This is a genomic window from Negadavirga shengliensis (assembly GCF_042652345.1).
GTDB classification, from domain to species: domain Bacteria; phylum Bacteroidota; class Bacteroidia; order Cytophagales; family Cyclobacteriaceae; genus Negadavirga; species Negadavirga shengliensis.
In genome coordinates this window covers 57,672-173,014 of sequence record NZ_JBHSJJ010000001.1, presented here as the reverse complement: position 1 = coordinate 173,014, position 115,343 = coordinate 57,672, and the positions used below count along the sequence as shown (strand labels likewise).

91 protein-coding genes and 1 tRNA gene (2 of these 92 cut by a window edge) are annotated in these 115,343 nt (G+C 45.0%); 57 read left to right on the top strand and 35 right to left on the bottom strand.

What is annotated here, in order from left to right; all coding sequences use genetic code 11:
* The 11 genes from ACFPFU_RS00695 to ACFPFU_RS00645 all read left to right on the top strand — a co-directional run.
* Positions 1–70 carry the final stretch of a hypothetical protein gene (locus tag ACFPFU_RS00695; protein WP_377060506.1) on the top strand. It extends 248 nt beyond the left edge of the window, so 70 of the gene's 318 nt are visible here — the last part of the coding sequence; its start codon lies off the left edge, out of view; its stop codon occupies positions 68–70.
* A 132-nt stretch (positions 71–202) separates the two neighbouring features.
* Positions 203–634 carry a hypothetical protein gene (locus tag ACFPFU_RS00690; protein ID WP_377060504.1) on the top strand — a complete coding sequence of 144 codons (432 nt, stop codon included), beginning with the start codon at positions 203–205 and terminating at the stop codon, positions 632–634.
* 180 nt (positions 635–814) lie between these two features.
* Entirely contained in the window at positions 815–1,450 is a 636-nt protein-coding gene (locus ACFPFU_RS00685) for a class I SAM-dependent methyltransferase (protein WP_377060502.1), read from the top strand.
* 16 nt (positions 1,451–1,466) lie between these two features.
* On the top strand, positions 1,467–4,292 hold the full coding sequence (locus tag ACFPFU_RS00680) for a hybrid sensor histidine kinase/response regulator transcription factor (RefSeq protein ID WP_377060501.1): 2,826 nt from the start codon (positions 1,467–1,469) through the stop codon (positions 4,290–4,292).
* 187 nt (positions 4,293–4,479) lie between these two features.
* On the top strand, positions 4,480–5,826 hold the full coding sequence (locus ACFPFU_RS00675) for a sugar porter family MFS transporter (protein ID WP_377060499.1): 1,347 nt from the start codon (positions 4,480–4,482) through the stop codon (positions 5,824–5,826).
* A 54-nt stretch (positions 5,827–5,880) separates the two neighbouring features.
* Positions 5,881–9,030: a SusC/RagA family TonB-linked outer membrane protein gene (locus tag ACFPFU_RS00670; protein ID WP_377060497.1), complete on the top strand. Its 3,150-nt coding sequence runs from the start codon at positions 5,881–5,883 to the stop codon at positions 9,028–9,030.
* 13 nt (positions 9,031–9,043) lie between these two features.
* Positions 9,044–10,786, top strand: coding sequence for a RagB/SusD family nutrient uptake outer membrane protein (locus tag ACFPFU_RS00665; RefSeq protein ID WP_377060495.1), 1,743 nt, complete (start codon positions 9,044–9,046; stop codon positions 10,784–10,786).
* A gap of 135 nt (positions 10,787–10,921) precedes the next feature.
* Positions 10,922–12,367 (top strand): glycoside hydrolase family 32 protein, encoded by a 1,446-nt coding sequence (locus tag ACFPFU_RS00660; RefSeq protein ID WP_377061381.1) that lies wholly within the window; start codon positions 10,922–10,924, stop codon positions 12,365–12,367.
* Between the two features lie 118 nt (positions 12,368–12,485).
* Positions 12,486–13,829, top strand: a complete 1,344-nt coding sequence (locus tag ACFPFU_RS00655) for a sugar porter family MFS transporter (RefSeq protein WP_377060493.1) — start codon at positions 12,486–12,488, stop codon at positions 13,827–13,829.
* The gene (locus tag ACFPFU_RS00650; RefSeq protein ID WP_377060491.1) at positions 13,822–14,733 is read left to right on the top strand and encodes a carbohydrate kinase family protein; all 912 of its coding nucleotides are present in this window, start codon (positions 13,822–13,824) and stop codon (positions 14,731–14,733) included. The genes ACFPFU_RS00655 and ACFPFU_RS00650 overlap by 8 nt, the downstream gene beginning before the upstream one ends.
* Before the next feature lie 624 nt (positions 14,734–15,357).
* Complete coding sequence (locus ACFPFU_RS00645) at positions 15,358–16,938, top strand: peptide chain release factor 3 (RefSeq protein ID WP_377060489.1); 1,581 nt, start codon at positions 15,358–15,360, stop codon at positions 16,936–16,938.
* A gap of 82 nt (positions 16,939–17,020) precedes the next feature.
* Here ACFPFU_RS00645 and ACFPFU_RS00640 read toward each other — a convergent pair whose 3' ends face one another.
* Entirely contained in the window at positions 17,021–17,923 is a 903-nt protein-coding gene (locus ACFPFU_RS00640; RefSeq protein ID WP_377060487.1) for a YihY/virulence factor BrkB family protein, read from the bottom strand.
* A 192-nt stretch (positions 17,924–18,115) separates the two neighbouring features.
* Between ACFPFU_RS00640 and ACFPFU_RS00635 the strand changes: the two genes are divergently transcribed.
* Genes ACFPFU_RS00635 through ACFPFU_RS00625 form a run of 3 tightly spaced genes read left to right on the top strand, consistent with a single transcriptional unit; the run spans position 18,116 to position 20,288 of the window.
* Positions 18,116–18,847: an RluA family pseudouridine synthase gene (locus ACFPFU_RS00635; RefSeq protein ID WP_377060485.1), complete on the top strand. Its 732-nt coding sequence runs from the start codon at positions 18,116–18,118 to the stop codon at positions 18,845–18,847.
* 30 nt (positions 18,848–18,877) lie between these two features.
* Positions 18,878–19,777, top strand: coding sequence for a TraB/GumN family protein (locus tag ACFPFU_RS00630; protein ID WP_377060483.1), 900 nt, complete (start codon positions 18,878–18,880; stop codon positions 19,775–19,777).
* A gap of 13 nt (positions 19,778–19,790) precedes the next feature.
* The gene (locus ACFPFU_RS00625) at positions 19,791–20,288 is read left to right on the top strand and encodes a SixA phosphatase family protein (protein ID WP_377060481.1); all 498 of its coding nucleotides are present in this window, start codon (positions 19,791–19,793) and stop codon (positions 20,286–20,288) included.
* On the opposite strand, the gene ACFPFU_RS00620 is transcribed toward ACFPFU_RS00625, so the two are convergent.
* Positions 20,270–20,998: a TVP38/TMEM64 family protein gene (locus ACFPFU_RS00620; protein WP_377060479.1), complete on the bottom strand. Its 729-nt coding sequence runs from the start codon at positions 20,996–20,998 to the stop codon at positions 20,270–20,272. The genes ACFPFU_RS00625 and ACFPFU_RS00620 overlap by 19 nt on opposite strands.
* Before the next feature lie 154 nt (positions 20,999–21,152).
* On the opposite strand from ACFPFU_RS00620, the gene ACFPFU_RS00615 reads away from it, so the two are divergent.
* The gene (locus ACFPFU_RS00615; RefSeq protein ID WP_377060477.1) at positions 21,153–22,298 is read left to right on the top strand and encodes a cystathionine gamma-synthase; all 1,146 of its coding nucleotides are present in this window, start codon (positions 21,153–21,155) and stop codon (positions 22,296–22,298) included.
* Here ACFPFU_RS00615 and ACFPFU_RS00610 read toward each other — a convergent pair.
* From ACFPFU_RS00610 to ACFPFU_RS00595, 4 genes are all read right to left on the bottom strand, one after another.
* Positions 22,295–23,128, bottom strand: coding sequence for a hypothetical protein (locus ACFPFU_RS00610; RefSeq protein WP_377060475.1), 834 nt, complete (start codon positions 23,126–23,128; stop codon positions 22,295–22,297). The genes ACFPFU_RS00615 and ACFPFU_RS00610 overlap by 4 nt on opposite strands.
* A gap of 2 nt (positions 23,129–23,130) precedes the next feature.
* Positions 23,131–24,093 carry a Smr/MutS family protein gene (locus ACFPFU_RS00605; RefSeq protein ID WP_377060473.1) on the bottom strand — a complete coding sequence of 321 codons (963 nt, stop codon included), beginning with the start codon at positions 24,091–24,093 and terminating at the stop codon, positions 23,131–23,133.
* Between the two features lie 87 nt (positions 24,094–24,180).
* Positions 24,181–25,482: a cryptochrome/photolyase family protein gene (locus ACFPFU_RS00600; protein WP_377060471.1), complete on the bottom strand. Its 1,302-nt coding sequence runs from the start codon at positions 25,480–25,482 to the stop codon at positions 24,181–24,183.
* A 51-nt stretch (positions 25,483–25,533) separates the two neighbouring features.
* Complete coding sequence (locus tag ACFPFU_RS00595) at positions 25,534–30,159, bottom strand: translocation/assembly module TamB domain-containing protein (protein ID WP_377060469.1); 4,626 nt, start codon at positions 30,157–30,159, stop codon at positions 25,534–25,536.
* A 10-nt stretch (positions 30,160–30,169) separates the two neighbouring features.
* On the opposite strand from ACFPFU_RS00595, the gene tsaD reads away from it, so the two are divergent.
* The 5 genes from tsaD to rpsA all read left to right on the top strand — a co-directional run bounded on the left by tsaD (position 30,170) and on the right by rpsA (position 34,876).
* Entirely contained in the window at positions 30,170–31,186 is a 1,017-nt protein-coding gene (gene tsaD / locus ACFPFU_RS00590) for a tRNA (adenosine(37)-N6)-threonylcarbamoyltransferase complex transferase subunit TsaD (RefSeq protein ID WP_377060467.1), read from the top strand.
* On the top strand, positions 31,179–31,643 hold the full coding sequence (gene smpB / locus ACFPFU_RS00585) for an SsrA-binding protein SmpB (protein ID WP_377060465.1): 465 nt from the start codon (positions 31,179–31,181) through the stop codon (positions 31,641–31,643). Before tsaD ends, smpB begins: the two co-directional genes overlap by 8 nt.
* Positions 31,609–32,415: a C40 family peptidase gene (locus ACFPFU_RS00580; protein ID WP_377060463.1), complete on the top strand. Its 807-nt coding sequence runs from the start codon at positions 31,609–31,611 to the stop codon at positions 32,413–32,415. The genes smpB and ACFPFU_RS00580 overlap by 35 nt, the downstream gene beginning before the upstream one ends.
* Positions 32,412–32,930 (top strand): HNH endonuclease, encoded by a 519-nt coding sequence (locus ACFPFU_RS00575; RefSeq protein WP_377060461.1) that lies wholly within the window; start codon positions 32,412–32,414, stop codon positions 32,928–32,930. Before ACFPFU_RS00580 ends, ACFPFU_RS00575 begins: the two co-directional genes overlap by 4 nt.
* A 173-nt stretch (positions 32,931–33,103) precedes the next feature.
* A complete protein-coding gene (gene rpsA, locus ACFPFU_RS00570) occupies positions 33,104–34,876 on the top strand; it encodes a 30S ribosomal protein S1 (RefSeq protein WP_377060459.1) in 1,773 nt (590 codons plus the stop codon).
* A gap of 325 nt (positions 34,877–35,201) precedes the next feature.
* On the opposite strand, the gene ACFPFU_RS00565 is transcribed toward rpsA, so the two are convergent.
* Positions 35,202–35,272 (bottom strand) — tRNA-Cys (locus tag ACFPFU_RS00565).
* A gap of 373 nt (positions 35,273–35,645) precedes the next feature.
* On the opposite strand from ACFPFU_RS00565, the gene ACFPFU_RS00560 reads away from it, so the two are divergent.
* From ACFPFU_RS00560 to ACFPFU_RS00450, 23 genes are all read left to right on the top strand, one after another.
* Positions 35,646–36,908: a c-type cytochrome gene (locus ACFPFU_RS00560; protein ID WP_377060457.1), complete on the top strand. Its 1,263-nt coding sequence runs from the start codon at positions 35,646–35,648 to the stop codon at positions 36,906–36,908.
* A gap of 36 nt (positions 36,909–36,944) precedes the next feature.
* Positions 36,945–40,034, top strand: coding sequence for a TAT-variant-translocated molybdopterin oxidoreductase (locus tag ACFPFU_RS00555; RefSeq protein WP_377060455.1), 3,090 nt, complete (start codon positions 36,945–36,947; stop codon positions 40,032–40,034).
* Between the two features lie 22 nt (positions 40,035–40,056).
* A complete protein-coding gene (gene nrfD, locus ACFPFU_RS00550) occupies positions 40,057–41,421 on the top strand; it encodes an NrfD/PsrC family molybdoenzyme membrane anchor subunit (protein WP_377060453.1) in 1,365 nt (454 codons plus the stop codon).
* Positions 41,422–41,423: 2 nt separating this feature from the next.
* On the top strand, positions 41,424–41,954 hold the full coding sequence (locus ACFPFU_RS00545) for a DUF3341 domain-containing protein (RefSeq protein ID WP_377060451.1): 531 nt from the start codon (positions 41,424–41,426) through the stop codon (positions 41,952–41,954).
* Between the two features lie 14 nt (positions 41,955–41,968).
* Positions 41,969–42,595 (top strand): c-type cytochrome, encoded by a 627-nt coding sequence (locus ACFPFU_RS00540; protein WP_377060449.1) that lies wholly within the window; start codon positions 41,969–41,971, stop codon positions 42,593–42,595.
* A complete protein-coding gene (locus ACFPFU_RS00535; RefSeq protein WP_377060447.1) occupies positions 42,595–43,878 on the top strand; it encodes a quinol:cytochrome C oxidoreductase in 1,284 nt (427 codons plus the stop codon). The genes ACFPFU_RS00540 and ACFPFU_RS00535 overlap by 1 nt, the downstream gene beginning before the upstream one ends.
* Before the next feature lie 23 nt (positions 43,879–43,901).
* On the top strand, positions 43,902–44,939 hold the full coding sequence (locus tag ACFPFU_RS00530; protein WP_377060446.1) for a cytochrome c oxidase subunit II: 1,038 nt from the start codon (positions 43,902–43,904) through the stop codon (positions 44,937–44,939).
* A 22-nt stretch (positions 44,940–44,961) separates the two neighbouring features.
* Entirely contained in the window at positions 44,962–46,851 is a 1,890-nt protein-coding gene (locus ACFPFU_RS00525; RefSeq protein ID WP_377060444.1) for a cytochrome c oxidase subunit I, read from the top strand.
* Positions 46,832–47,920, top strand: a complete 1,089-nt coding sequence (locus tag ACFPFU_RS00520) for a COX15/CtaA family protein (protein WP_377060442.1) — start codon at positions 46,832–46,834, stop codon at positions 47,918–47,920. Before ACFPFU_RS00525 ends, ACFPFU_RS00520 begins: the two co-directional genes overlap by 20 nt.
* A complete protein-coding gene (gene cyoE / locus ACFPFU_RS00515; RefSeq protein WP_377060440.1) occupies positions 47,917–48,819 on the top strand; it encodes a heme o synthase in 903 nt (300 codons plus the stop codon). The genes ACFPFU_RS00520 and cyoE overlap by 4 nt, the downstream gene beginning before the upstream one ends.
* Positions 48,820–48,823: 4 nt before the next feature.
* Positions 48,824–49,405 (top strand): cytochrome c oxidase subunit 3, encoded by a 582-nt coding sequence (locus tag ACFPFU_RS00510; RefSeq protein WP_377060438.1) that lies wholly within the window; start codon positions 48,824–48,826, stop codon positions 49,403–49,405.
* A gap of 24 nt (positions 49,406–49,429) precedes the next feature.
* Positions 49,430–50,200: a cytochrome c oxidase subunit 3 gene (locus tag ACFPFU_RS00505; RefSeq protein WP_377060436.1), complete on the top strand. Its 771-nt coding sequence runs from the start codon at positions 49,430–49,432 to the stop codon at positions 50,198–50,200.
* Positions 50,201–50,220: 20 nt separating this feature from the next.
* Positions 50,221–50,550 (top strand): cytochrome C oxidase subunit IV family protein, encoded by a 330-nt coding sequence (locus ACFPFU_RS00500; protein WP_377060434.1) that lies wholly within the window; start codon positions 50,221–50,223, stop codon positions 50,548–50,550.
* Between the two features lie 71 nt (positions 50,551–50,621).
* The gene (locus tag ACFPFU_RS00495) at positions 50,622–51,287 is read left to right on the top strand and encodes an SCO family protein (RefSeq protein ID WP_377060432.1); all 666 of its coding nucleotides are present in this window, start codon (positions 50,622–50,624) and stop codon (positions 51,285–51,287) included.
* Positions 51,277–51,831 carry a DUF420 domain-containing protein gene (locus ACFPFU_RS00490; protein WP_377060430.1) on the top strand — a complete coding sequence of 185 codons (555 nt, stop codon included), beginning with the start codon at positions 51,277–51,279 and terminating at the stop codon, positions 51,829–51,831. Before ACFPFU_RS00495 ends, ACFPFU_RS00490 begins: the two co-directional genes overlap by 11 nt.
* Positions 51,832–51,863: 32 nt before the next feature.
* The gene (locus tag ACFPFU_RS00485) at positions 51,864–52,115 is read left to right on the top strand and encodes a hypothetical protein (protein WP_377061379.1); all 252 of its coding nucleotides are present in this window, start codon (positions 51,864–51,866) and stop codon (positions 52,113–52,115) included.
* Positions 52,116–52,179: 64 nt separating this feature from the next.
* Entirely contained in the window at positions 52,180–55,884 is a 3,705-nt protein-coding gene (locus tag ACFPFU_RS00480) for an ATP-binding protein (RefSeq protein WP_377060428.1), read from the top strand.
* 57 nt (positions 55,885–55,941) lie between these two features.
* A complete protein-coding gene (locus ACFPFU_RS00475; RefSeq protein ID WP_377060426.1) occupies positions 55,942–59,418 on the top strand; it encodes a hypothetical protein in 3,477 nt (1,158 codons plus the stop codon).
* 76 nt (positions 59,419–59,494) lie between these two features.
* Entirely contained in the window at positions 59,495–60,199 is a 705-nt protein-coding gene (locus ACFPFU_RS00470; protein WP_377060424.1) for an SDR family oxidoreductase, read from the top strand.
* Positions 60,200–60,201: 2 nt separating this feature from the next.
* Positions 60,202–62,187 (top strand): (E)-4-hydroxy-3-methylbut-2-enyl-diphosphate synthase, encoded by a 1,986-nt coding sequence (gene ispG / locus ACFPFU_RS00465; RefSeq protein WP_377060423.1) that lies wholly within the window; start codon positions 60,202–60,204, stop codon positions 62,185–62,187.
* 43 nt (positions 62,188–62,230) lie between these two features.
* Positions 62,231–62,419, top strand: a complete 189-nt coding sequence (locus tag ACFPFU_RS00460) for a DUF6728 family protein (protein ID WP_377060421.1) — start codon at positions 62,231–62,233, stop codon at positions 62,417–62,419.
* Between the two features lie 22 nt (positions 62,420–62,441).
* Complete coding sequence (locus ACFPFU_RS00455; RefSeq protein ID WP_377060419.1) at positions 62,442–62,792, top strand: MmcQ/YjbR family DNA-binding protein; 351 nt, start codon at positions 62,442–62,444, stop codon at positions 62,790–62,792.
* Positions 62,789–63,754, top strand: coding sequence for an ABC transporter ATP-binding protein (locus tag ACFPFU_RS00450; protein ID WP_377060417.1), 966 nt, complete (start codon positions 62,789–62,791; stop codon positions 63,752–63,754). Before ACFPFU_RS00455 ends, ACFPFU_RS00450 begins: the two co-directional genes overlap by 4 nt.
* A gap of 9 nt (positions 63,755–63,763) precedes the next feature.
* Here ACFPFU_RS00450 and ACFPFU_RS00445 read toward each other — a convergent pair whose 3' ends face one another.
* The 9 genes from ACFPFU_RS00445 to ACFPFU_RS00405 form a co-directional block, all read right to left on the bottom strand.
* Complete coding sequence (locus tag ACFPFU_RS00445) at positions 63,764–64,261, bottom strand: FKBP-type peptidyl-prolyl cis-trans isomerase (protein ID WP_377060415.1); 498 nt, start codon at positions 64,259–64,261, stop codon at positions 63,764–63,766.
* Positions 64,262–64,338: 77 nt separating this feature from the next.
* Positions 64,339–65,160, bottom strand: a complete 822-nt coding sequence (locus tag ACFPFU_RS00440; protein ID WP_377060413.1) for an enoyl-ACP reductase FabI — start codon at positions 65,158–65,160, stop codon at positions 64,339–64,341.
* Positions 65,161–65,256: 96 nt separating this feature from the next.
* Complete coding sequence (gene recN / locus ACFPFU_RS00435; protein WP_377060411.1) at positions 65,257–66,909, bottom strand: DNA repair protein RecN; 1,653 nt, start codon at positions 66,907–66,909, stop codon at positions 65,257–65,259.
* 47 nt (positions 66,910–66,956) lie between these two features.
* Complete coding sequence (gene porD / locus ACFPFU_RS00430) at positions 66,957–67,856, bottom strand: type IX secretion system protein PorD (protein WP_377061377.1); 900 nt, start codon at positions 67,854–67,856, stop codon at positions 66,957–66,959.
* A 75-nt stretch (positions 67,857–67,931) separates the two neighbouring features.
* A complete protein-coding gene (gene coaBC / locus ACFPFU_RS00425) occupies positions 67,932–69,149 on the bottom strand; it encodes a bifunctional phosphopantothenoylcysteine decarboxylase/phosphopantothenate--cysteine ligase CoaBC (protein WP_377060409.1) in 1,218 nt (405 codons plus the stop codon).
* A 2-nt stretch (positions 69,150–69,151) separates the two neighbouring features.
* Positions 69,152–69,469 (bottom strand): DNA-directed RNA polymerase subunit omega, encoded by a 318-nt coding sequence (locus tag ACFPFU_RS00420; protein ID WP_377060408.1) that lies wholly within the window; start codon positions 69,467–69,469, stop codon positions 69,152–69,154.
* A 21-nt stretch (positions 69,470–69,490) separates the two neighbouring features.
* Entirely contained in the window at positions 69,491–70,414 is a 924-nt protein-coding gene (locus ACFPFU_RS00415; RefSeq protein ID WP_377060406.1) for an outer membrane protein assembly factor BamD, read from the bottom strand.
* A gap of 80 nt (positions 70,415–70,494) precedes the next feature.
* The gene (locus ACFPFU_RS00410; protein WP_377060404.1) at positions 70,495–71,208 is read right to left on the bottom strand and encodes a T9SS type A sorting domain-containing protein; all 714 of its coding nucleotides are present in this window, start codon (positions 71,206–71,208) and stop codon (positions 70,495–70,497) included.
* A gap of 201 nt (positions 71,209–71,409) precedes the next feature.
* The gene (locus ACFPFU_RS00405; protein ID WP_377060402.1) at positions 71,410–73,026 is read right to left on the bottom strand and encodes an OstA-like protein; all 1,617 of its coding nucleotides are present in this window, start codon (positions 73,024–73,026) and stop codon (positions 71,410–71,412) included.
* A 49-nt stretch (positions 73,027–73,075) separates the two neighbouring features.
* Between ACFPFU_RS00405 and tilS the strand changes: the two genes are divergently transcribed.
* The 5 genes from tilS (at position 73,076) to ACFPFU_RS00380 (ending at position 80,485) form a co-directional block, all read left to right on the top strand.
* A complete protein-coding gene (tilS, locus tag ACFPFU_RS00400) occupies positions 73,076–74,404 on the top strand; it encodes a tRNA lysidine(34) synthetase TilS (RefSeq protein ID WP_377060400.1) in 1,329 nt (442 codons plus the stop codon).
* Positions 74,397–74,912, top strand: coding sequence for a Crp/Fnr family transcriptional regulator (locus ACFPFU_RS00395; RefSeq protein ID WP_377060399.1), 516 nt, complete (start codon positions 74,397–74,399; stop codon positions 74,910–74,912). The genes tilS and ACFPFU_RS00395 overlap by 8 nt, the downstream gene beginning before the upstream one ends.
* Before the next feature lie 88 nt (positions 74,913–75,000).
* A complete protein-coding gene (mdh, locus tag ACFPFU_RS00390; RefSeq protein WP_377060397.1) occupies positions 75,001–75,939 on the top strand; it encodes a malate dehydrogenase in 939 nt (312 codons plus the stop codon).
* 87 nt (positions 75,940–76,026) lie between these two features.
* Positions 76,027–78,759 carry a hypothetical protein gene (locus tag ACFPFU_RS00385; RefSeq protein WP_377060395.1) on the top strand — a complete coding sequence of 911 codons (2,733 nt, stop codon included), beginning with the start codon at positions 76,027–76,029 and terminating at the stop codon, positions 78,757–78,759.
* Positions 78,760–78,817: 58 nt separating this feature from the next.
* The gene (locus tag ACFPFU_RS00380) at positions 78,818–80,485 is read left to right on the top strand and encodes a mechanosensitive ion channel family protein (protein ID WP_377060393.1); all 1,668 of its coding nucleotides are present in this window, start codon (positions 78,818–78,820) and stop codon (positions 80,483–80,485) included.
* A 156-nt stretch (positions 80,486–80,641) separates the two neighbouring features.
* Here ACFPFU_RS00380 and ACFPFU_RS00375 read toward each other — a convergent pair whose 3' ends face one another.
* A complete protein-coding gene (locus tag ACFPFU_RS00375; protein ID WP_377060392.1) occupies positions 80,642–81,403 on the bottom strand; it encodes a DeoR/GlpR family DNA-binding transcription regulator in 762 nt (253 codons plus the stop codon).
* A 114-nt stretch (positions 81,404–81,517) separates the two neighbouring features.
* Between ACFPFU_RS00375 and ACFPFU_RS00370 the strand changes: the two genes are divergently transcribed.
* From ACFPFU_RS00370 to ACFPFU_RS00360, 3 genes are read left to right on the top strand one after another with little or no spacing between them, the layout of a single operon-like run.
* Positions 81,518–83,080, top strand: coding sequence for a glycerol-3-phosphate dehydrogenase/oxidase (locus ACFPFU_RS00370; RefSeq protein WP_377060390.1), 1,563 nt, complete (start codon positions 81,518–81,520; stop codon positions 83,078–83,080).
* Between the two features lie 9 nt (positions 83,081–83,089).
* Positions 83,090–84,592 carry a glycerol kinase GlpK gene (glpK, locus tag ACFPFU_RS00365; RefSeq protein ID WP_377060388.1) on the top strand — a complete coding sequence of 501 codons (1,503 nt, stop codon included), beginning with the start codon at positions 83,090–83,092 and terminating at the stop codon, positions 84,590–84,592.
* A 3-nt stretch (positions 84,593–84,595) separates the two neighbouring features.
* Positions 84,596–85,342, top strand: coding sequence for an MIP/aquaporin family protein (locus tag ACFPFU_RS00360; RefSeq protein ID WP_377060386.1), 747 nt, complete (start codon positions 84,596–84,598; stop codon positions 85,340–85,342).
* A 166-nt stretch (positions 85,343–85,508) separates the two neighbouring features.
* Here the strand turns inward: ACFPFU_RS00360 and rodA are convergent, their stop codons facing one another.
* The 7 genes from rodA to purN form a co-directional block, all read right to left on the bottom strand.
* Positions 85,509–86,780, bottom strand: coding sequence for a rod shape-determining protein RodA (gene rodA, locus ACFPFU_RS00355; protein ID WP_377061376.1), 1,272 nt, complete (start codon positions 86,778–86,780; stop codon positions 85,509–85,511).
* 5 nt (positions 86,781–86,785) lie between these two features.
* Positions 86,786–88,588 carry a penicillin-binding protein 2 gene (gene mrdA / locus ACFPFU_RS00350; protein WP_377060384.1) on the bottom strand — a complete coding sequence of 601 codons (1,803 nt, stop codon included), beginning with the start codon at positions 88,586–88,588 and terminating at the stop codon, positions 86,786–86,788.
* The gene (locus ACFPFU_RS00345) at positions 88,588–89,109 is read right to left on the bottom strand and encodes a rod shape-determining protein MreD (RefSeq protein ID WP_377060382.1); all 522 of its coding nucleotides are present in this window, start codon (positions 89,107–89,109) and stop codon (positions 88,588–88,590) included. Before ACFPFU_RS00345 ends, mrdA begins: the two co-directional genes overlap by 1 nt.
* Positions 89,106–89,939 (bottom strand): rod shape-determining protein MreC, encoded by an 834-nt coding sequence (gene mreC / locus ACFPFU_RS00340; RefSeq protein WP_377060380.1) that lies wholly within the window; start codon positions 89,937–89,939, stop codon positions 89,106–89,108. The genes ACFPFU_RS00345 and mreC overlap by 4 nt, the downstream gene beginning before the upstream one ends.
* A gap of 7 nt (positions 89,940–89,946) precedes the next feature.
* Complete coding sequence (locus ACFPFU_RS00335; protein ID WP_377060378.1) at positions 89,947–90,975, bottom strand: rod shape-determining protein; 1,029 nt, start codon at positions 90,973–90,975, stop codon at positions 89,947–89,949.
* 204 nt (positions 90,976–91,179) lie between these two features.
* Positions 91,180–92,706, bottom strand: coding sequence for a bifunctional phosphoribosylaminoimidazolecarboxamide formyltransferase/IMP cyclohydrolase (gene purH / locus ACFPFU_RS00330; RefSeq protein WP_377060376.1), 1,527 nt, complete (start codon positions 92,704–92,706; stop codon positions 91,180–91,182).
* Between the two features lie 202 nt (positions 92,707–92,908).
* Positions 92,909–93,466, bottom strand: a complete 558-nt coding sequence (purN, locus tag ACFPFU_RS00325; protein ID WP_377060374.1) for a phosphoribosylglycinamide formyltransferase — start codon at positions 93,464–93,466, stop codon at positions 92,909–92,911.
* A 694-nt stretch (positions 93,467–94,160) separates the two neighbouring features.
* On the opposite strand from purN, the gene ACFPFU_RS00320 reads away from it, so the two are divergent.
* Positions 94,161–94,703, top strand: a complete 543-nt coding sequence (locus ACFPFU_RS00320) for a hypothetical protein (RefSeq protein WP_377060373.1) — start codon at positions 94,161–94,163, stop codon at positions 94,701–94,703.
* 80 nt (positions 94,704–94,783) lie between these two features.
* On the opposite strand, the gene ACFPFU_RS00315 is transcribed toward ACFPFU_RS00320, so the two are convergent.
* From ACFPFU_RS00315 to ACFPFU_RS00285, 7 genes are all read right to left on the bottom strand, one after another.
* Positions 94,784–95,656 carry a geranylgeranylglycerol-phosphate geranylgeranyltransferase gene (locus ACFPFU_RS00315; protein ID WP_377060371.1) on the bottom strand — a complete coding sequence of 291 codons (873 nt, stop codon included), beginning with the start codon at positions 95,654–95,656 and terminating at the stop codon, positions 94,784–94,786.
* Positions 95,657–95,753: 97 nt separating this feature from the next.
* Positions 95,754–96,530: a Rossmann-like and DUF2520 domain-containing protein gene (locus tag ACFPFU_RS00310; protein WP_377060369.1), complete on the bottom strand. Its 777-nt coding sequence runs from the start codon at positions 96,528–96,530 to the stop codon at positions 95,754–95,756.
* Positions 96,531–96,853: 323 nt separating this feature from the next.
* On the bottom strand, positions 96,854–99,382 hold the full coding sequence (ccsA, locus tag ACFPFU_RS00305) for a cytochrome c biogenesis protein CcsA (RefSeq protein WP_377060367.1): 2,529 nt from the start codon (positions 99,380–99,382) through the stop codon (positions 96,854–96,856).
* A gap of 47 nt (positions 99,383–99,429) precedes the next feature.
* Positions 99,430–99,846 (bottom strand): cytochrome c maturation protein CcmE domain-containing protein, encoded by a 417-nt coding sequence (locus ACFPFU_RS00300; protein WP_377060365.1) that lies wholly within the window; start codon positions 99,844–99,846, stop codon positions 99,430–99,432.
* A 134-nt stretch (positions 99,847–99,980) separates the two neighbouring features.
* Positions 99,981–100,223, bottom strand: coding sequence for a CcmD family protein (locus tag ACFPFU_RS00295; protein ID WP_377060363.1), 243 nt, complete (start codon positions 100,221–100,223; stop codon positions 99,981–99,983).
* A gap of 2 nt (positions 100,224–100,225) precedes the next feature.
* Positions 100,226–100,900, bottom strand: coding sequence for a cytochrome c biogenesis protein CcsA (gene ccsA, locus ACFPFU_RS00290; protein WP_377060361.1), 675 nt, complete (start codon positions 100,898–100,900; stop codon positions 100,226–100,228).
* 407 nt (positions 100,901–101,307) lie between these two features.
* A complete protein-coding gene (locus ACFPFU_RS00285; protein WP_377060359.1) occupies positions 101,308–101,973 on the bottom strand; it encodes a heme exporter protein CcmB in 666 nt (221 codons plus the stop codon).
* Between the two features lie 167 nt (positions 101,974–102,140).
* Between ACFPFU_RS00285 and ACFPFU_RS00280 the strand changes: the two genes are divergently transcribed.
* The gene (locus tag ACFPFU_RS00280; protein WP_377060357.1) at positions 102,141–103,199 is read left to right on the top strand and encodes a dihydrodipicolinate synthase family protein; all 1,059 of its coding nucleotides are present in this window, start codon (positions 102,141–102,143) and stop codon (positions 103,197–103,199) included.
* Between the two features lie 141 nt (positions 103,200–103,340).
* Here the strand turns inward: ACFPFU_RS00280 and serS are convergent, their stop codons facing one another.
* Positions 103,341–104,618, bottom strand: coding sequence for a serine--tRNA ligase (gene serS / locus ACFPFU_RS00275; protein WP_377060355.1), 1,278 nt, complete (start codon positions 104,616–104,618; stop codon positions 103,341–103,343).
* 380 nt (positions 104,619–104,998) lie between these two features.
* Here serS and rho point away from each other — a divergent pair, with 380 nt between their 5' ends.
* On the top strand, positions 104,999–106,789 hold the full coding sequence (gene rho, locus ACFPFU_RS00270; protein ID WP_377060353.1) for a transcription termination factor Rho: 1,791 nt from the start codon (positions 104,999–105,001) through the stop codon (positions 106,787–106,789).
* 620 nt (positions 106,790–107,409) lie between these two features.
* Complete coding sequence (locus ACFPFU_RS00265; RefSeq protein ID WP_377060351.1) at positions 107,410–108,612, top strand: hypothetical protein; 1,203 nt, start codon at positions 107,410–107,412, stop codon at positions 108,610–108,612.
* 28 nt (positions 108,613–108,640) lie between these two features.
* Here ACFPFU_RS00265 and ACFPFU_RS00260 read toward each other — a convergent pair whose 3' ends face one another.
* Positions 108,641–110,191, bottom strand: a complete 1,551-nt coding sequence (locus ACFPFU_RS00260) for a hypothetical protein (RefSeq protein ID WP_377060349.1) — start codon at positions 110,189–110,191, stop codon at positions 108,641–108,643.
* 363 nt (positions 110,192–110,554) lie between these two features.
* On the opposite strand from ACFPFU_RS00260, the gene recQ reads away from it, so the two are divergent.
* Positions 110,555–112,663 carry a DNA helicase RecQ gene (recQ, locus tag ACFPFU_RS00255; protein ID WP_377060347.1) on the top strand — a complete coding sequence of 703 codons (2,109 nt, stop codon included), beginning with the start codon at positions 110,555–110,557 and terminating at the stop codon, positions 112,661–112,663.
* Positions 112,664–112,919: 256 nt separating this feature from the next.
* Here the strand turns inward: recQ and ACFPFU_RS00250 are convergent, their stop codons facing one another.
* Complete coding sequence (locus tag ACFPFU_RS00250; protein ID WP_377060345.1) at positions 112,920–113,921, bottom strand: acyl-ACP desaturase; 1,002 nt, start codon at positions 113,919–113,921, stop codon at positions 112,920–112,922.
* A 200-nt stretch (positions 113,922–114,121) separates the two neighbouring features.
* Entirely contained in the window at positions 114,122–115,018 is an 897-nt protein-coding gene (locus ACFPFU_RS00245; RefSeq protein WP_377060343.1) for an ATP-binding protein, read from the bottom strand.
* 293 nt (positions 115,019–115,311) lie between these two features.
* On the opposite strand from ACFPFU_RS00245, the gene ACFPFU_RS00240 reads away from it, so the two are divergent.
* Positions 115,312–115,343: the 5' end (the start) of a dipeptidase gene (locus ACFPFU_RS00240; RefSeq protein ID WP_377060342.1), read on the top strand. It continues 1,225 nt past the right edge of the window; the window shows 32 of its 1,257 coding nt (coding positions 1–32); its start codon is at positions 115,312–115,314; the stop codon falls past the right edge of the window.

Here is a 115,343-nt window from a genome sequence, read left to right as displayed (position 1 = left end):
GAGCGGCGGCGTCTATATTTCAGCGGGTGCCATTATCGTTATTCTGATAATTCTGCTCATCATCACCTAAACCTATGAGGGAAAACTAACGAATTGTCAGGTTAATGCATTCGGATTGGGGGTGTATGCGACAAAATAGGTGAAAGTCGGTTTTGGCACGCTTTTTTCAGTGGTTTTACTTTAAAAGGAAGTGGAGGAAGCCATGAAAAGATCGATGATTGCCATATTAACCGTCTTCGTCCTGTTTTTGCTGACGTCTTGCTTGCCTTCAAACAGGGTAGTGGATGGTTACTATTATGATAATGTTTATTTTGGTCATCCCGGTTACTATTACTATCCCGGACCCGGAATATATCCCAGAAACAATGTTATCATTCAACAAAACCAGCCCAACCGGAATACACGGGTTGCACCCAGAAGCAACAGAGGTAGTTCAACCGTAGCACCGGACAACCGAAGAAGCAGGTCCAATGAAAGGCCAGCGGTGCAACAGAGGAACCAAAGGAGGAGCAATACCGGCAATGTAAACCGGAGCAGTGCTCCCGCCCCAAGCCGATCCAATGTAGGAACGCCAAGGGGTAACAACCGGTCCTCAGGAGGAACAACGGGATCAGGCAGAAGAGGGAATAATTAATTTGTTTGATTGTTGATAGTGTTCCAAGGTCCCCTGGAGAAATTCAGGGGCTTTTTTTTGCCCATTCCAAAACATGGGAGTCCATTTTCTCCGTCCGCGGTTTACGGGAAAATAACGGCCCGGTTTATCCTGTTAGATCAGGTATATGTTTGTAAATTTAGACGCTAACCTTTTACCCCTATGAAGATTCAGGAAGCTTACGACAAATGGGCGGGCCAATACGATGCCAGTAAAAACAGAACAAGGGACTTGGAAGCACATGCGCTAAAAAAGGAGTTGGCAAATATTGCTTTCCAAAATTGCCTTGAAATCGGCTGTGGGACAGGAAAAAATACCGAGTGGCTGATAAAAAAAGGAAAACATGTGACTGCCGTGGATTTTTCCACAGAAATGCTCACGAGAGCAAAAAACAAAATCATCTCTGACAAGGTATGCTTTCGTCAGGCAGATATCACTGAGGAATGGTTTTTTGCTGAAAAGCCCTTTGATCTGGTGACATTCAGCCTGGTGCTGGAACACATAAAAGATTTGGATAATGTTCTGCAAAAAGCTTCCCGTGCCACATCACCAGGCGGCCATTTATATATCGGTGAACTGCATCCGTATAAACAATACCTGGGAACCAAGGCCAGATTTGAAACCGAAGAGGGACGCGTGGAGCTCACCTGCTTCAATCATCATATTTCTGATTTCACGCAATCTGCCCAAGGGTATGGATTTTCTGTGGTGGATATAAACGAATATTTTGATGGTGATGATCGCGGTGAGGCACCGAGAATTTTAACAATCCTTTTGAGAAAAGACAGTGCGAAATAGTAACATATGATATAAATTGCTAGAACAATCAATCCTCAGCAATTTGGTAAATATCGCTACAAATATTTTACTATCCCTCTGCCAGATACGACATGTATTTGGTGTATGGATAGTACTGCTTCTTTTTTCTTGTGACCAATTAGAAAAAAAGGAGACTTTTAAAATTGGCTTTTCACAATGCGTAAGCAATGATGCCTGGAGGAGGGCCATGCACGAGGAGATGGCCCGGGAATTGTCCTTTTACCCGGAACTCTCCCTGGAGATCAAAGATGCCAGAGGAAACAATGAGTTGCAGATCCGGCAGATCCGCGAATTCCTCGGTGAAGGGATTGACCTGCTCGTGGTATCACCGAATGAATCGGATCCCTTGACGCCTGTGGTGGAAGAAGCTTTTCAAAGCGGCATTCCGGTGATTATCGTAGACCGTAAAATCAATTCCAACCTGTACTCAGCCTATGTCGGCGGCGACAATTACGAAATAGGTTTTACCGCTGGCCAATACATACGAAACCTGCTGGATAACAAGGGCGACCTGCTGGAGATATGGGGGCTGAAAGGAAGTTCACCTGCCAAGGAAAGAAACCGGGGGCTCATGGAGGCACTGGAGGGAAGTGACATACGGATAGTGGCCGAGCTTGAAGGGGAATGGGAGAAAGACACTGCGAGGGTCAGGATGAGGGATTATTTAGAAAAAAAAGAGCATGTTCCGTTCGACCTGATTTTTGGTCACAATGATGTGATGGCCATAGGAGCATATGAAATCTGCAGGGATGTGGGACTGCGTCACAAAAAATTTGTGGGAGTGGATGCTTTGCCGGGGAAACTCGGCGGTATCCAGGCCATTACCGACGGGGTGCTGCATGCCTCTTTCATCTACCCAACCGGAGGAGATAAAGCCATTGAGGTGGCGAAAAAAATCCTTTTTGGCGAAGTATATGAAAAGGAAAATATACTCCAAACCGCAGCGGTTGATTCGTCCAATGTGAGGATCATGAAGCAGCAAACTGACAAGATACTTGACCAGCAGGCAAACATCATCCGGCAAAGGGAAATGATCAATAACCAGGTGGAACTGTATCAAAGCCAGAGAGGGCTTTTGATGATTTTTGGGATCACTTTGTTTGTGGCCATCGCTTCTCTGGCTTACGTGTTCAAATCCCTAAAGGAAAAGCAGGAAATCAATAAAGAACTGAAGTATAAAAACCAGGAGATTTTGGAGCAGCAGGAAAAGTTGCTTGAATACTCCCGTCAGGCGGAAGAGGTCACGCGGTATAAACTGGAATTTTTCACCAACATTTCCCATGAATTCAGAACACCGCTGACGTTGATCCAGGGGCCTGTGGAAGAACTCCTGGACCGAAAGGACACCGGACAATTCAAAAGCGACCTTTTGCTGATAAAGAAAAACACGCTGCGTCTGCTTAGACTGGTGAATCAGTTGATGGATTTCCGGAAAATTGACAATGGAAAAATGCAGGTGAGGGCCAGTTTACAACCCATTGTACCGTTTTTAGAAGAGATCATGTCTGCCTTCAGGAAGACGGCCAAAGACCAGCAGGTACATTTTAAATTGATATGCGATGCGCCTAACCTGAAGGTCTGGATTGACCCGTCGATGATGGATAAGGTGATGTTTAACCTCCTGTCCAATGCTTTCAAGCTCATTCCAAGAAAAGGCCATATACACCTGCATGTGTCAGAAGATCCGGTTAGGCATGAAGTGGTAATAAAGGTGGAGGACAATGGGCCCGGGATGGATGTGTCGGAGCTGGGACACATTTTTGACCGTTTTTATCAGGCTAAGCCAGGAGAGAGGAAAACGGGAACAGGGCTGGGTCTTGCCCTGTCTAAGGAACTGGTGGAACTGCACCATGGGACGATAACAGTTTCGAGTGATCCCGGTGAAAATACGACTTTCGAAGTCCGGCTAAAGCTGGGCAATGTCCATTTTGATAGCCATGAGTTGGTGACTGATCTTTCTGAGAGTGCTTACCTGCATTTAGACCAAGAAAGTTTTTTTCGGGACGAAACCGACATTCATGCTGCCAGGAAAGATCTGGCTGAAACCGGACCGAGAATATTGGTTGTTGAGGATGATCTTGAAATCAGGTCGTACCTGAAAATAAAGCTTGAAGAGTTGTATGAAGTACTGGAAACAGACAATCCCGATACGGCTTTGGCCATGGTCCATGACTGCGTGCCGGATCTGATTACCTGTGATCTCATGTTGAAGGATAAAAATGGGCTGGATTTGGTTAGAAAACTGAAATCAGACCCTAAAACATCTTACATTCCTATCATAGCGATTTCTGCCATGGCGAGTCAGGAGGACCGGCTGGCAGGAATCAAAATGGGTGTGGATGATTATTTCACCAAGCCTTTTAGTATATCGTTGGTATTGGAACGCATCCGGGTTTTGCTTGAGGAAAGAAAGAAATTGAAGGAACACTATCTCCATGAGCTGCCCGTGATGGAACCTACTGCCAGGGACACCCATGAGCAAACAGAGAAAAAATTTGCGCTAGCCTTTAAAGCATTGGTGGAGGAAAACGTCAGCAACCCCGATTTTGGCGTTCAGGAAATCTGTTCAGAACTGGGGTTGTCCAAAGGTCAACTCTACAGGAAAACCAAAAGTGCCTTGGGATACAGTGTCAACGATTATATCAATAAAGTGCGGCTAAAAAAAGCAAGGTATTTGCTGCTGAATGACAAAAGCGCAATTGCCGACATAGCTTTTCAGGTAGGTTTCAGGACCGGGGCTTATTTTTCCACGGCATTTAAAATGGCCTTTGGCATTACGCCATCCGAATTCAGAGACCGTGCTTATCCGGATGGATTTTAAAACAAAATTGAAAGCGCAACACAAAATTGAAAGGCTGATTTCTTGTAATGGTGTGCAATAAAACGCTTAAACAGCTCATTTTGGCTCATTATGCTTTTTTTTATCCGGGAGGTCATTTTTGTAAAACTTAAAAACCGTATCACAAATTAAATTTTTTTCGGCGTCATAGCTTGGGGAACAATTAGCTATGAACAATAAACCCATATATTACGCCATAGTCGCGTCCTTAAGCGGCTTCCTTTTCGGCTTCGATACCGTTGTGATATCGGGGGCGAACCTTCCTATCAAAGTACTTTGGAATACATCCACTTGGTTTCACGGATTCTTTATTATGAGCGTGGCCTTATGGGGGACCGTTCTGGGAGCTTTGCTGGGAAGCATTCCGTGTGACCGGATGGGAAGAAAAAGCACCTTGTTCTGGATAGGTGTGCTTTATTTAATGAGTGCTGTAGGCACGGCTTTGGCTACGGATCCTTATATTTTTTCCGCGTATAGGTTTTTGGGAGGACTGGCCATCGGCACCTCCACTATAGCAGCCCCGGCCTATATATCAGAAATCTCCCCATCAAATCACCGCGGTAAGCTGGTAGGACTGTTTCAGATCAATATTGTAGTGGGGATTCTGGCCGCATATATTTCCAATTACCTGTTGGAGGGCTTTGGCGGGAAAAATGACTGGAGGTGGATGCTCGGGGCCGAGATCATTCCAGCTTTGTTGTTTTTGGCTTTGATACTGAATATCCCCGAAAGTCCGAGATGGCTCGCTTTTAGGAGAGGTCAGATCGATAAGGCCTATCTCATTTTGAAAAGTCTTTACAATAACAGCGGGCAAATGGCCGCCGAAGTACTGAAGGGAATAAAAAGCGAGCACAAAAAACCCAAGTCCAAACACGCTCCTGAAAAGAAGGCCAATTCGGCATTTGTATACGCTTTTTTTATCGCATTTTTCAACCAGGCGTCCGGCATCAATTTTATCCTCTATTACGCCCCCGAGATCATGGAAAGAGCAGGGTTTGCCACAGAGGAATCATTACTAGGAGCGGTATTCATTGGCGTGACCAACCTTTGCATTACCCTGTGGAGCCTTTCACTGATAGACAGAATGGGGAGAAAACACCTGATGTTGATCGGATCCCTGGGGTATCTGCTCAGTCTGAGCATGGTTACTTTCGGCTTTTATTACCATGTGTCGCCTGTTCTCAACCTGATGGGCATGCTCCTGTTTATTTCTGCACACGCCATTGGGCAGGGCAGTGTAATATGGGTGTTTATCTCCGAAATCTTCGCCAATAAATGGAGGGCCAAGGGACAGTCCTTCGGCGCGTTGGTACATTGGGCCATGGCGGCCCTGATTACCCTTTCCGGATCCTTTTTGATAGCCAATCTACAGGCCTGGCAGGTTTTTCTGATCTTCCTGGTTTTCATGACAATGCAAACCATCTTCGTCATTTTTTTTATGCCCGAAACCAAGGGAAGGCCCCTGGAGGAAGAGTATTTTGAGTCCTATTCTCAATCAGAAATAAAGCAAACATAAGTCAACAACAAATAAAACTAAACTTGTATGTAAGATGATAAACCCGATTAGATTATGAAAACGCAAATTTTACAAATGATTCTGGTCCTACTGATGGGTATTCCTGCATGGGCGCAGGAAGGGACAATCACGGGGAAAGTGACCGATGGCCCTGCGGGTGAAGGCATCCCAGGTGTGACGGTATTGGTACAGGGTACGAACAGAGGTACCATTACCGATGTAGCCGGTAATTATAGCATTTCTGCCAGTAGTGATGAAACACTGGTATTCACTTTCGTAGGTTATGAGTCCATAACCGAAATGGTCGGAAACAGGAATGTCATAAACGTAGCCCTGGCCGAAGATGTTTCCGATTTGGAAGCCGTAGTGGTGGTCGGGTACGGGACACAAAGAAAGGCCGATATGACCGGAGCCATTGTCGCCGTGGACCTGGACCCCCTTAAAGGCCAGACTTTCAGCTCAGGTAACCCCATGCAGGCGCTGCAGGGACGCGTACCCGGTCTGTTGGTGGAAAAATCAGGCGACCCCTCCGGCGCGAGCAGCAGGATACTTATCCGCGGAACATCCACCTTGGGCAACAATGACCCTCTATACATTATCGATGGCGTGCCCACCAAAAGGCAGGAGGTATTTGCCAGTTTGAACCCCGAAGCGATCGAATCCATTCAGGTGCTTAAAGATGCCTCGGCAGCCTCTATTTACGGGTCAAGAGCAGCAAACGGGGTCATTGTCGTGACCACAAAAAATAAAGCCTCCGGTCAGGACAGGTTGAGCGTAACCGTAAACTCCAACGTGTCGGTGCTATCAGAGAAAAACCAAAGGTACAAGATGCTCAACGCAGTACAAAGGGGAGAAGTGCTTTGGCGCGCATCAGTAAATGACGGGGCCGATCCCGCAGGCGGTTATGGAGAGATTTACGATTTTGATTGGAACGGGGATTTCAGTAATCCTGTACTCAACCGCGTGAGCGTGAGACCATACGTGGGAGGCGACCAAAATGTGCCTGCCGGTGATACTGACTGGCAGGATGAGACCTATGAAACCGGTTATGCGTTCAATAATGAATTGACCATTTCAACAAACTCAGAAAAATCTTCCTTAATGATCAACTTAGGTCATTTTAAGAATACAGGGATATTGAAATACACAGGTTTTGAACGGTATACAGCAAGGGTAAATGCCAATACCTGGCTGTTCAATGACAAGGTCAGATTTGGCGTCAATACGCAGTTTACCAATTCCAATGAGACACTGGCCTCAAGAGATGTAGGTAGTGCGCTTACTCCGGGCTTGGCCATCACCATGGCTCCCACCATCCCTGTCAGAGACCTGCATGGAAATTTCGCGGGTCCCCTGGGCTCGGGGTATTCAGATAGGAATAACCCGGTGTTGATGCAATACCTGAACCGGTGGGACAACACCCGTAAGAACAATTTTTACGGAAACGTGTTCGCCGAATGGGGAATCCTGGACAACCTCACTTTTAGGTCCAGTTTGGGTTTGGATTATAATGATTTCCACAGAAAGGACATTGAGCCGCGGGTAAGTAACGGTTTTATTACAAGAAGCAACAACCGCCTAATCCGCGATACCAATCAATTTTCCAGCTTGGTATTCTCCAACACCCTTGATTACAAATTGAATTTAGGGCTACACCGTTTTGAGGTGTTATTAGGGGTGGAGTCCATAAAGGATGACTTTTCGAGCGTATTGGCCATGGCCGATGGCTTTGCTGTAGAAACCGAATCCTATTTTGTACTGGATGCCGCCACTGGTGCCAGGACCACTACCGGCAGGGCAACAGGGAATAGGTTACTGTCCCAATTTGGAAAGTTGAACTATGCCTTTGCAGACAAATATTTAGCCTCGTTCACCCTCAGAAGGGATGGTTCATCCAGGTTTGGTAGAAATAACCGGTATGGGATATTTCCTGCGGTAACTGCCGGCTGGAGGTTGAGTGATGAAGAATTGCTCAAAGATGTCAACGGTCTTTCGGATCTTAAAATAAGGGCTGGATATGGCGAAGTAGGCAATCAGGAAATAGGGGATTTGGCGAGGTTTGGTTTGTACGAGGCGCGGTATGGGGCCAACCAATCCCAATTTACAGGTGGGTTTTTTGAATTCTATTATAACGTGGGCACGGCATATGACATCAATGGAAACGGTTCAGGCAACCTGCCTTCGGGCTTTGTGTCCATACAAGCGGAAAACCCTGACCTGAAATGGGAGACAACCAAGGAGTGGAATGTGGGATTGGATTTTAGCTTGTTCAATTACGCCATTACCGGATCATTTGATTATTTCATAAGAAATACAAGTGATATCCTGACCAGACCGCCGATCGCTTCTGTAATAGGCGAAGGCCAGGAAAGGGTGCTGAACGGGGCGTCCACCGAAACCAAAGGGTGGGAACTGATGCTGGCTTACCAAAAATCCTGGAGCAATGGCTTGACCATGAGTGTCAATTCCAACTTCGGGGCCTTTTTTGACAAAATCACCTTTTTGCCGGAAGAGGTAAGGGCGGCCTTCCCCGGTACTGCCGAAAATTCCATTATTGGCCAATCCCAGTTTTCCATATTTGGCTTTAGGACAGACGGACTGTTCCAAAGTCAGGAAGATGTAAACTCCAGCCCAACCCAGGTAGGGGCCCGGCCCGGGGGGATAAAATTAATGGATATCAACAACGACGGTGTGATTGATGCCAATGACCGGGATTTTATTGGCAACACTTTGCCGGCGTTGGAATACGGATTGGGAATCAACCTGGCCTACAAGAACTTTGATCTTGCTGTTTTTGGATCGGGGGTTGCGGGAAGAATCGGGTTAGACCCCTATATATTCTGGAACAATTTTGTCCAGGGTCGGGAAAATGCAGGGCTTGGCGTGTTGAATGCCTGGACCCCCGAGAATCCCGGTTCAGACATACCTTCCCTGTCATTGGCCTTCAATGAAACCAGGACATCGGATTACCTCTTCAGAAACAACGCTTACTTTAAAATCAGAAACCTCCAGTTCGGTTATAATGTGCCGCAGGTCCTGATAAACAAATGGTCTGGCGTAAGCGGCGTGCGCGCTTATTTTCAAGGGGAAAACCTGATTTGGTTTACACATAGAGATTACATCGGTTCTGACCCGGAAAGGACTGATGTGGGCAGAATTCCTGTCCCTACGGTATTTTCATTGGGGCTGAATGTAAACTTCTAAAATAAAAGAAATCATGAAAAAATATCATATATACTTACTAGGAATACTGGCTTGTCTGTTTATGGAGGCATGTTCCAGTGATTTCTTGGAATACGAACCAAAAGGGGTTCTTTCCAGCGACAACGTAGCTACCCCCGAAAATGCGGAGGGGTTGGTAATTGCAGCTTATGCGGGCATAGGCAACGATGAAATGATAGGCCCCATCACCCATCTTTGGGTATATGGCAGTGTTAGGTCGGATGATGCTTATAAAGGAGGCGGAGGTCGCGGTGATGTCGGGGTCGTGGATACCTACGAGCAATACAATCTTACCATTCCGGATCAAGGCGCCGACATGACGCCCAGAACCTGGACCAATTATTATAAAGCCATTTCGAGGGCTAATTTTGCCCTTTCTGTGATCAATTCCATCCCCGATGAGGAGTACGCCGAAAAGACGGTCCGGCAGGCAGAATTAAGGTTTCTCAGGGCACATTCCCATTTTATGCTTAAGCTTCTATTCAAAAAAATCCCTTATATCACAGAGGAACTAAGTCAGGAAGAGGCTTCCCAGGTCACCAATGATGTTTCAAATGACGGACTATGGAACGCCATAGCCAACGATTTTCTTTTTGCCTACGATAACCTTCCGCAGTTCCAGGATGAAGCAGGTAGAGCAAATAGAAATGCCGCTGCTGCTTATTTGGCAAAGGTACGGCTTTATCAGGCCTATGAGCAGAATGACCAGCACCGGGTAGTCAATATCAATCAAGCCAGGCTTGAGGAAGTCATACAGTATGCCGACGAGGTGGTAGGAAGCCTTGAACCGGATTTCGGCAACAACTTTCTGGATGGATTTGACAACGGCCCCGAATCGATCTGGGCGGTACAGTTTTCCATCAACGACGGCACCGTGGTGGGCAGGGTAAGTTTTGTGACCGGACTTAACTCACCGCACGGAACCGGCCTGTATGGCTGCTGCGGATTCCACCTGGCAAGTCAAAATCTAGTAAATGCCTTCAGGACTGACAACAATGGCTTGCCTCTACTGGACAACTTCAACGACCAAAATATTTTCAACAGCATTGCTGGGGATGGCACGGCGCCGGCAGCGGAAGGGCTAACCATAGATCCCAGGCTTGACCACACCGTGGGGGTACCCGGCAGACCCTTTAAATACAGAAATACCATAAACCAACCAGGGGATATGGTTTATAATTTTAGTTGGGCCAGAGATCCGGGCGTTTATGGATATTTTGGAAATATGAAAGAACAACAAGCCCCGGATTGCTCATGCTATGTTAAGGAAGGGCCGTTTGTAGGGACCTCGAAAAACGTGGATTTTATCCGGTATGCCGATGTATTGCTGTTCAAGGCAGAAGCATTGATCCAGCTGGACAGATGGGATGAAGCCCTTCCCATCATCAATGAGATAAGGGCCAGGGCCGCGGCCAGCACTCAGCGGCCCTTGGCAGCCGGGGCATCAGACATCTACCATGTTTCTTTGTACGAAGCTTTTCCGAACAAAGAATTTGCATGGAAAGCACTTAAGTTCGAGAGAAGGCTGGAGTTTGCTATGGAAGGACATCGGTTTTTTGACTTGGTAAGGTGGGGTGAAGCGGAAGAAGTATTAAATGATTATCTTGCTAAGGAACGGGTGAGGAGGGATTTCCTAGCCAACGCCGTGTTTACTGCGGGAAGGGATGAGTATTATCCTATTCCACAACGTGAGATAGACTTTACCAGAGGGGTTTATACCCAAAATCCAAATTATTGAAATCCAATCCGGAAACACAGAGCATTTGTCTGTGTTTCCGGAACATTTCTTACCTTGAAAAATTAGTTGTAAATGTGCCGACTGTTGAAAAATTTCACAAAAATATATCCTCTTGGAATCTGCATCGCTGCCCTCATGGCAGGATGTGGCGGTGAAGAAAACACCGAAGTGACGCAAAGCGAACCGGAGTTTAACGAACCCTTCCGGCCGCAGTACCATTTTACACCTCCGGCTATGTGGATGAACGATCCCAACGGCATGGTGTACCATGATGGCGAATACCACCTGTTTTACCAACATTATCCTGACAGCACTGTTTGGGGGCCCATGCATTGGGGACATGCGGTATCGGAGGATCTGGTCCACTGGGAGCATTTGCCCGTGGCCATAGAACCGGATGAGCATGGTTGGATTTTTTCAGGATCGGCCGTTTTTGATGCCGATAATACCAGCGGGCTGGCTACTGAAGACAATCCGCCTTTGGTGGCTATTTATACTTACCATGATCCCGTGGGTGCGGAGGCCAAAAGGGATGATTTTCAGACCCAGGGGATTGCCTATAGTACCGACCGGGGCAGAAACTGGCTAAAATACGAAGGTAACCCCGTGTTGAAAAATCCGGGGATCCGCGATTTTCGTGACCCTAAAGTGAGTTGGGTGGATGACAAGTGGATCATGTCCTTGGCCGTTAAGGACCGTATCAGCTTTTATTCTTCCCCCAATTTGATAGACTGGACGCATGAAAGCGACTTCAACCCCTCTTGGGCTGCTTACGGAGGGGTCTGGGAGTGCCCGGATTTGTTTCCTTTAACAACAGCCGGCGGCGAGGAAAAATGGGTGCTTTTTGTCAGCATCAACCCCGGAGGGCCCAACGGCGGTTCCGCCACCCAGTATTTCATAGGGGATTTTGACGGGAAGCAATTCCACGTGGAGAGCAGGGAAGTGAAATGGCTGGACTATGGGGCAGACAATTACGCAGGTGTTACCTGGTCCAATGTGCCGGAAGAGGATGGCAGAAGGCTTTTCATAGGCTGGATGAGCAATTGGACCTATGCCAACATCGTGCCCACCGAAAACTGGCGTTCCGCCAACACGGTGCCACGCAATTTGGAACTGGTGGAAACGAATGGGGACTATCTCGTGGCCTCCAGGCCGGTGAAAGAGCTCGATATGCTAAGAAACGACACCCATAAAGCGGAGGGGAGCGGGTTTAGCTTGGACCATGAATTGGTGGAAATTCTCCTTACACCCAATCAGGAGAAATTTAAAGTAGAAATAGGAAATGAAAAAGGGGAGCGCGTGGTACTGGAAAAAAACGGGGATCAGCTGGTATTTGACAGAAGCCAATCCGGCATTACGGATTTCCACGAAGCTTTTTCGAAACCACATACGGCACCTTTAAACGGCCTAAAAATAAAAGATGTGCGTATCTATTTGGACCGCTCTTCTGTTGAAGTATTTATCAATGACGGGGAGCTGGTCATGACGGAGGTTATTTTCCCAACCGAACATTATAACCGCGTTTCGCTTTCCGGATTCAGCGCCGATTCGCAGGTTCACTACCTGAATTCTATTTGGTAAACAGCTTCTGATTCATTCCAATAACCTAATTTCTTCCGGTGTGACTTTCTTTGATCAAAAATCAAAGAGGGTCACCCCATTATCTGATATTTTCTTTCAGATATAACCTCCTGAATTTATGCAAAGCAAATACTATGTTCTCTTTTTGTCCATCACCGCGGCCCTGGGCGGTTTTCTGTTTGGCTTTGATACGGCCGTTATTTCGGGAGCGGAAAGGGAGATCCAATCCCTGTGGCAGTTGAGCGACTGGGGCCACGGGCTGGCGGTGGCCATCGCCCTCTATGGCACGGTAATAGGGGCTCTGTTTGGCGGATTTCCTGCTGACAAGTTTGGCAGAAAGCCCTCTTTGTTTGGGATAGGACTCTTGTATCTGGTCTCGGCGCTGGGTTCAGCTTTGGCTCCCGAGGTCTATTCTTTTATGTTTTTCAGATTTATCGGAGGATTGGGTGTGGGGGCCTCCTCCGTGGTGGCGCCCATGTACATATCGGAAATCGCACCGGCGGGCCGTAGGGGTCAGTTGGTGGCACTTTACCAGTTCAACATTGTTTTTGGCATCCTTATGGCTTATTTCTCCAATTACCTGATCGGCACGACTGCCTTGCAGGAAGCCTGGCGCTGGATGCTGGGCATAGAGGCCGTTCCGGCACTGGTTTATGCTTTATTGATCCTAAGGGTTCCCAAGAGCCCGCGTTGGCTTGTGGCCAAGAGGCAGAATTTTGCCGCTGCCAGGGCCATCTTGGCCCGGACCGATCCTGAAGGAGCAGATGCTGTCATTGCATTGGCAGTTGCCGAGAGCAAAAAAATAGGAAGAACATCTACCGTATGGTCCCTGTTTGAGCCCAAATTCCGGAAAGTTACCTGGTTCGCCTTCCTGATGGCGTTCTTTAATCAGTTGTCAGGAATCAACGCCATCATATATTTTGCTCCAAGAATATTCGAATCAGCGGGGATTTCAGTCAATGATGCCCTGATGTCTACGATGGGAATTGGAATAATAAACCTGCTGGCCACCCTGTTAGGTTTATACCTCATTGACAGATTGGGCAGAAGAATGCTCATGTTCATAGGCTCAGTGGGTTACATCGTCTCCCTTTCCCTGATGGCCTACAGTTATTTCGGGGGAACAGTAAGCCATGTGCTGCTCCCGTTTTTTGTGTATATGTTCATTGCTTCCCATGCGGTGGGGCAGGGCTCGGTGATCTGGGTGTTTATATCTGAAATATTTCCCAATGAACTGAGAGCGTATGGCCAGTCTTTCGGGTCTTTTACGCACTGGATATTTGCTGCCGTCATTGCCAATGCCTTTCCCTTCTTCGCAAATAATTTCGGGACAGGGAACATTTTTGCTTTTTTTGCGATGATGATGGTGTTCCAACTGCTGTGGGTTTTGTACAAAATGCCTGAAACGAAAAACCGGTCACTGGAAGAGATCCAAAACGATTTGATAAAAAGCCATGCATAGAAAAGCAGTTGTTTTCGGTGAGATGTTATGGGACTGTTTTCCGGATAAAAAACTTCCCGGGGGTGCGCCGATGAACGTCGCTCTCCACCTGCAAAACCTGGGAATGTGGACTTCCTTTATTTCCGCGGTGGGAGAAGACCCACTGGGCAAGGAGCTGGTTGAGTTTATGGAAAGGAAAAACCTAAGCCCGGCCTTTGTCCAAAGTAAACCTTTGAATAAAACCGGACAGGTCTTGGTAAATGATATGGATAGGGAAAATATACGGTATGATATCATGGAACCTGTGGCTTGGGATTATATTGAATGGCAGAAAAACATACAGGACGAAGGCGATCGGGCTGATTGCTTTATTTTCGGCAGTCTGGCAGCCAGAAACCAGGTTAGCAGGGATACCTTGACAAGACTTTTGGAAACTCCTGCGCTGAAGGTCTTTGACATTAACCTCCGGTTACCTTATTACGGGGAGGATACGATAAAAGCTTTACTGTATCTCACGGATGTTTTAAAGATCAATGAAGAGGAACTGGAGGTCTTGGCCAACATGCATGGCTGTCTGCCGAAACCGTCGTTTGTGTGCAAAAAGCTGCTGGATACTTATAAACTGAAAGTGGTTTGTATGACCAGAGGGGCATATGGGGCATTGATGTTTGATGGAAGAGAATTTTGGAGCCACCCGGGATATAAGGTAGATGTGGTAGATACTGTAGGCTCTGGAGACGCATTTTTGAGCGGTTTTGTGTACAAGTACCTGCAGAGATCCCCTGCGGAAGACATTTTGGAGTTCGCCTGTGCTTTGGGGGCCTTGGTTGCCGGCCGGGAAGGCGGCACACCGGGGTATAGGGTGGCGGATGTTGAGGGTTTAAAAAAAGGATGGACCGCGGACTCCACGGATGCTGCGGATTAGCGCGGATTTATTCTCGAAAAACTGACGGGAAGCTCGTCGGTGATTTAATCTGCGGGAATTTGAGTAATCTGTGGTTTTAAAAAAGGGGTGGACCGCGGATGCCACGGATGCTGCGGATTAGCGCGGATTTATTCTCGAAAAACTGACGGGAAGCTCGTCGGTGATTTAATCTGCGGGAATTTGAGTAATCTGTGGTTTTAAAAAAGGGGTGGACCGCGGATGCCACGGATGCTGCGGATTAGCGCGGATTTATTTTTGGGAAATTGACCGGAAGCTCGCCGGCAATTCATCTGTGTGAATCTGCGTCATCTGTGGTTAAAAAAAGGTTGGACCGCGGATGCCACGGATGCTGCGGATTAGCGCGGATTTATTTTTGGGAAATTGACCGGAACCTCGTCGGTGATTTAATCTGCGGGAATTTGAGTAATCTGTGGTTTTAAAAAAGGGGTGGACCGCGGATGCCACGGATGCTGCGGAATAGCACGGATTTATTTATAGAAAACTGGGTGGAAGCTCTCCGTCAATTTAATCTGTGTGAATCTGGGTTATCTGTGGTTTGAAAAACAAGTTTTATCACCAAATAAAATTCCGTACCTTTGCCCGCTGAAAGTTGTCCAGCATAATATGAGTCTGATTCAAGAGATCCAGAAAAGAAAAACATTTGGCATCATAGCCCACCCGGATGCGGGCAAAACCACCCTTACCGAAAAAATGCTGCTTTTTGGCGGGGCCATAAAAACCGCGGGGGCTGTAAAGTCCAACAAAATCGATACGGCTACCAAATCCGACTGGATGGAGATCGAAAAGCAAAGGGGGATCTCGGTGGCCACTTCGGTGATGGGTTTTGAATACAAGGGACAAAAAATCAACCTGCTCGATACCCCTGGTCACCAGGACTTTGCCGAAGATACCTACCGTACCCTTACCGCCGTAGATTCGGTGATCATGGTCATCGACTGCGTGAAAGGTGTGGAGATCCAGACCGAAAAGCTTATGGAGGTCTGCCGGATGAGGAATACGCCGGTGATCTGTTTCATCAACAAGCTGGACCGCGAGGGACGGGATCCATACGAATTGCTGGACGAGGTGGAGCAAAAGCTCAACATCCAGGTGAGGCCGCTTTCATGGCCCATTTCTATGGGAAAATCTTTCAAGGGGGTGTATAACCTGTATGACAAGCAGTTGAATTTGTTTACGCCCAGCCAGAGAAAATTAAGTGATGACCGGATCACCGTGGAGGACCTTTCGGACCCAAAGCTGGATGAGTATGTGGGGCCAGGTCTGGCCAACCAACTGCGGGAAGATGTAGAATTGATTGAAGGGGTTTATCCCGAGTTCGATCCCAAAGAATACCTAGAGGGAAGCGTGGCGCCGGTGTTTTTTGGTTCGGCGGTGAACAATTTCGGGATACAGGAAATGCTGGACACCTTCGTCAAAATCGCACCGGCACCAAGAAGCCGCCATACCGATCAGCGCGAAGTGAAACCCGAAGAGGGCCATTTCAGCGGCTTTATTTTTAAGATTCATGCCAATATGGATCCCAAGCACCGGAACCGGATCGCTTTTTTGAGGATCTGTTCGGGGAAATTTGAAAGGAATAAACCTTACAACCACGTGCGTGGCACAAAACCCCTGCGCTTTTCCAATGTGACCTCGTTTATGGCACAGGACAAGGAAATCGTCGATGAGGCTTTTCCCGGCGATATCGTCGGACTTTATGATACGGGCAATCTGAAAATCGGGGACTCCCTTACCGAGGGGGAACACCTGCAATTTAAAGGCATTCCCAGTTTTTCTCCGGAAATATTCAGGGAAGTGGTCAATAAGGATGCGATGAAAACCAAACAGCTGGAAAAGGGCCTGCAGCAATTGATGGAGGAGGGGGTAGCCCAACTTTTTACCTTTGAGATAGGTTCCAGAAAAGTGGTGGGCACCGTGGGGCAGCTTCAGTTCGAGGTGATCCAGTTCCGGTTGAAAAACGAATACAATGCTACTGCGGATTTTGTCCCCATGAACCTGTACAAAGCGTGCTGGATACACAGCAAGGACAGGAAAAAACTCGATGAATTTGTCCGCTCGAAACAACGCCATATTGCCCGGGACAAAGACGGGAAGTTGGTCTTTATGGCCGAAAGCAAAGCCTGGTTACAGATGGTGCAGGATAATTTCCCGGAAATCGAATTCCACTTTACTTCTGAATACTGAGCCAGTAAAAGGCCTCATCGGCCTTCCGGTTGACAGCCTTGATGGGGAATGAAAATATCATGACTGATTGCGTGCGGTCTTCCTACACTTCCCGCTTGTTCTTTTCAGAATATTTGAAAGCAATGGAAGTGGGCTTGGTTTTTCTGCCATGACTGTTGGAATAGGCACGCGTGATTTCCGCTCCCAGGTAAAGAATGATCGAGGAATAGAAGACCCACAGCAAAAGGATGACCAGCGAGCCGGCGGTGGCGTAGTAGCCTTCGATTTTGATGTTGTTAAGGATAAGGCTGATGACTTCTTTGCCGATCATGAACAGTATGGCGGTAATGGCTCCTCCCACCAAAGCATCCTTCCACGAAATGATCACATCGGGAAGTGTCTTGTGGATGGCGGCAAAAAAGATAAACACCATCAAAAGATTAAAAGCCAATCCACCTATCCGCGTAATCGGTTTGGGAAAGCCTTCCCATAAAAAACCGATCTCATCGCCAAAGAAATTTATAAACGCGTCTGCCATAATACTGATGATCAACAACAGACCCAGCCCTCCGACAAAAGCCAGGGTAATGGAGCGGTGTTTCATCAGTCTAAAGTAATTCACATTTTTTTTCACATCCACTTTCCATATGGCATTTAGGGCTTTTTGCAGGATAAAAAATATCATGGTGGCACTTTTTATGATTACCAGGATCCCTACGATAATCCACCAGATCTGCCCGGGAAGGTCCAATGCATTTTCGAGGACTTCTTTTACCTGTTGACTGGCCTCTTCGTTTACATTTTGGCTTACCTGATTGAGGATTTCGGATCTCACATCTTCTTCTGAAAAGAAGAGGGACCCTATCAATACGACCACTATCAAGATGGCCGGAAGGGAAAATATCGTAAAAAAAGCGATGGCTGCACAATAAACTATGGGTTCGTCTTCTTTAAGAAACCGTAATGTGTCTTTGCTGATTTGCTTCGCTTGGGTGAAAAAGGGCATGGTTTGGAAGAGAGGGTTTTAAATAGCTTCGACAATCGTATAACCTTCAATTTAATTAATTTTTTCTGATAATCATTCCCCGCGGGGTGCCAGCGGCACAATGGAATAACCAAATACTTTTACTTAACTTTACTTTTCCAAAGCAGACCGGTTGGGAAAATTGGGGCTGATGTTGCATAAACCATGTGCTAAATGAAAAAACCTTTTAATGTTATATATGAAGACAACCATCTGTTGGTTGTCAATAAAGTCGCGGGAGTATTGGTGCAGGGAGATAAGACCGGGGACAAGACCCTCACGGATTATTGTAAGGATTACATTGCGAACAAGTACCTGAAGCCAGGAGCCGTCTTTCTGCATCCCGTCCACCGGCTGGACCGGCCGGTAAGCGGGATTGTGGTTTTTGCCCGTACCTCTAAGGCATTGGAACGCATGACAGCACTTTTCCGTAAAAGGGATGTACATAAGGTCTATTGGGCGGTGGTGAAAAGCAGACCTAAGGAAGAATACGGTAAGCTGACACACTGGCTGATAAAAAATGAAAACAGTAACCAAGCCACGGCCTACGAAAGAGAAGTGGACGGTGCTAAAAAATCGGAACTGACTTTCAAAAGATTGGGTAAACTCAATGATCACTGGCTGGTTGAGGTACGGCCGCTGACGGGGAGACCACACCAGATAAGGGTACAATTGGCTGCAATGGGCTGTCCTATACGGGGTGATGTAAAGTATGGTTTTTCAAAACCAAACCCTGATGCCAGTATCAACCTGCACGCCTTTCATTTGGTTTTTGTTCATCCTGTAAAAAAAGAAAAGCTCTATTTGCGGGCGGCATTGCCAGAAGAGCCGTTTTGGGAGCAGTTCCTGGAATTTGAAAACCAAAAGACAGGTGACAAGCATCTAGGCGTGACATTCAGTGGCTGAGTTTTTGTGGTGATATTCAAAATGGCGAACATGATTAAGAGGTTGTTATGGGTAAGCATGTTTTTTTTGATGCCCTTTTTGGTGTATGGTCAGGATGAAGGGGTTTTTTGGAAAATCACCGGAAACGGGCTAAGGGAACCTTCTTATCTTTTTGGCACCATTCATCTTATTTGTATGGAGGATTATCATCTTAGTGATGAGGTGGTAAAAAAAATTCAGAAAGCAGATGCCCTTATCTTAGAGGTGGATATGGATGACCCATGGTTAGCCTTGTCCATGATGGCTAAGATGCACAATGAAGGCGGGGAAGAGATCACAGATTACCTCACCGAAGAAGAGTACCAGGAAACCAGGAGGCTTTTGAAAGAACGCACCGGAACGGATATAGAGATGCTCAAAAGCATGAGGCCCTTGATGTTGATGTCCCTCATATATCCCAGTCTGCTGGAATGTGAAACAAAAGCTTATGAAAATGAACTTCTGAAACACGCCAAGGAAAAAAACAAAGAAATTTATGGCTTGGAATCCATTGACGAACAGTTGTCAATTTTTGACCGGATTCCATTAGAGGAACAATACAGGAGTTTTTATGAATACACCGGAAATCTGGAAAAGGGTAAAAAGGAATTTCGCAGGCTGATAGAGACTTATAAAAACGAAGAAATAGCGCTGCTGGTAAAGATGGTTTCCGAAAGTCCTGAATACCGGGATTATCAGGATATCTTATTGGACCAACGCAACCGGAATTGGATTAGACCCATGAGGGAATTTATGGAGAAAGGGTCAGTGTTTTTTGCTGTGGGGGCGGGGCATCTCGGAGGCAAGTCCGGTATCATCCAGTTATTGAAATCGGAAGGCTATGAATTGAAGCGCATCCCTACCGGAAGGCCCAGTGTGGCCAACTCCCATTCCGACCCACCGATTAATTGATGTGCAATAAATTATGTATACATTTCATTCTATGGTATTTGTTTTCGTCCTGCTGACATTTTGGGCCTGCTCTCCGGGCCCGGATAAAAACATTTACATCATAAGGCATGCAGAAAAAATGGCGGAGGGGAATGATCCGGAATTGACGGAAGAAGGAAAAGCAAGAGCTGAGCGGCTGAGCCGGATTTTGGAGAAAGAAAACATTACCGCCATCTATAGTACAGATACCAAGCGGACAAAAGCGACTGTCATGCCTTTGGCATCCAAAAAAGGGATCACCATTGACTTATATGACGTGCACGATCATGATGCGTTAATTGCCAGAATCCGAAAACAGGAGGGTGATGCGGTCGTGGTGGGACATTCCAACACGATCCACCACGTTGCAAATTACTTTGTTGGAACCGGTAAAAAACTGGAAGAAATAGAGGATCCGGATTATGAAAATATCTTCGTCGCAAGAACGAAGTCCAAGAAGGTCGACCGTAAACGTTATGATGATTTTCGATAGGCGCTGGAGGAACCATTGGTGAAAAACCGATATATGCCCCAGGCACTCAGAAGAAACAGCAATCCTATAAGGAGAAGTTGCCAGTTTTCTTCTTTTCTTTTTAGAGCCTGATAAAGACTATCTGCCACAATGCCTGTAAAAAAAGCCAATATGGTTCTTGGCAGCATTCCCCACAATCCGGCCCATATGACATTTTTCAGACCTGCTTTTAACAAGGCAAAGAGAATGTTCGAAAGCGCAAATGGAATAACCGGACTCAGCCTTACAAAGGCCACCAGCCATCCCATCCTTTTTCTTTTGTGCCTGATTAAATCCGCTGCTTTGGGATACTGTTGGAGCAGGATTTCCAGGCTGTTATGGCCCATTTTGGTGCCCAGACTATAGCCGATGATACTGGCCAGGGTATAACCAACGATCAGGTAAGGCAAAGAAGACCAGCCAAACATAAACCCGCTTAATACCGAAAGAAAAGTGGTGGGCAAAAGCGCAAAGCCCATAAGCAGCGTGGAGCCAGTGATATATAGCACAAGACTCAGGGGATGCTCTAAGTCAAAAAGGATAAAATCATTCCCTTTGGAATAAAACCATTGCAGCACAATTAATGATCCAATGGAAGGCATCAGACTTACCCATACTATGGCCCAAAAGATCGACGGATTCTCGGAATAGATCTGCTTAAAACGCTTGAAAATGGAGGGTTTTTTATTCATCTTTGACAAAACTAATAAGAATCCCCACGTAATTGGCCACTTTTGTGGGGATTAGAACAAAATTGAAAAGCCATATGGGGTAAGGTGTAGACAGGGTTTGACTACGGTCCAAACTAGGGCAAATTATTGATGACCATAAAAAACAATAATATCTATGAAATTCGGAACCAAAGTTATCCATGCAGGGATAAACGCTGATCCCTCCACAGGGGCCATCATGACCCCGATATTCCAGACATCGACTTATGTGCAACGGTCACCCGGTGATCATAAGGGGTACGAATACTCAAGGACCCATAATCCTACAAGAACTGCATTACAGCAAAACCTGGCGGCTCTGGAAAATGGTAAACATGGATTGTGTTTTGCTTCCGGCATGGCTGCGATCGACACCTTGATGAAATTATTAAAGCCTGGAGATGAGGTGATCAGCACCAATGACCTTTACGGGGGCACCTACAGGATTTTTGCCAGAGTATTTTCAAAGTTTGGCATCAAATTTCATTTTATCCCGATGAATAATCCGTTTGAAGTTGAAAAACTCATCACTGAAAATACCAAAATGATTTGGGTGGAAACCCCTACCAATCCGATGATGAATATCATCGATGTCGCCGGGATAGCGGCGGTGGCCAAAAAACATCAGGTCTGGTTGGCGGTTGACAACACCTTTGCCACACCTTTTCTCCAGAACCCTTTGGAACTCGGAGCGGATATCGTGATGCATTCGCTCACCAAATACCTGGCTGGGCATTCCGATGTGGTGATGGGAGCGATTGTGGTGAATGACGACAAATTGGCTGAGGAATTGTCCTTCCTGCAAAATGCGTGTGGAGCCATTCCCGGTCCACAGGACTGCTTTTTGGTTTTGAGAGGTATCAAGACCTTGCATGTGCGGATGGAGAGGCACTGTCAAAACGGAAAAACCATTGCGGCTTATCTGAAAAATCATCCAAAAGTAGAAAAGGTATATTGGCCGGGCTTTGAAGACCACCCTAACCATGCGGTCGCCAAAGAACAGATGAATGATTTTGGAGGAATGATTTCCTTCACGTTGAAGGGAAACAAATTGGAGGATGCCGTCAGCATACTGGAAAAATTCAAGGTGTTTGTGCTTGCCGAATCACTTGGAGGGGTGGAATCGCTATGTGGACATCCTGCTACCATGACCCATGCGAGTATTCCCAAAGAAGAGCGGGAAAAGGTGGGGTTATCAGATTCACTGATCCGTTTGAGTGTGGGCATAGAAGATGTAGAGGACTTAAAAAATGACATTGCCCAGGCACTGAAAGGCCTTTAATGCAATACTTCAGTAAATAAGTGGATACACTTTTTTTCCACATCTCCCGTCAGGGATTTGTGGTTTTTTTTTATCTGGGAGAGGATAGCATGGTACTTTTTTTCGATTTTTTCACTGTCACGGAGAAAATGACTCAGGTGCTGATAAAGCAGATGGCCCTTATGCCAGGCGTGCAGCAGTTGGCTGAGTTGGTTGATCTGTACATGTATCTGATGGGTAAATACCGCGTTTAACCCCGTCGATATCCTGATTTGTTCCAGCGTGATGACTTTGTTGATGCCGTCGTAAATGTCCCGGATGGTTTGAGGATCTAGCCTGCTTTGGGCATCAAAATGAAAAAATTCAATTTCTTCATTGATGATCTGGTTGGTGGCCGTGTTTACGGTAAGAGCGCTGAGGTTTTTGGAGCGGTCCAACACGTCCCGGTAAAGGTTTTCCCAGATGTTCAGCGGGGCAGACAGGATAACTTCATAGACCTCTGTATAGGTATTTTTCTTGTCGGAGGAAAGTTGTTTTTCATACTCGGAAAATCCGGTTTTTGCCCCCCCAAAGTGAGAAGAGAAACCTTCCTCAATAAGTTTGATGTGAAGCACTTTCCTCAGATTACGTTGCAGGGAGAGGAAAGGGGAGAAACTGTTAAAAACCAAATTTTTTTTCTTGAAATGAATCTTTCCCAACAACAGCAGGTATAGTTGAAAAAAGAACAATTGATCCGCCAATTCGATTGCCTTTTTGGATTTGATTTTCTTGGTGAGGCCTTCAAATGCGGCCTTTCCGGATTCAAAATGCCTGTCAAAGACCTGCAAGAGCGGAGAGAGAGCAGTTTGCATAACTATTCATGTATTTTAACAAGCGTGGCGCCATAGCCAAAGTTGGTTTTATGGCTGTCTTTATAATATCGGATCTGTTTAAACTGGCTCAAAAACCGGTGGATTTCCTTTCTGAGTACCCCATTGCCTATTCCATGGATGAATGTGATTTCGTCTATACCCGATATGATGGCAGCGTTCAGGTTTTGTTCAAAGGTTTCAAGTTGAAGCTTGAGTTTTTCACTGTTGCTCATCAAATCGTGATCAGGCGTAAGCTTTTCAATATGCAGGTCAATTTCTTTTGCCGGACGCTTTATCCGGGAGGGAAAATCCCTTTCATCCCGGGCCGGATTGAGTTCTTGATTCAACTGCCGGACATCCAATTCTTTTATCTGCTCATCCATCTGGAACACATAACCCTCCTTTTCCAAAATCGGAACCCTCCTTTTATTCTTGAAAAAAGAAGAAGCTTTAAACTTCACTCTTTTTTCAAACGGTTTTTGGGTTTTTTCAAGTCTTTGGTTCAATGGGATAAATTGGAAATGCAATGCAGGCCATTCCTCAAACTGCTGGATGGATTTTTCGTCAAATTTTCTTTCAGATCCAGACTTGAGCAGTGCGGCATCCAATGTTTTGGAGTTTTCTCCATGTGTTTCTGACACCGCAAAAACCATGTCTTTCTGGGTATGGTTGATGATGAAAACCCCATGGTTCTGGTCATTATAAGGAATGTATGCAAGAAATATACCCGTTTTTTTCTCTTCAGGTTTTTTCTTGGAAACAGGAAGAGCCCAGTCTTCTTCGCCAGCTTTCTTGGTTCCAAAAAATTGTTGTTCGGCTGGATGGATCACTACCACCTCTGATTTGAGAGCGGGTATGCGGAAACCCTCCTCAATTTCTATTTCAACTTGGCCACCCGCACCGATTTTAGTGATGACGCCCTCTTCGGTGCCGTGCAAGAGCCTTACTTTGTCTCCGATATTCATTGCTCAAATTTACCAAAAACCTTGTGTAAAGAACACAAAAAATATTGATAACGAAAAAACTTGATCGGGTTTTATCCGGATGCCTCTTTATTCCTCCAAAGCCTGCCTGTAAACCCTCAGTGCTCTTTCCCGGGCCGCCCGGTGGTCTACGATTGGGGCAGGATAGGAAGGAGTGCCGTATTCGGAAACCCATTTTTTTACGTACCTCCTGTCTTTGTCAAACTTTTCCATCTGGGCGGTGGGGTTGAAAATCCGGAAATAAGGCTGGGCATCTGTTCCCGTCCCTGCAGCCCACTGCCATCCCCCGTTGTTGGAGGCCAACTCGTAGTCCAGCAACTTCCTCGCAAAATACGTTTCGCCCCAGCGCCAATCGATTAAAAGGTGCTTGGTGAGGAAGCTGGCCGTCACCATCCGTACCCGGTTGTGCATATAGCCCGTTTGGTTGAGCTGGCGCATCCCTGCGTCTACTAGCGGGTAGCCGGTCTCACCCCGGCACCAGCTTTTAAATTCCTTTTCATCGTTCCGCCACCGAATACGGTCGTATTGCGGCTTAAAGGCTTTATTGACCACATCAGGATTGTGGTAAAGGATCATCATATAAAACTCCCGCCAAATAAGTTCATTGAGGAAAACCGGATTGAGCTCGCTGGCCGTCACGGCAAGTCTTCTGATGCTTAGGGTGCCGAACCTCAAATGAATCCCAAGTCTGCTCGTGCCGTTTTCAGCCGGAAAATCCCTGGTCGTATCATAATTTTTTATCAAGCTCCGGTTGATTTCCAGTGGGGGGATCCTGATGTGGCTTTTTTTGAAACCCAGTTCCTCCAAAGAAGGCAGAGGAAAAGGGGCCGTCGGATAAAAACCTTTTTTCCGCTTGTCAAGGCTGAGGCTTTCAAACTTTGAGGCTTTGAATTTTTTGAGCCAGGCCGCGCTATAGGGAGTAAACACTTGATAATGGTCCCCGCTGTTTTTCAGTATCTCATCTGCTTCATAAATGACCTGATCTTTGAAGTCCAGGAAGCAAATATTGTTTGACTTCAGCAACTGCTTCACCTTTTTATCCCGCTCACGGGCATAAGGTTCATAATCCCTGTTGGTATAGACGGCCCGGATGTCGTATTCTTTGATCAACTGACAGAATACATCCAGTGGCTTGCCTTTTTTGACCAGGATAGAGCTGCCTGAATCTTTGAGCGCCGCATGCAAGCGCACCAGTTGATCATGGATAAATCCGACTCTTGGATCGTCCTTTTCTTCCAGCTTCTGGAGGATTTCCTCATCAAAAATAAAAAGGGGAAGAACGTTACACTCATTTTCATAAGCATGAAAAAGCCCCACATTGTCTTCCAATCTCAGGTCTCTCCTAAACCAAAAAACAGCAGTCTTTGCCATAACATGATAAAGCCAAACCGGGTACAAATTGTTATCATTTTATACCGTTTTTTATTTCTCCCCCTCTTCGGGCTTTTTAGGTTGATCGAGGACACGGATGGGGGAAGGCGCTTCTACCGGGTCTGGTTTGAACAGTTCGGGCGCCACTTCTTCCAGGTCGATGTCGAAATCATAGCGGAGATACTCGTCAGAATCAATCAGAGGCAGCAGCGTACTTCTTCTGCGGGTAAAATTTTGAAAAAGCTCCCTTACGGAACTAAAAAGCAGGTTCTGGGAAACGGATACGCCATAAGTATTGGGGGCGCGGTTGTTGATATTGAGCGCCGTAAACGTGTTGAAGTTATTGCGGTTGTATACCCTCACCCTGTACCTTCCATCCTCTGTAAGCAGGTATTCGGCTTGCCAATCCCCGGCTATTGTGTTGAAGTCAGCATTTCCTTGAAGGTCAGTAAAGCCCCCGTCCCGGGTGACCCGGAGTCTGCCATCCAAAAAAGTATAAGCCACCCGAAGCTGGAAAGTTTCCAGGGCCGTTTCATCCAGGGAAGTAAGGTCAAAATCTATTTCCAGATTCTGGTCCACCTGGGCAATGAGGCTGTTGAGCTGGGAAGAGACGAGCTGACTGAGGTTGGAGAAGCCTATCCCGGCTCCGCTGAACTGCCCTTCGGGGGAAAAGCGCCTAAGCATGATCAAGGAAAAGACCTGCCTGTTTTTTTCCTGTTCATCATTGGCAATCCTGTTTTGGAATGCCGAAATCGTTGTTTGCAATTCACCGCCTTCAGGAAATTCCGAAAAATCAAAAGCAAAGGATATATCCGGGGACATCAGGGGACCATCCAGGTCCATGATCACTTTTACAGGATATCTTCTTTTAAGTTGGGTATTTTCAAGTTCGCTGCCGCTTGGAGCAGACTGAAGGCTGATCAATGACACGTTTTCTTCATATATGGCCCGGATATTCATGACCCCTTCGTAGGGATCTCCATACCAGGATATCCTGCCGCCCGGCTCTATCAAAAATCTTTTGTTAATGACATTGTATAACGAAAAATTATAGAGAGCATCCACTATTTCATAGGTGCCGGTCATGTTAAAATTGCCCTGGGTATCAATGTTGAGGTTCAGCACCCCCCGGCCCCTTCCCTGAATGTTTTCGCCGGTTCTGGGGTCAATCTGGATTTCCATGTAGGCATCAGGGGTAAGGTCGAGATTGAGGTTCATGCGCAGGTTATTGATGGCCAGTTTATCCACCGTTTCTTCCAGATCGATCTTTTGCGTGGTATCCCGGACATTGATGATCCTTATAAAATCCTCCTGCAGCTGTCCTTGGGTACTGCCTATGGGTATGAAAATCCTGGTGTTGGGTTGGGATGTCGCGTTGGCGTTGATGTCCAGGTTGTTGGCAGCCCCAAAGACCTCTACGGTCCCGGAGGCAAAAGCGGTACCATAAAACAGTTCATTATCCGCCAAGCTGGTGTTCATCACCTGGAAATTGGCCAGTTCAGAATGTATGTCCAGTATAAAATTACTGAAATTGTCATGGGTGATGCCTCCCCTTAAGCTGGCCCTGTTGTTGTTGGTGTCCCTTAATTCAAGTCCCCGGAAACTAATGTCGTTGGGTTCAAAAATCACATTGCCATTCACCTGATAAACCGTATTGAGATAATTGAAACGGAAGGTGCCTCCTTCGAGCTTACCCGTTCCTTCTATCACAGGTCTTGCTATGGTACCCTTGAGTTGCATGTTGCCGCTGACTGTGCCATCAATCTGGCTAATATAGTCGGAGAAGAAAGGTTCAATCACCGACAGGTTGGCTTTTTCAAATGCCGCTTTGAGGTCCATTTCTTCCTCCATAGCTCCCAAAGCACCCGTTAGGGAGATGATTTTTTTGCCATCCCTGAAATTATTGACGTCAACCATTGCCCGTCCTTTGTCATAACTTACCCTGCCGCTGATGTCTCCTATTAAAAAATTATTGATGTGGATGTCCGTTATCTCCAAAAAACCTTCTGATCCCGCTTTTTGAGCGGCTTCAGTAAGAGAAATAAGCCCATTGGCGGTACCCTCGTATTCCCTGATGCCAAAAGAATTGAGGAAGTTGAGGTTTAATTCATGAATATGGATATTGAGTTTATCTTCGGGATTTGAATTGACTTTTCCGCTGGCTGAAATGTACTGGTTTTGGTGAAACAGCTTCAGGTTTTCTATGAAAATTTCGTCTTTTGTAAATACGATCTTGTTTTCCTGATCAAATTCCCAATAGTTTTCAAGCAGTTTGATTTCAGAAGGTGCGAAGACCACTGATGTACTGCCTTTCGTCAGATTGACATCCGCATTCACTTTGAGGTAACTTTCCGTAAGCAGCTGATCCAGGGAAAGGTCCATGGTCAGGTTGGATTTATCCCAGATGGTTTCCAAAGCCAGATTGTGAAAGTTGAAGCCCGAATTCAGTTGCAGTTCTTTAGAAAACACATAAAAAGAAGCCAATACCTCATTGCTGTCCTTGATTTTGGAGGTATTCATGTCCACGTTGTTGTCCAGAAAATAATTGCCATTGAAGTACACGGTATCGATACTCGAGAAGAAATTGAAGACCGTGTTTTTTTCCGTTTGATAAAAAGCGCCCTCTACTTTGGTTTGTTTGGAAATGAACAACGAAGGCTCGAAAAGATTGATGATCGGATTGGGGTCCCTGAGATCAAGGTAAAGATCAATATAATAGTCCTCCTGTTGAAGGGTTTTTTTATGGGTGTGGCCATTGTAGTCATCGGTGAGTATAGCATAGTACTCCTGCCAGAGTTGCCGCAGGTCGTCGATTAAGGGTTCCACCGTAAAATTCCCGCTTATCCCTGCCACCAGCATATCGGAGTTCAACGATATTACCCTGGATTGTTCCGTAAATAGGGATTGAAACAGAAAATGATCAAGGAACAGGTCTCTGCCTTCATAACTCACCAGCACATCACGGAAGCGTGCGCCACCTTCTATATTGTCCCAATGGACCCCTTTTGTATCCAGGTCAAAACTCCCGCTCAGGAAAATATCATTTTCGGTCAGGTGGATATTCTGGAGAAAAGCCGTATCCAACTTCATGACCAGATTGGCCGAATCTTTATTGTCCCTCAGGTCAAGTGTGCCATCAATGCTCATGACGAGGTTGGGGTCTTTTACCGCCAGCTGTCCCCGAAATAAATCCTTTCCATAGGTGGCCTTTGTCTGGATATTGCGGAAATTGTATTTGTTGATGCCTATTTGGCTGATATTCGCATCCAATTCAAGAAGTGCGGATTCTACGGTTAAACCCGTTCCTTTGACATTTCCGTTGAGGCTTATTTTTTGAAACAACTCCCGGTCGCCCATCAGCGTGCCGATATCAAGATTGAACGTTTCTATCCGTCCGTTATAAGAAGGGATATTCCTATCCAGACGGTAGTTGATGTTTCCCTTTAGCCTGCCGATACCTGTCCTGAAATCCCCATTTGCGGTAAACCTGTTCAGGTATCCCGTAAAGTCTGAATCAAAGCGGATGTCCCTCAATTTGTCCAATTCTCTTTGGGTTTCAGGTGTTTTGACGTAGGGCCTGAGGTCCCGGGTATTTAAGGACGAGTTGACCAGGGAAAGGCTGAAAAATGTTTCATCCACATGGGGCAATCCGTCTATGCTGAACTTACCGAAAAGAGCGCTTCTTTCCCCGAAACGCAGGAGCAATTGTTCTGAGTAAAGAGATTTCACTTTACCGCTTATCTCCCCGCTAAGATATATTCTGTCATCAATATCAGGCATATTGCTTGTGAAGTATCCCAAGTCCCTGATATCCAGTACGGTTTCTTCCAGGTGGGCATCGATGTTAACCTGATTGTTAAAATCCCTGAGTGCTCTGACATCATCATAACTGAACCTGAGGTAGTCCTTGATTTCGGTCTGATTGGATTTCAGATAAAGATCTTTAAACTCCATACCCGTACTGGAGTAGGTGAAGTCTGTCTTGAGTTGCTGGAATACCATTCCGGAAGTGGCCTCACTGCCCCTCAGGTATTTTAAATCAAAAGCTATGGTGTCCCTCCTGATCCTGAAATCAGACGCATTGGCGATCAACTCCCTGAATTTAAGATTTCCGTAATCAAACTTGAGGTCCATATCCGGCAGCGTGTAATCGATGATATCCAAAGAGGTTTTTTCGAAGGAGATGTGGGAAATGTTGAAATACGTTCCCCTTTTTGTTTTTTTCCCGGACCGCTGTCGGAAAAAGTCGCCCATCCTGTTAAAAAACACGGTAATATTCAGGTCGCCCTCCTCTCCGTGTGTCAACAACCTTACATTGCCTTCTTTCAGGTTGATTTCGTCCAGGCCGGGTTGTTCTTTATCCAATAATCCTTTGATGGAGAAATCGATATATACTTCCTCCAGATCCACCATCAAGCTGTCTTCCAGATCATAGATCTCCACGTCGCGCAGGCTTAATGCGTCCCACCACCGGATATTGACACCTTTGATACTGGTTTTGAATCCGGTGCTTTTGGAGATTTTTTCGGTGAGAAAACCAGCCAAATATGTTTGTATGCGGGGAACCTGTAGTAGCGCGGCAACAGTTACCAGAAGGATAATCCAAAACAGCATTATCCTGAAAAGTACTTTAAGTCCTTTCAGCAAAATTTCCGTAACTTTCGCTTTCTTTTCCAACAGATACTAAATGAGTTGTAATATATTGGCTATAGAGTCTTCTTGTGATGAAACGTCTGCATCCGTTATTTCTGATGGCAAAATACTTAATAATATTGTCGCCACGCAATCTGTGCACGAGAAATATGGGGGAGTCGTACCGGAACTGGCCTCAAGGGCACATCAGCAGCATCTGATCCCCGTTGTGCATGAAGCGATGCAGGGATCAGGACTTGCTCTGGAAGCGCTTTCCGCGGTAGCATTTACCAGGGGACCCGGGTTGATGGGTGCTCTTCTGGTCGGGGTGTCCTTTTCCAAAGCCCTGGCTTATGCTTTGGACCTGCCCCTCATCGATGTCAACCATATGGAAGCCCACGTTTTGGCCCATTTTATAGAAGAACCCCGGCCCGAATTCCCGTTTATATGCCTTACCGTGAGTGGAGGCCATACCCAGTTGGTGCTGGTCAGGGACTATCTGGACATGGAAGTTGTGGGCGAAACTACCGACGATGCGGTAGGGGAAGCCTTTGATAAAATAGCCAAATTATTAGGACTGCCCTACCCGGGTGGGCCTTTTTTGGATGCACGTGCCTCCAAAGGTAACCCCAAAGCCTTCACTTTTCCAGTATCGGATATGAAGGGCCTTTCGTTTTCTTTCAGCGGTATCAAGACGGCCGTGCTGTATTTTCTAAAAGGCCACCTGAAAGAAAATCCCAACTTTATCCAGGAAAACATGGAGGATATCTGCGCTTCCGTACAATATACCTTGATAAAAACGCTGATACAGAAACTAAAAAAGGCAGCAAAACAGTTCCATATCCACAACATCGCCATTGCCGGAGGGGTATCCGCCAATTCGGGACTTCGCTGGACGCTTCAGAAAGAGGCTGCAAAGCAGGGGTGGCAGGTGTTTATACCTAAAATGGAATATTGTACGGATAATGCGGCCATGGTGGCCATGGCCGCCCATTATAAATACCAGAAAGGCTTGTTTTGCGGGTTGGATATCAGCCCTTTGGCAAAAATGAAAATTGGAAAAAATGGCTAAAAAGAATAAATTCGACAAAATCATTAATATCAGAAACAAAAAGGCCAGTTTCGAATTTGAATTTCTGGATAAGTTCGTAGCGGGACTGGCGCTTATGGGAACAGAAATCAAATCCATCAGGGAAGGAAAGGTGTCCCTGACAGAGGCTTATTGTTATTTCCGAAAGGGCGAGCTTTACATCAAGCAGATGCATATCGCCCCCTATTCCCAGGCAGCCCACTTCAACCATGATGCTGTGAGGGAAAGGAAGTTGCTTCTGCAAAAACAGGAGCTTAAAAAATTGGAAAACAAGTTTGCTGAAAAAGGCCTTTCCATTGTTCCTGTCCGTATATTTATCAATGACCGGGGTCTTGCCAAGCTGGAAATAGCCCTGGCCAAAGGAAAGAAGATACACGACAAACGACAGTCGATCAAGGAGAAAGATGCAAAAAGGGATCTACAACGAGTGGCTTACTGAGAAGAGATTTGGCATATGCAGGTTATCGTTGCTTAGTTTATACAGAGAACCTGTGATAGGATCCGGTATAACCAGCCAGTTATTGTTTGGAGAAACCTACATTGTCGCAGCAGTCAGTGAGGACCGCCTTTGGTTTTTTGTCAACGGCCATGCCCATGCGGGGTCAGGATGGATGCCCGCAAGTCAGCATGATGAAATCAGTGAGCAGGTTTTCGATCAATTCAATCAGACACCTTTCCGTGTCACCACATCGGTCTCCATCATCAGGCAAAAGGGAGCCCATGTCCACCTGCTTCCCGGAAGCAATATTTACGCCTCTTCGGGAGAGTTGTTTGATTGGAAGACAACCATGGATTTTAAGGGAGAAAGCCGGCCTTTTGAGGAAAAGACAGGGAGGCAGGGTGTAGTGGATATCGCCAAGAACTTTCTCCACACCCCTTATCTTTCCGGGGGGAGAAGTTTGTTTGGGTTGTACGAAGCCAGTCTCTTCCATCTTGTATTTAAAATCGGGGGCTATATCATCCCCAATTATCTTTCTTCCTTGATTGCCCATGGTCAGGAAATTCAGCCGGAAGCCATCCAGATGGGGGATCTTATCGTATTTGGCAATGAGATAGGGATCCCAAATCGTTTGGCCTTGTATTTAGGAGATGGTGAAATGATGGCGGTAAACGGGAAAGTGTCAATAAGCCGCTTCGATCCTGAGAAAAGGAGACAAGGTATGTCTGATAAATACAGTGTTCTTTATGCAAAAAATTTGTTTTTAAGATGAAGGAATGGACGGAAAAAAAAGTATTGGTCCTTAATTTAGACCATTCTCCTGTAGGAATTGTGACGGTTCAAAAAGCAATAGTCCTTACTATTCTGGACAAAGCCACCTCTTTGGCTCATTTTGAATACTTAAGAATCAGAACAGTAAACAGAGAATTTTTTTATCCGGCCGTGATCAGACTCTATGAATATAAAAACATTCCCTATAAAGGCGTGATGTTAAACAGAAATAACCTTTTCAAAAGGGACAACCATACCTGTCAATACTGCGGATCGGCAAAGAACCTGACCATAGACCATGTGCTTCCCCGGTCAAAAGGGGGGAAGACATGCTGGAGAAACCTGGTGACTGCCTGTCATCGCTGTAACACCATGAAAGGGGACAAAACACCCGAAGAGGTGGGCATGAGGTTAAACACGCTTCCTTTTAGGCCCACGCTCTCCTATTTTTTATCGGAATATGCTGAACAGCACGCAGTAGAATGGCTTCCTTTTTTGGAAGTGAGGATAGTATGACCGAACTTATGGTTGGGGTAACTTTTTGTGTCAGAGATATTTCTATTCCTGAAAAAATTCATAAATTTGCAGTCCGTTCGAGTGGGCGGACCATGCTTTGCCATGGGTATTATTAACAAAACCTCAGCCTGAAGACCCTAAGGCTGTTGATTTTCAGGGTTCTAAATATTAATATGTCTAATCAAGAAGATTTTAACTGGGAAAAATTTGAAACCAAGGGTTTCGGAGAAGGCTATACCAAGGCAGAAAGGGCCGAAATGGAAAAGCTGTATGACAAAACCCTTACGGAGATCACCGAAAAAGAGGTTATCAAAGGTACCATCGTAGGTATCAATGATAAGGATGTGATCATCAACATCGGTTTCAAATCGGATGGTCTTGTGCCTTTGAACGAATTCCGTGACATTGAAGAGCTTAAGATCGGGGATGAAGTGGAACTGTTCATAGAAGAGCAGGAAAATGCACTGGGCCAATTGGTACTTTCCCGTAAAAAAGCCAAGATGGTCAGAGCTTGGCAGATGATCGAGGATGCCTTAGAACAGGATAATGTGATCGAGGGGCTTGTGAAAAGAAGGACCAAAGGCGGCTTGATCGTGGATATCTACGGTGTGGAAGCGTTTTTGCCAGGTTCCCAGATCGATGTGAAGCCTATCAGGGATTTTGATATCTATGTAGGGAAAAAGATGGAAGTCAAAGTGGTTAAAATCAACCACGCCAATGACAACGTTGTTGTATCCCATAAAGTGCTGATTGAAAAAGATCTCGAAAAACAAAAAGCAGAGATCCTCAACAACCTGGAGAAAGGACAGGTACTGGAAGGTGTCATCAAGAACATGACGAATTTTGGTGTGTTCATCGACCTGGGTGGTGTCGACGGCCTGCTCCACATTACGGATATATCCTGGGGAAGGATCAACCATCCCGAAGAAGTGCTTAATCTGGACGACAAAGTTCAGGTGGTGGTACTTGACTTCGATGATGACAAGAAGCGTATTTCCCTGGGTATGAAGCAACTTACGCCACATCCTTGGGATTCACTTTCTGCCAGCCTTGAAGTGGGTTCTAAAGTGAAGGGTAAAATTGTCAATGTAGCGGATTATGGTGCATTCCTTGAATTGGCACCCGGTGTGGAAGGACTTATCCACGTTTCAGAAATGTCCTGGTCACAACACCTCAGAAACCCTGCTGACTTTGTGAAAGTAGGTGATGAGATCGAGGCAGTTGTTTTGACATTGGACAAGGATGAAAGAAAAATGTCTTTGGGTATAAAGCAACTTACAGAAGACCCATGGACCAAGCAGGAAATGTCCACCAAGTATGCTGTAGGTACCAAGCACAAGGGCATCGTGAGAAACCTCACCAATTTCGGTCTTTTCCTTGAGTTGGAGGAAGGGATTGACGGATTGGTTCACGTATCCGACCTCTCATGGACCAAGAAGATCAAGCATCCATCAGAATTCGTAAAAGTAAACGAGGAGTTGGATGTGATCGTATTGGAGCTAGACCTCGAAAACAGAAGGCTGGCCCTCGGGCATAAGCAACTGGAAGAAAACCCATGGGATACTTTTGAGAGCGTGTTCCCTATCGGTTCCGTACACAAATGCACCGTCATTTCCAAAAATGACAAGGGAGCAGTTCTTGAACTGCCTTACGGTCTGGAAGGTTTTGCAACCGCCAAAAACCTTGAAAAAGAGGATGGCAGCCAAGCGGAGGCGGGAGAATCGCTGGACTTCAGGGTGATCGAATTCTCTAAAGACGATAAGCGCATCGTGCTTTCGCATACCGCCACTTTCAAAGAAGAAGCTGCGGCGCCAAAAGCCAAAAAAGCAACCAAGAAGAAGACAACAGGTACCGATACCTCTTCCTCTCCGGAAAAATCCACATTGGGGGATTTGGATGCATTGTCGGCTTTGAAAGAAAAAATGGACGAACAATCCAAGAAATAATAAATAATTGAACCCATATCAGAAACGTCAGACGATTTCGTCTGGCGTTTTTTTTTTGTCAAGTTGTAAATACAACTATCAAATGGGTGTCCGTATTCACAAAAAAGAATCCGTGAAAGTTGGTAGCCCAAATCCGGAACGGGTTCAAGCTGGAAAGTAGGGACAATGAAACAATAGCTCGGCTCGCCCGGACCGGTTATTGAAAAACGCTCGGGTTGATCCAAGGTATTGAATGATTCCGGGAAGGGGATTTATTTAGATAGATGGAGGCTCCGCCTGGGCCATATTCAAAAAAAACACCCCACTGCTTTGGGGTGCTTCCGTGAGGTCGAGAGCGGATTCGAACCGCTGTACAAGGTTTTGCAGACCTCTGCCTAGCCACTCGGCCACTCGACCTTTAATTAATTGGGAACGCAAATGTAGCCAATATTCGCGGGGAATTCAAAACGATCCGGCTAAATTTTGACAAGCCATTTTTTGGGCCATGTTTTGGCAATAGGGTTATTTTTTACCATATTAGTGGGTCTTCTCCTCATATCAGTTCCCGGCTAACAGGATAAAAAAGGGCTATTTATAATTGTTCTAAATTATTTATTCCTCAGCCCGTTGGTTATTAATATCCTGTAATTCAAACTGTTATCGTATCCGCTCATAATGCCGGAATCATTTTTTTGTGTTCTTACCTAAGTTTGAAAAATAGAACTTGGGTAGTACATTTGTGGGGAATTTGAATTGCGCTAGGGATAATCTGATAAAAGTCTATAAAATTATGTCGATCAAACGCTCATTGTTAGGGGTTTCGTTACGCATATACCACCTAATTTTACTGGTTCTCCTGTTTGCCGGAGGCCAGGCATATGCCGCCAACCCCGATGTTCCGGATAGTGATGAAGCTATCACGGCGGGTCAGTCCATTTTTAATGCCAATTGTAGGACATGCCATAGATTGGACCAAAAATCTGTTGGCCCGGCCCTCCGGGGTGTCACCGACCGCAGGGATTTGGATTGGGTAAAGAGTTTTATTGTCAATTCCCAGGCATTGATCCAAAGTGGCGATGCGGAAGCCACCGCCCTTTTTAAAGAATACAACAATACCGTGATGCCTCCCCATACATTTTTGAGTGATGGGGACATAATGAATCTCCTCGCTTATATAGAATACGGTGACAGACAGGATGCGACAGGCGCCGCCGCTGCCACCGGTGACGGAGCAGTAGCAGAGACGGGAGGTATACCCAGCGAATACCTTATGATTATACTGGTAGTGCTGGTAGTTATACTTCTATTGATTTTGATCGTTTTGGGACTTATCGTTTCGGTACTTACCAAATACATGAACACCAGTGATAAACTGGATGAGGATGACAAAGAGTTTATCAACCAAAAAACGGATTTCAAGGTCGTATTCAAAAGTGACGGCTTCATTTTGATCATCACAGCCATTGTGGTGGCACTGGTGGTAAAAACCGCTATAGATGGTTTGTACACCGTGGGGATTCAGCAGGGATATGCTCCTGCCCAGCCCATAGCGTATTCGCACCAGTTGCATGCAGGCCAATTTGAAATCCCCTGCCAATACTGCCATACAGGAGCCGAAATAGGCAAGTCGGCCAACATTCCCTCGGCCAATATCTGTATGAACTGTCACATGCATATTCAGAACGTGGAAGGGAAAGAAGGCATATCTCCAGAAATAGCGAAGATCTATGACGCCGTGGATAACAACCAGCCTATTGAATGGGTAAGGGTACATAACCTTCCCGATCTGGCTTATTTTAACCACTCGCAGCATGTTACCGTGGGTGGAATTGAATGCCAGACCTGTCACGGACCTATAGAGGAAATGGAAGTGGTTTATCAACACAGTGCCCTCACTATGGGATGGTGCATAGACTGTCACAGAAATACGGATGTGGTCACCCAGGGCAACGAATACTACGACAAACTCGTGCAGCTGCATTCTGAATCGTCTAATGAGGCTTTGAAAGTCAAGGACATTGGCGGTTTAGAATGTGCAAAGTGTCATTACTAAAAAAATCTTACGAACATTCTTTTTCTTTAATATAAAATGAAAGAAAATAAAAAGACATATTGGAAAGGGTTAGAGCAGTTGACAAACGATCCGGAGTTTGTGAAGCATGCCGATCAGGAATTCCCGGGAAATAACCTTCCCCGGAAACAGGAGGATGGAGGTTCTTCAAGAAGGGATTTTCTCAAAATGATGGGATTCAGCCTGGCTGCCGCATCATTGGCGGCTTGCGAGGCACCGGTGAGGAAAGCCATCCCTTATGTGAATAAACCTGTCGACATTGACCCTTCGATTGCCAATTATTACGCTTCTACTTTTTCATCAGGTGGGGATTATGCTTCAATAGTCGTAAAAACCAGAGAAGGCAGGCCCATCAAAATAGACGGTAATGAACTTTCATCCATTACCCAGGGAGGCACCAGTGCATTGGTGGAAGCCTCGGTTCTTTCCCTTTATGACCAGCAGCGGCTGAGGGGGCCACAGGTCAACGGTCAAGCTGCCGATTGGGCCACTATCGACGCCGAACTGCCTGCTAAACTGAGGTCTGCCGGCAATATCAAAATCATTTCCAATACCATATTATCGCCATCTACAGAAAGGGCGATCCGCGCTTTCGCGGAAGCGATGGGGGAGGTGGAACTGATCACTTATGACCCGGTTTCCAATTATGGTATCACAAGGGCAAGTGAAACGTATTATGGAAGCAATGTCCTGCCTTCCTATCATTTTGACAGGGCCAAAGTCATCGTAAGTTTCGGAGCTGATTTCCTGGGGACCTGGATTTCGCCCATAGAGTTTTCAAGAAAATACAGCAAGGGCAGAAAAGTGACCAAGGAGAATCCTGAAATGTCCAGGCATTTTCAGTTCGAATCCAATCTTTCACTGACCGGAGCCAACGCGGACTACCGGACCCCTATCAGGGCCTCCCAGAGTGGCCTGGCGGTACTTTCCCTATACAACTTGTTGGCCAAAAAGGCAGGGGTGGCCGGCGTAAGCGGTGGTAACCTTGAATTGGCTTATTTATCGAAAGCCGCAGACGAGCTTTGGGCAAACAGAGGCCAGTCTTTGGTAGTGTCGGGATCCAATGATCCGAATGTACAGGTGGTAATCCATGCCATCAATGAGCTGTTGGGTAACAACGGACAAACCGTAGACTTTAATAAAGCTTCGTACTTTAGAAAAGGGAACGACAGCAGAATGAACCAATTTGTCGCCGACCTGAACGCCGGACGTGTAGGGGCGGTGATTTTTTATAACTGTAACCCTGTTTATGACCATGTTTTGGGGGAAGAATTGGCCGAAGGCATAGCAAAAGCGGGCGTTTCGGTAGCCACCAGTGAAACCAAAAACGAAACGGCTGCACGGGTACAGTATATTGCTCCGGATCACCACTATCTGGAATCCTGGAACGATTTTTATCCCAAAACAGGGGAATACAGTTTGGCACAGCCCGCCATATCACCTCTTTTTGACACCCGTCAAGCACAGGAAAGCCTGCTGAAGTGGGCGGGCAACAATACTTCTTATTATGACTTCCTCCGCGAAAACTGGAGAGGATTGTTCGAAGGGCAGCGTGAAACAGATGACTTCCAGGAATTTTGGGATAAATGCCTGTACAACGGGGTATTTACAGTAGATACCGACGAAAGTGAAGGGACACTTTCAGCAGTGGGCGATATCAATGCAGCTGCCAGGGCGATTTCCGGGACCAGCGGAGATGGGTCAAGTGGTACAGAGTTGGTGATCTACGCCAAAGTAGGCATCGGCACCGGTGCTTATTCAAACAACCCCTGGTTACAGGAGATGCCTGATCCGATTACCAAGGCTACCTGGGACAATTACCTGACTGTGTCACAACGGTGGGCCAATGACAACGGCTTGAAGATGAATGAAGGAACCACCAAGATGGCCAATGTCACCGTAAACGGCAAAAGCTTCTCCGTACCTGTCCTGGTACAACCCGGTCAGGCGGAAGGAACGGTTGGATTGGCTTTGGGATACGGGAGAACCCAGGCCGGCAGAGTGGCGGACGGGATAGGCATCAATGCCTACCGGTTTTTGGACAGCAGCAAAGGCTATGTAAATTATGACATCACGGAAGGAGTGTCTGTTGAGCTCACTTCTGACACGTATAGAATCGCCCAGACCCAGACCCACCAAACTTATATGGGTAGGGAATTTGTGGTTCAGGAAACCACTTTGGGCGAATATCAGCAGAATCCCAGTGCGGGCAGGTACTTTCCTGAAATTTATAAGGATGGTGAATTTTTAAAACCATCAAAAATATCCTTATGGTCCGGCCACAAATACAGCCAGCATCACTGGGGTCTTGCCATAGACATGAACTCCTGCACAGGCTGCGCGGCCTGTACAATCGCATGCCAGGTAGAAAATAATGTGGCTGTGGTGGGCAAAGAAGAGGTTCTCAACAGGAGAGAGATGACCTGGATAAGAATCGACCGGTATTATAGTTCTCCGGAAGGCGCCACTTCCAATCAGGAGTTGGAGCGGGCTGCGGACAATCCGGAAGTTACTTTCCAACCGATGATGTGCCAGCACTGCAACAACGCTCCCTGTGAGACGGTATGTCCTGTGGTGGCTACCACCCACAGCTCTGAAGGGCTTAACCAGATGACTTATAACCGGTGTATAGGTACCCGTTATTGTGCTAACAACTGTCCTTATAAGGTAAGGAGATTTAACTGGTTCAAGTACCATGATAACAAGGATTTTGCCGGAGTGAACACGCCTCAAAACGATGATTTGGGTAAGATGGTATTGAACCCTGATGTGACCGTGAGGGCCAGAGGGGTGATGGAGAAATGTTCCATGTGTGTGCAGAGAATCCAAGCCGGTAAACTGGCTGCGAAGAAGGAAAACCGTAAGATTCAGGACGGTGAAATCAATGTAGCCTGCGCGGTGGCTTGTCCGACTGAGGCATTGGTGTTCGGGGATATGAATGATCCGCAATCAAAAGTTTCCCGGATGTTAAAAATCCAGGAGAATACGCTTTCTGCGACCAAAGAGGTCAATGAGGAGCGGGCTTACCATGTGTTGGAGGAGATCAATGTGAGCCCCAATGTCTGGTATTTCACCAAAATCAGAAACAAGGACAAAAACGAAGCTTAAAAATAAATTAATAAATTAAGATATGCAGGTTACTTCATCCGTACGGGAGCCGTTGGTTACTAACGGTAAAACTTACAAGGACGTCACCAACGATGTCTCCAGACAGGTAGAGGGCAAGCCTTCCGTGGCCTGGCTGCTGGGTCTGGCTGTTTCTGTTGGAGCACTTATTTTAGGATCTCTTGCCTTAGCCGCTACGTTGTGGGAAGGAATAGGGATGTGGGGATTGAATAAAACCGTAGGCTGGGCCTGGGACATCACCAACTTCGTCTGGTGGGTGGGTATAGGCCACGCCGGTACGCTGATTTCGGCTGTATTGTTGTTATTTAGGCAGAAATGGAGGACTTCCATTAACCGGGCTGCAGAGGCGATGACGATTTTTGCCGTCATCTGTGCGGCGCTGTTTCCCCTGATTCACATGGGCAGGCCCTGGATAGGAGCCATATGGGCATTGCCCTTACCGAACACCTATGGGTCCCTTTGGGTAAACTTCAATTCTCCCCTGCTTTGGGACGTATTTGCTATTTCCACTTATTTCTCCGTTTCATTGGTGTTCTGGTATATAGGGCTTATTCCTGATTTCGCCACCATCAGAGACAGGGCCAGTGGGATCAGAAAAATCATATATGGGGCTTTGAGCTTTGGCTGGGACGGCGCTGCTAAAACCTGGATGCGCTATGAGTCGGTATCTTTGATTCTGGCCGGTCTGGCCACCCCTCTTGTACTTTCAGTACATACTATCGTATCCTTTGACTTTGCTACCTCTGTCATTCCAGGATGGCACACCACGATTTTCCCTCCATACTTCGTGGCAGGTGCTATTTTCTCAGGATTTGCGATGGTGCTCACCCTGATGATCGTAACCCGTAAAGTATTCAAGCTGGAAGACTATATTACGATAGGTCATATTGAATTGATGAATATTGTCATCATCATTACCGGATCGATTGTAGGGATAGCCTATATTACTGAGTTTTTTATTGCCTGGTATTCGGGCGTAGAAGCTGAGCAGTATGCCTTTGTAAACAGGATGTTTGGACCGTACTGGTGGGCCTACTGGTCCATGATGACCTGTAATGTGATTTCACCGCAGCTTTTCTGGTTCAAAAAGATCCGTACTTCAATCGCGGCGACCTTTATCCTTTCACTGGTAGTGAATATCGGTATGTGGTTCGAGCGTTTTGTGATCATTGTGACCTCCCTTCACAGGGATTTTCTCCCTTCATCATGGGTGATGTTTTACCCAACCTTGACAGATGTAGGGGTGTACCTTTTCACATTCGGCTTGTTTTTCACCTGTTTCCTGTTGTTTGCCAAATTCTTTCCGGTAATCAACATGGCGGAAGTGAAGGCAGTGTTGAAATCTTCATCTGAAAAAGTAAATAAATAATCATGGAAAGAGATAAGAATTTTATCCTCGGCATCTTTGACGATGAGGATGTATTGCTGAATGCGGTTAGGAAAATCAGGAAAAGCGGTATCAAGATTCACGAGGTGTATACCCCTTACCCCATCCACGGCCTTGAAGGTGAGTTGGGATACAGGAGAAGCAGGTTGCCCATAGCAGCGTTTCTTTTCGGTTTGCTGGGGACCATTCTGGCGCTTACCATGCAGTTATATATGATGAAGTTTGATTGGCCCATGATCATTGGTGGAAAAGATCATGCGGCGTTTCCGGCTTTCATCCCGGTGACTTTCGAGTTGACGGTGTTGTTATCGGCTTTTGGAATGGTGGGGGTGTTTATGATAAGCAGTAACCTGAAACCCTGGGGTCAGCCAAGGATATTTGATATCAGAAGCACAGATGACAAGCATGTGATGGCCATTGATATTGCCGGTAATGCTTCTATTGGACTGGATAAGATCAAAGAGGTTTTGAAAGATTCGGGGGCTACCGAAGTGAACAATAAGAATTTTGAATAAGTAATATACAGAGCATGAACATTACAAAGTCCATATATTCAATAGCCATATTCGGTTTTTCCCTTGGTTTGGCTTCATGCGGTGCTTCCGGTGACTATCCCGGGACTGAATATGCGCCTCAAATGTATCACTCAGTTGCCTACGAGCCACTTTCCCAGATCAGAAATGAAGAGGAAGGCATGTGGCTTTCCAACAGGGAAGATGGTAAAGGAGAATTTTATAACAGCAATCCATACAACCCCTTTGGGATGAACATGAGAGAACCTGCGCCGAATACCGTACCCAGAAGCAAAAATGGGTACCTTCCCTACAGGTTAAGGGTAGCTGATCTGGAAGGAGCGGCCAACGTAAATAACCCGGTGGAATTAACGGATCAGGTCTTGGCAGAAGGACGCCAGTTGTACATACAGTATTGTGCTGCCTGCCATGGCCCTTCGGGAGAAGCTGACGGCAAAGTAGGAGATGTGATAGGGGGTGTGGCCAATCTTAAAGGCGGCGCTTATATAGATCTTCCCGAAGGACATATTTTTCATGTCATTACCCACGGAAAGGGCAGGATGGGAGCACATGGTTCCCAGATATCCATAGAAAGAAGATGGAAGATCGTTCACTATGTTAAACAAGAAATTCAGAAGCAATAATGGCAGCAAGTAATTATAATTTGGATCAAAAATTTGATTTCACCGATGCCGTAAAAAAAGCGATTTTTACGATCGGAGGCATTGGTTTGGTGTTGTTGATCTTAGGCATAGTGATAGGAATGTTCGGGAGCGGCCATGGGCATGGAGACGAAGGTCACCACGCTTTCCATTGGACGCAAAGGTTGTATGCCAATCTCTGGATCAACAATGTCTATTTCACAGGTATCGCCATTATTGGGGTGTTCTTCTTTGCTATTCAGTATGCTGCACAGGCAGGTTGGTCCACGCCCTTATTAAGAGTAATGCTGTCATTTGGATATTGGCTTCCGATTGCAGCGGGGTTGATGATCCTTACTTTTTTTGTTGCCAGTCATGACTTGTTTCACTGGACCCACAGTTATGTTTTTGACAAAAGCAGTCCTGAATATGATAAAATCATAGACGGCAAGGGAGCCTTTTTCTATTGGCCTCTGGAAAAGGGAAGTTTCCCGCTTTTCTATATCGTCAGGATGGTTGCTTTTTTTGGATTCTGGGTGTTTTTCTTCACCAAATTGAAAAATCTTTCCTATGAAGAGGATATCAGGGGAGGCACGGATTATTGGTATACTACAAGAAAGTGGTCAGCCATTTTCCTGGTTTTCTTTGCAGTTTCCTCCTCTATCAGTGCGTGGGATTGGGTAATGTCTATCGATACACACTGGTTTTCTACCTTGTTTGGCTGGTATGTTTTCGCTTCCTGGTTTGTGGCAGGACTGTCAGCAATCACCCTGATCACCATCTTTTTGAAGGAAAGGGGCTATTTGGAGATGATAAACGAGAATCATATCCATGATCTGGGTAAATTCGTATTTGCCTTCTCCATATTCTGGACCTATATCTGGTTTTCCCAATTCCTGCTTATATACTATGCCAATATCCCGGAAGAATCCGTTTACTTCTTAGAGAGGCTTGAAAGTGATGTGTACGGACCCTATATATTCGCAAACTTGATTTTAAATTTCTTCCTGCCATTTCTAGTATTAATGACCAGGGATTCGAAAAGACATGCTATATTCCTTAAGCTGGTATGTACGCTGATACTCTTTGGCCACTGGATTGATTTCTTCCTGATGGTTCAGCCAGGTACATTGGGCCACAATGGTGGTATTGGATTTATGGAAATCGGAATGTTATTGGTGTATGCTTCTGCGGTTACCTTTGTGGTACTGGGTAACCTGGCAAAACATAACTTGGTGGCCAAAAACCATCCGATGCTGGAAGAAAGCTATCATCATCATATTTAACCCTATCCGAAAAAAAATATATCATGTACGGATTTCTTATAACTATTGGTATTCTGTTGCTTATTTCTGTCATTTGGATGGTTTACAGGATACAAACCTTGATTTCAGTAGCCAAAGGATCGAGCAAAAAAATAGCTACAACCAGCAACAAAGTCAATGCAGCCCTGTTTTTGGCTTTCCTGATCGGTTCAGGTGTCTTATTGTTCTGGTATTCCTTCAAGGAATTTGACAATTACCAGTTGCCTATCGGTTCCGAACACGGCGTGATTACTGACAGATTGTTCTGGATCACCATGGGCGTCACTGGTTTTATCTTTATATTGACCCACATACTGCTGTTCTGGTTCAGCTATCATTACCAATATGATGACAACAAGAGAGCAGCCTATTATCCGGATAACAACAAACTGGAAATCATATGGACACTGGTTCCGGCAGTGGTTCTGACTGTATTGGTGATTTCCGGATGGAAAGCCTGGTCTGATATTACCAGCCCTGCGCCCGAAAACGCCCATGTGGTGGAGATCATGGGCTACCAGTTTGCTTGGGATGTAAGGTATCCCGGTAAAGACAATATTCTCGGAGATTATGATTACAGATTAACGTCCGGTAGCAATCCCATGGGGATTGATTTCACCGATAAAAATTCCTTTGATGACTTTCCTGCCGGACAGTACATTGTTATTCCAAAAGGGGAACCGGTGTTATTTAAAATCAGGGCCAGGGATGTATTGCATTCTGTTTTTGCCCCTCACATGAGGTTAAAAATGGATGCGGTACCCGGTATGCCTACCAGGTTCTGGTTTGTGCCTACCAAAACCACAGAGGAAATGAGGGCCGAGACCGGAGACGATGAATTTGAATACGAAGTAGCCTGTACGGAAGTATGTGGAAGGGGACATTTCTCCATGAGAAAGGTGATCAGGGTAGTAGAGCCTGAAGAATATAGAAAATGGTATAGCGAACAGGAGCCGTTTATCAAGCAAAACCCCGCCTTGATATCTGATTTGCCTGCCGATCTCAAAGAATTGGCTGAAATATATATCAACGAGGATAAATAATAATTAATTAAGAAATATAAACATGGCAGTAGCAAACGTTTCAGCTCATGATGCTTCGGTACACGACCATCATGACCATGAGCATAAAGAAAACTTCATAACGAAGTACATATTCTCCACTGACCATAAAATGATCGGTAAGCAGTTTTTGGTTACCGGGATGTTTTGGGCGCTTATTGGTGGATTTCTGTCGGTACTGTTCAGGCTGCAACTGGGCTTTCCGGAAATGAGTCTGGAATTCCTGAGACCTTTATTGGGGGGCTGGATAGATGAATCCGGAAAGCTTGATCCCAATTTCTACCTGGCACTGGTGACCATGCATGGGACCATTATGGTTTTCTTTGTATTGACAGCTGGTTTGAGTGGTACTTTTGCCAATTACCTTATTCCGCTGCAAATTGGCGCGAGGGATATGGCTTCCGGGTTTATGAACATGTTGTCGTACTGGATGTTTTTCATTTCCGGTGTCATCATGTTTATTTCCCTTTTTTTGGAAACCGGTCCCGCTGGAGGAGGTTGGACGGTTTATCCGCCGTTGTCGGCGTTGGAGCAGGCCATTCCCGGCTCCGGTTTGGGAATGACCCTTTGGTTGGTTTCCATGACGTTCTTTATTGCTTCCTCTTTGCTTGGAGGGATCAATTACATCACTACGGTTATCAATTTAAGAACCAAGGGCATGTCCTTTGCCAGGCTTCCCCTGACCATATGGGCATTGTTCCTTACAGCCGTAATCGGCTTGTTGTCCTTTCCTGTCCTTTTCTCAGCTGCTTTGTTGCTGGTCTTTGACAGGAGTTTTGGTACCAGCTTTTATCTTTCAGATATATATGTAGCGGGAGAGGCATTGCCCAATACAGGGGGCAGTGCGGTGCTTTATCAGCATTTGTTCTGGTTTTTGGGCCACCCTGAGGTGTACATCGTGTTGTTGCCGGCCCTGGGGATTACCTCCGAAATTATTGCTACCAATGCTAGAAAGCCTATATTTGGATACAAGGCGATGATCATCTCCATGTTGGGCATCACGATACTGTCATTCGTGGTATGGGCCCACCATATGTTTGTTTCCGGTATGAACCCGTTTTTGGGCTCTGTCTTCATGTTTTTGACCTTGATCATTGCCGTGCCTTCGGCAGTGAAAGTATTCAACTGGCTCACTACGCTGTGGAGAGGAAACCTTAGGTTTACACCCGGTATGCTATTCGCCATTGGGATGGTATCCTTCTTTATATCCGGCGGGCTTACAGGGATATTTCTTGGAAATTCCGCGATCGATATTCAGCTTCACGATACCTATTTTGTAGTAGCCCACTTCCATTTGGTGATGGGATCCGCTTCCTTCTTTGGAATGTTGGCCGGAATTTATCATTGGTTCCCCAAAATGTTTGGAAAAATGATGGACGAGAAATTGGGCCATCTGCACTTCTGGCTGACTTTTGTCGGCGTATACATGGTGTTTTTCCCGATGCATTATATAGGTATTGCAGGTTTCCCAAGAAGATATTACAGTTGGACCAACTTCTCGTTTTCCGACATGTATACGGATTTGAACATGTTTGTTTCGGCGGCAGCGGTGGTTACTTTCGGAGCACAGTTTATATTCCTATTCAATTTCTTCTATAGTATGTACAGGGGAAGAAAGGCAAGCCTCAACCCGTGGAAATCCAATACTTTAGAGTGGACAACGCCTTTGCATCCCGGACATGGCAACTGGCCAGGAGAGATACCTACGGTATACAGGTGGCCATACGATTACTCTAAGCCCGGGTCTAAGGAGGATTTTATCCCACAGACCGTGCCGTTGTCCGCTACTCCTGAATCCAACCTTCCCCATGAGGAAAAACTGGTTCAGTTAGAGAGGGAGATTATGGCTGAAGAAGGCCAAGTGCTGGTTGCTAATGAAACAAAAGAATCTTAAAGAACTGAACAGCTTCCGTAGGATCAGTCTGATTACTACAGTAGCTGTTTATTTCTTGATTTTGGTGGGGGGGATAGTCAGAAGTACCGGCGCCGGCATGGGTTGTCCCGACTGGCCAAAATGCTTCGGTAATTGGGTGCCTCCTACCCATGTAGATGAGTTGCCTGCAGATTATGAAGATCTGTATGTGGCCAAGCGGGTTGAGAAAAACAACCGTTTTATCGCCATGCTTGAAAGCTTGGGGTTCAGCACTTTGGCGGAGGATATCCGTCATGATGAGTCCATATTGGAAAAGCAGCCTTTTAATGCTACCAAAACATGGATCGAGTATGTGAACAGGCTGGTGGGGGTGATGATAGGCATTTTCATCATTCTCACATTTGTGCGTTCGATCAGGATAAGGAAAATCGATCCCGTGATCCCGCTCCTTTCATTTGCAGCTTTGGTACTGGTGGTGTTTCAGGGCTGGCTGGGTTCAATCGTTGTATCGACCAACCTGCTGCAATGGATGATAAGCCTTCATATGGTCGTTGCGTTGATATTGGTTTGCTTGTTGTTATACATCTACTTCAGGGCAAGGAAGATCAGCCATCCGGCAGATAAGAAGGAATACATCCCTTCCGCCGGTAAGTACAAATGGTTTATGGCAGTCGCATTGATATTGATGCTGGTTCAGATTGTCTTGGGAATTCAGGTGAGAGAGGAAATAGACCGAGTTGCAACGGCATTTGGTCACCTTTTCCGGGAAAAATGGATCGGAGAGTTGGGATTGGCTTTCATCATTCACCGCTCTTATTCATTGGTGTTACTGCTGCTGCATTTGGTGTTTGGCTATATGGTATATAAAAATGCAGGCCCGGATTCATCATTGTATAAAAATAGCCTTGCTTTGATATTTCTGATATTAACGGTGATACTGTCTGGAGCGATGATGGCTTATTTTGCCATCCCGGCATTTATTCAGCCGCTGCATTTGTTATTGGGATCTTTGATCATTGGCGTGCAGTTCCTTATCTGGTTAGAACTTGGCCACTATGAAAAGTTTGATGAAAATCATTCCGTAATATGAATACAATTAATTTATCCAATAGAGGCATCTATGACTTGATTGCGGTCCGATCGAAAGCTTATCTTGATCTGATCAAGGTCAGGTTGTCCCTGTTGGTTACATTTTCTGCTGCTTTTGGATTTATCTTAGGTGACGCTGCAACTTTTTTCTCATGGGGGAGTTTCTTTGGGCTTGTAGCGGGAGGCTTCCTGATCACCGGTGCTTCAGGCGCAGCTAATGAGATTCTGGAGAGGGATTACGATAAATTGATGAAAAGGACGAGGACCCGCCCGCTTCCCATGAATATTCTTTCCGTCAGGGAAGCTTATTGGTTCACCCTGATTATAGCCTTTCTTGGGATAAGTTTGCTTTGGTATTTTACCAATATGATCACCATGTCTCTGGGCGTGCTGAGTATGATCCTTTATGTATTTGTGTACACGCCTCTAAAAAGGGTGGGGCCGATTGCTGTATTGGTGGGTGCGATACCGGGAGCCATGCCTCCTCTTTTGGGATGGACTGCCGCTACAGGGAGCATTTCTTATGAGGCACTGATCATTTTCGGAATCCAGTTTATCTGGCAGTTTCCTCATTTCTGGGCCATAGCATGGGTGGGCGATGAGGATTACAAAAAAGCGGGATTTAAATTATTGCCTTCAGGAGGTAAGAAGGATCTGAATACTGCCATTCAAATCATGATTTATACGCTGTTTCTATTGCCCTTGGGCCTGTTACCGACCTATTTTGGATTTACTGGCCTCAATTCGGGGGTAATCGCAACCGTATGCGGCGTCCTTTTTCTTGCGCAGACCTTTTCTTTGATGAAGGACTGTTCCCGAAAATCCGCGTTGAGGATCATGTTTGGGTCATTCTTGTATTTGCCTATTGTACAAATTGCCTACTTGTTGGATAAAGTTTAGTGAAATGGAAGAGAAATTAGCATTTGTGGAAGGGGCGGAACAGCCATTGGCTATGCATCCCAAAAAATTTGCGCTGTGGCTGTTTATCGTGAGCGTGGTAATGGTGTTTGCAGCCATGACAAGCGCGTATATAGTACGGCAAGCTGAGGGGGACTGGCTGGAGTTTGATTTGCCAAATGTATTTTGGTATACCTCTGTGATCATTGTCCTGAGCAGCTGCAGCATGCATTGGGCTTATGTTTCAGCCAAAAGGAACCTGCTGGATCGGCTCAAGCTGGCGATAGGGGTGACCACGGTTTTGGGAGTGGCCTTTTTGGTTGGACAGTGGTACAGCTGGGTGGCGCTGGTAGACAGGGACGTATATTTCGTAGGAAATCCGGCGGGATCGTTTCTCTATGTTTTTACAGGTCTGCACGCAATACATCTGATCAGCGGTGTGATATTTCTAATTATTGTATTAATTTCGTCCCTGAGAAACCGAATCCATTCCCGGAATATGGCTCAAATGGAGATGTGCGTTACTTACTGGCATTTTCTGGGAGGGCTTTGGTTGTATCTGTTTATGTTTTTGCTATTGAATCATTAAAAGTTATAAGTTAAATTCTTGAATATGTCATCGACTGCTATTGAAATAAAATCCAAGAGAGGGATATGGGAGGGAGGAAACCAGCCCTTGAAAGCCAGTTATGGTAAGCTTATGATGTGGTTTTTCCTTCTTTCAGATATTTTCACTTTTACGGCATTTCTGATTACCTATGGCGCTATCAGGATGAGCTATCCCGCTTACGAGGGAGCTTCAGCGGACTTTGTCAGTTCGAACGAATATTGGCCTATCCCTGAAATGATCTTCGATGCCATCCCATTTGTCCATGGCGTTCATTTTCCGTTGGTATTTGTGGGATTGATGACATTCATTTTGATCATGAGCTCTGTGACCATGGTATTGGCGGTAGAAGCGGGTCAAAGAAATGATAAGAAAGATGTAGTAAAATGGTTACTTTGGACGCTTCTTGGCGGGATTACTTTCTTGAGCTGTCAGGCTTGGGAATGGACCCACTTCATCCATGGTACAGACGAGGGCACCTTGTTGACTTACGTGAATGCCGCCAATCAAATAGTTACCGAAACCGTATTTGGAGCCAACCTCGTAGTTAACGAGTATGGCCCGGCGCCATTTGCCCAGTTGTTTTTCTTCATTACCGGATTTCATGGGTTCCATGTTACCATTGGCGTGTTTCTGTTATTCCTGGCGTTTTATCAGGCAGCTGTTGGTGTATTTGAACAAAGGGGACATTATGAAATGGTGGAAAAAATCGGGCTGTATTGGCACTTTGTGGATTTGGTTTGGGTATTTGTGTTTACCTTCTTCTATTTGATCTAAAACATTAAAATTATATTGCTATGACACAGGAAAGTAATAAAGGAATGGAAGTGCTTCCCAGGGACTCGGCCAAAATCAAAAAGATTTGGATGACCGCCCTCATATTGCTGGTAGTGACTGCTTTTGAATTCGTATTGGCATTTACTATGGAAAGGGGGATACTTCTTTATGTATTGTTCATCTTATTGACGATCGTAAAGGCCAAATATATTATGATGGAATTCATGCACCTGGGGCATGAGGTTAAGCCCTTGTTTTATTCCATCGTGGTGCCCCTTATCTTTTTGGTGTGGCTTATCATTGCCCTGATGAAGGAAGGTGCTGATATTTTGATGATGCGTTGGTACTAAAAATATACACATTTGTAAATGAAGAAACGGTTGGGGGGAATCTTCAACCTTTTTTTTTGTTATAGTATAATATGAAAATGTTGAGGCTTATTCAGGTCATGGTGTTGGTCTGCGTTCTGATGATTCCGGTCCTGATCATACTCTTTTTAAGAGGGTTTTCGAGCAATACATATGATATTCCGGTTTTGTATGAGCATGGCGTCGATGATGCTTTTGAAGAGTGTGGTTTCGTAGACGGCGGGCAGCATTATATTCCCGAATTTACTTTTTTGGATCAGAATCACAATGCCAAGGGGAGATCCGATATGGAGGGGAAAATCACTATCGTGGATTTTTTCTTTACAAGTTGCCCAAGTATATGTCCTGTGATGTCTACCGAAATGGAAAGGGTGCAGGATGTTTTCCGAAATGAGGACGATGTGCAGATTTTTTCCATCAGCATCGATCCGGAATTTGATACACCTGAGGTTTTGGAGGCTTATGCGGAAAGACACCGGGCCCTTAAAGACAAATGGTTCTTCCTCACCGGACCGAAGGAAGAAACCTACCGCCTGGCCAGATGTGGTTTCATATTGCCCACAATTGATGGTAAGGGCGAACCCGAAGATTTTATCCATAGCGATAAATTTGTTCTGGTGGATGACTCAGGCAGGATAAGGGGTTATTACAGTGGAACGGAACGCGATGGCGTGGATCAATTGATACTGGAAACAAAAATTCTGTTATATGGAAAATAACGAGTTGACCTACCGGGTAAAAGAAGGTATGGCTTATAAATGGATTGCTGTTATTTCTATCCTGGTTCCGGTGGTAGTGGCCATACTGCTGTTTAAGCCATCCAGAGTGGACCTGGGCGCTGAATGGGTATACTTTTTACCTCATTTAAACGCAGTAATCAATGGAGCGGCGGCGGTTGCCCTGTTAATGGGCCTGTATTTCATCAAGAACAAAAGGATTGATCTGCACAAGGCTTCCATGACTACCGCTTTCGGGTTGGGGGCCATATTCCTGGTTTCTTATGTCATTTACCACGCTGCAGCGGAGAGTACTTCTTATGGTGGGGAGGGCCTGGCAAGAAGTTTTTATTATTTTCTATTGATTAGCCACATCCTGTTTGCGGCGGTGGCGTTGTTTCCCATTTTGTTGGCATATTATTATGGTTATACAGGAAAATACCATAAGCATAGGGCAGTGGTAAAATATGCTTATCCCATATGGCTATACGTTACCCTAACAGGAGTCATTGTGTATTTAATGGTCAGTCCTTATTATACACATTAAACTTTCTTCCAAAAAATCAGGTTATGCATATGATGAGAAGGATAATTTATACACTGCTGGTTACTGTCGGAATGCTTTTTGGTCAAATGGGTTCTCTCTTTGCCCAATGTGCCATGTGCAGGGCCACTATTGAAAACAATGTAAGCAACGGGGATACAACGGTTGGGGCAGGACTGAATATGGGTATTCTTTATTTATTGATCGCGCCCTATCTTTTAATATCCATCATTGCCTTCTTTTGGTTCCGTAATGCCAGGTCCAAAAAGAAAAAGCTGAGTTATTAATAAGACTTGTTTGGATAAATAAAAAAAGCAAAGTTTGTACAAACTTTGCTTTTTTTGAACCTGTATGTTAAAGAAAAGAAGGGTCATATTGATCATCTCCATCGTGTTGTTGGGGTTTGTATTATCCCTTAACCTGTTATTTGACAGAGAGAAGGATAGCCTGACAGACCATGCAAAAAAGCTGGAGGAGAAGCTGGATACCGTGGTGGAGGAATTTGATGAGGATTACATCAGGATTCTTATGAACAACAGACCCGATAAGCAGGTTTCCTTTGTAAGTTTGAACACCTCCACACAACACCCGTTTTATCTTTTTTCCAGAGAGGGGGACTTGGTTTATTGGTCCGATATAAGTATGGTGCCCGAGTTTGAGGATTTTTCGAGGGCAAAAAAATACCAACTCATTGAAAACAACAAAGGGGTTTACTTCTCCAGATTGAGGAAATTAAACCGCAGCGGAAAAGAATACTGGGTGCTTCAGGTTTATCCTTTATATGATAAGGTAGAGATTCAGAATGACTACTTGAACGCGGGGGAAAATCCGGAAATATTTGGGAATGAAATGTTTTTGCTGTCAGCTGAACCGGAACCGGGATATATGGAAATATATCATGACAGGGATTACCTGTTTTCCGCTTTGTTCAGAGAAGGTTATGCGAGTCCCGGGAGCAACACCAACCAGACGATTCTGATCTTCTTCTTCTCTTTGCTCGGATTAGTGCTGATAATAGGGAGCGATTTTGTAATCACTTTGTGGAGAAAAGGCAGACGTATTCTGGCGACTTTGTATACGGCGGTAATCCTGGGAAGTATCAGGATGTTGATGTTGATCTTTAATTTTCCAAAGGGGTTTTTCAAAACCGGTCTTTTTAATCCAAATGAGTATGCGTCATCCATAATAAACCCCAGTCTAGGCGATTTGCTGTTGAATGTGATATGTTTCCTTATCGTATTCAGTATGTTGATTTCTATCTTGGGAAGAAAGCGTTTTTTGATCAATTTCATCCAGTTCAGAAACAAATATCCCTATTGGCTTTTTTTATTTGCCGCCTACCTGCTTTCCACAGCCTTAATGTGGTTTTTTTTCAGCCTCTTTTCCAATATCGTACAAAACGCCCAATGGAATCTCAACATTCAATCCCTTCCTACCTTCGATTATTACAAGGGCCTTAGTTTATTGATCATTTTTTTGGGAGGGGCAGGTTATCTGTTGTTCTCCATTATAGGCCTGAACATGGTTTTGTATAAGAACCAGGACAACAAATCCTATCCGCTCAAAATTCTGATCTATTTTTCCCTGCCTTTTGTCATAGCACTGAGCCTCGTGGATATGGTGCTCCTGATTGTGTTCATGGCTCACCTGATCCTCTTGGTATCTATTGTAAGTTTCCAGCTCTATGACAATGTTTTTAAACTGGGTCTGAATACATTCCTTACTTTTTTCTTCGGTTGTCTGGTTGGAGCGGTCATTACAGGGACTGCATCCTATCAAAACATCCGTAAAGAGGAAGTCCGAGACAAACAAAAGTTTGCCAACTACCTGTTGATAGAGGAGGATGTCATGGCGGAGTTCCTCTTATCGGATATCATTGAAAAAATTCAGAATGATATTTTTATAAGAAACCGGCTGGCAGACCCCTTCCTCTCCAAGGACCCCATCGAACAGAAGGTGAGAAAAATCTATCTTACCAATTTTTTTGACCAATTCAGCCAAAACATATTTATTTACAACCGGGCAGGAGAAAGCTTTGTGAACCGTAATCAGGCACCGCCACTGGATGACTTGAAAAATACGTATATGAACAGTGATTATGCCACCGGGACAAAGAACCTGTACTTCGTAAAGGCGAGTGAAACAGGGTCGGGAAACAGGTTTTTGGCATTTATAAACATATACAGGGACGCCACTTTTTTGGGAACCGTGTTTATAGAACTTACCCAGCAGCGTATGCAGGCAAGCAGCGTCTTTCCCAAATTGCTGCTGGATAGAAAATATGCGGTGGATATCAATGAGAACAATTTTGATTATGCGGTTTTCAGGGAGGGGGTGCTGCAGTTCAGTTCTGGCGTCTTTAATTACAGAGATCCCCAAATGTATAATTTATTGGACGAAGCAAGCCTATACCAAAAAGGGATTGTTTCCGGTGGTTATCACCATTTTGGAGTAAAGGATGATGAAAATGAGATCATAATATCCTCTTCCCCTTATCCGGCCAACTATATACTTGCGGATATAGCCTTCTTTTTTGTGAGTTACTTGATCTTTACCATGGTATCCATCAGCGTATACCTGTTGTTTTTTGCGGGAAACCAACTTCAATTCAATTATGCCACCAAACTGCAGCTGTATCTGAATTTTGCGTTCTTTTTCCCCATGTTGGTAATCAGCATCATTGCGGTGGGCTTCCTGAGTCATTCTTATACAGAGGATCTGCACCGACAGTATTACGAAAAGGCCACCATCATAAGAGACAACCTCAACAAATACCTTGACGGACAATTCAACAGCGTTTTGAGCAAAGAGGAATTTGTCAATGAGATCTACAACTTATCCAGTGCCACCGGAGCGGATATCAATATTTATCTTCCCAATGGCCTTTTGATGGCTACCAACCAACCGGCTATATTTGAAAAGAAAATTCTGACGACTTTCCTGCATCCAAGGGCCTACGCTACGATCATCGAAGCCCAGGAAAACCGGTTGCTTCAGACTGAGCAGGTAGGCAGGCTAAGTTATAAAACAGCTTACCTGGCACTCAGAGACAGGAACAGACAACGGCTTCAAGCGATCATTGCCATTCCTTTCTTCCAGTCAGAAGAAGAACTCAATGAATTGATAGCTGAGGTTTTCAGCAATATCCTTATCATTTTTGTGGTGATGTTTCTGCTTTTCCTGGTCATATCCTATTTTGTTTCCAGACACCTCACTTATCCGTTCAAACTGTTGACCCAAAAACTTAAATCAACCAACCTGGATAACAATGAATTCATGAATTGGCCTGCCAAGGATGAAATAGGCTTGCTGGTGAATGAATACAATAACATGCTTTTCAAATTGGAAGCAAGCAAGAAGGTATTGGCATCCAATGAAAAGGAGTCTGCCTGGAGGGAAATGGCCAAGCAGGTTGCGCATGAAATCAAAAACCCCCTTACGCCCATGAAGTTGACCCTGCAGCACTTGCTTAGGCTTCAATCCGAAGGCAAGCTGGATAGGGTTCCAAAACTTCAAAAGCCCATCATGTCCCTGATTCATCAAGTAGACACCTTGAGTGACATAGCCACTTCATTTTCCGCATTTGCTAAAATGCCGCTGCCAGAGAACAGGCAGATGGATCTTAAGCAGGTCGTGGTGGAAGCGGTAGAGCTTTTTTGTAACCGGGAAGACGTAGACATCCTGTTTACCGATCAGACCCCCTCTGAAAAGGGTTTAATGATCATGGGAGATGTCAAGCTGTTTGGCAGGGTGATTTCTAATTTAATTATCAACGGTATACAAGCCGTGGAGAAAGGCGAAAAAGCAGAAATCAGGGTCAACCTGTCCTTGGATGATGGCTGGGTTAAACTGGAAATCAGAGACAATGGAAAAGGGATAAGTGAGGAGCTTAGGGAAAAAGTCTTTTTACCAAATTTCAGTACAAAATCCGAGGGTTCCGGACTGGGGCTGGCCATTGCCAAGAGAGGGGTGGAAACTGCCGGAGGCCGTATTTGGTTCGTCACAAAAGTGAGCCAGGGCACTTCCTTTTATCTAACCTTTCCCCTTATTGCTTAATTTTTGAAAAAAGTAAAAAGTATTTTCTTACTTTAGTGGTCTGTTAGTGATTAAGTTATGCGGTTGGTGAGGTATTTTTTATCTTTTTATCTGTTCTTTTCAGGCCTGTTGTTTTTTGCGGAAGCACAGGATTTGACCTGCAAATGGAAATCTTTTCCGGCAGAGGGTGCCTCCTTTTTATTGGATAGCATGTCCGTGCTGCAATCGTCCATAAGTGTCAAAGATCCGGAAGGAAATGGGTATTCCTTTAATTACAATATCAATTCAGGATTCATCACGGTGGACGCCGGAGCAAATGAGCAAGCGGATTCCCTCTTATTCTGTTACCAAACGTTGCCCTACTCCCTGCATAAAGTATATAGCAACAGGACTCTGCTGGAGCATTATGATTCAATGGCTTACTTTAAAGACAAGCGTAGCCAGGCCAGCAAAGTGTTTGATTTCCGGGAGGAGGTCTTTTCGTCACCCAGATTGGACCAATCCGGTAACATGACACGGGGAATTTCCTTCGGTAATGCACAAAATGTTTTCGTGAATTCTTCGCTGAATTTGCAGATGGAGGGTGAGCTTACCGATAATCTGAATATTCGTGCCAGCATCACCGATCAAAATGTGCCTTTCCAGCCAGAAGGGAATACCCAGCAGATCCAGGATTTCGATAATGTATTGATTGAACTCTATAATGACCAGATCAATTTGGCAGGAGGCGATGTGGTTTTGACGCAAAGGAAATCGGAGTTTCTAAGGTACTATAAAAACGTACAGGGCGTTCAATTTACCTCCGATTACGAGATGAACGACCAGTGGAAGGCCTCAACACAACTAAGTGCCTCCATTGCCAAAGGTAAATTTGCATCGGTACACCTTGAAATATCCGAAGGGGTGATGGGGCCTTACCGCATCAGAGGCCCCGGAAATGAACGTTTTGTTATCGTGATGGCCAATTCGGAAAAAGTGTTTTTGGACGGCAAGCAGCTGAAAAGAGGTTTCAACAACGATTATATTATAGATTATAACCAGGGGGAAATCACCTTTACGCCCAATGTGATCATTACCCGGTACTCAAGGGTAAGGGTTGATTTTGAATATGCGGAGAGGAACTTTTCCCGCTCCATCCTGGCCGCTAACCATATCCAGGAAAATGACAGGGTTACCTTTTATGTGAACTATTACAGAGAGAAAGACGATAGAAACCGGCCGCTTTTTATGGAGCTTTCAGCCCGTGACAAGCAACTGTTGGCCTCCGTAGGCGATGATCTGCAGGCAGCGGCCGTACCCAGAATAGACAGTATTCCATTTGATCCTAACCGGATACTCTACAAGAAAGCGACCGAAATGGATGAGAGCGGAAAACTTTATGAGTATTTTGAATATTCCCAGGACCCAGAGAAGGCATTTTATTCCTTGTCTTTTACTGAAGTGGGTGCGGGTAACGGAAACTATAGAAGGAAGCAACAATTGGCGAATGGCGTGGTATATGAATATGTTCATCCCATAAATGGTAACCCACAGGGCAACTTCTCCATAAAATCCCCTCTTCCTGCTCCCAACAAGAAACAGATGGTTACAGCGGGTACGCAGATAAAATTAAGCAACTTTGAAAAAATATACACGGAAGTGGCGCTATCCGATCAGGATGACAACCTGTTTTCGGACTTGGACAACAACGATAATAAAGGTTATGCCCTGAAATCCGGGATCCTCTCCGAAAACAGAAAACTAAAGGGGTTACAAGGATATCAGCTGAACAGCCGCGTGGAAATTGAATACAACTCGGCCAACTTTTCTTTCATTGACCGTTTTAGATACATCGAGTTTGACAGAGATTGGAACTTGGATGCCACGGATTTGGAAGACAGGCAGTCGGAGAAACTGGCAAATGCCTCTGTGGAAATTGCAAAGGACCGCCACAACATGATGGCGTATGGCGTGCATTTTAGAAACAGGGGCACTGTTCTTACGGGCGTACAGCAGACTGCAAAGTATAACCAGCAGCTGGCATCCAGGGTTTATGTGGAAAATGACATCTTCTCCCTTAACAGCCGAATAAAGAACCTTGATTCAAAGTGGTGGCGATATACGGGGGAAATGCGGTACCAATCAAAGCTATTGGTGCCTGGGTACAGGTTAAGTCTGGACCGGAATGCGGTGGTGGATGCCGAGTCAGATTCCGTGGTAAGCACCGCCATGAATTTTTTGGAACACCGTTTTTTCATCAGGACAAATGATACTTTGGATTATACTTTTTTTGCCGATGCCAGCTGGCGGGAGGACCAGTTTCCGGTCAACGGGCAGCTTTTGCCGGATACCAAAGCCTTTACCACCAATTACGGATTGAGTGGGCGGTTTGGCCCACACCAGGTTAAGGGCACTTTTACTTATCGAAAACTTTCTCACATTCATCGGGAACTTCCTGAGGAGTCCACCGTGATGGGAAAAATAGACTATCACAGCAGTCTCGCAGACAACAATATTAGAAAGGAATTCAGTTATGCGTTGGGAAACGGCAGGGAGCTGAGAAGGGAGTTTGTGTTCTTACCCGTGCCCACTGGCGAGGGGACACACACATGGAGGGATGATAATGGGGACGGGGTACAGCAGCTCAATGAATTTTATCCCGCCGTAAATCCCGAAGAGAAAAACTACATCAAAGTATTTATGCCGACAGATGACTACATCCAAGCCTATACCACGCTTTTCAATTATCGGTTGAATGCGAAGTTTCCCGATCAGTGGAGAAAAGAAAAGGGATGGCGGAAATGGTTTTCCAGGTTTTCCAACAACACCGGTTGGAACGTGGAGAAGAAAATCACGGCCGGGGACTTTTTCAGCAGGGTCAGTCCATTGGCCGGCGGAATTGCCAATGAAGATCTGATCTCTGTACGGCAGACCTTTAGGTCTTCCCTGTTTTTCAACAGGTCCTCTCCTAAATTCGGGTTTGATCTCTCCATGTTTAACAGCCAGCACAAACAACTGCTTACCGGGGGATATGAGCATCTGCTGCAAGAGGACTGGCGTCTCAACACCCGTTACAACTTCAGTCAATACCTCAACACCGTTGTTTTATGGAACAAAGGGTTAAGACAGTCCGCCTCGGATTTTCTGGACAACAGGAATTATCGGATAAATCAGCAGATTATTGGCCCCGAAGTGAATATCCAGCCCTCTTCTTTTTTCAGGACTTCGCTTCAATACCATCTTACCAGGAAGCGCAATCTGGCCAATGAAGAGTTTGATGAAAAAGCCAGCCTACACGAGGCTTCCATTAATATCCGATATGCCAAAGCCATTAAAACAACCCTGAATACCCACTTGAGATACACCTATATTGATTACAATGGCACCGTCAATTCCCCCACGGGATACGAGATGTTACAGGCACTCACGCCGGGTAACAACTATATATGGAGCGTAAACTGGCTTCAGAAAATCGGTGAGGGCCTGCAAATGAATATGATTTATGAAGGGCGAAATTCAGAAGGGTTACAACGGATTGTGCATACGGGACGGATGCAGGTTTCTGCCTTGTTCTGATTAGGCATACACGCAGAAATAATGTAACTTTGTAACAATTATTTGGTTGTTATACTAATAATTAAAATACAAACTAATGTCAAAAAGCATTTTGGTGACGGGAGGTACTAAAGGGATCGGAAAGGCCATCGTTCTTGAGTTTGCCTCAAAGGGGTTTGACATATTCACCTGCAGCCGTCACGAAAATGAACTGCTGGGATTAAAAAAAGAAGTAGAAAGCCGGTATTCGGGGTGTTCAGTCCATGTGATGCGGGCTGATTTGTCTCTGAAGGAGGAAACAAAGGCTTTTGCAGCATTCGTAAAAGCCAAGACCCTACCGGATGTTTTGGTAAACAATACGGGTATATTTATCCCCGGTGCCATTCATACAGAGCCTGAGCAAAACTTTGAAAAGACCATGTATACCAATCTTTTCAGTACATACTATATTACCAGGGCTTTTACTGAGGCATTTATCAAAAGAAAAAATGGGCATATATTTACCATAGGAAGTATCGCAGGACTGACTGCTTATGCTAACGGAGGAAGCTATGCCATATCCAAATGGGCCATGTTGGGATTTACAAAGTGTTTAAGGCAGGAATTGCTGCCATATGGAATAAAAGTTACTTCCGTGCTTCCCGGTGCCACCTATACAGCGAGCTGGGAAGGGGTAGATTTACCGGAAGAAAGATTCATGAAACCGGAAGATGTAGCCACTTCTGTATGGGCGGCTTACAACCTTTCTCCCCGTTCTGTTGTTGAAGAAATAGTAATCCGTCCACAATTAGGAGATATATAAAAATGGAGTTGAAAACCCTTATAGCAAAAAGCAAATATTGCAACAGCCTGACTGAATATTCCCGAAGGAAAACCATTCCTGTGAAGGTGGGGGATATCCTTATAGGCGGTGACAATCCTATTGTGGTGCAGTCCATGACTACAGTGGATACCATGGATACCCAGGGTTCCATCGAGCAGTGCATCAGGATGATCGAGAGTGGCTGTGAATTGCTCAGGATTACCGCACCTAGTATCAAAGAAGCTGAAAACCTCCGGAAGATTAAGGATGGGCTTAAGAAAAGAGGGTATTACGCGCCACTGGTGGCGGACATCCATTTTACTCCCAATGCTGCGGAAGTGGCAGCCCGCATAGTGGAGAAAGTCAGGATCAATCCCGGCAACTATGCGGATAAAAAGAAGTTTGAGGTATTTGAATATACGGACGCAAGTTATCAGGCGGAGTTGGAAAGACTCCGGGACCGGTTTCTTCCATTGGTGAAGATTTGTAAAGAAGAAGGGACAGCCATGCGTATTGGCACTAACCACGGTTCTCTTTCTGACAGGATAATGAGCCGCTATGGCGATACCCCAATAGGTATGGTGGAATCCGCGTTGGAGTTTTTGCGGATTTGCGAGGATGAAAATTACCATGATATCGTCATATCCATGAAGTCATCCAATACCCAAGTGATGGTACAGGCATACAGATTATTGGTCCGGAAATTGGATGAAGGAGGTTTTAGACCTTATCCCTTACATTTGGGGGTGACAGAGGCTGGCGATGGTGAGGACGGAAGGGTCAAATCCGCCGTAGGTATTGGAACGCTTTTGGAGGATGGGCTGGGCGACACCGTGAGGGTATCGCTCACCGAGGATCCCGAATTTGAATCGCCGGTGGTGCGCACGTTAGTGGACCGTTATCGGAAGAGGCCCGAAATTTCAGGAATCCCTCCCATCACGGATTATCCCATAAACCCCTTTGAATATAATAAAAGGAGTACAATTGAAGTGGAGAATTTTGGGAATAGCAACGTGCCAAGGGTCATTACGGACCTCTCAACCCTGGAAAGTATCCGGGAAAGCGACCTGAAAAATGTGGGCCATTTCTATTTGCCCGAGCTGGATAAATGGAAAATGAATGACTTGGGTTGTGATTATGTGTATACAGGGAACCATCCCATTCCATTTATGTTGCCAAATGGCCTGAAAGAAATCCAGAACTATCAGATATGGCGGGATCAGGAAGACAAAAAAAATAAATACCCGCTTTTTCGGGTCCGGGATTTCACCCTTCGAAATGATTTTCACCCCAAAATGAATTTTCTTCTTGTAAAAGATGTAGAGATAGAAAATGTATTGCCGTTGGTAAAAGGGAGAAATGATCTGGTCCTTATATTAGAAAGCGACAACGAGCACCTCATGGCCGCGTTGAGAAGGGCTTATGTCACATTGCTCCAAGCGGGTGTAGAACTCCCCGTTATCACCAAAGTAGCCTATGATATCACGGATCAGGACAAGACGATGCTGTACACCGCTACCGATGTGGGAGGATTACTGATTGACGGATTAGGAGACGGTGTCATGATAGGGACGGACAAGCAGAAGTTGGAAAATAACACCAGTACGTTAAACCAGATAAAGTTACATAACTCTGTAAGTTTTGGTGTGCTGCAGGCTGCAAGAACAAGAATGTCCAAAACAGAATATATCAGTTGTCCATCCTGTGGCAGGACGCTGTTTGACCTCCAGGAAACCACCGCAATGATCAGAAAAAGGACCGATCACCTGAAGGGCGTTAAAATTGGCATAATGGGATGTATCGTCAATGGTCCGGGTGAGATGGCTGATGCGGATTATGGATATGTAGGTTCCGGGAAAGGGAAAATCACCTTATACAAAGGAAAAGAAGTGGTAAAAAGAGCTGTTCCATCGGAAAAGGCCGTAGACGAATTGATTGAGATTATAAGGCAGGATGGCCAATGGATCGAACCGGATGTAACAGACTGAGCCATGAGGAGTAGTCAAGAACTGAATAATACAAGCATAGATTATGTCAAATAAAATAAAGGAGTTTTTCCAGTTGGGTGAAGTTGGGGGATATTTTATAAGGGTGTTCAGGAAACTGGACCCTGACCAAAAGTCCAATTTCAACTTGAGAATGATGCATGGCATTAACAGAATATCCATACTCGTGTTTCTCGCAGCTCTGATCTTATGGATTATCAGGCGTCTGGTATAATTATCACCCAAAGCCCTCGCCGATGACCATTGATTTTTTTAGGGACTATTGCCTTTCCAGACCGGGAAGCACAGAGGACACCCCATTTGATGAAAACACATTATGTTTCAGAGTGGGAGGAAAAATTTATGCCATTATTGACATCTATCTTTTTGAAAGCGTAAATCTGAAATGTGATCCCGTGGAGGCTGTCATTCTAAGGGAAAAATATGAAGGGATCGTGCCGGGCTACCACATGAATAAAAAGCATTGGAACACCGTCTATTTCAATGGAAGTGTTCCGGATAAGTTGATACTGGAGCTTGTCGATCATTCCTATGCGTTGGTGTTTAACAGTCTTTCCAAAAAAATTAAAACTCAGATACTTTCATGAGTTATTTAGAGATAAAAGGGCTTTATAAGCGTTTTGATAAAGAAGCGGTGGCACTGGAGGATTTTTCTCTGCAAATAGATAAAGGAGAGCGGTTAGGAGTGGTGGGCGAAAGTGGGTCAGGAAAAAGTACCCTGCTAAAGGTCATCGCCGGGCTTGAAATTCAGGACAGTGGCGAAGTTTATCTAGCAGGGGACAAGGTGTTAAACCCGGCTAAAAAATTGGTCCCGGGATATGACGAAATCCAGCTGGTACGGCAAGATTATGGATTGTACCCTAACTCAACCGTTGAAGAGAACATCAGAAGGCCTTTGCTACAGTACAATAAGGGCTATGCTCATGAGAGGGTGGAATTTCTCTTAGAAACATTTGGAATGAAGCATTTAAGAAACCGTTATCCGCGGGAGTTGTCCGGGGGCCAGCAGCAAAAGGTAGCTATCGCCAGAGCATTGAGCCTCGAGCCGGAGGTGTTGCTGCTTGATGAGCCATTCAGTTCCCTGGATCCCATGCAAAAAAGAGAATTAATGGAAGAGTTGGCATTGACTTTCAGGGAAATCCGGGTTACGGTATTATTAGTTACCCATGATCTCCAAGATGCTTTATGGCTTACCGACAAGCTTTGCGTGATGAACAAAGGCCGGGCATTGCGTATAGGGTCACCCATGGAAATTTATGAAAGTCCTGAAAATGCCTATGTGGCAGGCTTATTCAGCCATTTAAACCCGATACCCGGTACTTTTTCTGATTTTATTAGACCCACGGCCGTTCGACTGGATAAAAAGGACGGGAAATTCAGCGGCAGGGTGGCGCTTCGAAAATTTTTTCCTCAATACAATCTATTGGCCATAAAATTCAATGATATGGACCTTATATGGCAGGTAGAGGATTATACCAGGAATTATGCGTTGAATGAACAGGTCTTTTTGGATTGGAAAAAAAGCCACATCATCCAATTGCATAACTGAAAATAAGGATCATCCCACAAAACCGTTTTTAATCTCGTTTTCAGTGGCTTTTCTTATATTATATACCTCGCCCTCAAAATGGAGATTCATGCCCGTCAACGGGTGATTAAAATCAAGAAGGATCTCTTCCCCCAAGTCTTTGACTACTTTTGCCTGCATAGGGGATCCACTTTCATCTACCAAAGGGAGGAAATTTCCCTCCTGCAACATCTCCGGTTTGAACCCGCGGTCATTGGAGAACTGTGATTTGGGCACCGCCACAATGAGCTCATCATCCGGTCTGCCGTAGGCCTCATCTACTTTTAAAACAAAATTGAATTTTTCACCTGCTATTTTACCCAACAACTTCTTTTCAAAAATTTCAGGAAGGCCGCTGTTTCCATAGAAGAAATAGAACGGATCATCCCCATCCCTTACTTCTACACTATAAGGGATTGAGTCCGGCTCTTCGTTGGTAACCCTGAGTTCGTATGTCAGCCCCACTATCGTGTTCCTTTCGATTTTCATATTTCGTGAAAGCTATCTGGTTCGTTAATAGATAACCCCGCTGATGCTCAGTTTATTGCGGGGTTATCAGACATTATTTATGATCGATGATTGACGAAATTGTCGATTACCTCTTGCGATATGCCGGTGTAGGAATACCCCCCATCATGGAACAGGTTTTGCATGGTGACCATCCGGGTAAAGTCCGAAAACAACGTGACGATATACTCAGCACAGGCTTCGGCTGATGCGTTGCCCAAGGGCGAAACCATATCTGCATAATCAAAGAAATCATTAAAGCCGTCAATCCCTGATCCCGCGGTGGTTTTGGTAGGAGATTGGGAAATGGTATTGATCCGCACTTTTTTCATCTTTCCGTATCTAAGTCCGTAGTTTCTGGCTATGCTTTCCAGAATAGCTTTGGCTTCCGACATGTCACTATAAAAAGGAAATGCCCGCTGGGCTGCAATGTAACTCAGGGCCACGACAGACCCCCATTCATTGAGGAAATCTTTTTTCTCCGCGACCTGCAGCATTTTATGAAAAGAGATGGCTGAAACATCATAGGCTTTCTGGACCCATTCGTAGTTAAGATCTCCATATTCCCTGCCTTTACGGACATTGGGAGACATGCCTATCGAATGTAACAGAAAATCCAAATTTCCTCCTAAATACTCTTTGGCTTCGTCATATAATTTTTCTATATCCTCTACAGAAGTTGCATCAGCAGGTATGATGATGGTGTCGCACGCTTCCGCCAGTTCTTTTATCGCCCCCATTCTCATGGCGATCGGTGCATTCGTTAAAACAAAACGCGCACCTTGTTCTTTTGCTTTAAGAGCAGTTTGCCAAGCAATGGAGTTTTCATCCAAAGCACCTGTTATAATTCCTTTTTTTCCTTTTAATAGATTTTCGGGCATAATTATCACTGTTCAATTAATAATATTTTGCAAATTTAACTAAAATTAGTTAAAATTTTTTTATTTGTCTCTTTTCGATCGGGTTATGCGTGGAGGTCATATGCCCAATAATTCTTTGGCACTTTCATAGGCGGAGGCTGTTGGATTGGACCCTGAAATCATTTTGGCAATTTCCAAAAGTCTTTCCTGTTCCGTCAAAAGCTTGATTTTACTCACGGTTTTGCTGGCACTGTTGTCTTTGTATACAAAATAATGGCGTTCTCCTTTAGCCGCTACCTGCGGCAGATGGCTGATACAGATCACCTGGTGATTGGCGGCGATCTGCTGCATCATTTTTACCATCTGAAGCGCTATCTCCCCTGAAATACCGGTGTCAATTTCGTCAAATATAAGGGTAGGTAACGCCATCTTGTCTGCCATGATGAATTTGACGGCAAACATCAGCCGGGAAAACTCTCCCCCGGAGGCTACCTGTTTAATGGGCTGCGGGGCAATGCCTTTGTTGGCCGAGAAAAGGATATCGATTTCATCCAGGCCGGATGGGCCGGGACTGATATCTCTTCTTGTGATTTCCACCCTTGCATTTTCCATACCCAACTGAGCCAACAGTGTTTCAATTTCTTTGCTGAATGGTTTAAAGGATTCGCTCCTTTTTTTGGAAAGGATTTTGCCTTTTTCCATCATCTGTTCTTCGGCCGAGGCTAGCTGTGTCTTCAGTTTTTGAATTTGATCATCCAGATGATCTACCCGGATGACTTTTCGTTCCAGAGCTTCCTTTAATTGGATCAGTTCAGCATCGGTTTGAAGACCATGTTTTTTTTGCAGCTGATATATCTTGCTTAGGCGCTCCCGGACCCATTCCAATTTTTCATAATCCACATCGATGCCTTGGTCCTCATGCACCAACGTATCCCGGATGTCTTTTAATTCAATCCAGGCACTTTGAAAGCGTTCGCTTAACTCTTCAAATTGAAGGCTGAACCTGCTTAAATAATGGAAATGGTGCTGTATGGCCGTCAGGGATTGCATGGCCCCTGTCTGCTCGTCCTCCAGGAGCTGAAGTATGTGGTTGATTTTGGCTTTGATGTCTTCAGCGTGGTCCAGGATTTCCTGCTGATTCTCCAAGGATTTTTGTTCACCTTCCTCAGGGGCCAGTGAGGTGAGTTCGTCCAGTTGAAACTGGTTGTAATCCGCTTCTTTTTTAAGCTCCTTTGCTTCCTCTTCCAGCGTTTTGAGTTCTGTTTTCTGCCGAGTGTATGTGCTGAAAGCCTCCTGGTAGACAGTTATTTCCCCGGAAGTTTGAGCAAAGGCATCGACAAGGGATAGTTGGTATGAGGCAGCTCCCAATAAAAGGTTCTCATGCTGGGAGTGAATATCCATCAGCGTTTTCCCGAGCTGCCTGAGTGTATCCAATTTTACAGGAGTATCGTTGACAAATGCCCTTGATTTACCGGAAGGTGAAATTTCTCTGCGGATGATACAAATGGGGTCGTAGTCGAGCTCCTCCTCTTCAAAAAAATGCTGTAATCCGTAATTGTGGATATCAAAAACCCCTTCCACCACACATTTTTTGTTCTCGTCAAAAAGTGATTTGGTATCGGATCTGTTTCCCAGAAGCAGTCCCACTGCCCCTAACATAATAGACTTTCCAGCCCCGGTTTCCCCGGTAATCATGTTGAGGGCGGAACTGGGTTCCATTTCCAATTTTTGAATCAATGCATAATTGCCTATGCTAAGGTTGGTCAGCATTTGCAGCGTTTTTCGTTTAGGAGACCAAAAATAACCAAAAATGGGAATTATCCTTTCAATATATCATTGTATTTTCTGGCATTGTTAGGATCAACTTTTAGCAATACTTCCACAGCTTCCTGCCGGATCTCCATAGGTGCAGTCTTGAGAATCTTGCTGATTTCGTCAGATTTGGCATCCATAAAGCTGATAGCCAGTATACTATTAGGTTGAACCTGGTTGGCTTCGGAGACTTTTTTAATGGCTTCCAGTATGTTTTTATAACCTTCTTCGGGTTTTGAAGTCAGCAGATCCAGCCCCCTTCTGTGATATAAATAATACGCATCCCTGATAGGCACCAAAACTTGTGAACCATACAGGTCATTGGAAAGCCAATACCGGTTACGTTTGTCCGATGGGTTTTGGTTCCAGCCCGGTCTGGATGACTGCTGGGCATTGGCTACGATATTCGTGGCAATTTCATAGTATGGGTTGCCGCCCCGGGGCGAAAAGGAATCATAATCCAAACCCAATGCAATGTACGCATAATAAGCAAGAAGTGATGAGATGTTGTTTAAGAATGCGTATCGGTTAAATTCCATCGGTTGGGATTCGATGTATTCAAACGTCCAGTTGCGGTCCGCGAAATTAAACATGAGACTTTCATAATTGGAGCCATATACGGGGCGGACTGTCTGTACCTGAACCGTGGCATTGAATACGCCTACCTGAGGCATATCATTAATGGTGATCAGCATGTTGCCTTTTATTCTCTCCTCGGGCCTAAATTCATCTTCTGTCCAGCTTCTCCCATTGAGAAACTGTTCAAAAGCCCTTTTCATGTTGTCAAAGACATCCCTGTCCTGTGTTCTGGCCCTTTCACTGTTGATGGTGACGGTGAAATTCAGCTGCTGGGACAATACCGGAAAGTTAATAAGCATACATACCAAAAGTACCATGTACCTCATCCCACAGTTTCTCGTATGCATGTCCCTATTCACCATAACTTTTATTTGCTCAGCCTCCTGGTAAATATAACGGTTTTATTCTTTAGTTGTTGTGTCTAAAAGTCTACCCAATTCGTCCAGAATAATTCCTGCGATTTCTTTTTTTGGAAGGACTGAGGTTTTAAGGGAAGGTTTATTCTTAAAAAAAAGTGTTATTTGATTGGTGTCTTTTTGGAATCCGGCACCTTCGTCTTTCAATGAGTTCAGAACAATAAAGTCAAAATTTTTATTCTGGAGTTTTTCCAGGGCGAATTTGGATTCCTGTTCAGTTTCCAGGGCAAATCCGACATGTATTTGCCTTCCGTTTTTTTGGGTCCCTAAAAGATAAGCGATGTCAGGATTTTTTCTAAGGGATATATGGAGTTCCTCATCTGTTTTTTTCAACTTTTCCGTAGCAGGCTGAGAAGGTGCATAGTCTGCTACCGCAGCTGCAAACACTGCTGCATCCATCTTGCCATGGATGGATTGGGCAGCTTTATACATCTCTAGAGCAGTGTCGACAGGTATGGTGCGGATATTGGGATGATTTGCCTTCAGGTGGGTGGGGCCCAGCACCAAATGTACTGCTGCACCCCTCCGGGCGGCTTCTTCTGCCAGGGCGATACCCATTTTCCCGCTGGATTGATTGCTGATATACCTTACAGGGTCGATGGCCTCTTGAGTGGGCCCTGCGGTGATCATTATACTTTTTCCTGTAAAAGATGTCTGAGGACAAATAAGCGCATTGACATGGTCGAGGATATGTTCCGGTTCCATCATCCTGCCCTGGCCCACCAGTCCGCTGGCCAGTTCCCCCTCTTCTGCATCCAGAACACTGACACCGTGTGCTTCGAGGGTAAGCAAATTGGTCTTGATCGTAGGATGGAGGTACATGTCAAGATCCATAGCAGGGGCCACCATCACAGGACATTTGGCCGAAAGGTAAGTACACGATAACAGGTCGTCACTTTGTCCGTGGGCAAGCTTGGCCAAGGTGTTGGCAGTAAGCGGTGCAATGAGAAAAAGGTCGGCCCATAAACCCAATTCGACATGATTGTTCCATTCTCCGGTTCCCTCCTTGAAAAACCGGGAGTAAACGGGGTTTTTTGAAAGCGTGGATAGGGTTAGAGGGGTAATAAAATCAAGAGCAGAAGCCGTCATAATGACTTTAACTTCTGCTCCTGCTTTGACAAGGAGTCTTGTGAGGTGAGCCGCTTTGTATGCCGCTATTCCTCCGGTTACCCCCAGCAAAATACGTTTACCGTTCAGGGACATTATTATTTCTCCTGTTCTTCCTCGTCAGGATATCTGAACATCACTTTGTCTTCCATAAACTCTTCCATGGCCAATGTGGTCGGCTTTGGCATCCTTTCATAGAATTTGGAGATTTCTATTTGTTCTTTGTTTTCAAAGACCTCCTCCAAATTGTCTACCGTAGAAGCGAATTCAGACAGCTTATTGTTCAGCTCTTCCTTCATACTGGTAGAAATCTGCTTTGCCCTCTGGGAGATGATATAAATAGATTCGTACAGGTTTCCGGATTTTTCAGCGATTTTGTCCAGATCTCTGGTGATAATGGATGGATTGACTGCCATAATGTATGTGATTTTCTTTTTTTAATTTTCTACGCTTCTCAGGGCCTCGCTGGCTTCTTTGTTCCTCTCTTCCTCTTCAAGCAGCCTCCTGGCTTCGGCGGACCTTTGCTCATATTGGTTCTTCAACTGATAGTAGGAATCCAACTCGGTTTTGGTTTTAGCAATGATATTATCCACTTTTTTCAGGTAATTGCTGTTCGGATACTTTTTCGAAAAGCCATCCCCGAATTCCAATGACTGCTTTAGTCGTTCCTCTTTTTTATCAAAAACGCTTCTCTCTGCATACGCAGAACTTACTTCTACGAGTTTAAAGGCAAGTTCTTCGTTGTACTTACTGTCAGGGAAGGATTTGGCGAAATTCTGGAAATTAATGATGCAAGCCCTATAAAATTCCCCCGGGAAGAGGCCCTCGGTCAGCTTATAATACATTTTTGATTCCTGAAAGGCTTTTTCTTCAAATCTTTTCTGAAGGTCGTCAATCATGCTCAAGGCCCTCTCATAGGAATCCGACTCAGGGAAACGGTTCATGAAAAGCTGGATGGCATTTACCGCATCTTTACTGCTTCTCTGATCTAGATTATAATCCGGAGAATCAAGATACAATGCATATGCGTGCATAAACAAAGCCTCTTCGGCTAGCGGTGAACGGTTATAAGTGTCAAAAAAAGTTTTGAAATAGCCAGCCGACTCAATGTACCTTTTTGTTCTGAAGTGGGCATAGGCGTAATTAAATTCCGCCAACTCCGCCTTTCCGCTTCCCCTGATGACCGGCAGGACCCGGTCATATAGAATGATGGCTTTATTGTGGTCCCCCTTGTCATAGTATTTGTTGGCTGCCTCATATAACTCATCCCAGTTGGTGCTTTTTTCCAGTTTATAGAATTCACCGCAACCGTAGAGCGAACAACAAGTGACGAATAGGACGATATAGCTACTTATCTTCATAATTTTGACCTGCAAATATATAGGATAATTTGTTTGTTATCAAGAATATCCCGACCAAAGGGTTTCAAGAGTATAGAATCTTACCTCTTTACAACGAGTTTTTTGGTGATGATATTTTTATTATCGACAATCAATGTATAAAAATATACACCCGGGTTCAGGTCGCTGACCGTGATCACCAAGGTGGTTTGATTGGGGTCCAGATTGAAATCATATATAGGATTGCCGATAAAGCTGTTGACTACTATTCTGGCATTGGCATTGGGGTTTTTGATTTTGTAGTCCAGTTGGGCGGTTCTGCTGCTTGGATTGGGGTAAACACCGCCGATGTCGATGTCTTTGTGGGTGACTTCCTCTCCGCTTGCATCTGAACTCACATTGTATATTCCTTCTACCAAGAAGGCATCTCTGGCACTGTCCGTATTGAAGAAATGGAGATCAAAAGTGCCCCTGGTTTCTATAATGCCCAAATCAAACTCAATATAAAGATCGGTATAAACCTCTCCTGGCTCCAACTTGATCTTGATTTTAGAAAGATCTTTTTTAGGATCATAACAAATGTCTCCCAAGCAGATCTTCATCCTTTGGGATGAACCGATATTGCCTCTCAGGTAACGTAAGAAATATTCTTTGGTTTGATCTGAATCGTTCTGCAAAATAAGGGACTTCCTTTGTGACGTGTTGATTTTTCCATTGAACTCTACTTTCTCGCTCAAAACGCGCACTTGCCTTGCCTCAGTGATGTGCTGGGTCAGGAAGACGAGCGGCATGATCAGTAAAAGTAAAGTCTTCATGTAAAATTAAATCGATAAGCCTGAATTTTTATTTATTGCTGTTATTATATACGTATAAAAATACCAAATTGGTTCCAGTTTTGGTGCATAGAAGGGTTAAAATATGTTAAGTTTCGCAAAATTTTTTATTTGTTCATTCGTTTCTCTTTGTTTACCGTCAAACGGATTTATTAAAAATGGGCGTCGTTTTCGGCGTCAGCCTTATTTCTCCAGTTCGTTTTTTATCTGGTCTTCATCAGGATAAGGCAGGGATACATCCGGGATATCGAAGAAATTAAATTCGTCCTCTTCCCTTTTTTTAGGAGTCCTCCAGTCATTGATCGTCAGCATGGTAGGGCGCTCTTCTTCTCTCCAGACAAAACCTTTTAATCTTTGCTGATCATCTTTGATCATATGGGGAGGGGTGAATGAAGCCTCGGGTTTGATGGAGTGGCTGATTTTAGTGGCCCGGCCTTCGCTGAAATGCATAATGATCCGCCCGCACAACAGTTTGTTTAAGCCTTTGAAGGTAGTGTCGTTTTCAAGGGCGAAATACAGGGACTCCCCGTTGCCCTCCACATCCAGTTTGCTCATCTGACCCTCCACAAAGAAACCGGTCATTTTTCGGCCTTTTATCTGATTGAAATTAGACAAGGTGTCTTTCGTGATCGCAAAGGCGTTGTCTTTTAAATAAGTCCTGTCGATTTCCTGATTTACGATAAGGAAATTAATGCTGTCTGCTGTTATTTGGCTCGCGTTGTTCCACAACACCGGATCCCCAAACAGGTAGATGGTGGAATCCGCATAACGGTAGGCCATGGAGTCCGATCTTCCTGCCAGTTCGGATTTAATCATTCTCATATCAGGAAAAGCCAGCATGTACCGGTTTTCCGGGTCCTCGCTGTCTTGAGTGATCAAAGTATCGGCAATCATATAAAGGGTATCCAATTCAAAATATCTCCTGACCAGGGCATTTCCATACACTTTGGAAAATTGTTTGTCTTCCCAATATTTCCCTTCCTCTCCGAAGACCTCAACGTCCCTTTCTTTATGATAAATACTTACATTTTCTATCGCTTCATAATACTGGGCCAATTCATCGTAAAAAAGGATTTCACCATATACTTTGCTGGTTTCTGTTTCCACATCTCCGTCATAAAACCTGAAGAGTTTGTTCTCAGTATCGTAGAAACTCCCCCTCCTGGCATTTAATTTATTGCCCTCCTTGGATTGGATGTTGGTAATACCTTCTGTTTCCGCAGTTTTGGGTATGGTGAAATAATAGAGCACGTTGGATTTTAAGGTATAATCTGGGTTTTCCAACACCACCTGTTCTGTAAAGGTGATTTTCTCGATTTGGGTTTGGTACAGCCCTTTTTCACTGGTCAGGACGTTGGTGCTGTCCACTACTTTGCCGGAGTTGAAGTAATTGGCCTCGCCGTTTTCTCTGTTGTAGTCTAAAAAATCCGTATACAAGGTGGTTTCTTTATTCACAAACACCACGTCGTTTCTGAGTTTGGCGATTTGCGTGTTGCCGTTATATTCCGCATAGAAGCTGGTGACGGTCACAGGGTCTTCCTGATCCACTATTTTTACCCGCCCAAATAATTTGGCCAGGTTTTTCTGTCCGTAAAAATGGGCAGAATCACAGTAAATCAAGGAATTCTGGTGTTTCATGATCACATCATCGATCAACCTGTCAAAGCCTTTTCCCCCTAACAGGCTCTCCGCCTGCAGGATTTCCAGCCGGTTGTCCTGGTTTTGCGCGGACTGGGCCAAAAGAGGGGAGCAGATGAGCCAGAAATACAGGGGAATGAATATGGGTGTGACTTTGATCATCCTAATGAATTTGCGAGGCAAAATTAATATAAAATGGTATTTTTGATTTATGTTGGAGAAATTTATACATCATGTACGTGAAAATAAAATATTGGATGTCAACGCGTATTATTTGTTGGCTGTAAGCGGGGGGATCGACAGTGTTGCCTTGGCCCATTTGTTGGAACGTGCAGGCTTTGGCTTTGGTATGGTGCACTGTAATTTCCAGTTGAGGGGAGAAGAAAGTGAAGGCGACGAGGCATTTGTAAGACAGTTGGCCGCTGATCTGGGAGTCGAAATCATGGTCAAAAGGTTTGACACGGAAGCTTACAGGGCTGAGCAGGGGGGGTCTGTACAGATGGCGGCGCGTGATCTGCGCTACGCGTGGTTTTCAGCCCTGATGGACAAGCATACTGCCGATGGGGTAATACTCGCCCACCATGCCGATGATCAGGTTGAGACGGTATTGTTGAACCTTTTGAGAGGCACAGGAATAGAGGGTGTCTACGGGATGGCAGACATAAGGGAAGGGTTTATCCGGCCCCTGTTGCCGTTTACCCGGAAAGAGATTGCCGATTTTGTGAAAAAAGAGGAATTGACATGGAGGGAGGACAGCAGCAATGAAAAAGACGACTACAAAAGAAACTTTCTGAGGCATCGCATTATTCCGCTTCTGCATGAATTGGACCCTAAATCGGGGGATATTTTGCATGAGGGGTTCAGCCGGATCAAGGATACCGGAAAAGCTTTTTCTTCCCTTTTTCAGAAATGGAAGAAAGAGTATGTGAAAGAAGAAAAAGGGTTTGAATACTTGTGTTATCAGGATATTGAAGGCCTTTCCGGCCAGAAGTCATTGTTGTACTACTGGCTTAAACCGAGGGGGTTCAGTTATATGCAGGTGAAGGACATGATGCGTTCCAAACTCAGGCAGGAATCCGGAAAGCTTTTTATTTCTGACCGGTACATTCTGAATCTTGACAGAGACCGGTTTATCCTAGGGCCCGGAAAAGAGGAAACAGGGGATATCCCGTTGGAGAAATACGATATTGGGTTTGAGTTGGGTGAATCAAAATATATCATGCTGACCATACCCTTGCCACAGGATATTGACAGATCGGTAGAGAACGCAATGATTGATAAAGACCTTTTGGATTTTCCTTTGCTGGTGAGGGGCTGGCGGGAAGGGGATAAGTTTTGTCCATTGGGGATGAAGAACTTTAAAAAATTAAGTGATTTTTTGATAGATTTGAAGGTGCCATTGATAGAGAAGAGAAGTGTGAAAGTGTTGTGTTCCGGGGAGAATGTGGTTTGGGTAATAGGCTACAGACTCGATGACAGGTTCAAGGTCAGCGGCGCCACCCGTTCTGTTCTGTATATTAAAAAAGCTGAAAATGTATAATCCATTTAGAAAAACCTATTCTCAGTCGGAATTGGAACAGTTTAAGTTTTTGTCGAAGATCAAGTTTTTTGAGCGGCTGAGGTACTCGGAATTGTCGGTGTTTTTGCCCGCGATACACCGGAGAAAATATGAAAAGAACGAAGTCATCTTTTTCAGAAATGATCCCAGTCAGGCACTTTATATTCTTGAAAAAGGTGAAGTTTCGCTCAACATCGATATCAAATCCAATTTTGAGTCCATCATTACTTTGAGATCCAGCGGGGCCTTTGGGGAAAATTCCATGCTTGAAGGATCAAAACGCATCTATACGGCCATTGTCCAGTCGGAAGAGGCATGGCTATGGGTCATACCCAATTATGCTATATTGGAAATTTTTAAAAATAACCCGAAAATACAGGCCAAAATGATGACTTCTCTGGCTGAATTTTACAACCAGAATAATAACCGTTTGTTTTCCTCTTATCTGAATTCATATGGGTTTTTCAATCTCGGCCAAATGTTTGAATAATTCGGGGGTTTGCTTCATAAAAAGGCCTTTCTTTAATATCTTAGCGCAAATTTTGAAAAAAACATTCAATCTAAACCGATTATAAATCATGACTAAAGTAACCGTAGTGGGAGCCGGAAACGTAGGGGCTACCTGCGCTGACGTATTGGCTTACAGGGAAATTGCTGAAGAAATAGTTTTAATAGATATTAAGGAAGGTATTGCCGAAGGTAAAGCATTGGACATTTGGCAAAAAGCCCCTATCAATGTCTACGACAGCAGGACGATAGGAAGTACCAATGATTACAGTAAGACAGCGGGTTCTGATGTGGTGGTGATCACCTCGGGCCTGCCCAGAAAACCCGGTATGACCAGAGACGATCTGATCGAGACCAATGCCGGCATCGTCAAATCGGTTACTGAGAATGTGGTTAAATATTCTCCCGAAGCGATCATCGTGGTGGTTTCAAATCCACTGGATGTGATGACTTATCAGGCACATATTACTTCCAATATGCCCCGTACCAAGGTGATCGGTATGGCGGGTATTTTGGATACCGCAAGATACAGGGCATTTCTTGCAGAGGCGTTGGACATTTCTCCCAAGGAAATCCAGGCCATACTCATGGGCGGACATGGAGATACCATGGTGCCCCTGCCAAGATATACCACAGTAGGAGGTATACCCGTTACGGAGTTGATCGAAAAAGATAAACTGGATGCCATTATCGAAAGGACTAAGTTCGGTGGCGGGGAACTTGTCAAATTGATGGGGACTTCAGCGTGGTATGCACCGGGATCTGCCGCTGCCCAGATGGTGGAAGCCATCATCAAAAACCAAAAAAGGGTGTTCCCCGTCTGTATAAAACTGGACGGTGAATATGGCATTGACGATTGCTATTTGGGCGTGCCGGTGATATTGGGCAAAAACGGTGTGGAAAAAGTCATTGAACTGGACCTGAATGCGGAAGAAAAAGAGTTGTTGGAAGTATCCCGCTCTCATGTGAAGGAAGTAATGGCCGTATTGGAAAAAATCGGGAGCAATTAAAACATTATAGATCCGAATCATTGAAAAAAATCCCAATATTTATTGGGATTTTTTTGTATACTTTCGTTGGTTTAAAAAAATGAGGCAGTGGGTCAACTAAAAAATGTCCTTGGGATAATGTTGGTGCTGGTTTTGCTTGTCGCAGCATACCTGGTTTTCAGGACTGATGTTTTGCAGGCCAAAGTGGATGGCGCAGACCTGGTGTCTGCCAATGCGGTGTTTGTCTTCGAGACCTACGAACCGGTCAGCGTATGGAACCAACTGGTGAACCAGCCGATTTGGAGTAGATTGACCGAATTGCCTGCCTTAAAGGCATTGGAAGCCCAGTTGATCCATCTGGACAGTCTGGCCGGGAAATCCGGAAACCTGGATAAAGCATTCAAAGGACATAAATTCACGGTATCCCTGCACCCCGTCGGCAGAGAAGAATACGGTTTTTTGTTCTCCGTAACTTTTCAGGATAAAGGTTTTTTGGAGTTTCTTAAGGATATGGAAACCCGGATGGGTGGGCAGGTAAATGTCAAAACCAGAAACTACAGCGGCGTCACTATTTATGAATCCACACCCCGTACCAGCCATGGCAAAACCTTTACCTATGCGGTGTATAAAAACGTGTTGATAGGCAGTTATGCTTCATTTTTGGTGGAAGACGGCATCCGTTATGGCATGTCCGGTGAATTGAAAAGCTTCAGGGAGGGATTCCCTCACCTGTATAAACATCAGCCCCAGCCCTCAGGAAGTGGGATATTGAGGATCACTGGAAATGGATTTGCAGGGTTGGTTGATGCTGTTTCTTCGGAAAAGGGGGACGTACTGGTGAGAGAACTGTCTGACAACGGCTTTTCAGCCAACTTACTGCCGGGTTTTACAGACACTTCAGTATTGTTGAGGGGGGATTTGTTTGTGGATGGAGAAGCAGGTTTTACAAGCAAGGTTGGAAGAAAGTTCAATAAAACCGTATTTGCCAATCAAATCAGCAACAGAACTGCTGTGCTTCATCAGTACCTGATAGATAATCTGACTGATTTTAAGTTTCCTGTCAACAAAGCTTTTGAAGCAAGATCCACGGTTAAGGCAGAGCTGGAAGAGGAGTTTGCGGTTGAAGCGTTTTTCAGCACGCTTTCCGGTGAAATTGCTTTGCTTACCGAAGAAGACTTCTCCACGGGCAATATGAATAAAGTGTTGTTGCTGAAAAGTACGGATGCACTTAAATCAAGGGGATTTTTATGGAATTTCAGTATAAAGCAGCACCAGGGGGAAACCTCTCAACTGTTTCGGGAAATGTATCTTGGTCATGAAATTTTTTTAATGACAGCGGAGGAGTTTCCAGCCTATTTGTTTGAGGGGAATTTCTCGGGATTTTCAAATACTTATATTACGGTAGTGGACAATACACTGGTATTGGCCAACAGCATCAGGGCCATCAAGAATTTTATAGATGACATATACAATGACAATACATGGGGCAAATCCCTGGCCCAGAAAAAAAGATTGGATGCACTGGACCGTGAGTTTCCCTATCATGTGTTGATCAACAACGAAAAGTTTTATACTACCCTTTCGGCCAATAGCGCGGCTTCGTGGACTTCTCTTTTTCAAAAATATGCTCCGTTGTTTCAGTCTTTTAAGCTTTTTTCTTTTGGCATGATTCCCGAAAATGGAAAGGTCAAGCTAAATGCTGCATTCGAATATGAATTAGGCCCTCAACTCCCCGGAAAGGCCCTTCAATTGAATGAAATCCGGGCTACCTCGTTTGATAAACCCATCATCAGCGCGCCTGTGGCCCTTCAAAATTTTAATGACCGAAGTACAGAATATCTCATCCAGGACGAAGACCTGGGTATTCACTTAGTGAGCAGCGAAGGGGAAGTTGTCTTCTCTTATTTCTTAGGGGAAAGAATGTTGGGACAAGTTTATCAAATTGATTATTACAAGAATAACAAATTACAACTGGTTTTCGCTACCGGCAACGGCATATATGCTTTTGACAGGTTTGGGGATCTATTGCCCGGTTACCCTATACGGTTCAGGGGAGAAGGCCGGCTGGAGTTTTTTGATTTGGTGGATTATGACAACACGAAGGATTACAGGTATTTTCTGGCTGACAGTCTTGGCAATCTCTATGTTTATGACCAATATGGGAGCCTTTTGGATGGATGGGACCCGAGACCTACATCCGGCCCTTTGTCCGTAAAACCCTCTCACCACCGGATCCCCTCCTTGGGGGACTATATGGTGTCACTCCATAAAAACGGTAATTTGGCTTTATGGAATAGGAAAGGTGAATCCAGGACAGGAAGTGCTGTCCGTTTGGGAGAATCACTTTCTTCTGAATATGCATTGGAGGAAGAGGAGGTTTCCACATCGTCCAGAATCGTAACGTTGAACGATGCAGGAGAGGTAGTAAAAGCCAACTTTAAAGGGGAGTTGACCTATCGAAACCAGTTACTGAGGCCCGATAAGGACACCAGGTTCAGGCTGGTGAAGGATCAAAACGGGCTCCGTTTTACATTCGTAATAGAAGAATTCAACAAACTGACGGTTCTTGACCGAAGAGAAGAAATCGTGTTCGAAAAAAATATGTCAACAGACGATCTGGAATTTCAGTTTTTTTCATTTGGTGCCGATAACAGGATATTTGTAGTAATCGATAAGATCCAGGAATTTACCTATTTATATGATGGCAGCGGCGCCTTAATCAACCAGGTGCCATTGAATTCCGGGAAAAGCATATGGATCAGTTATTCGGGAAGCAGAAACGAATATACCATTATGGCGGTTCATGAAAACCGGCTTTCCGAATATAGATTGCCCTTGTAAAACTGGCAGATAGAGGGATAAATTTTTACCTTAGCGCGGCAATTAATATTTCGAAAAAATGGGAGTACATACGTTTAAGTTTTTAATATATATCTTTTTGGGACTGGCTGCGGGACCTCTGCATGCCCAATTCTTTGATGTCTCCCCCCCGGCGGCTTTGGATACCAGCGATCACAACAACCTGAGTACCCCTTATCATGCTACCCTTACTTTTTTTTATAACTTAAGTGAAGAACACTATCATCCGGAAATCGCGGCTCAAACACTTAATTTGAGAGGACAGGACCGGTATTTTAACGCCGAATCAGCAGCGATAAAACTGAAGCAGATTTTTGACGGCAGGGGAATTTATGTGCGGATAAATGAAGTGCCTAATGATCCGGATTTCAGAGATACGCTACGGAATAACCAACATTTGTATTTCTTCGATGAGCTTGCGTTACCGGCCATTTTTTTGGAAAAGGTTGGGGATCAGTGGAAGTTTTCGGGATTTACCGTGAATCAAATTGAGGCGCTTCACCAGGAAACCTACCCTTTCGGAACGGCGCGGCTCTTGAATTTGCTGCCTAAACTTGGAAACCGGGTTTACTTTGGGCTGCATTTCTGGCAGTTGGTGGGCATTTTCTTTTTGATACTGATCATCATTACCAGTCACAAACTATTCACGTTCATTGTGGATAGAGGAATTTATTATATGCTTACGAAGGCTGGCTACGGACATGTGGCCGAGAAATACCTGTTGCCGGTGGCCAGAGTAGTCAGCATTTATATTATTGTGTCGCTGCTGGCGATTTTTGTTAGGGTATTACAGCTTCCTATAACCGTGGTCTCCTGGATCACCATTCTGTTGAATGCCGCTAAGCCATTCATTGTTACGATTATTTTTTACAAACTGGTAGATGTTTTTTCTGCTTATCTCGCAAGGATGGCCGAGAGAACGACTTCTACGCTGGATGATCAGCTGGTACCTTTGGTAAGAAAAACGCTTAAGGCATTTGTGATTGTCGTTGGGTCGTTATTTATCCTTAAGTATGGACTAAGGGTAGACATTGTGCCGTTTCTGACGGGGCTCTCCATTGGGGGGCTGGCATTTGCACTGGCGGCGCAGGATACCATCAAAAACTTTTTTGGATCGGTCATGATCTTTATTGATAAGCCTTTTCAGGTAGGTGACTGGATCACCAGTGGGGATGTCGATGGCACGGTGGAGGAAGTGGGGTTCCGTTCGACCAGGGTGCGTACTTTCCGTAATTCCCTGATGTACATCCCAAACGGAAAAATTGCGGACGCCACCATAGACAATCACGGGTTACGGAAATACAGGCGTTTTTACACCCAGATTACGATTACTTATGATACGCCTCCGGAGCTGATAGAGGTGTTTGTGGAGGGATTGAGAGAAGTGGTCAAGAACCATTCCCAAACCAGAAAGGATTATTATAACATTTACCTGAATAACCTTTCTGCATACAGCCTTGATGTGATGTTCTATGTGTTTTTCGAGGTTCCAACTTGGCCTGAGGAGTTGAAGGCGAGAGAGGACCTGTTGCTGTCCATCATCCGCCTGGCCAATCAGCTTGGGGTTCGGTTTGCGTTTCCCACGCAGACCTTGCATATGGAGAATTTCCCGGAGAAAAAGGGGCTTACCCCCATATATGAAGACGGGAAAGCCGTTTATGAAAAGCGGTTGCAGCAGTTTATCAGCGGAGAATCCGGAAAGGCCTAATGTCAAGTCAAGGATGGATTTCCTTGTTAACAGGCCAATCTTATGTCCACCCATTCCCCTGATTGATAAGGATTTCATGAAATGATCCAGATCATCGAATCGTTTCCCAAATCGTAATTTCAGCCAAATTATTCTCATCCCTGTTGTCTGCGAGGATTACACCAAAAAGACTTCTATACCCTTTTCTTCCAAGGTGCTTACGTAATGAGGGGAAAGGGCCTTGTCGGAAATAATGATATCAATGTCTTCCAGGGAGGCAATTTTCCCAAATCCTTTTTTCCCGAATTTGCTGGAATCAGCCAGGATGATGGTTTTTTGGACTGCCTGGATCATTTTGGAATTTAAATGCGCCTCCATCATATTAGAGGTGGTTAATCCAAAGTCCGGATCAATACCATCCACACTGAGAAACAGCTTGCTACAGGCAAAATCCCTGACCATTTCTTCGGCAAAATGACCTACTACCGAACTGCTGCTTTTCCGGACCACCCCTCCCAATTGTACCAGTTCCACGTTTGGATAGTCCACTAAGGTCATGGTCACGTTCATGGCCCCCGTCAGTACGGTGAGCGGAAAATTTTTAGGGATAGCCTGTGCAAATGCCACAACCGTAGTGCCCGAGCCAATGATGATCGCTTCATTTTCTTTTAACATCGAGGCGGCCTCTTTGGCGATTGCCTGTTTCTCTTCTACATTCACCAGTTTTTTTTCATTAACCGAACGGTCGTTGACGTAGGGGGCCACCGGTGTCGCACTGCCATGCGTACGGTAAAGCAAACCTTTGTCCTCCAATATCTTCAGGTCTTTACGCACGGTCACCATCGTGACGTTCATCTCTTTGCTGAGCTCGGCCACGCTAACATATCCGGCCCGCTGCAATTTGTCCAGTATATATTTATGTCTTTCCGCGATTACCATTTGCTTTTCAAATTAAGAAATATTTACCAAAGTAAATAGATGGAAATAATTTTATTTCCTTTTGATTACTTTTTGTTTCTTTTTGTATTACTTTAGTAGCAGAATTAGGAAATAATGGATAGAAATGAAAACCTGAAATTTGTTGGTGATCCTGATCAGGTATGGGATTTGGCAGTAATAGGGGGAGGGGCTTCCGGGCTTGGTGTTGCTTTGGACGGCCTGTCCCGGGGGCTAAAAGTGCTTCTTCTGGAGAAAGCGGATTTTGCCAAAGGCACATCCAGCAGAAGCACCAAATTGGTACACGGTGGTGTACGGTACCTGGCTCAAGGGGAAATCGGGTTGGTTTTGGAAGCCCTGAAAGAGAGAGGCCGGTTGTTGCGAAACGCGCCGCACCTTACAGAAAACCAACCTTTTATCATACCTGTGTATTCGGTATTCGACAGATGGAAATATTCCTTGGGACTAAAAATATATGACTGGATGGCGGGGAGTTTGAGGTTAGGAAAATCGCGGTTTATCTCAAAAGAAGAAACGATCAATCGGCTTCCGGCGGTAAAAAGAGACGGGCTAAGGGGAGGGATAGTTTACCATGATGGCCAATTTGATGATGCCAGGTTAGCGGTAATGATTGCCCTGACATGTAATGAGATGGGGGGATGCATACTGAATTATGCCAGGGTCAATAAACTGACCAAAAATGAGAAAAGGAAGATTGACGGCCTTGTCTTCCGGGATTTGATCAATAGACGCAATTACCGGGTTAAAGCCAGATCTGTCATCAATGCCACTGGCGTTTTTGCCGACAAAATTTTGAAAATGGACCATCCGGACGCTGAAAAAATGATACAGCCCAGCCAGGGAGTACATCTGGTTTTGGATAGGGCCTTCTTGGGAGGCAAGGATGCGCTGATGATTCCGCAGACTTCCGACGGCCGGGTGCTTTTTGCTGTTCCCTGGCAGGGGAAACTGGTGGTGGGAACTACTGATACGCTGAGGAAAAAGCCTAAGTTGGAACCCAGGCCTTTGGCCTCCGAGATAGATTTTATCCTCGATACTGCCGGACAGTTTCTTTTACAAAAACCTACAAGGGAGGATGTGCTTTCGGTTTTTGCCGGACTTCGTCCACTGGCTGCCCCTAAAGAAGGAAGTACAAAAACAAAAGAGATTTCGAGAAGTCATAAAGTGCTGGTGTCAGATAGTAACCTGATAACCCTGACAGGAGGAAAGTGGACTACTTTTAGAAAAATGGGCGAGGACACCGTGGATAAGCATTTCAGTTTACACAAACTTAAAAATACCGGCAGTCGGTCCGCAGATTTAAAACTTCACGGACATACCAACCAAGCTCCTGAGGGACATATGAGGGTCTATGGTTCGGACGCACAGAAGGTATTGGATCTTCAAAAAGAGTGCCCTGACCTTGCAAAGCCACTCCATCCGGACTATCCCTATACCAGGGGTGAGGTGATATGGGCGGTGAGGGAGGAGATGGCCCAGAGGGTAGAGGATTTTTTGTCCAGAAGAATAAGGATATTGCTTTTGGATGCATGCGCTGCCATGGCCATGGCAGAAGAGGTGGCTGAACTCATGGCGGCTGAATTAGGTAAAGATAAAACCTGGATAGCGTCAGAATTAGAGGAATTTAATAAATTAGCGAAGAAATATTTAATTGATTGACGAACACCCATGAGCCAAAATAACCAATTCATCATGGCCCTGGACCAAGGGACCACCAGTTCCAGAGCGATTATTTTTGATAAAAACGGCCATATAATGGCCATCGCCCAAAAGGATTTTGAACAGATTTTTCCCCATACCGGTTGGGTGGAGCATGATCCGAAGGAAATATGGTCTACACAAGCCACAGTAGCAACAGAGGCGATTACGAAGGCCAATATCAGTCCCCATCAAATTGCAGGGATAGGCATTACGAATCAGCGGGAAACCACCATACTTTGGGACAGAAATACCAGTGAACCTCTGTATAACGCCATTGTATGGCAGGATCGCCGTACCTCAGCTTACTGCAATGAATTAAAGGAAAAGGGACATGTAAACCTGGTCAGCGAAAAAACGGGGTTGGTAATCGATGCGTATTTTTCCGCCACCAAAATCAAGTGGATATTGGATAACGTGGAGGGTGCCAGAGAAAAAGCCGATAGGGGCGAAGTGTGTTTTGGAACCGTGGATAGCTGGCTGATATGGAAAATGACAGGAGGCAAGGAACACCTCACCGATATTACGAACGCCAGCAGAACGATGGTATTTAACATACACGAGCGCTGTTGGGATGAGGATTTGTTGACCCTTTTTGAAATTCCAGCATCAATTTTACCGGAAGTGAGATCCAGCAGCGAGGTCTACTGTACCACCTCCGGAAACCTGTTGTCGGCCAAAATTCCGATTGCAGGCATTGCGGGCGATCAACAAGCGGCACTTTTCGGTCAATTATGCACCCGCCCTGGCATGGCCAAAACCACCTATGGTACCGGCTGCTTTTTGGTAATGAATACCGGGGATAAGCCGGTCAAGTCAAGGAATAAGCTGTTGACCACCATTGCCTGGCAGATCGGGGATAAAGTAGACTACGCGCTGGAGGGAAGTGTATTTATAGGCGGCGCCGCCATACAGTGGCTGAGGGATGGTGTTTCCATCATAAAAGATGCTTCTGACAGTAAGGAGATGGCCGCTGGACTGAAAGATAACGATGGGGTATATTTTGTTCCTGCATTGACAGGGCTGGGAGCTCCGTATTGGGACCAGGACGCCCGGGGTACGTTCTTTGGCATTACCAGGGGGACTACCCGTGCCCATATGGTCAGGGCGGCGCTGGAGGCCATTGCTTATCAGGTCTATGACGTCCTGAAGGCTATGGAAAAAGATGCCGGGGAAGCCACCGAAGAAATGAGGGTGGATGGAGGTGCTGCCGCTAATGATTTTTTGATGCAATTCCAGGCTGATTTAAGCCGGTGTGTTATAAAAAGGCCCCAGATCACAGAAACCACGGCACTTGGAGCGGCTTATTTGGCGGGCCTTGCTGTGGGATACTGGAACAGCGAGGAGGAAATCAGGAATCTGTGGAAAGCCGATAAAACTTTTGAACCGAAGGCGGATGAGCATGAAATCAACAGGCTGCTGCACTTTTGGCATAAAGCAGTAGAAAGAACACTTAATTGGTTAACGGAATAAATCATGAACATTTTTGTAGCAGAATTTGTAGGGACATCCTTGCTTTTGGCGATGGGCTCCGGGGTAGTGGCCAATGTAGTCCTGAACAAAACAAAGGGCAATAATTCCGGCTGGATTGTTATCACCACGGCGTGGGCCTTGGGTGTCTTTATCGGAGTAGTGGTAGCTGGTCCATACAGCGGAGCCCATTTGAATCCGGCCGTCAGTGTGGGTTTGGCAATTTCCGGCGATTTTGAATGGGCGATGGTTCCCAAATATGTGCTGGCCCAGGTGCTTGGGGCCATGTTTGGTTCCGGGGTGGCTTGGTTGGTTTATAAAGACCATTTTGATGTCACTGAGGATCCGGGGCTGAAGTTTGCGCCCTTCGGCACGGTACCTGCCATCAGAAACACACCTTCTAACCTTATTTCTGAAATAGTAGGTACATCGGTTTTGATTATTGTCATTCTTTATTCAACCGATCCTATGATCGAAGACGGTACGGGCACCCCCATAGGCCTGGGGTCGCTGGGGGCTTTGCCGGTCGCTTTTTTGGTATGGGTAATAGGTTTGGCCTTGGGGGGTACCACCGGCTATGCCATCAATCCCGCAAGGGACCTTGGTCCACGCCTGATGCATCAGCTTTTGCCGATAAAAGGAAAAGGGAGTAGTAACTGGGATTATAGCTGGGTGCCCATACTGGGTCCGATCTTAGGTGCGGCACTGGCGGCCGGCGTATACCTGCTTCTTGGGGCAGGTGGAATAGTATAAAACCGGTTATAGGTCTGGCTTCTGCGGGTGTTGGCTTGGCAGGCGCAATCATACCATTTTCCCAAAGAAAGGATAATAACTTCGGAGTAAAGATTGAATTGGTAGAAGCAACAGAGGAGGAGAAAGAAGAACTGAATCCATTTGAATAAAGTATCTTATAGTAAGGCTATAACCTGCTCAATACTTCGATTCTATGTGAGTCCAATTTGATGAAAATAAACAACAGTATGGTAAACGACCATAATGAGGAGCCCCCATAGCTGAAGAAAGGGAGAGGTATCCCCACAACAGGGAACAGCCCGATGGTCATGGCTATATTGACGGTAAAATGGAACAACAATAATGATATGACACAATAACCATAGACCCGGGAAAAACGGGTTTTTTGCCTTTCTGCTATAAAAATAAGCCTGAGTAACAGCAGCACAAACAAGGCAATCATAACAAGACTTCCCATCCAACCGAATTCCTCTCCTAAAGTACAAAATATAAAATCAGTGTGTTGTTCAGGTACAAAATCAAACTTTGTCTGGGTGCCTTCCAGGTACCCTTTCCCAAATATTCCTCCTGAACCTATGGCTATTTTAGATTGCGTGACATTCCATCCTACCCCTAAGGGGTCTATGTCAGGATCAAACAACACCATGATCCTGTTCTGCTGGTGAGGCGGCAGTTTTTCCACCACGTAGTCCAGGCTATAAATATAAACCACCATTACTGCTCCTAAGAAAGCCAATCCAATGGTGCGCTGCCAGGATTTTTTACCCATTAACATCAGGGTTAAAATGATTGCCCCGATGCCACCGGCCAGATAAAGATTGTTTTCAATTACCAGGGCAAGTATAGAAAGCAATGCAGTTATAATGGCGAAAATATAGTATCGCTGGGGCATCCCTTCCCTGTACAGCATGATAAAAAAGGCACTGTACACCATCGCTGTACCCGTATCAGGTTGGAGCATGATGAGCAGGACAGGAAGTCCGATAACAGCCAATGCGCGTATTTGGTACCGGAACTGACTAAGATCGTAAGTAGGGCTTTCCATAAGTTTGGCCAATGCCAAAGCGGTGGCGAACTTGGCAAATTCTGCGGGCTGTAACCTGAAAGCCCCTATTTCGAACCAGGCACGCTGCCCGTTGATTTCTTTTCCCAAAAAAGGAGTAAGCAGCAAAATGAGTATAAAGAGCCCGTAAAGGGGGAAGCTCAAATTTTCAAATAACCTGTAGTCTGCCACCATAATCAGGATGATGAGGAGGATGGCGGTACCGATCCAGACAAGTTGCTTACCTGAATTGATAGAAAAATCAAAAATACTTTTGGCTATCTGCTCATCATAGACGGCTGCGTAAATGTTAAACCACCCGATGATGACCAGCAAAAAATAGAGTATGATGCTGATCCAATCGATTTTATGTAAGTATACGTCGTCCTGTCTCAATTTCCTCAATAGATAAAATTTCCTTCCAACACGTAATCTTCCAAGGCGGGGCGTGTGATATGTCCCCGCAGGTATTTTTCAATCAATAAACTGGCAGTGCTTGCAGCTGCCCGTCCTCCCCAGCCTGAGTTTTCTACATATACCGCTATGGCAATCTTTGGATCTTCCTTTGGAGCAAAGGCAATGAACACGGAGTGGTCTTCCCCGCTTGGGTTCTGTGCGGTTCCTGTCTTGCCTGCTATGGTAATGTCTTTGATGATGGCTCTGCTGGCAGTTCCATAAAGTGCTTCTGCCATGGCATCCTGGATAAGGTCAAAATGGTGGGGATCTATTCCCGTATCCATTTTTGTCTGAAATTTTTCCGGTATCCTTGACGGATCCCCATCAATGGACTTGATAAGATGGGGGGGATAATAATATCCTTTGTTGGCGAATATAGAGGCCAGATTGGCCATTTGGAGAGGGGTGACCAGCATTTCGCCCTGTCCTATGGAAAGGGAATAGATGGTAGAATATCGCCACCGTCCCTTGCCGTACACCCTGTCATATAATTCACTTGATGGTATAGATCCCCTTTTTTCACCATGCATGTCTATACCCAACTGGCTGCCTAAGCCGAATTTCATGACAGATTCCCGCCAATTATCCAATCCAATCTGGGTATCCGTAAAAGTATTGGAGGAAATTCCCTGATTGATGATCATTCTGAATGCCTGATGATAATAAGGATTACAGGAATTCCGGATGGCACCGAACAGATTCGTCGGGCTGGGATGGTTATGGCAGTTTACAAGCGACCTGTTACATGAAAATGTAGTATTTGGAGTCAGTATCCCTTCCTGCAAGCCGACGAGTGACTGAACTATTTTAAAAATAGAGCCGGGAGGGTACATGGCCATGATGGGCCTGTTAAACAAAGGCTTGTTCATGTCCTGGTTGAGTTGAAGATAGTTGCTTCCGAACAGTGACCCGGTGAGTTGATTGGGGTCGTAGCTCGGTGCGGATATCATGGCAAGGACCTCGCCGGTTTTGGGTTCCAGGGCTACGATGGATCCCCGCTTGCCTTCCATCAGCCTTTCTCCATACACTTGAAGATCCAGATCAATGGTGGATTGCAGGTTCCTTCCTGCGATCGAAAGCGTATCGAGGTCACCGTTTTTAAAAGACCCTTTTTCTATTCCCCTCACATTCACCAGTTTGTATTTTGCCCCCTTTCTTCCCCTCAGTTCGGGCTCATAGTAAGCTTCCAGGCCGCTGAGTCCTACATAATCACCTTGTCTGTAGTAACTTGTGGAATCATTTCCGAGTTGGCTTCTGCTGATTTCACCAATGTAACCTAAGGCACTGGCGGCCACAGGTTGGGGATAGGATCTCACAGACCGGGTCATGACAAACAGTCCAGGATAATCTATGAGAAAATCCTGGACACGCGCAAATTCCTCGTTTGAAATTTGTTTGATCAGAGGAGAGGGCTTTACCCAGGAGTATTTTTTCGCCAGATTAAGGTTTTCGATTAATGTTTCCTCCTTTATTCTAAAAAGATCACAAAACCGGGCGGTATCTTTAATGCTGAATTCTTTGGGAATAACCATCAGGTCAAATACAGGGTTATTATAGACCATAAGCTCATTGTTCCTGTCATAAATGAGCCCCCTATAGGGATGGTCTACTATTCTCTGGATGGCATTGCGTTCTGCCTTTCGCAAATAGCTGTCATCGGTTACCTGAATCAGAAACAGTTTTCCTACAAGTACCAAACCGATCAATACGATGACAACACTTATGACTAAAGATCTATTTGTACGCATCAAATACCCCTTTTCTTATTATAGAAAATCATCTGGATAATAATACCCAAAACAAAAGTAAAAAAAACACTGCTTATTACTCTGATAACGAGGGGAAGATATAATTCTGTTCCTAAATTGTCAATATAAAAAAACAAAAGATGGTGCGTAGTGATAAGCGGGAGACTGTAAGTCAGGTACCAGCCAAAGCCCATGTTTAACAATGTGGGCGGCACATTATCATCATAGCCTCCCGTGGGCGTGTTGGCATGTATCCAGGTATTTCTTACAAATGCCAGTAACACGCAACTGGCCGCGTGCATACCCATGGTATCATAAAAAAGATCTATCAATACACCCGTCAGAAAACTTATCAGCATTAAGGGTATAGGTTTGGTTTCTATGGGGAGGTGCAGTAGAAAAAAAACATAGAGAAAACAAAATGCAGTACCAAATAAGACCAAGTCTTTCATGATAAATACCTGCACCAGAAAAAAAACGGTGAAATTCAGTGTATAGTGTATGAATCTTCCTGCGGTCATGGATTTACGTTTCCGTTTTCTAAATTCAGAGAATCAAGTTCTTGCCGTAACGGGTTTTCTACCAGGTAAACATATGAGAGCCTGGTGAAATCCGTGCTCAATTGGATGGTGATATCCAGATAATTTGTTTCTTCTCCTTGCTTTACTTCTTTGATCCATCCGATCGGAATGTCTTCAGGAAATACTGCATTATAGCCCGAGGTTACCACCGTATCCCCCTCAACGATCTGTACGTGGCGGGGTACATAGAGTAATTTTGCCATTTGAGGATTTACGCCATCCCACTTGGTTGAACCAAAGACTTTGGTTCTTTTTATCTTGGATGACAGCAATAAATCCGTGTGCAGCAGAGACAGGACAGAGGAGAAATTATCTGTTACTCCTTTTACCCTTCCGATCACGCCTTGTTCGTTGAACACGCCCATGCCTACCCTGATGCCCTGCTTTCTTCCCTTATTCAGGGTGATATGGTTCTGGTTGAGGTGAATTGAATTATTGATCACTTTGGCAGACCAAAAATCAAAGCCGGATTGGAAATTGGCGTCCAAGTCCATCAACGCGGTATCAGCCGGAACTTTCATCTCCTCGATGCGCTTCATCAAACTCGCGTTTTTTTCGGACAGCGCCTCATTTACAGACTTAAGATAGAAATATTCCAAAAAATTGGTTTTTCTTTCCAGAAGAGACCCCGTGAGACGGTTAGAACTGTTAAAAAAAACGGCTCCTTGGGGTGAATTATGGGTTACAACCATCCATATAGCCACTGATTCCAAGGCAATGAAAAGAAGGAAGGCCCGTATTTTATATAAGAATATTAATATCCGTTGCATCCATTCATCAAGTCATCAACACGGTACGGAAATTATTCAGGTTTTTTAAGGCATTTCCTGTACCCCTTACTACTGCTCTCAGAGGATCTTCAGCAATGTGGATCGGCAATTTTGTTTTTTGGTGAAGCCGGCGGTCCAGACCTTTCAATAAAGCCCCGCCACCGGTCAGGTGAATACCGTTGTCATAAATGTCCGCGGAAAGTTCAGGAGGTGCGATTTCCAAGGCTTTGAGCACCGCTTCTTCTATCTTGGATACAGATTTATCCAGAGCAAAGGCAATTTCGGAATAAGAAACCTTGATTACTTTAGGAATGCCTGTCATCAAGTCTCTACCCCTTATTTCATAATCCTCGGGTGCATCTTCCAATTCTGTCAACGCGGAACCAATAGCAATTTTCACTTTTTCGGCAGATCTTTCCCCGATAAGGAGATTGTGCTGCCTTCTCATGTAGTCCAGGATATCCTTGGTAAATGTATCTCCCGCTACCCTAATGGATTGGTCCGCCACAATCCCCGAAAGAGCAATCAAGGCGATCTCAGTGGTGCCTCCGCCAATATCCACGATCATAGATCCCATGGGTTTTTCTATATCGATGCCTATTCCAATCGCCGCAGCGATGGGTTCGTAGATCATGTATACTTCTTTTGCGCCGGCATGTTCTGCCGAATCCCTAACCGCTCTTTTTTCCACTTCGGTTATACCCGAGGGGATACAGATCACCATTCGGTGGGATTGGGGAAACATTCCTTTTTTATGACCTGGGATCATTTTGATCAGACCTCTGATCATCTGCTCCGCAGCATAAAAATCCGCTATTACACCATCCTTTAAAGGCCGGATGGTTTTGATGTTTTCATGCGTTTTTTCATGCATGTTCATGGCTTCCCTGCCCACCGCCAGTACCTTATTGCTTGTTTTATCAATGGCGATAATGGAAGGCTCGTCCACCACAATTTTTTCTTTATGAATAATCAGCGTATTGGCTGTACCTAGATCTATGGCAATATCACTGGAGAAAAAGTCAAATAATCCCATTTTTGGTTAATTTCTTGATATGATTAGAATTAATTCTTTAATGTTCGCATTATTCAGCATCTTAAAAGAACGGGTGACCACAAAATTATTATCTTAATCCGGATTTATTCCATAGTCTGCCAGGTTTTTTATTTATTCATTGGTTGTTTTATAAAATGGCCTGCCGGCTTTACCGGTAGGCTCTTTATGTCACTCAGCAATTTATCAATGTTTAAAGTGCCGCACACCGGTCATGACCATACTCATGCCATGCGCATCACAATAATCAATGCTGTCCTGGTCCTTGATGGACCCGCCAGGTTGTACCACTGCGGTGATACCTGCCTGATCCGCGATTTCCACACAGTCAGGAAAAGGGAAAAACGCATCGGAGGCCATCACCGCACCGTTGAGGTCAAAACCAAAGCTTTTTGCTTTTTCTATGGCCTGTTTGAGCGCATCCACCCTTGAGGTCTGACCCACGCCACTGGCAAACAACTGGTCCTTGTTGCTCAGTACGATGGTATTGGACTTGGTATGTTTGCAGATTTTCAGGGCGAAGACCAATGCTTCTCTTTCCTCCGCTGTCGGGGATTTTTTTGTGGCTACTTTAAAATCCTCTTGGCGCTCTGTTTGCAGATCCTTGTCCTGTTCCACATAGCCGTTGAGCAGGGTTTTCACCTGCTTGGTACCTGCCAGGGATATTTTTTGCTTCAGCAGGATCCTGTTTTTCTTTCCCCTAAGCAATTCCAGCGCATCCTCATCGAAATCAGGCGCAATCAATACTTCAAAGAACAGGCCGTGCATGGCCTCAGCCGCTTTCAGATCCACTGTCTGGTTGGTGATAAGAACCCCTCCGAACGCCGATATCGTATCGGCAGCAAAAGCCTTCTGATAGGCTTCTTCTACAGATTTCCCTAGAGCCACCCCACAGGCGTTGGTATGCTTGAGGATGGCAAATGCGGTTTCCCCCTCAAACTCCGCTATCAAAGCCACCGCGGCATCCACATCCACCAAGTTGTTATAGGAGAGCTCTTTTCCGTTCAACTGCTCAAAAAGATCGTCCAGCCTTCCGTAAAAGCTTGCTTTCTGATGGGGGTTTTCTCCATAGCGCAGGCTTTTGGATTGATTCTCGCTGATTTTAAGTGCAGCTATTTCTTCTTTTTGGTTGAAATAGTTGAAGATATGGGTGTCATAGTTTGATGATACTTTGAATGCCTGGGCGGCAAAATACCTTCTGTCTTCCAGGGTGGTGCCTCCGTCATTTTCCTTGAGTTTGTTTTCAAGTTCCCCGTACTGCTCCTTTGAAGCCACGATCACCACATCTTTATAGTTTTTTGCCGCTGCCCTGATGAGCGAAATGCCCCCGATATCTATTTTTTCTATCACATCGGCTTCATCTGCCCCGGAGGCCACGGTTTCCTCAAAAGGATAGAGGTCCACAATGACAAGGTCCAGCGCCGGAATGTTGTATTCCTGGGCCTGGGTGACATCATCTTTTAAATCGCGGCGATGCAGTATGCCACCGAAAATTTTTGGGTGGAGGGTTTTTACCCTTCCGCCAAATATGGAGGGATAACCTGTTAGGGTTTCCACGGGAATAACTTCCGCCCCATGGTCCTCTATAAATTTTTGGGTACCCCCAGTGGAATAGATCCTTACACCTTGGGCTTTGAGGGTCGCGATGATGGGTTCGAGATTGTCTTTGTAGTAAACCGAGATTAATGCGGATTGTATCTTTTTGACAGCCATTGTTTTTAAAATTACCGCAAAAAAGGAGGATGGCCATGGGCTGATTGCCGGTACATCATGTGCTGCATCCGTGCTCTTCTGCAGGGTTTATTTAAATTTTGGTTTAAGTTTCTGGTTCGGATTTGGAAACGGAGACGCTCCCGTTCAGCCTCATCCCATTTCCTAAATATTAAAGCATTGCAAAGGTAGGAAAACCAAGGCATTAAATCAGACTTTCGATGACATTTGGAAAGTATTTATGCTCCAGGGCATGTACCTTTTCCGCGATTTGTTCGGGGGAGTCCTCAGGAAGGACGGATACGCTTTTTTGAAAAATAATCTTCCCTTCGTCATAATGCTCATCGATCAGGTGGATCGTGATCCCTGTTTCGGTATCACCTGAGTCCTTCACGGCCTCATGGACACGCATGCCGTACATCCCCTTTCCGCCGTACTTGGGCAAAAGGGCGGGGTGGATGTTGACGATTTTGTCGGGATAGGCACGGACAAGGTCGTCGGGAATTTTCAGCAGAAAACCTGCCAGGACCACCAAATCAATGCCTTCTTCCAGCAGCTTCTCCGTCAGCTTGCCTGCCTCCATTTCCAACCGGGTAAACGTGAATGTCGGGACTTTAAAATTTTCCGCCCTTTTCAGAACAAAAGCGTCTTTTTTATTGGACCCTACCAGCGTTACGGCGGCTTTGGCAGAGCCCTTAAAATGCTCTATGATCTTTTCCGCGTTGGTCCCGCTGCCCGAGGCGAGTATGGCTATTTTTTTCACTGTCGCTTTGATTTGGTTTGGGCGTAAAAATAACCAGGATTTGCTAAACGGTAAAATGGAAGAGGGGATTGTGGACCGGGGATATTTTTCCAGAGCATTTCCTGTGGTTAAGGCCGATGCTGTGGAATTGCAATTCCACACTACTGGTAAGTCAGGTATGAAATGTCGGGTTTCGGATCGCTGTCATTAATTCCCTAAATGTCCACGGATTGCACAGATTAGCACGAAGGAAAAAAGGGGACATTTAGATCTGTACCGAATTGTCTTCGGGATTAATCGCAAAAAAAATAGTTGAGTTTCCGTCAATTTACAACTTACATAACACCAGTCACTACGCTATCCTACAATCATATCAAAGCCTCTGTACCCATTTCAAAAGAGATGGGCGGGTTGTAGATTCAATCCCACCCAATGGGAAGGGTTGAGGCATTGCAAACAGCGCTATAAAGTTGGAGGCTATACTCGCTGGTGAGTTCGATGCGAAAGGAAATATGCCTGAAAATCTGCAAATTTCATAAAAATAATTATAAAAATAGTTATTTGATTAATGTTTAGTTCTTAAACTAACAAGGGTTTAGGTGTAGCGTTTTTAAAATGAGTTACGTCCTGTTATACAGGGGGTATCGGATATTTTTGACTTCAAAAGCTGTGGCAAATGAGCATCCTCCAAAGTTTACAATAACAGACAGACTCGATGAAAACATTCGGCAGCATGTTATGGGTGGTAGTGGCCATGACGGGTTTTGGCTGTTCAGAGGATGATGGCCCCGGAATTCCCGGGCTGGAGTTTAGATTAGAAGTGGTGGACGATAATTATGAACTAAGAGAAATATTTCAAAAAAACGAAAAAATTGGGTTGCAATTAAAAGTAGTTAATCATTCAAATCAAGAAATAATTTTGGATGATTATTATCATTCGATACTTCCGCAAATTTATGAAAATGAAAATTTGTTTTTTGTTTATAAATGGGATTTAAATGCAGATAACAAACTTGATTCGGTAGGAAGGGCTTATATTTTTCCTATCAATTTTCTTATGATTGGTCTTCCTATATATTCTGAACCTTTTCGGGTCTTGCCAAATAGCGAGGGTATTATCGCAAGGTTTTTTTGGGACGATAATCCGGAGAATGAACCCCTTTCTGGGGGAAAATACTATTCTTTTTTAAAAGATGATTTATTGGTAAATAATATCATAGTTAAAATCGATTTAGAAGTAGCGTTTGAAGTGAAATAGTATATTTTTGATTCTGACATTATTGTAATGATGAAGCGCTTTTACGCTTTCTTGCTACGCTTTTCAGACCACGGCCATCCCTACAAAAAAACCATACTGACAACCCCCGTTAGCATCAAAACCTTCGAAAAGGCGCTCAGTTGGGTGAAATGGGCCTTGCGGTCGGCAACGTAAATCCTGTACATGAAAAAGACAAACAAGATGCCCAGTGCCCCGAAATAGAAAAACAAATGGGGGTCATTGATTTTGAAGGTCACCACCAATATGGAGCAAACAAAGCACGTGGCAATGAAGAAAATAACCTTTTTGGTGTTTCTGAACCCGATGACAATGGGTAGGGTTTTGCAGCCATGTTTGCGGTCCCCGTGGCGGTCCTCTATGTCTTTGATGATTTCCCTGATCAGGTTGATGAAAAAGGCAAAGATGGCGTAGGTTAGGATCAACAACTGGGAAGTCTGGTAATAAATCCCCACAATCCAGATGGAAAGGCCGGTGAGCGCTGCCACCGTCAGGTTGCCGATAAAAGGAAGCCTTTTTAAAGTGTTGCTGTAGAACCACAGCAGAAAAGCAGCCAGAAAGGTAATCACCCCGATCCGGGGATGGACCAATACGCCCAGGGAAATTCCCACAAAATTCATGACGGTATGGAGAATCATCACCATCCTTCTTTTCATGCCTTTGCCCACGACCACGGCCTTGGGCCTGTTGACATAATCGATTTTGACATCATAATAGTCGTTGATCATGTACCCTGAAGCTGTCAGAATAACCGTAGAGATGATGAGGAGGTATAAATTATAATCCTGCAAAACAGGGAGTCCTTCCCGTGTTTTTTCAACTAAAAAATAAGCTGTCATCAGCTGGGCAAAAGCGACCATCAGCAGGTTGTTGGGGCGGATGATTTTGAGAAATGCCTTAAAGGTGAAAACGGGGGATGACTGCCTTTTATCCATATTGCAAAATAACGACAAAGCCCCGAATAAGGTTGGTCTTTGATCATAATAATGCTCAGGAATTGATGAGGGAAATCGAAAATCAGTTAATGCTTATCTATTGCGAATCGATGATATCCTGACTGATCAGCCTGTATATTTCCGCCAGTTGGTCATTGTACTGGAGGAAGAGATGGTGGTTTTCCAGGGTCTCCATGTCTTCCCGGCTGGCCGGCCCTGTCTGTGCCGCCTTAGGTCCCAGTTCCAGGCATTTGCTGATCTGTTCGATGATCAGTGGTTTTATCATCTCAAAATCCAGTCCTTGCCGGAGCATGATTTCTTCTGCTATCCGGATCATGTGGTTGGTAAAGTTGGAAGCGAACACGGCGGCTACGTGTACCGCGTTTCTGTCTTTGGATCTGACCACATAATGTTGGGCGGAAAGGGTTTTTACGAGCTTTTTAAGTTTCGACAGGGTGTCCGGATCTTCGGCTTCCAATAAAATAGGGACTTCCTCCCAAGTGACGGTTCTATGCAAACTGAAACTTTGCAAGGGGTAAACAACACCGGTATGCTCAGCGGAGCTGTAGCCAAGGACCTCTAATGGAACGGTGCCGCTGGTATGCACCAATATGCTGTTTTCCGGAAGCAAGACCGCATCGGCCACTTCAGAAATGGCGTCATCCGCCACCGCCACGATAAATATTTCGGCAGCGCTCTCCGTGAAATCCAGGTGATCCTGGGCGTCAGTGTCATACAGCTGGGAAGTTAACCGCCGCGCCTTAGCCAAGTCCCTGCCATAGACCTCGGTAATAATATGTCCGGCATTTTCCAATGAGGTGGAAAAGTGCCAAGCCACTTTTCCTGTTCCAATGATGGCGATCTTAAATTTCATTTTCTGACCATAAAAGAAAACCCCTAAAATAAAGGGGTTTTCATAAAGATAACTAATTGATGTCAAGTATAAATTAACGGAATCCTCAATGTTTTTTTGTCCACTAATTCCACGGATTGACACGGATTTTGTGAAATGGTTCAGATCGTTTTCCCCATTAATAATTTCACCGACATTATCCTTATCCGTTGTGCTAATTTGAGTAAAACTGTCCCCGACTTGGTTCGGGATTTGTGGACAAGCCGGCACTCACTCTCGAAAATCAGCAGTTTCACAAACAAACAACCCGAAATATCATATTTGATTTGACACTGGAAGCTGGCTTACTCCAGCCCTTTGCTTTTCATTTTCTGAAATTCATCAAACCTTCTGTGTATGGCTACGCCGAAGCCTATGAGCATGATGATGGTGCCCAGCCAGAGAACGTTGATCATCGGTTTGACCGCAGCTTTCATGACCACATAGTCTTTTTGGTAGGTGTTGACTTTGAACACAAATTTATTTTCCTCAGGGATAATGTTGTCCACTTCCACTTTGATGCCCAAATCGGCATCGATAGAGGGAATCTTGCCTACTTGGTTTCCCCTTATCAGGAAAATCGGTGTCAACTTCTTCTCCACATCATAATCCATGATGGTCAGATTGGCTTTGACGGCGATATCCCCTTCCTGCAGGTCAAAATCATCCAGATCATTCAATACTTCAGCACCCTCAAAATGGGTCACGAAATCATTGATGAAAAACTGCTCACCCGGTCCGGCATTCATAAACTGATCCTCTTTCCATTCAGGATCTTCATAATCGTTAATGGCAGAAACGTGGGTATACAAATCCCTGGTGAGATACCTTTTAGAGTCTGGTGAGGAGATGAGCCCCATGCTGGGATTGGGCTGCGACATGGGATGAAGGGTAAATTTCAGTTCCTGGTCCTGATAGTATTCCACTTTAAAATAACTGTTTTCCTCCAAGACCAAATTGACTTTATCTCCTTTATTGTGGTATTTTTTATTGTTTACCACAATATCCTGAAGGGCAATGGCTTCATTCAGTTCTTCCGTGGGTTCCAGCAGGTCTGCTTTTACATACCCTGGTACGCCCGACACCTTTTTATACCTTCCCCGGTAGATCACCTCATAATCTTTCATCTGCAGCGGTTTGTTGATCCACAGCAGGACATTTTGTTTGTTCAACTCATCTTCCCAGTCCTTTTTATAAGTAAGGCCTGACATGTTGATGGAAATGGTGTCCGAGTAGCCTGAAGAGAACATTATCCCGATCAGCACCATTCCCAAGCCGATATGGGCCAGGGATCCGCCGGTAAGTTTGAATGTTTTTTTCCGCACCAGTTTAACAAGGATGGTCGCATTGGCCACGATGGTAAAGGCGCCCGCCACCACAATCAGGATGTAGGTGACATCATATACTTTTCCAAGGGTGATGATAATGGCCGCCGCTATCAATGAAATAATATAAGGTGTCACAAGCGCATTTTTTAGCTCGTTTTTATCCATCTTGTTCCACCAGAAATATTGGCCTATGCCTGTCAAAAGCGCCAGCGCTACGGCAAACCACAACTGGAATTTTGTGTAAAATTCAACTTGGTCAGCCGGTGGGGCCATGTTGGAAATGCCTCCAAAGCCTTCGATGATGGCATTGTAAACCGGGATGGAAGTAGGGATAATCACTTGGAAGGCCATCAGCCCCAATGTGGTGGCGCCGATAAAGATCCAGAATTCCCTGGAATAAACAGAAGCTTCTTTTTGTGAGGTGGGGATATATTTCCATTCTTTTGCTGCGAGAACCACAGCGATCAGCAGGAAGAAAAACATGTAGATGAGCAACTGGCCTGAAAGTCCCAAATCTGTAAAAGAATGGACGGATGAATCCCCTAATACACCGCTTCTTACCAGGAACGTGGCATAAAGTACTAAGATAAAACTGCTGATCACCAGAACCATAGAGGTTTTCAAGGCAGTGCTGCTTTTCTTGTAGGTGATCATGGTATGGATGGCAGCCACCATTACCAGCCAGGGGACATACACCGCATTTTCTACAGGGTCCCAGTTCCAATAGCCTCCAAAGTTCAGTGTTACGTAGGCCCAGTAAGCACCCATGATGATACCCATTCCCAGTACCAGTGCTGAGAAAATGGCCCAGGGAAGTGCCGGTCTGACCCACTCAGCATATTTTTTCATGACCAGTCCTCCTATCAAAAAGGCAAAAGGAACCAAAGTGGAGGCATATCCCAAAAACAGGGTAGGGGGATGGATCACCATCCAAATGTTTTGCAGCAAGGGATTGAGGCCTGTGCCGTCTTCAGGCACAAAATCCGGGTTGATTTGAAAAATAGGGGCTTCTGACACGTCCCTGAGCAGTATAAACGGCGAGCTTCCTATTTTTAAGTCCCCGATTACCACTCCCAATATCATCGACACTAAAAAAGCCTGGACCAAAGCAAAGACCACCATTACAGGCCCTTCCCAGAACTTATTGGTATGGATGATGACCAGCCCCAATACCACATTCCAAAATATCCAAAGGATAAATGCGCCTTCCTGCCCTTCCCAGAAGCTGGAAATCATATAATGGACAGGGAGTCCTTTGGAAGAATGGGAAAAAGCATAGAAATACTCAAACCGATGGTTATAAATGATCTCAAACAGGCATACTGCGATAGAAACACTGGCAAAAGCATGGATATAAAAGGTTATCCTGCTAAACCTTCTCCAGGATGGTTTTTCTAATTCGTTTGAGCGTGTGTAATAATAGTAAGAAAGGGCGGAAACGATGGCGCTGACAAAAGCCAGAATCACCATAAAATGCCCTATATTACCTATCAAGGTATTGATCATTATTTATTTGTTTAACACTTGTAAGCGACAGGTATCAGGAAAAGACGTCAGGAGGATGAGGTTTTAATATCTGTTTCCTGATATTTTGATGGGCATTTCATAAGGATTTTGTCAGCCACGAACGTGGATTCTGACTTGAATGATCCGATGACCACTACCTGCTCGGAGCGCACAAAGTCCGCGGGCACCGGTTCGTTATAATATACCTGTTGTTCTACGCCGTCATTGTCTATCATGATAAAGGTGAAGGAGGTTTTGTCCTCGCTGACTTCCAGCCCCACTACCTGTCCTTTCCCGTCTTTTTTCAACTCACCCACTACATGGATGGCTTTATCGTCACCTTTTAATGCCATTTGTTTGGCTGTGGAGAAGCTTTCATAGGTGCTGGCATCACCGATGGAGGTAATGATGATCATGATGGCCACGCCAATAATGCCCAAGCCGATGATATGTCCTTTTTTCATTTGAATATATTTAATTTTTTAGCAGCCAATGATTTATACCTGTTTTATGGTGTTTTAGTTCCATTCCACTTTTACCTTTTACCGGATCAAATCCCCTATGCTGTACGGAATACTGCTGATCGCTGTTTTTGATTTTAATCTTTAAACTGCTTTTCCAGGTTTGATATTTTTCTGTCGGTATATATCACATAAACCAGAATTCCACCCAAAACAATTCCAATTATGCCCATCAATACGTATATCTTGCCTTCTTCCCGCATTTTGTCGGCCATCTCCACCCTTGTGTTTTGGTAATCTTCTTCGGTAATATCTATTTTTTCCTGGGCAGACGCGTTTAGGCTTAGCATCAACAGGAGCACCACAATGAATTGTCTCATATTTATTGATTGATCAATTTTTCTTCCATTTTTCTTTCCAATCTTCTGGTCCGCACTCTAACTGTACTGATCCAAGATCCTAATAATGTCCACCCTATAATGGCAGGGTAAAAGACCTTTCTAAGGTTGCTGTCCAGGTCATAAGCATTGAAGCCTGGGTTGCCGCCGTTACCGGGATGCAGACTGTCGGTCAACCTTGGCAGTATAAAAATCAAAGGGATAAATGCAGCAAAGGCGAAAATACTGTACACGGCACTTATCCGGGCTCTCTGATAGACATCTGTGAGCGAATTTCTCAATACCAGATAAGCAAAATACATCAGCAAGCCGATAGCAGCTGCATTGAGTTTAGGATCGTTGGTCCAGAAATCCCCCCAAGTGAACCTGGCCCATACCATGCCGGTGGTAATTCCCAGCACGCCAAACAGAATGGCTGAATTGGTGAATTCCACGGCCATATCATCATGGTGCAAAGACCCGGATCTCAAATATTTGACGCTGTAGATGACGGCTATGGACAACATCAATATCATTCCAAACCACATGGTCACGTGGAAATACAGGGCCCTGATTGTTTCATTTAAAATGGGTAGACGCGGTACGTCCAGCAACAGGCCCGCCACCACCGTATAGCCCAACAATAAAATGGCCAATATTTTCCACCAATATGCTTTCATGTATATATATATTTTTAGCAGTCCCTCCTATACCAGCAAGTGGTTTGATTACCTTTCCACCAGCAGCACGGTTAGGCATCTGCCCTGAATGAAACGGTACCCGTTATAGCAGCTTCTGCTCCTATTTTGTGATCAATTTATGATGTCAGTGGTTAGTTGTGTTTTCAGCGCTCCTTTTTAAACGGCGTTCGTACCCCTAACGATATGGGGTTCCCGCAGTCTTGAGAGGTAAGGATCAGCATCGGCGTAGTCCCGTCTTCGCATGCTTGTAGAGGTATTTGTTATCCATCTCTTTCTCGTTGCAAAAATAAGGTATAAATAGTGATTTCTTTGCATTTACCGTTTATTATTTGCTCAACGGTAATTCGTTATAAAAAGGTATGTCCCGAAATAAAAGATGACAAAAATCAACTTCTCCACAAATAAGGGAACAAAATATAGGATGTAGCCGCGATGATGGCGTTGATGGCCACCAATGTCAGCATTTTCTCCATATTAAGCCCACGGTCGATGCCGTCAATGGCGTTTTTGGAGACCTCTATAGCCATCAAGAGGATAGGAATAAGTACCGGAAAGCTGAGAATTGCCATTAAAGTGGCATTGTTATTTGCCTTTGAAGCGATGGCTGAAACCATGGTCAGACAGGCCGAAAACCCCAAAGCACCTAAAAAGAGGTTAAGCAGGAATATCCCTTGATCTATGACAGGATTGCCAAACACCACACTGAATACCAGATAGCCCAAGGTGGCTAAAACCAGGGTAAGAAGCGAGTTATAAATGATTTTCGAAAGGATGATGGCTTCAGGGGACGCAATCATATAATAGTACAGCTGCCTGCCCTGATGCTCCTGGATAAAACTTTTGGCAACCGCATTTACCGATGAAAAAAGAATGATGATCCAATACAAGGCGTTCCAGGTGGGTACGGCGAGGGTGCCTTGCCCGGCACCCATACTTAAATAGGTGATAAAAACAGCACTTACCACATAAAGTAGGATACCGTTGATGGCATACTTCTGCCGCCACTCCAGAACGGCTTCTTTTTTAATGAGTACGGCTATTTCTTTCCACATATCAGGTGCAAATATAGAAAAGCCAGGCTTAATGCGTTCTTTTAAAGGAATGGTTTTTCATTTTTAAAACATCTGTAAAAGGGATTGTTGCAGGACTGGCCCATTTTATCCACTAAGTGGTATAAATTAAGAAAACGAAAACTTGATCATCAAAAAGTGAATTCGAAATGAAAAAGAACATCACCGTTGATAACAGAAGGGCATTTTTAAACAAATTACTTGTGGGCTTATCGGGGGCAGTACTGCCATGGGGAGCTTTTGCTGCCATGCGCTCGAATAAGACGGTCCGATCAACTATTTTGCAGGAAGAGAAGGTTTTTGTCCCCGTGATGCTTACTGCCTACAAGGATGACGGCAGTATTGATTATGATGGAATGGACAGGTTGATTGATCATTATCTGGCGAAGGGAGCGAAAGGGTTTTTTGCCAATTGCTTAAGCAGTGAAATGTATGATCTTTCGGATGAAGAGAAACTGAAACTTACCCAACATGTCGTAAATCGGATAAAAGGTAAATACCCTGTGGTGGCCACGGGGTCATTTGGTGAAACAATGGTGCAAAAGGCCGAATTTGCCAAGAGAATGAAAGACACCGGAGTAGATGCGGTGATTTTGATCACTTCCCATTTTGCAGGAAAGGAGGAAGGTGATGCCACAATGATCAAAAACCTGGAAGCTTTTTTGAAACATACAGGCGATATCCCCTTCGGCACCTATGAATGTCCCTCTCCCTATAAACGGATACTTTCTCCTGAGGTACTTAGGTTTCTGCTGCAAACGGACCTCATGGTTTATCATAAGGACACCACCGAAAACATGGCTCATATCACAGAAAAACTGTCCGTTTCCGAGGGAAGCCGTTTGGGCTTGTACAATGCCCATATCGGCAGTGCCGTTGCTTCTCTGAGGGCCGGTGCCGCCGGATTATCCCCGATTGCGGGAAATTTCTATCCCGAGTTGATCACATGGGTCTGCGACCATGCATCCGAACCTGGAAGCAAGCAGGATGCGGACTGGTTGCAGCAAAAGCTTGTTGAAACCGAACCTCTCATATCCAAACAATACCAATTAGGAGCCCGGTATTTTTTAAATAAAGAGGGAGTGAACCTGGCAATAAAAAGCAGGAAATCGGGCGATCCATTAAGTAAGGCGCAGACAAAAGTCCTGGACCGGATATTTGAAGATTTGCAAGACTGGAAAGGGCGGCTGGGAATCCATACAAGTTAAGGTCCCAAGGGAAAATTAACCGCCATTTTATTTTCTCCTTAAGCAGTCAGTCAAGGGACCCCGAAAACTGGTTCCGTGCTTTTGCGAAAGCCGCGACTATAATCCGATAGGAGCCCCGTCCGGATCCACTAACTTAGGGTGTCAGTTAATTTCCCCAAATCCCAGATAAGGTACCAACACCTCAGGCATTTTGATGCCCCCGGCATGCTGGTTATTTTCCAGGATAGCCGCTACTATACGCGGGAGGGCCAAAGCGCTGCCATTCAAAGTGTGGGCCAGGACGGTTTTTTTATCTGTATTTTTAAACCGTAATTTCAGCCGGTTCGATTGGTAAGTCTCAAAGTTACTGACCGAGCTTACCTCCAGCCATCTTTCCTGGGCTCCGGAGAACACTTCCATATCATAAGTTAGTGCAGAGGTAAAACCCATATCGCCTCCGCAAAGTTTGAGCACCCGGTACGGAAGCTCCAATTTTTGAAGCAGCTTCTGCACATGAAGGCTCATTTGTTCCAGCGTTTCATAGGATTTTTCAGGATCGGTAATTTGTACTATTTCCACCTTATCAAACTGATGCAGGCGGTTCAGGCCCCTTACATGGGCGCCCCAGCTGCCGGCTTCTCTGCGGAAACAGGGGGTAAAACCAACATTTTTTATCGGCAATTGGTCTTCCTGAATGATCTCATTGCGGTACATATTGGTAATGGGGACCTCAGCAGTGGGGATGAGGTATAAACCATCTGCTTTACAAAGATACATTTGTCCTTCCTTATCCGGAAGCTGGCCTGTGCCATAACCGCTTTCCTCATTTACCAATATGGGAGGCTGCACTTCATGGTATCCTGCTTTTTCTGCTTCATCCAGGAAGAAATTGATCAAGGCGCGTTGGAGTTTTGCGCCTTTACCTTTATATACGGGAAAGCCCGCGCCTGTGATTTTGGCACCCAGTTCGAAATCGACAATGTCATACTTCTTAATGAGGTCCCAATGGGGCAACTTGTTTTCGGGATCGAGAGCCGGAACCTTTCCATTTTCCAACATCACCAGATTGTCCTCCGCGGTTTTTCCACCGGGCACGGAGTCATGAGGGATATTGGGTATCCCGTAAAGCAGCGCAGTGAGCTCATCCTCGTGTTGAGCATGTTCCGCTTCCAGTTCCTTTACGCGGGTCTTTATCTCGGCGGTGCGGAGTTTGATTTTTTCGGCTTCCTCTTTTTTCCCTTCCTTCATCAGCATTCCGATTTGTTTTGAAATGCTGTTGGATTCAGCCTGAAGCTTATCCCGGTCCAACTGGGTCTGTTTCCTTTGATCGTCTTTGTTGAGAACCTCTCTGAGAAGGGCCTCAGCATTGGCTATGTTCCGCTTCCCAAGTCCGGTAGAGGCTTTTTCGAAGTTTTCCCTGATAAAATTTACCTGAAGCATGTATTCTATACTTTTAGTCGCTATCCTGATTCAGTCCGCAAAGATAAGGAATAAGTTTTCAGCATGTAGGCTAAAAGGTCAGGAAATAAGCAGGGACACTGATTTTGGAGGCAGTTTTTTGTCCTGAAAAGAGAGGGGAAGAGGCTGTGGGTAGGTGGAGGAAACAATCAATAGGGGAAATTAGAAAGGAACTATTTTTATAACAATTTCACAAAAATTTGCGTATTATTATTTGTTGCCGTAATATTGTAACATCATATAAGCAGAAAATCCCCATCCTGGAGATTTTAGTATTGTCTGAAGACCTTTTTATATACCAATCAAGATATACATACCATTATCATCATTTAATCGTATAGAATTACTTTCACACGTTTTTTATGTATAACATAGAAGAATTAAGAATCAGGCTATTGTCTGAGCTAAAAGAGATTGCGGAAGAGCTGGGAGTCAAAAACTACAAATCACTTAAAAAGGAGGATTTGGTTTATGCCATTTTGGATCAGCAGGCCATCACCCCTGAGAAATCCCTCCCTAAGAAAAAGCCTTCAAAGACGGAGACAGAGGAAGACCCCAAGGTGGAAACTGCTCCCAAGGCTGAAGATTCTACCCAGGAAGTAAAAGAAAGTGATACAAAGAAAGAGGAAAAGCCTAAGTTCCGGAGACAGAACGTTACGGAGATAGCTAAAGAGTCGGAAAACAAATCGCAGGACCAGTCAAAATCTGTTTCCAAGCCGGAAAAAGACAAAAAAGAAGAAACCAAGCGTCCGGAGAAGAAGTCCAAGGAAACGCTGTCAAGTGCCAAGGCTGAGGCTGTAAAAACAGAAAATAAAAAAGAAGGCGTGCAAGAGGAAGAAAATAAAGGGCGAACATTCAGGCCCAGGAGACGGGCGGTTGTGGATGTGGAAGAGCTGAAGTCAGCCAGCGAGGAACCCTATCAAGATCAGGAGGTCGAACGTCCGAAAAGAAAGAATTTGAAAGACATGGAGGAAGCTCCCAGTCAGGAGCCCGTTGGCTATGCCCCCAAAAGGAAAACATCAGTCACCATTAAGGACTTTGATGGGATCATAGAAAATTCAGGGGTATTGGAGATCATGTCGGATGGATATGGATTTTTAAGATCACTGGATTATAACTATTTAGCTTCCCCGGACGACATTTACGTATCACCTTCACAGATCAAACTTTTTGGATTGAAGACAGGGGACAATATTCAGGGTCAGATTCGTCCGCCCAAAGAGGGTGAAAAATATTTTGCACTTTTAAAGGTGGGGACCGTCAACGGAAAAACCACGGATGAGATAAGGGATAGAATTCCTTTTGAATACCTTACCCCGCTTTTTCCGGAAGAGAGATTAAGGCTTACTACAAAACCGGACAATTATTCCACGAGAATTGTGGACCTGTTTGCCCCCATAGGGAAAGGACAAAGAGGTATGATCGTGGCACAGCCCAAAACCGGTAAGACGGTGTTGCTTCAGAAAATAGCCAATGCCATTGCAGAAAACCATCCCGAGGTACATTTGATGATATTGCTCATCGATGAAAGGCCTGAGGAGGTTACTGATATGGCCCGGTCGGTAAAAGCGGAAGTAATCTCCTCTACGTTCGATGAGCAGGCAGAACGGCATGTTAAAGTGGCTTCCCTGGTGTTGGAAAAGGCAAAAAGAATGGTGGAATGCGGTCATGATGTGGTCATCCTGTTGGATTCTATCACCAGACTGGCCAGGGCACACAATACGGTAGTGCCTTCTTCCGGGAAGATCCTTTCCGGGGGTGTGGATGCCAATGCCCTGCATAAACCCAAAAGATTTTTTGGTGCCGCCAGGAATGTTGAAAACGGCGGCTCACTCACAATCATTGCTACAGCCTTGGTGGAGACCGGGTCAAAAATGGATGAGGTGATTTTTGAAGAGTTTAAAGGTACCGGCAATATGGAACTTTCTTTGGACAGAAAGCTTTCCAACCGCAGGATTTATCCCGCAATCGACGTTCCGGGGTCAGGTACAAGAAGAGAGGATCTGTTGATGGACAAGGAAGAGATGCAAAGGGTTTGGATACTGAGAAAAATCATGTCCGACATGACTTCCCAGGAAGCCATGGAATTCCTTCTGCAAAGAATGAAAGGTACCAGGGATAATGCCGAATTTTTGGTCAGTATGAACGGATAAGTATCCGCCTTTTAATAGAAAATTCAGACCCGGTTTGGCCGGGTTTTTTTATATCCTTTGAAACACGAGGTGGATCGAAGGGAGATGCATCCTACGTCATCAATTTTTTTATTCCCTATGCTTAAATTTTCCGCTTCTTTATAGCTATTTGGATATTATATTAAGTTTTTAGATGTTAACCCATTATAAATATTTGTATAGGCGGAGTCTATAAAAAATTCTCTTCCTACAATAACTGAATTATGCAATCTAATCCATTTTGTTAGGACAAAAATAACCCCTGTATGTTTTTTTGAAATACAAAATATAAGTTATAAACAACAAATTTGTGTATTAAAAAATTATATAGTATTTTAGTCCCGCTACTTATCTTCCCTGTTTTAATGATCTTTTAAGCAATGGCTAAATACAATGTTCAAATCTTTTTCAGCGTAATTTTTTTGGCTTTATCGGGATTGTGCTTTTCACAGACTTATATAAGCAATGGGAACTGCATGGATTGGATGAATCCAAATTGCTGGGACAGAATAGTTGAGGAGGATTGCGATAATAATTCTTCCTTAATTCCACCCACCAGTCCTACTACTACCTGTCCGGTGAATGTAATTATTAATCATGCGATGACCCGATCATCAACAGGGGGGCTTACATTTGGAAATAACTTTGAATCTATTTCATTTGGGCCAAATGGGTCTTTCAACATGACCAACGGGATAACGGTCAGCGATAATTTCACATTGAATATCTACGGGGACCCTAATGGAACGGATGATTTATTCAATGCATCCAGGTTGACCTTGGGAACAAATTCTAAACTATATATTGATCAGTATGCCAGTTTGGAAATTGACGGTGTTACCAACTTTACCGGGCGTGGCGCATGGATTAAAGTGGATGGCCATTATAAAACTGGTTCAATTTCAACCACTGGAAATTCATCAATGACTTTGGAAGTGGATGAGGATGCTACAGTCATAGTGGAAGGGGATATTGACATGAACGGGAATTCAAAACTTACATTTTTAGGTAACGGAACGGATCCAGAATACAATCTTGAGGAAGGTAATAGTAGAAGTATTGTGGATATCAGAGGACAAATAAAAACCAATGGCAACACCGCCGAAATTGTTGCTGATAATATTACTGTTTTTATCTGTAATGGGATAGATCCCAACGTCAGAACTGATGAATTAAATGATGGATTATTTGAAACCTATTGCTTATCGGCTTTGCCCGTCCAATGGGGTGATATTACAGTAACTTATAGAGGATGGTGTCATTGTATGGAAGTGAACTGGACCACTTTCAAAGAATGGGACAACAGTCATTTCGAAGTGGAGAGATCTTTTCAGGGGGTTGATGCATTTGAAATGGTGGGAAGGGTAGAAGGGAGAGGATGGGCTTCTGAAATTTCCTCCTATCAATTTGTGGAGGAAAGGTTGCCCATAAAAAAAGGCAGGGTATATTACCGCATCAAACAGGTGGATTATAATGGCAGTTTCAGGTACAGCGAAGTGGTTTCCCACTCGCTCCCGGCGATGGATGATGCCCCTACCCCGGCTTGGTACATATATCCAAATCCAAGTTATGGACAGGGAATACGGCTTCGCTTGTCCGGAGAGGGGCTGTATAAAAATGAGGAGGTCTTTGTACGGCTGCTGTCTCCTGGACATGGAAGTACGCTGCCTATCCGTTTGCAGCCAAATGAATACAACGAATGGGACATAGCGGCGCTTACCCGTAATCTGTCACAGGGTTTTTATATTTTGGAAATAAAATCCGGAACGGCTACAACCCATCTAAAGCTGGTCAGAAAACATTGAGGTGAAACCGGCAGGGATCTTTTCACGGTCATTGTTTAAGTATCTTATGGTATTCTTTTCTGCCCTGCCAATTTATCTCAAGAACAATCATACCCCGGGGAAGACCCTGGAGGGCATTGCTGAGTTCTATACAGAATGACTGGTCCAATTCGGTTACGACATATTCTTTGAATCTATGGGAAGGACTGATCAGTTTGATGCGGATAGGGCCATCCCTTAGGTCCCCGGCCCGGCGCAGACTGAGGGTGATGGCTGCTGTATTGGCTGGGTTAGGAAAGACCTGCCAAGCCATTTCCGAAGTTTCTCCATCCTGAATTTCTATGGTTATCAAATTTGAATATTCCAAGGAGCCGTCTTTGTCGACCTGTTTCAGTCTGTAATAAAGCTTGCTAGCAAAAAGAGGAAGGTTGAGGTCCAGAAATTCATAGTCAGTTTGTCCGTTGCTCCAACCCGCACTTTCTACCGAGCCTATGGTGATAAATTCCTTTATATTACCGGTGGCTCTTTCTATTTCAAAATGGCTGGATTCCCATTCTTTGGCGGTGGCCCAATCTACCCTGACGGCATTTGCTGCTTGTAGGTAGCTGGCGGAAGTGCCCAGCCATACCACGGAAAGCTGAATACAATCCTCCTCCTTAAAGTCCCCATTGTTGTCCTCTCTCTTTGTAATGCTGTCAGGGAATTTTTGACAGGAATATATGGTGACATCATCAGCGAGAATAACGGCCCTGTTTTCGTTCCCGGCTGTCGAATTGATCGTTCCCCCGATGTCTACCCTGCTGTCTCCATCTGCGGGGCCACCATCATAAACATCACCGATAAACTCAACCGTGGAATTGCCTTTCATTTCCAGGGTTCCGCCGATATCGGTAACAATTACTTTGGCGTCCACTGCAACTTTAAATAATAAAAAAGTGGTGCCATTGACCACCATGTCTCTGGTGTAAAACTGGCCATCTATGTTGATTTTTATGGCACGTTCCCTGCCTGAAGTCTGATGGCTTACCTCTGTGGTCCCCTCGATCCATACGCCGGCATTTCCATCCACGTTCAGTTCAGTCATGGCTCCCATGACCAAGCGATTGGCGGTCACGAAATTGGTGATGGGCTCGTTCTCGGGGTCGCGGTCCGCACCTGTGACGTTTAAGGTCGCGGCCTCTCTTTGGAAGGTCAAGGTCCCTCCTATGGTAAGGTTGCTGTGGCTTTCTTCAAAGACCAAATTAATATTGGAGCCTCCTGCTAAGGTTAATCCCCCGGTAATGTTTACATCAGCGCCGGATTTTAAAGTTATCGACTTAAAATTGCCTCCTAATGTAATATTGCTTTCTAATAACGTTGCGTTTTCGGTAAACACCACATGAACTTCACAATCACTTGAGCTTGGATTCGTGGGGGGAGTGGCTGGAGAGGAGGAATCTCCGCATTCTGCCGTGTCCGCAGACCAGCAAGCCGCTGTGCCCCATTTACTATCACATCCCGCAGCTTCAGGAACAAAGGTGTAAGTCTGTGCGCTAACCTCTCCTTCAGACAACACAATGCCTCCGAAAAGCGATACCCATAAAAATAGCAGCTTCTTCATGATCAGAAAATTTGATGTCAAATGATCCTTCAAAGATAAGTGTTGAAATTAAATTTTACAAAACACGGATTTTGTCTACTTTTATTTTGCTTTAATGGGGTTTTTATGCCTTTTGTATAAACGAAAGTGCAGTTAGATGGGCGGGTATCGGTATGTCGTTAATTACTGAAGGGTAGAACTTGGGATCAAGGGGTTACAAAAATTCCAAAGATTCAGATCACCCTGCCAAAACGGAAGTACAAAGCCGTTCGATAAGGACACCACATCCCTCCAACAGCATTTGGCATGCATAAGGAGTTTCATAAACCAGATTTTCTTGTTTATCTTTGGCTTTGAAATTGTTTTAAACTTATCTTTTTTGATATGGAACCAATAGATGTACTCAAAAATTTTTATGGTTATCATGCTTTTAGGGGTAACCAGGAAAAGATTATTCAAACGGCCTTGGGGGGAAAGGACTGTATCGCTTTGATGCCTACCGGAGCAGGAAAGTCTGTCTGCTATCAGGTTCCTGCTATGTTATGGCCAGGGTTGACCCTGGTGGTTTCTCCTCTCATAGCCTTGATGAAGGATCAGGTGGATGGCCTGAACAACATGGGCATTCCCGCGGCATTTTTGAATTCTACCCAATCGGTTAGTGAACAGCGTTTTGTGTCCCAAGAGGTCTGTAAGGGTAAGGTCAAGCTGCTGTATGTGGCGCCCGAACGTTTGTTTGGCGGGACCTATCCTCTCGTTGATTTGTTGAAATCGGTGGATTTGTCCATGGTCGCAGTGGATGAAGCCCATTGCGTATCACAATGGGGGCATGATTTCCGCCCGGAGTACCTGAAATTGGGGGAGCTGAGGAAGAAGTTTCCGTCCACTGTTTTTTTGGCGCTTACGGCCACTGCCGATAAGATGACCCGGAAAGACATTGAGGAAAAACTGTTTCTGCAGCATCCAAGATGGTTTATCTCTTCGTTTGACAGGCCCAATATCACCTATAGGGTGGCCTTGCGCACGGACGCGTTTTCCAGATTGATGCAGTTTTTGAGTCAATATCCCAATGATTCGGGGATCATATACTGTCTGTCCAGAAAGTCGGTAGAGGAAACGGCTGCCAGGTTGCAGGAGAACGGCTATGATGCGCTGCCTTATCATGCCGGCTTGGATAAAGCCATCAGGGATACAAACCAGGAAAAATTCATTCGTGACGAAATCAAAATCATGGTGGCCACCATTGCTTTTGGGATGGGAATCGATAAGTCCAATGTGCGTTTTGTTGTCCATACCAATATGCCGCAGAATATTGAGAGTTATTATCAGGAAACGGGTAGGGCAGGAAGGGACGGCCTTCCCAGTGAGGCCTTGCTGTTTTACAGCTATGGGGACAGCATTACCTTGGGCAGAATGGTGGAAAAATCAGATAATCCCGAGTATGTCCAGCATATGAAGGCCAAACTGGATACCATGGTCCGGTTTTGCCAGTCGCAGAAGTGCAGGAGGAGGTTTTTGTTGGAATATTTTGGGGAAGAATACCCCAATGACTGCGGCAACTGTGATGTGTGTTTCCAAAAGGGCAGCCAGATGGACATGACCATCTACGCCCAAATGATGCTTTCCGCAGTGGCAAGGATGGGACAATCCTTTGGGTTGGGACAGGTTATTTTGGTGCTGAGAGGTTCCAGGTCAGCGAAAATAAATGCGGGGCAGCAATCCCTTTCGGTCTACGGGATCGGCAAAGACAAATCTGAGCAATTTTGGAAAAAACTGGGAGGACAACTGGTCCAGGAAGGATTTTTGACACAGGAAGGGCAAGGGTTTCCGGTATTAAAGCTCACGCCCCTGGCATGGGAAAAGCTGAAAAAGAAAGAAAAGATATTGCTGAGCATGGCCGAGGATTTTGTTCAACCTCAGGCAGAAACCGGCCATGATAAGGAATTATTCGACCGGCTGAAACACCTGAGATTCGGGCTTGCCCGGAAGGAAAACGTGCCCCCTTATATGGTTTTTTCTGACGCCACACTGGTGGAGATGGCTACTTTTTATCCTGTTGACGAACAAAGCTTGTTCACTATAACTGGAGTAGGTGCTGTGAAAGCAGACAGGTACGGGGAGGACTTTTTGAGGCTGATCAGAAAATATGCGGAAGAAAATGGAATACAGCCCAAAAAGAAGACGGTGGCTAAACAGGCCCGGCCAAGACAGCATTCCGGGACTGAGAAGCAAACCCTGGAGTATTTCAGACGTGGGTGGAGTTTGGAAGAAGTTGCCAGGAACCGGGGGCTTGCTCTGAGTACTGTTGAAAGCCATCTTATTCAACTTGCGGAAAAGGGGGAAGTTGACTCGAAAGAGATTCTCACGGATAAAGAAACAAGGGAGATCAATGCCGCCTATTTAAAAATGGGACAGCCGAGGTTGAAGCCTTTGAAGGAGCATTTTGGAGAAAAATATACCTATTTCCAACTTCGGCTGGCTTTGTTGGTCAAGTAGCGGGTCATCGGCCTATGCGCATGTGAGGCTGCTTTCAAACTAAATCCGATTGACGCCACTGCATATAATTTCCAATTCAGGTTAGGGTTAAAAATGTAAAAAAAATACCCCAAACGGGGTATTTTTTGGTGTGTCTCATTTCTCTACCTTTGTTCTGGGTGATTAAGCAACTTTTTTGACTTTATCTTTTGCTAAATTCTTGAAGGGCCGCAACTATGATATTTTTTGGCCCTTTTTTCCATTACAAAGGCCTGTTTTATTTTAACCAAGCCAGACTGATTTCATCAGGGGTTTTCATCCTGTCAGCCAGCCTCATATATCTATCGGACAGTCCGGCCAGATAATCCTGTGCTTTGGAAGCCATGTCGTTCAATCCCGTTACCGTTTCCACTTTCCATAGTTTCACAAGATGTTCGATGATTCTGGCATAGTCCCAACCGGTATAAATCCCGATTTTTTGGGTAATGGCAGAAAACTGGTCGAATAATGTGGGGTTGGGGCCTCCTTTTCCCATCAAGACGGCAGGCATCACAATTTGCTTCCGCATCATTTTTTCGAAAGCCAGCATGGCTCCGCTTGGGTCGATTTCAAAGATTTTGGACATAAAGGTCTTATAAGCCTTTTCGTGTCTGGCTTCATCTCCGGCAATTTGCTTGCAGATTTTACCCAATATGGTATCCCCGGCTTTATCGGCCAACTTTCCTGTATTTACGTGGGAAATCTTGGTGGCCCTTTCCTGAAAAGAAGTATAAATAATGGCCTGATAGGGATCTTTTTCAGATCTTGGATCAAAACCGTTATAAATCAACCTGTGGATGGTCTGTTCTACTTTTCTCATATCTGCTCTCCCGGAGAGGTAAAGGTATTTGTTGAGCAAATCACCATGCCGGTTTTCCTCAGCCGTCCAGGCTTTGGTCCAGCGGACCCAACCTTTCTCGCTGGTAAGGTTACCCTCTTCATTGATGCCTACCAACATATTGAAATACGTCTGGTAACTGGGAAGCGCCTCTTCTGTTATCATATTGCCTACCAAAGAGGTAATGACAGTATCAGGGATGCCTTCAGCACGTTCCCGGAGGAGTTTTACTTGATCCAGGGCATCGGGTTGTGTCATGTCGGGCAAAAAATCCGTAGGCTGCCAGCAATCATCCGGATCCAGGAGGGTATTGTCCACCATCTCACTTACCAAATCATTTAACTGGCTGATGACTTCGGCATTTTTTTCCAACTCGTAATTGATATTGTCTGACTTGTTCATAATTTCTTCATTGGTTTTAAGGCAATAAAATGGTGATGAAAATCTTCCAGCTAATGCCCATGTTACAAATTAACATCATTGTACCCAATAAATAAAATGATTGTATTTAAGCGGTTGGAGGATTTACTCCCATAACGAGTACAACTTGATTATAATTCATTTAATTTGATATGAAAACCAATGACATCATTGGTTTGTTTTCAATAATCCAGCTTATAGGCGGCCACCTTATCTTTAAAGAATGTAGGGACGAGCACGATGTTTTCATCGGGGATAAACCCGATATCAGCTGTGTTGGATTCCTCCTGTGTGGTATCCAGGATTTTGGTGGCTTCACCATCCTGAACCAGGTAAATTTCACCTCCCCATTTGCTCGCTATAAAAGTGTCGTCATCAATAATGATCAGGCCATCCCCGCCGGTAACTTCATCATTGATAACTTCATAGCTGCCATCCTCGCTGTACTTTTTAAGACCCTCAGCATCCAACCCATACAGGACCCCACCATCACTTACCCGAAGGCCGTTGATATTTTTCTGGTTTTCGGCGAATGTTTTTATCTCCCCTTCTTCCAGATACAGGATCTTTCCGGCCCTCATGTCCGAAAAATACACCCGGCTGCCATCATGGTCTGCATCATTCAGAAAGACCGCATCGGAGACCTCATATATCTGGCTGATTTCTCCTGAAGACAACTCAATTTCTACCAGCCGGTCTACGTCCGTAACATACAAACTACCATCTTTTACCGTCATTCCTTTCGGAGCATGAAGACCGCTTACCCAGTCTCTTTCGATTATTTCACCATCTTTACTGAGCTTAGAAATAGACCCAACACCGTCTTTTTCAGCTGGATCCCCTTCGATGTTGGCCACGTAGATGTGTCCGTCACTGTCTTCGTAATGAACCGACTCATTGGTGGTCAATTCAGCAGGGGTTTCCCACAGCAACTCCATCTGGGGTTCCGAGACAGTGATCATCTCTTCAGATTCTGTTTCTTGATTTTCTGATCGTTGCGCCTGCTCACAGCCTGCGGCAAGCATGAAAATTGCGGCAACAATCAAAGCTTTTGCTTGTTTGGTCGATGTAGCACTCATGTCGGGATTTGTTTTGGTTTGTTACAAATTTGGTGAATATTCTGTTAATTGTAATGGTTATTTTAGAATCACTTATTGGTTATGCCGTTATTGTGGTTTTTATTCCCGTTATTTCGTTCTTCTTGTAATTTTATCACTTATAAACTATTTTAATAAAATGGCAAGGTTCGTGCCAAGTAGGGGCAGCTAAAATTGAAAAGGATTGTCTGTTTGGAGACTTATGATATCAAGGTCTTGCGGAGATGACTCAAAAATGATTTATTTTACAGATCCATAATCTTAATAATACGGAAATGAGAAGCATATGTTGGCTTAATGGCTTTTT

Coding starts and splice junctions, on each gene's coding strand:
- ACFPFU_RS00655 (WP_377060493.1), top strand. CDS start 12,486: ATGCAAAGCAAATACTATGTTCTCTTTTTGTCCATCACCGCGGCCCTG.
- recQ (WP_377060347.1), top strand. CDS start 110,555: ATGGAACCAATAGATGTACTCAAAAATTTTTATGGTTATCATGCTTTT.
- ACFPFU_RS00605 (WP_377060473.1), bottom strand. CDS start 24,093: ATGAATATCGGAGACAAAGTAAGGCTCTTGCACGGCACCGAAGAGGGC.
- ACFPFU_RS00455 (WP_377060419.1), top strand. CDS start 62,442: ATGACCATTGATTTTTTTAGGGACTATTGCCTTTCCAGACCGGGAAGC.
- mrdA (WP_377060384.1), bottom strand. CDS start 88,588: ATGCGTACAAATAGATCTTTAGTCATAAGTGTTGTCATCGTATTGATC.
- ACFPFU_RS00560 (WP_377060457.1), top strand. CDS start 35,646: ATGTCGATCAAACGCTCATTGTTAGGGGTTTCGTTACGCATATACCAC.
- ACFPFU_RS00625 (WP_377060481.1), top strand. CDS start 19,791: ATGTATACATTTCATTCTATGGTATTTGTTTTCGTCCTGCTGACATTT.
- ACFPFU_RS00580 (WP_377060463.1), top strand. CDS start 31,609: ATGCAAAAAGGGATCTACAACGAGTGGCTTACTGAGAAGAGATTTGGC.
- ACFPFU_RS00630 (WP_377060483.1), top strand. CDS start 18,878: ATGATTAAGAGGTTGTTATGGGTAAGCATGTTTTTTTTGATGCCCTTT.
- nrfD (WP_377060453.1), top strand. CDS start 40,057: ATGCAGGTTACTTCATCCGTACGGGAGCCGTTGGTTACTAACGGTAAA.
- mdh (WP_377060397.1), top strand. CDS start 75,001: ATGACTAAAGTAACCGTAGTGGGAGCCGGAAACGTAGGGGCTACCTGC.
- ACFPFU_RS00610 (WP_377060475.1), bottom strand. CDS start 23,128: ATGCAAACTGCTCTCTCTCCGCTCTTGCAGGTCTTTGACAGGCATTTT.
- ACFPFU_RS00535 (WP_377060447.1), top strand. CDS start 42,595: ATGGCAGCAAGTAATTATAATTTGGATCAAAAATTTGATTTCACCGAT.
- ACFPFU_RS00490 (WP_377060430.1), top strand. CDS start 51,277: ATGGAAAATAACGAGTTGACCTACCGGGTAAAAGAAGGTATGGCTTAT.
- ACFPFU_RS00485 (WP_377061379.1), top strand. CDS start 51,864: ATGAGAAGGATAATTTATACACTGCTGGTTACTGTCGGAATGCTTTTT.
- ACFPFU_RS00315 (WP_377060371.1), bottom strand. CDS start 95,656: ATGGATAAAAGGCAGTCATCCCCCGTTTTCACCTTTAAGGCATTTCTC.
- ACFPFU_RS00300 (WP_377060365.1), bottom strand. CDS start 99,846: ATGAAAAAAGGACATATCATCGGCTTGGGCATTATTGGCGTGGCCATC.
- ACFPFU_RS00415 (WP_377060406.1), bottom strand. CDS start 70,414: ATGAAGATAAGTAGCTATATCGTCCTATTCGTCACTTGTTGTTCGCTC.
- ACFPFU_RS00660 (WP_377061381.1), top strand. CDS start 10,922: ATGGCAGGATGTGGCGGTGAAGAAAACACCGAAGTGACGCAAAGCGAA.
- rpsA (WP_377060459.1), top strand. CDS start 33,104: ATGTCTAATCAAGAAGATTTTAACTGGGAAAAATTTGAAACCAAGGGT.
- ACFPFU_RS00265 (WP_377060351.1), top strand. CDS start 107,410: ATGACCCGATCATCAACAGGGGGGCTTACATTTGGAAATAACTTTGAA.
- cyoE (WP_377060440.1), top strand. CDS start 47,917: ATGAATACAATTAATTTATCCAATAGAGGCATCTATGACTTGATTGCG.
- recN (WP_377060411.1), bottom strand. CDS start 66,909: ATGCTGACCAACCTTAGCATAGGCAATTATGCATTGATTCAAAAATTG.
- ACFPFU_RS00545 (WP_377060451.1), top strand. CDS start 41,424: ATGGAAAGAGATAAGAATTTTATCCTCGGCATCTTTGACGATGAGGAT.
- ACFPFU_RS00260 (WP_377060349.1), bottom strand. CDS start 110,191: ATGAAGAAGCTGCTATTTTTATGGGTATCGCTTTTCGGAGGCATTGTG.
- ACFPFU_RS00555 (WP_377060455.1), top strand. CDS start 36,945: ATGAAAGAAAATAAAAAGACATATTGGAAAGGGTTAGAGCAGTTGACA.
- ACFPFU_RS00295 (WP_377060363.1), bottom strand. CDS start 100,223: ATGAGACAATTCATTGTGGTGCTCCTGTTGATGCTAAGCCTAAACGCG.
- ACFPFU_RS00620 (WP_377060479.1), bottom strand. CDS start 20,998: ATGAATAAAAAACCCTCCATTTTCAAGCGTTTTAAGCAGATCTATTCC.
- ACFPFU_RS00375 (WP_377060392.1), bottom strand. CDS start 81,403: ATGGTAATCGCGGAAAGACATAAATATATACTGGACAAATTGCAGCGG.
- ACFPFU_RS00370 (WP_377060390.1), top strand. CDS start 81,518: ATGGATAGAAATGAAAACCTGAAATTTGTTGGTGATCCTGATCAGGTA.
- ACFPFU_RS00525 (WP_377060444.1), top strand. CDS start 44,962: ATGGCAGTAGCAAACGTTTCAGCTCATGATGCTTCGGTACACGACCAT.
- ACFPFU_RS00495 (WP_377060432.1), top strand. CDS start 50,622: ATGAAAATGTTGAGGCTTATTCAGGTCATGGTGTTGGTCTGCGTTCTG.
- ccsA (WP_377060361.1), bottom strand. CDS start 100,900: ATGAAAGCATATTGGTGGAAAATATTGGCCATTTTATTGTTGGGCTAT.
- ACFPFU_RS00530 (WP_377060446.1), top strand. CDS start 43,902: ATGTACGGATTTCTTATAACTATTGGTATTCTGTTGCTTATTTCTGTC.
- ACFPFU_RS00615 (WP_377060477.1), top strand. CDS start 21,153: ATGAAATTCGGAACCAAAGTTATCCATGCAGGGATAAACGCTGATCCC.
- ACFPFU_RS00450 (WP_377060417.1), top strand. CDS start 62,789: ATGAGTTATTTAGAGATAAAAGGGCTTTATAAGCGTTTTGATAAAGAA.
- ACFPFU_RS00500 (WP_377060434.1), top strand. CDS start 50,221: ATGACACAGGAAAGTAATAAAGGAATGGAAGTGCTTCCCAGGGACTCG.
- serS (WP_377060355.1), bottom strand. CDS start 104,618: ATGCTTCAGGTAAATTTTATCAGGGAAAACTTCGAAAAAGCCTCTACC.
- purH (WP_377060376.1), bottom strand. CDS start 92,706: ATGGCTGTCAAAAAGATACAATCCGCATTAATCTCGGTTTACTACAAA.
- tilS (WP_377060400.1), top strand. CDS start 73,076: ATGTTGGAGAAATTTATACATCATGTACGTGAAAATAAAATATTGGAT.
- ispG (WP_377060423.1), top strand. CDS start 60,202: ATGGAGTTGAAAACCCTTATAGCAAAAAGCAAATATTGCAACAGCCTG.
- ACFPFU_RS00645 (WP_377060489.1), top strand. CDS start 15,358: ATGAGTCTGATTCAAGAGATCCAGAAAAGAAAAACATTTGGCATCATA.
- ACFPFU_RS00320 (WP_377060373.1), top strand. CDS start 94,161: ATGAAAACATTCGGCAGCATGTTATGGGTGGTAGTGGCCATGACGGGT.
- porD (WP_377061377.1), bottom strand. CDS start 67,856: ATGAGGTACATGGTACTTTTGGTATGTATGCTTATTAACTTTCCGGTA.
- ACFPFU_RS00410 (WP_377060404.1), bottom strand. CDS start 71,208: ATGAAGACTTTACTTTTACTGATCATGCCGCTCGTCTTCCTGACCCAG.
- ACFPFU_RS00445 (WP_377060415.1), bottom strand. CDS start 64,261: ATGAAAATCGAAAGGAACACGATAGTGGGGCTGACATACGAACTCAGG.
- ACFPFU_RS00285 (WP_377060359.1), bottom strand. CDS start 101,973: ATGTGGAAAGAAATAGCCGTACTCATTAAAAAAGAAGCCGTTCTGGAG.
- ACFPFU_RS00675 (WP_377060499.1), top strand. CDS start 4,480: ATGAACAATAAACCCATATATTACGCCATAGTCGCGTCCTTAAGCGGC.
- ACFPFU_RS00635 (WP_377060485.1), top strand. CDS start 18,116: ATGAAAAAACCTTTTAATGTTATATATGAAGACAACCATCTGTTGGTT.
- ACFPFU_RS00670 (WP_377060497.1), top strand. CDS start 5,881: ATGAAAACGCAAATTTTACAAATGATTCTGGTCCTACTGATGGGTATT.
- ACFPFU_RS00405 (WP_377060402.1), bottom strand. CDS start 73,026: ATGATCAAAGTCACACCCATATTCATTCCCCTGTATTTCTGGCTCATC.
- ACFPFU_RS00650 (WP_377060491.1), top strand. CDS start 13,822: ATGCATAGAAAAGCAGTTGTTTTCGGTGAGATGTTATGGGACTGTTTT.
- ACFPFU_RS00520 (WP_377060442.1), top strand. CDS start 46,832: ATGAAACAAAAGAATCTTAAAGAACTGAACAGCTTCCGTAGGATCAGT.
- ACFPFU_RS00665 (WP_377060495.1), top strand. CDS start 9,044: ATGAAAAAATATCATATATACTTACTAGGAATACTGGCTTGTCTGTTT.
- glpK (WP_377060388.1), top strand. CDS start 83,090: ATGAGCCAAAATAACCAATTCATCATGGCCCTGGACCAAGGGACCACC.
- ACFPFU_RS00470 (WP_377060424.1), top strand. CDS start 59,495: ATGTCAAAAAGCATTTTGGTGACGGGAGGTACTAAAGGGATCGGAAAG.
- ACFPFU_RS00460 (WP_377060421.1), top strand. CDS start 62,231: ATGTCAAATAAAATAAAGGAGTTTTTCCAGTTGGGTGAAGTTGGGGGA.
- ACFPFU_RS00440 (WP_377060413.1), bottom strand. CDS start 65,160: ATGCCCGAAAATCTATTAAAAGGAAAAAAAGGAATTATAACAGGTGCT.
- ACFPFU_RS00420 (WP_377060408.1), bottom strand. CDS start 69,469: ATGGCAGTCAATCCATCCATTATCACCAGAGATCTGGACAAAATCGCT.
- ACFPFU_RS00380 (WP_377060393.1), top strand. CDS start 78,818: ATGGGAGTACATACGTTTAAGTTTTTAATATATATCTTTTTGGGACTG.
- ACFPFU_RS00640 (WP_377060487.1), bottom strand. CDS start 17,923: ATGCCCTTTTTCACCCAAGCGAAGCAAATCAGCAAAGACACATTACGG.
- ACFPFU_RS00395 (WP_377060399.1), top strand. CDS start 74,397: ATGTATAATCCATTTAGAAAAACCTATTCTCAGTCGGAATTGGAACAG.
- ACFPFU_RS00480 (WP_377060428.1), top strand. CDS start 52,180: ATGTTAAAGAAAAGAAGGGTCATATTGATCATCTCCATCGTGTTGTTG.
- mreC (WP_377060380.1), bottom strand. CDS start 89,939: ATGCAACGGATATTAATATTCTTATATAAAATACGGGCCTTCCTTCTT.
- ACFPFU_RS00475 (WP_377060426.1), top strand. CDS start 55,942: ATGCGGTTGGTGAGGTATTTTTTATCTTTTTATCTGTTCTTTTCAGGC.
- ACFPFU_RS00505 (WP_377060436.1), top strand. CDS start 49,430: ATGTCATCGACTGCTATTGAAATAAAATCCAAGAGAGGGATATGGGAG.
- ACFPFU_RS00250 (WP_377060345.1), bottom strand. CDS start 113,921: ATGAACAAGTCAGACAATATCAATTACGAGTTGGAAAAAAATGCCGAA.
- ACFPFU_RS00345 (WP_377060382.1), bottom strand. CDS start 89,109: ATGACCGCAGGAAGATTCATACACTATACACTGAATTTCACCGTTTTT.
- smpB (WP_377060465.1), top strand. CDS start 31,179: ATGGCTAAAAAGAATAAATTCGACAAAATCATTAATATCAGAAACAAA.
- ACFPFU_RS00690 (WP_377060504.1), top strand. CDS start 203: ATGAAAAGATCGATGATTGCCATATTAACCGTCTTCGTCCTGTTTTTG.
- ccsA (WP_377060367.1), bottom strand. CDS start 99,382: ATGATCAATACCTTGATAGGTAATATAGGGCATTTTATGGTGATTCTG.
- ACFPFU_RS00310 (WP_377060369.1), bottom strand. CDS start 96,530: ATGAAATTTAAGATCGCCATCATTGGAACAGGAAAAGTGGCTTGGCAC.
- tsaD (WP_377060467.1), top strand. CDS start 30,170: ATGAGTTGTAATATATTGGCTATAGAGTCTTCTTGTGATGAAACGTCT.
- coaBC (WP_377060409.1), bottom strand. CDS start 69,149: ATGTCCCTGAACGGTAAACGTATTTTGCTGGGGGTAACCGGAGGAATA.
- ACFPFU_RS00280 (WP_377060357.1), top strand. CDS start 102,141: ATGAAAAAGAACATCACCGTTGATAACAGAAGGGCATTTTTAAACAAA.
- ACFPFU_RS00335 (WP_377060378.1), bottom strand. CDS start 90,975: ATGGGATTATTTGACTTTTTCTCCAGTGATATTGCCATAGATCTAGGT.
- ACFPFU_RS00360 (WP_377060386.1), top strand. CDS start 84,596: ATGAACATTTTTGTAGCAGAATTTGTAGGGACATCCTTGCTTTTGGCG.
- ACFPFU_RS00540 (WP_377060449.1), top strand. CDS start 41,969: ATGAACATTACAAAGTCCATATATTCAATAGCCATATTCGGTTTTTCC.
- ACFPFU_RS00685 (WP_377060502.1), top strand. CDS start 815: ATGAAGATTCAGGAAGCTTACGACAAATGGGCGGGCCAATACGATGCC.
- ACFPFU_RS00600 (WP_377060471.1), bottom strand. CDS start 25,482: ATGGCAAAGACTGCTGTTTTTTGGTTTAGGAGAGACCTGAGATTGGAA.
- ACFPFU_RS00510 (WP_377060438.1), top strand. CDS start 48,824: ATGGAAGAGAAATTAGCATTTGTGGAAGGGGCGGAACAGCCATTGGCT.
- ACFPFU_RS00575 (WP_377060461.1), top strand. CDS start 32,412: ATGAAGGAATGGACGGAAAAAAAAGTATTGGTCCTTAATTTAGACCAT.
- ACFPFU_RS00245 (WP_377060343.1), bottom strand. CDS start 115,018: ATGAGTGCTACATCGACCAAACAAGCAAAAGCTTTGATTGTTGCCGCA.
- rho (WP_377060353.1), top strand. CDS start 104,999: ATGTATAACATAGAAGAATTAAGAATCAGGCTATTGTCTGAGCTAAAA.